Origin of the sequence: Cupriavidus phytohabitans, from assembly GCF_017815025.1 — a bacterium.
In the GTDB taxonomy this organism is placed as follows: Bacteria; Pseudomonadota; Gammaproteobacteria; order Burkholderiales; family Burkholderiaceae; genus Cupriavidus.
In genome coordinates this window covers 56324-168752 of the sequence record NZ_JAGIQB010000004.1, presented here as the reverse complement: position 1 = coordinate 168752, position 112429 = coordinate 56324, and the positions used below count along the sequence as shown (strand labels likewise).

The 112429-nt window shown below is 68.5% G+C and carries 99 protein-coding genes and 5 pseudogenes (2 of these 104 cut by a window edge); 64 read left to right on the top strand and 40 right to left on the bottom strand.

Annotated features, from left to right (window positions below):
- A pseudogene (locus J8I34_RS04305) lies at positions 1–1146 on the bottom strand (TonB-dependent receptor family protein); it reaches 1045 nt to the left of the window's first position.
- A 285-nt stretch (positions 1147–1431) separates the two neighbouring features.
- On the opposite strand from J8I34_RS04305, the gene J8I34_RS04300 reads away from it, so the two are divergent.
- The 5 genes from J8I34_RS04300 to J8I34_RS04280 all read left to right on the top strand — a co-directional run bounded on the left by J8I34_RS04300 (position 1432) and on the right by J8I34_RS04280 (position 6277).
- Positions 1432–2052: a flavodoxin family protein gene (locus J8I34_RS04300; RefSeq protein ID WP_209805406.1), complete on the top strand. Its 621-nt coding sequence runs from the start codon at positions 1432–1434 to the stop codon at positions 2050–2052.
- A gap of 264 nt (positions 2053–2316) precedes the next feature.
- Positions 2317–4095 carry a ribonucleoside triphosphate reductase gene (locus J8I34_RS04295; RefSeq protein ID WP_371748038.1) on the top strand — a complete coding sequence of 593 codons (1779 nt, stop codon included), beginning with the start codon at positions 2317–2319 and terminating at the stop codon, positions 4093–4095.
- Positions 4092–4265, top strand: coding sequence for an anaerobic ribonucleoside-triphosphate reductase (gene nrdD / locus J8I34_RS35230; protein WP_209805405.1), 174 nt, complete (start codon positions 4092–4094; stop codon positions 4263–4265). Before J8I34_RS04295 ends, nrdD begins: the two co-directional genes overlap by 4 nt.
- Positions 4228–4992 (top strand): anaerobic ribonucleoside-triphosphate reductase activating protein, encoded by a 765-nt coding sequence (locus J8I34_RS04285; protein ID WP_209805404.1) that lies wholly within the window; start codon positions 4228–4230, stop codon positions 4990–4992. The genes nrdD and J8I34_RS04285 overlap by 38 nt, the downstream gene beginning before the upstream one ends.
- Before the next feature lie 181 nt (positions 4993–5173).
- The gene (locus J8I34_RS04280) at positions 5174–6277 is read left to right on the top strand and encodes a methyl-accepting chemotaxis protein (RefSeq protein ID WP_209805403.1); all 1104 of its coding nucleotides are present in this window, start codon (positions 5174–5176) and stop codon (positions 6275–6277) included.
- 139 nt (positions 6278–6416) lie between these two features.
- Here the strand turns inward: J8I34_RS04280 and J8I34_RS04275 are convergent, their stop codons facing one another.
- The 5 genes from J8I34_RS04275 to J8I34_RS04260 all read right to left on the bottom strand — a co-directional run bounded on the left by J8I34_RS04275 (position 6417) and on the right by J8I34_RS04260 (position 11936).
- Entirely contained in the window at positions 6417–7760 is a 1344-nt protein-coding gene (locus J8I34_RS04275) for an aspartate aminotransferase family protein (protein WP_209805402.1), read from the bottom strand.
- A gap of 33 nt (positions 7761–7793) precedes the next feature.
- Positions 7794–9203 (bottom strand): N-acyl-D-amino-acid deacylase family protein, encoded by a 1410-nt coding sequence (locus J8I34_RS04270; protein WP_245175760.1) that lies wholly within the window; start codon positions 9201–9203, stop codon positions 7794–7796.
- Between the two features lie 30 nt (positions 9204–9233).
- Positions 9234–10016 (bottom strand): Bug family tripartite tricarboxylate transporter substrate binding protein, encoded by a 783-nt coding sequence (locus J8I34_RS04265; protein WP_371748037.1) that lies wholly within the window; start codon positions 10014–10016, stop codon positions 9234–9236.
- Positions 10013–10219 (bottom strand): hypothetical protein, encoded by a 207-nt coding sequence (locus tag J8I34_RS34660; RefSeq protein WP_245175759.1) that lies wholly within the window; start codon positions 10217–10219, stop codon positions 10013–10015. Before J8I34_RS34660 ends, J8I34_RS04265 begins: the two co-directional genes overlap by 4 nt.
- Positions 10220–10448: 229 nt before the next feature.
- A complete protein-coding gene (locus tag J8I34_RS04260) occupies positions 10449–11936 on the bottom strand; it encodes a helix-turn-helix domain-containing protein (RefSeq protein WP_209805401.1) in 1488 nt (495 codons plus the stop codon).
- 242 nt (positions 11937–12178) lie between these two features.
- Between J8I34_RS04260 and J8I34_RS04255 the strand changes: the two genes are divergently transcribed.
- From J8I34_RS04255 to J8I34_RS04185, 15 genes are all read left to right on the top strand, one after another.
- Positions 12179–13297 carry an aromatic ring-hydroxylating oxygenase subunit alpha gene (locus J8I34_RS04255; RefSeq protein ID WP_209805400.1) on the top strand — a complete coding sequence of 373 codons (1119 nt, stop codon included), beginning with the start codon at positions 12179–12181 and terminating at the stop codon, positions 13295–13297.
- A gap of 28 nt (positions 13298–13325) precedes the next feature.
- On the top strand, positions 13326–14792 hold the full coding sequence (locus J8I34_RS04250; protein ID WP_209805399.1) for an aldehyde dehydrogenase family protein: 1467 nt from the start codon (positions 13326–13328) through the stop codon (positions 14790–14792).
- 85 nt (positions 14793–14877) lie between these two features.
- Positions 14878–16608 carry a choline dehydrogenase gene (gene betA, locus J8I34_RS04245; protein ID WP_209805398.1) on the top strand — a complete coding sequence of 577 codons (1731 nt, stop codon included), beginning with the start codon at positions 14878–14880 and terminating at the stop codon, positions 16606–16608.
- Between the two features lie 172 nt (positions 16609–16780).
- Positions 16781–17677 (top strand): TorF family putative porin, encoded by an 897-nt coding sequence (locus J8I34_RS04240; RefSeq protein WP_209805397.1) that lies wholly within the window; start codon positions 16781–16783, stop codon positions 17675–17677.
- Positions 17678–17723: 46 nt separating this feature from the next.
- Positions 17724–18026: a CBU_0592 family membrane protein gene (locus J8I34_RS04235; RefSeq protein WP_029047561.1), complete on the top strand. Its 303-nt coding sequence runs from the start codon at positions 17724–17726 to the stop codon at positions 18024–18026.
- Between the two features lie 368 nt (positions 18027–18394).
- Positions 18395–20014, top strand: coding sequence for a trimethylamine N-oxide permease (locus J8I34_RS04230; protein ID WP_369796440.1), 1620 nt, complete (start codon positions 18395–18397; stop codon positions 20012–20014).
- 73 nt (positions 20015–20087) lie between these two features.
- The gene (locus J8I34_RS04225; protein WP_209771638.1) at positions 20088–21041 is read left to right on the top strand and encodes a PDR/VanB family oxidoreductase; all 954 of its coding nucleotides are present in this window, start codon (positions 20088–20090) and stop codon (positions 21039–21041) included.
- 94 nt (positions 21042–21135) lie between these two features.
- Positions 21136–21600, top strand: a complete 465-nt coding sequence (locus J8I34_RS04220; protein ID WP_209771635.1) for an SRPBCC family protein — start codon at positions 21136–21138, stop codon at positions 21598–21600.
- On the top strand, positions 21581–21928 hold the full coding sequence (locus J8I34_RS04215; RefSeq protein WP_084402460.1) for an ArsR/SmtB family transcription factor: 348 nt from the start codon (positions 21581–21583) through the stop codon (positions 21926–21928). The genes J8I34_RS04220 and J8I34_RS04215 overlap by 20 nt, the downstream gene beginning before the upstream one ends.
- Positions 21929–22117: 189 nt before the next feature.
- Complete coding sequence (locus J8I34_RS04210) at positions 22118–23335, top strand: efflux RND transporter periplasmic adaptor subunit (RefSeq protein WP_029047566.1); 1218 nt, start codon at positions 22118–22120, stop codon at positions 23333–23335.
- Positions 23336–23387: 52 nt separating this feature from the next.
- Complete coding sequence (locus tag J8I34_RS04205) at positions 23388–24080, top strand: ABC transporter ATP-binding protein (RefSeq protein ID WP_029047567.1); 693 nt, start codon at positions 23388–23390, stop codon at positions 24078–24080.
- A gap of 6 nt (positions 24081–24086) precedes the next feature.
- Positions 24087–25241: an ABC transporter permease gene (locus J8I34_RS04200; protein ID WP_029047568.1), complete on the top strand. Its 1155-nt coding sequence runs from the start codon at positions 24087–24089 to the stop codon at positions 25239–25241.
- 14 nt (positions 25242–25255) lie between these two features.
- Positions 25256–26422, top strand: coding sequence for an ABC transporter permease (locus J8I34_RS04195; RefSeq protein ID WP_209805396.1), 1167 nt, complete (start codon positions 25256–25258; stop codon positions 26420–26422).
- A gap of 301 nt (positions 26423–26723) precedes the next feature.
- A complete protein-coding gene (gene gltS, locus J8I34_RS04190; RefSeq protein ID WP_209771612.1) occupies positions 26724–27914 on the top strand; it encodes a sodium/glutamate symporter in 1191 nt (396 codons plus the stop codon).
- A 1-nt stretch (position 27915) separates the two neighbouring features.
- Positions 27916–29499, top strand: coding sequence for a TAXI family TRAP transporter solute-binding subunit (locus tag J8I34_RS04185; RefSeq protein ID WP_209805395.1), 1584 nt, complete (start codon positions 27916–27918; stop codon positions 29497–29499).
- A 21-nt stretch (positions 29500–29520) separates the two neighbouring features.
- Here J8I34_RS04185 and J8I34_RS04180 read toward each other — a convergent pair whose 3' ends face one another.
- A complete protein-coding gene (locus tag J8I34_RS04180; protein WP_209771606.1) occupies positions 29521–30330 on the bottom strand; it encodes a CDP-diacylglycerol diphosphatase in 810 nt (269 codons plus the stop codon).
- On the bottom strand, positions 30318–30551 hold the full coding sequence (locus tag J8I34_RS04175; protein WP_209771603.1) for a CDP-diacylglycerol pyrophosphatase: 234 nt from the start codon (positions 30549–30551) through the stop codon (positions 30318–30320). Before J8I34_RS04175 ends, J8I34_RS04180 begins: the two co-directional genes overlap by 13 nt.
- Positions 30552–30690: 139 nt before the next feature.
- On the opposite strand from J8I34_RS04175, the gene J8I34_RS04170 reads away from it, so the two are divergent.
- Entirely contained in the window at positions 30691–31176 is a 486-nt protein-coding gene (locus tag J8I34_RS04170) for a DM13 domain-containing protein (protein ID WP_209805394.1), read from the top strand.
- A gap of 138 nt (positions 31177–31314) precedes the next feature.
- On the opposite strand, the gene J8I34_RS04165 is transcribed toward J8I34_RS04170, so the two are convergent.
- The gene (locus tag J8I34_RS04165) at positions 31315–32385 is read right to left on the bottom strand and encodes a porin (RefSeq protein ID WP_029047574.1); all 1071 of its coding nucleotides are present in this window, start codon (positions 32383–32385) and stop codon (positions 31315–31317) included.
- Positions 32386–32704: 319 nt separating this feature from the next.
- On the opposite strand from J8I34_RS04165, the gene J8I34_RS04160 reads away from it, so the two are divergent.
- A complete protein-coding gene (locus tag J8I34_RS04160) occupies positions 32705–35344 on the top strand; it encodes a penicillin-binding protein 1A (protein ID WP_209805393.1) in 2640 nt (879 codons plus the stop codon).
- A 43-nt stretch (positions 35345–35387) separates the two neighbouring features.
- Here the strand turns inward: J8I34_RS04160 and J8I34_RS04155 are convergent, their stop codons facing one another.
- Both J8I34_RS04155 and J8I34_RS04150 read right to left on the bottom strand, forming a co-directional pair.
- Positions 35388–36719 carry a DUF1501 domain-containing protein gene (locus J8I34_RS04155; protein ID WP_209805392.1) on the bottom strand — a complete coding sequence of 444 codons (1332 nt, stop codon included), beginning with the start codon at positions 36717–36719 and terminating at the stop codon, positions 35388–35390.
- A 23-nt stretch (positions 36720–36742) separates the two neighbouring features.
- Positions 36743–38338, bottom strand: a complete 1596-nt coding sequence (locus J8I34_RS04150; protein ID WP_245175758.1) for a DUF1800 domain-containing protein — start codon at positions 38336–38338, stop codon at positions 36743–36745.
- Positions 38339–38529: 191 nt separating this feature from the next.
- Between J8I34_RS04150 and J8I34_RS04145 the strand changes: the two genes are divergently transcribed.
- Entirely contained in the window at positions 38530–39456 is a 927-nt protein-coding gene (locus J8I34_RS04145; protein ID WP_209771589.1) for a DMT family transporter, read from the top strand.
- Entirely contained in the window at positions 39440–40213 is a 774-nt protein-coding gene (locus J8I34_RS04140; RefSeq protein ID WP_209771586.1) for an AraC family transcriptional regulator, read from the top strand. The genes J8I34_RS04145 and J8I34_RS04140 overlap by 17 nt, the downstream gene beginning before the upstream one ends.
- 64 nt (positions 40214–40277) lie before the next feature.
- Here J8I34_RS04140 and J8I34_RS04135 read toward each other — a convergent pair whose 3' ends face one another.
- A complete protein-coding gene (locus J8I34_RS04135; RefSeq protein ID WP_209805443.1) occupies positions 40278–41042 on the bottom strand; it encodes an NADPH-dependent F420 reductase in 765 nt (254 codons plus the stop codon).
- 265 nt (positions 41043–41307) lie between these two features.
- Here J8I34_RS04135 and J8I34_RS04130 point away from each other — a divergent pair, with 265 nt between their 5' ends.
- Both J8I34_RS04130 and J8I34_RS04125 read left to right on the top strand, forming a co-directional pair.
- Positions 41308–41853 carry a TonB-dependent receptor domain-containing protein gene (locus J8I34_RS04130; RefSeq protein WP_245175757.1) on the top strand — a complete coding sequence of 182 codons (546 nt, stop codon included), beginning with the start codon at positions 41308–41310 and terminating at the stop codon, positions 41851–41853.
- Positions 41854–41889: 36 nt separating this feature from the next.
- Positions 41890–42954, top strand: a complete 1065-nt coding sequence (locus tag J8I34_RS04125) for a YVTN family beta-propeller repeat protein (RefSeq protein WP_209805391.1) — start codon at positions 41890–41892, stop codon at positions 42952–42954.
- Positions 42955–42965: 11 nt separating this feature from the next.
- On the opposite strand, the gene J8I34_RS04120 is transcribed toward J8I34_RS04125, so the two are convergent.
- On the bottom strand, positions 42966–43646 hold the full coding sequence (locus J8I34_RS04120) for an ankyrin repeat domain-containing protein (RefSeq protein ID WP_209771580.1): 681 nt from the start codon (positions 43644–43646) through the stop codon (positions 42966–42968).
- A 338-nt stretch (positions 43647–43984) separates the two neighbouring features.
- Here J8I34_RS04120 and J8I34_RS04115 point away from each other — a divergent pair, with 338 nt between their 5' ends.
- From J8I34_RS04115 to J8I34_RS04095, 5 genes and pseudogenes are all read left to right on the top strand, one after another.
- Positions 43985–45715, top strand: coding sequence for a pyrroloquinoline quinone-dependent dehydrogenase (locus J8I34_RS04115; RefSeq protein WP_029050198.1), 1731 nt, complete (start codon positions 43985–43987; stop codon positions 45713–45715).
- Positions 45716–45737: 22 nt separating this feature from the next.
- The gene (locus J8I34_RS04110; protein WP_209805390.1) at positions 45738–46364 is read left to right on the top strand and encodes a c-type cytochrome; all 627 of its coding nucleotides are present in this window, start codon (positions 45738–45740) and stop codon (positions 46362–46364) included.
- Between the two features lie 354 nt (positions 46365–46718).
- A complete protein-coding gene (locus J8I34_RS04105; RefSeq protein WP_029049382.1) occupies positions 46719–48098 on the top strand; it encodes an amino acid permease in 1380 nt (459 codons plus the stop codon).
- Positions 48099–48189: 91 nt separating this feature from the next.
- Positions 48190–49158 (top strand): ferritin-like domain-containing protein, encoded by a 969-nt coding sequence (locus tag J8I34_RS04100; RefSeq protein ID WP_371748041.1) that lies wholly within the window; start codon positions 48190–48192, stop codon positions 49156–49158.
- 23 nt (positions 49159–49181) lie between these two features.
- Positions 49182–49493 (top strand): annotated as a pseudogene (locus J8I34_RS04095) (glycosyltransferase); the annotation flags it as partial.
- Positions 49494–49525: 32 nt separating this feature from the next.
- Here J8I34_RS04095 and hpnA read toward each other — a convergent pair.
- Positions 49526–50530, bottom strand: a complete 1005-nt coding sequence (gene hpnA, locus J8I34_RS04090) for a hopanoid-associated sugar epimerase (RefSeq protein ID WP_209805388.1) — start codon at positions 50528–50530, stop codon at positions 49526–49528.
- A 233-nt stretch (positions 50531–50763) separates the two neighbouring features.
- On the opposite strand from hpnA, the gene ispH reads away from it, so the two are divergent.
- Genes ispH through J8I34_RS04060 form a run of 6 tightly spaced genes read left to right on the top strand, consistent with a single transcriptional unit; the run spans position 50764 to position 57510 of the window.
- Positions 50764–51789, top strand: a complete 1026-nt coding sequence (ispH, locus tag J8I34_RS04085; protein ID WP_209805387.1) for a 4-hydroxy-3-methylbut-2-enyl diphosphate reductase — start codon at positions 50764–50766, stop codon at positions 51787–51789.
- A gap of 21 nt (positions 51790–51810) precedes the next feature.
- A complete protein-coding gene (hpnH, locus tag J8I34_RS04080) occupies positions 51811–52992 on the top strand; it encodes an adenosyl-hopene transferase HpnH (protein ID WP_029049387.1) in 1182 nt (393 codons plus the stop codon).
- Between the two features lie 15 nt (positions 52993–53007).
- Complete coding sequence (gene hpnI, locus J8I34_RS04075; RefSeq protein ID WP_209771554.1) at positions 53008–54225, top strand: bacteriohopanetetrol glucosamine biosynthesis glycosyltransferase HpnI; 1218 nt, start codon at positions 53008–53010, stop codon at positions 54223–54225.
- Positions 54222–55646, top strand: coding sequence for a hopanoid biosynthesis associated radical SAM protein HpnJ (hpnJ, locus tag J8I34_RS04070; protein ID WP_209771551.1), 1425 nt, complete (start codon positions 54222–54224; stop codon positions 55644–55646). Before hpnI ends, hpnJ begins: the two co-directional genes overlap by 4 nt.
- 47 nt (positions 55647–55693) lie before the next feature.
- Positions 55694–56497, top strand: a complete 804-nt coding sequence (gene hpnK / locus J8I34_RS04065; protein ID WP_209771747.1) for a hopanoid biosynthesis-associated protein HpnK — start codon at positions 55694–55696, stop codon at positions 56495–56497.
- Positions 56498–56505: 8 nt separating this feature from the next.
- Positions 56506–57510, top strand: a complete 1005-nt coding sequence (locus tag J8I34_RS04060; RefSeq protein WP_209805386.1) for a lysylphosphatidylglycerol synthase domain-containing protein — start codon at positions 56506–56508, stop codon at positions 57508–57510.
- On the opposite strand, the gene J8I34_RS04055 is transcribed toward J8I34_RS04060, so the two are convergent.
- On the bottom strand, positions 57507–58160 hold the full coding sequence (locus J8I34_RS04055; protein WP_209771545.1) for an MlaC/ttg2D family ABC transporter substrate-binding protein: 654 nt from the start codon (positions 58158–58160) through the stop codon (positions 57507–57509). The two genes, J8I34_RS04060 and J8I34_RS04055, sit on opposite strands and share 4 nt — an antisense overlap.
- A gap of 176 nt (positions 58161–58336) precedes the next feature.
- On the opposite strand from J8I34_RS04055, the gene hpnN reads away from it, so the two are divergent.
- Both hpnN and J8I34_RS04045 read left to right on the top strand, forming a co-directional pair.
- On the top strand, positions 58337–60979 hold the full coding sequence (hpnN, locus tag J8I34_RS04050) for a hopanoid transporter HpnN (protein WP_209771542.1): 2643 nt from the start codon (positions 58337–58339) through the stop codon (positions 60977–60979).
- Positions 60980–61011: 32 nt separating this feature from the next.
- Positions 61012–61842: an MlaA family lipoprotein gene (locus J8I34_RS04045; RefSeq protein ID WP_029049392.1), complete on the top strand. Its 831-nt coding sequence runs from the start codon at positions 61012–61014 to the stop codon at positions 61840–61842.
- A gap of 19 nt (positions 61843–61861) precedes the next feature.
- Here the strand turns inward: J8I34_RS04045 and J8I34_RS04040 are convergent, their stop codons facing one another.
- Positions 61862–62311 (bottom strand): FKBP-type peptidyl-prolyl cis-trans isomerase, encoded by a 450-nt coding sequence (locus J8I34_RS04040; RefSeq protein ID WP_029049393.1) that lies wholly within the window; start codon positions 62309–62311, stop codon positions 61862–61864.
- Positions 62312–62540: 229 nt separating this feature from the next.
- On the opposite strand from J8I34_RS04040, the gene J8I34_RS04035 reads away from it, so the two are divergent.
- From J8I34_RS04035 to J8I34_RS04025, 3 genes are all read left to right on the top strand, one after another.
- On the top strand, positions 62541–63866 hold the full coding sequence (locus J8I34_RS04035) for a tetratricopeptide repeat protein (protein ID WP_209771535.1): 1326 nt from the start codon (positions 62541–62543) through the stop codon (positions 63864–63866).
- Positions 63867–63960: 94 nt separating this feature from the next.
- Positions 63961–64323 (top strand): DUF6152 family protein, encoded by a 363-nt coding sequence (locus J8I34_RS04030; RefSeq protein ID WP_035878477.1) that lies wholly within the window; start codon positions 63961–63963, stop codon positions 64321–64323.
- Positions 64324–64338: 15 nt separating this feature from the next.
- Positions 64339–64851 carry a DUF6644 family protein gene (locus tag J8I34_RS04025; protein WP_029049396.1) on the top strand — a complete coding sequence of 171 codons (513 nt, stop codon included), beginning with the start codon at positions 64339–64341 and terminating at the stop codon, positions 64849–64851.
- Positions 64852–64924: 73 nt separating this feature from the next.
- Here J8I34_RS04025 and copD read toward each other — a convergent pair whose 3' ends face one another.
- Genes copD through J8I34_RS04005 form a run of 4 tightly spaced genes read right to left on the bottom strand, consistent with a single transcriptional unit; the run spans position 64925 to position 69218 of the window.
- Complete coding sequence (gene copD / locus J8I34_RS04020) at positions 64925–65848, bottom strand: copper homeostasis membrane protein CopD (protein WP_029049397.1); 924 nt, start codon at positions 65846–65848, stop codon at positions 64925–64927.
- Positions 65849–65857: 9 nt separating this feature from the next.
- A complete protein-coding gene (gene copC, locus J8I34_RS04015) occupies positions 65858–66244 on the bottom strand; it encodes a copper homeostasis periplasmic binding protein CopC (protein WP_029049398.1) in 387 nt (128 codons plus the stop codon).
- Positions 66245–66288: 44 nt separating this feature from the next.
- Positions 66289–67368, bottom strand: a complete 1080-nt coding sequence (locus J8I34_RS04010) for a copper resistance protein B (RefSeq protein ID WP_209805385.1) — start codon at positions 67366–67368, stop codon at positions 66289–66291.
- Between the two features lie 8 nt (positions 67369–67376).
- Entirely contained in the window at positions 67377–69218 is a 1842-nt protein-coding gene (locus J8I34_RS04005) for a copper resistance system multicopper oxidase (protein WP_245175756.1), read from the bottom strand.
- Between the two features lie 157 nt (positions 69219–69375).
- Here J8I34_RS04005 and J8I34_RS04000 point away from each other — a divergent pair, with 157 nt between their 5' ends.
- Together J8I34_RS04000 and J8I34_RS03995 are read left to right on the top strand one after the other, a co-directional pair.
- Entirely contained in the window at positions 69376–70068 is a 693-nt protein-coding gene (locus tag J8I34_RS04000) for a heavy metal response regulator transcription factor (RefSeq protein ID WP_029049401.1), read from the top strand.
- Positions 70065–71477 (top strand): heavy metal sensor histidine kinase, encoded by a 1413-nt coding sequence (locus J8I34_RS03995; RefSeq protein ID WP_209771530.1) that lies wholly within the window; start codon positions 70065–70067, stop codon positions 71475–71477. The genes J8I34_RS04000 and J8I34_RS03995 overlap by 4 nt, the downstream gene beginning before the upstream one ends.
- A gap of 212 nt (positions 71478–71689) precedes the next feature.
- On the opposite strand, the gene J8I34_RS03990 is transcribed toward J8I34_RS03995, so the two are convergent.
- The 5 genes from J8I34_RS03990 to J8I34_RS03970 all read right to left on the bottom strand — a co-directional run bounded on the left by J8I34_RS03990 (position 71690) and on the right by J8I34_RS03970 (position 79111).
- Complete coding sequence (locus tag J8I34_RS03990; RefSeq protein ID WP_209805384.1) at positions 71690–74122, bottom strand: CHASE2 domain-containing protein; 2433 nt, start codon at positions 74120–74122, stop codon at positions 71690–71692.
- The gene (locus J8I34_RS03985; RefSeq protein ID WP_209805383.1) at positions 74100–75791 is read right to left on the bottom strand and encodes a FecR domain-containing protein; all 1692 of its coding nucleotides are present in this window, start codon (positions 75789–75791) and stop codon (positions 74100–74102) included. The genes J8I34_RS03990 and J8I34_RS03985 overlap by 23 nt, the downstream gene beginning before the upstream one ends.
- A complete protein-coding gene (locus J8I34_RS03980; RefSeq protein WP_209805382.1) occupies positions 75784–76512 on the bottom strand; it encodes a response regulator transcription factor in 729 nt (242 codons plus the stop codon). Before J8I34_RS03980 ends, J8I34_RS03985 begins: the two co-directional genes overlap by 8 nt.
- A gap of 326 nt (positions 76513–76838) precedes the next feature.
- Entirely contained in the window at positions 76839–77780 is a 942-nt protein-coding gene (locus J8I34_RS03975) for a hypothetical protein (RefSeq protein ID WP_209805381.1), read from the bottom strand.
- Entirely contained in the window at positions 77777–79111 is a 1335-nt protein-coding gene (locus J8I34_RS03970) for a glycosyltransferase family 2 protein (protein ID WP_084402571.1), read from the bottom strand. The genes J8I34_RS03975 and J8I34_RS03970 overlap by 4 nt, the downstream gene beginning before the upstream one ends.
- Positions 79112–79983: 872 nt before the next feature.
- On the opposite strand from J8I34_RS03970, the gene J8I34_RS03965 reads away from it, so the two are divergent.
- The 4 genes from J8I34_RS03965 (at position 79984) to J8I34_RS03950 (ending at position 84128) form a co-directional block, all read left to right on the top strand.
- The gene (locus J8I34_RS03965) at positions 79984–80187 is read left to right on the top strand and encodes a cold-shock protein (RefSeq protein ID WP_029045406.1); all 204 of its coding nucleotides are present in this window, start codon (positions 79984–79986) and stop codon (positions 80185–80187) included.
- A gap of 262 nt (positions 80188–80449) precedes the next feature.
- Entirely contained in the window at positions 80450–81322 is an 873-nt protein-coding gene (gene hpnD, locus J8I34_RS03960) for a presqualene diphosphate synthase HpnD (RefSeq protein ID WP_029045405.1), read from the top strand.
- A gap of 89 nt (positions 81323–81411) precedes the next feature.
- Entirely contained in the window at positions 81412–83445 is a 2034-nt protein-coding gene (gene shc, locus J8I34_RS03955; protein ID WP_209805380.1) for a squalene--hopene cyclase, read from the top strand.
- 23 nt (positions 83446–83468) lie between these two features.
- Complete coding sequence (locus J8I34_RS03950; RefSeq protein WP_209805442.1) at positions 83469–84128, top strand: phosphorylase; 660 nt, start codon at positions 83469–83471, stop codon at positions 84126–84128.
- Positions 84129–84149: 21 nt separating this feature from the next.
- Here the strand turns inward: J8I34_RS03950 and J8I34_RS03945 are convergent, their stop codons facing one another.
- Both J8I34_RS03945 and J8I34_RS03940 read right to left on the bottom strand, forming a co-directional pair.
- On the bottom strand, positions 84150–85406 hold the full coding sequence (locus J8I34_RS03945; protein ID WP_029045402.1) for an Hsp70 family protein: 1257 nt from the start codon (positions 85404–85406) through the stop codon (positions 84150–84152).
- 125 nt (positions 85407–85531) lie between these two features.
- Positions 85532–86770, bottom strand: a complete 1239-nt coding sequence (locus J8I34_RS03940; protein ID WP_209805441.1) for a GGDEF domain-containing protein — start codon at positions 86768–86770, stop codon at positions 85532–85534.
- Positions 86771–87268: 498 nt separating this feature from the next.
- On the opposite strand from J8I34_RS03940, the gene J8I34_RS03935 reads away from it, so the two are divergent.
- Entirely contained in the window at positions 87269–87502 is a 234-nt protein-coding gene (locus J8I34_RS03935) for an IclR family transcriptional regulator (RefSeq protein ID WP_232232311.1), read from the top strand.
- A 202-nt stretch (positions 87503–87704) separates the two neighbouring features.
- On the top strand, positions 87705–88067 hold the full coding sequence (locus J8I34_RS03930) for a helix-turn-helix domain-containing protein (protein ID WP_209805379.1): 363 nt from the start codon (positions 87705–87707) through the stop codon (positions 88065–88067).
- Between the two features lie 11 nt (positions 88068–88078).
- On the opposite strand, the gene J8I34_RS03925 is transcribed toward J8I34_RS03930, so the two are convergent.
- Both J8I34_RS03925 and J8I34_RS03920 read right to left on the bottom strand, forming a co-directional pair.
- Positions 88079–88849 (bottom strand): class I SAM-dependent methyltransferase, encoded by a 771-nt coding sequence (locus J8I34_RS03925; protein ID WP_209805378.1) that lies wholly within the window; start codon positions 88847–88849, stop codon positions 88079–88081.
- A gap of 163 nt (positions 88850–89012) precedes the next feature.
- Positions 89013–89120, bottom strand: a pseudogene (locus J8I34_RS03920) (ABC transporter substrate-binding protein); the annotation flags it as partial.
- A gap of 328 nt (positions 89121–89448) precedes the next feature.
- Here J8I34_RS03920 and J8I34_RS03915 point away from each other — a divergent pair.
- A complete protein-coding gene (locus tag J8I34_RS03915; protein ID WP_209771389.1) occupies positions 89449–90723 on the top strand; it encodes an O-acetylhomoserine aminocarboxypropyltransferase/cysteine synthase family protein in 1275 nt (424 codons plus the stop codon).
- 44 nt (positions 90724–90767) lie between these two features.
- Here J8I34_RS03915 and J8I34_RS03910 read toward each other — a convergent pair whose 3' ends face one another.
- The 3 genes from J8I34_RS03910 to J8I34_RS03900 all read right to left on the bottom strand — a co-directional run bounded on the left by J8I34_RS03910 (position 90768) and on the right by J8I34_RS03900 (position 93380).
- A complete protein-coding gene (locus J8I34_RS03910; protein WP_209805440.1) occupies positions 90768–91757 on the bottom strand; it encodes a lysylphosphatidylglycerol synthase domain-containing protein in 990 nt (329 codons plus the stop codon).
- Positions 91757–92974 carry a cardiolipin synthase ClsB gene (gene clsB / locus J8I34_RS03905; RefSeq protein ID WP_029045395.1) on the bottom strand — a complete coding sequence of 406 codons (1218 nt, stop codon included), beginning with the start codon at positions 92972–92974 and terminating at the stop codon, positions 91757–91759. Before clsB ends, J8I34_RS03910 begins: the two co-directional genes overlap by 1 nt.
- A 64-nt stretch (positions 92975–93038) precedes the next feature.
- Positions 93039–93380: a hypothetical protein gene (locus tag J8I34_RS03900; RefSeq protein WP_209805377.1), complete on the bottom strand. Its 342-nt coding sequence runs from the start codon at positions 93378–93380 to the stop codon at positions 93039–93041.
- Between the two features lie 194 nt (positions 93381–93574).
- On the opposite strand from J8I34_RS03900, the pseudogene J8I34_RS03895 reads away from it, so the two are divergent.
- From J8I34_RS03895 to J8I34_RS03875, 5 genes and pseudogenes are all read left to right on the top strand, one after another.
- Positions 93575–94035 (top strand): annotated as a pseudogene (locus J8I34_RS03895) (MetQ/NlpA family ABC transporter substrate-binding protein); the annotation flags it as partial.
- Between the two features lie 203 nt (positions 94036–94238).
- The gene (gene pdhA, locus J8I34_RS03890) at positions 94239–95324 is read left to right on the top strand and encodes a pyruvate dehydrogenase (acetyl-transferring) E1 component subunit alpha (RefSeq protein WP_029045393.1); all 1086 of its coding nucleotides are present in this window, start codon (positions 94239–94241) and stop codon (positions 95322–95324) included.
- Positions 95325–95369: 45 nt separating this feature from the next.
- A complete protein-coding gene (locus tag J8I34_RS03885) occupies positions 95370–96347 on the top strand; it encodes an alpha-ketoacid dehydrogenase subunit beta (protein WP_029045392.1) in 978 nt (325 codons plus the stop codon).
- Between the two features lie 65 nt (positions 96348–96412).
- Positions 96413–97531 carry a dihydrolipoamide acetyltransferase family protein gene (locus J8I34_RS03880; RefSeq protein ID WP_029045391.1) on the top strand — a complete coding sequence of 373 codons (1119 nt, stop codon included), beginning with the start codon at positions 96413–96415 and terminating at the stop codon, positions 97529–97531.
- A gap of 131 nt (positions 97532–97662) precedes the next feature.
- Positions 97663–97857, top strand: coding sequence for a ribbon-helix-helix protein (locus tag J8I34_RS03875; protein WP_029045390.1), 195 nt, complete (start codon positions 97663–97665; stop codon positions 97855–97857).
- Position 97858: 1 nt separating this feature from the next.
- Here the strand turns inward: J8I34_RS03875 and J8I34_RS03870 are convergent, their stop codons facing one another.
- Positions 97859–99568 (bottom strand): SulP family inorganic anion transporter, encoded by a 1710-nt coding sequence (locus tag J8I34_RS03870; protein ID WP_209805376.1) that lies wholly within the window; start codon positions 99566–99568, stop codon positions 97859–97861.
- A 307-nt stretch (positions 99569–99875) separates the two neighbouring features.
- Between J8I34_RS03870 and J8I34_RS03865 the strand changes: the two genes are divergently transcribed.
- Both J8I34_RS03865 and J8I34_RS03860 read left to right on the top strand, forming a co-directional pair.
- Complete coding sequence (locus J8I34_RS03865; protein ID WP_029045388.1) at positions 99876–100313, top strand: universal stress protein; 438 nt, start codon at positions 99876–99878, stop codon at positions 100311–100313.
- Positions 100314–100395: 82 nt separating this feature from the next.
- Positions 100396–101052: a peroxiredoxin gene (locus tag J8I34_RS03860; RefSeq protein WP_029045387.1), complete on the top strand. Its 657-nt coding sequence runs from the start codon at positions 100396–100398 to the stop codon at positions 101050–101052.
- Between the two features lie 352 nt (positions 101053–101404).
- On the opposite strand, the gene J8I34_RS03855 is transcribed toward J8I34_RS03860, so the two are convergent.
- From J8I34_RS03855 to J8I34_RS03845, 3 genes are all read right to left on the bottom strand, one after another.
- A complete protein-coding gene (locus J8I34_RS03855) occupies positions 101405–102361 on the bottom strand; it encodes a chemotaxis protein (protein WP_209805375.1) in 957 nt (318 codons plus the stop codon).
- A 188-nt stretch (positions 102362–102549) separates the two neighbouring features.
- Positions 102550–102810 (bottom strand): MoaD/ThiS family protein, encoded by a 261-nt coding sequence (locus J8I34_RS03850; RefSeq protein ID WP_029045385.1) that lies wholly within the window; start codon positions 102808–102810, stop codon positions 102550–102552.
- Between the two features lie 14 nt (positions 102811–102824).
- On the bottom strand, positions 102825–103970 hold the full coding sequence (locus tag J8I34_RS03845) for a beta propeller repeat protein (protein ID WP_209805374.1): 1146 nt from the start codon (positions 103968–103970) through the stop codon (positions 102825–102827).
- Between the two features lie 223 nt (positions 103971–104193).
- Between J8I34_RS03845 and J8I34_RS03840 the strand changes: the two genes are divergently transcribed.
- Positions 104194–104373, top strand: coding sequence for a glycosyl hydrolase (locus J8I34_RS03840; RefSeq protein ID WP_209805373.1), 180 nt, complete (start codon positions 104194–104196; stop codon positions 104371–104373).
- Between the two features lie 157 nt (positions 104374–104530).
- Positions 104531–105149: pseudogene (locus tag J8I34_RS03835) on the top strand (N-acetyltransferase).
- A gap of 25 nt (positions 105150–105174) precedes the next feature.
- Here J8I34_RS03835 and J8I34_RS03830 read toward each other — a convergent pair.
- Complete coding sequence (locus tag J8I34_RS03830) at positions 105175–105408, bottom strand: hypothetical protein (protein WP_029045381.1); 234 nt, start codon at positions 105406–105408, stop codon at positions 105175–105177.
- A 478-nt stretch (positions 105409–105886) separates the two neighbouring features.
- On the opposite strand from J8I34_RS03830, the gene J8I34_RS03825 reads away from it, so the two are divergent.
- Positions 105887–107281 carry an NCS2 family permease gene (locus tag J8I34_RS03825; protein WP_209805372.1) on the top strand — a complete coding sequence of 465 codons (1395 nt, stop codon included), beginning with the start codon at positions 105887–105889 and terminating at the stop codon, positions 107279–107281.
- A gap of 126 nt (positions 107282–107407) precedes the next feature.
- On the opposite strand, the gene J8I34_RS03820 is transcribed toward J8I34_RS03825, so the two are convergent.
- Positions 107408–107818: a VOC family protein gene (locus J8I34_RS03820; protein ID WP_029045379.1), complete on the bottom strand. Its 411-nt coding sequence runs from the start codon at positions 107816–107818 to the stop codon at positions 107408–107410.
- 249 nt (positions 107819–108067) lie between these two features.
- Between J8I34_RS03820 and J8I34_RS03815 the strand changes: the two genes are divergently transcribed.
- Positions 108068–108382, top strand: a complete 315-nt coding sequence (locus J8I34_RS03815) for an H-NS histone family protein (RefSeq protein WP_209771350.1) — start codon at positions 108068–108070, stop codon at positions 108380–108382.
- 65 nt (positions 108383–108447) lie between these two features.
- Here J8I34_RS03815 and J8I34_RS03810 read toward each other — a convergent pair whose 3' ends face one another.
- Positions 108448–109137: a hypothetical protein gene (locus J8I34_RS03810; protein WP_371748036.1), complete on the bottom strand. Its 690-nt coding sequence runs from the start codon at positions 109135–109137 to the stop codon at positions 108448–108450.
- Positions 109138–109566: 429 nt separating this feature from the next.
- On the opposite strand from J8I34_RS03810, the gene J8I34_RS03805 reads away from it, so the two are divergent.
- Positions 109567–110577 carry an AraC family transcriptional regulator gene (locus tag J8I34_RS03805; RefSeq protein WP_209805371.1) on the top strand — a complete coding sequence of 337 codons (1011 nt, stop codon included), beginning with the start codon at positions 109567–109569 and terminating at the stop codon, positions 110575–110577.
- Between the two features lie 9 nt (positions 110578–110586).
- Here J8I34_RS03805 and J8I34_RS03800 read toward each other — a convergent pair whose 3' ends face one another.
- On the bottom strand, positions 110587–111810 hold the full coding sequence (locus tag J8I34_RS03800; RefSeq protein ID WP_209805370.1) for an NnrS family protein: 1224 nt from the start codon (positions 111808–111810) through the stop codon (positions 110587–110589).
- Positions 111811–112091: 281 nt separating this feature from the next.
- Between J8I34_RS03800 and J8I34_RS03795 the strand changes: the two genes are divergently transcribed.
- Positions 112092–112429: the 5' end (the start) of an MFS transporter gene (locus J8I34_RS03795; RefSeq protein WP_209805369.1), read on the top strand. It continues 946 nt past the right edge of the window; only the first 338 of its 1284 coding nucleotides appear in the window; the start codon lies at positions 112092–112094; its stop codon lies off the right edge, out of view.

Sequence of the window (112429 nt, the reverse complement as noted above, 5' to 3'; positions counted from 1 at the left end):
CCGGCCGTCCACAGCAGCGGCAGGCCGTTGGCGGTGGTGCGCCGGCTCCACGACAGCGCGCCGCCGCCATAGATGCGATCCAGGTCGACGATGCCGCCGGATGACGTCGGCGCGGCGCCGCTGAACCCGAGGCGCTGGTACAGGTTGCGGGTCCCGCCGTAGAGACGTCCGGTGAGGCTGTCGATGTCGCTCAGCTGATGCTCCACCACCACGCCCGCCTGCGCCTGCTCGACGTTCTTGCCGGTGTCGAACTGGGTCGCAGCCGGCACCGCCTGGCGCGGGTTGGCATCGGCCTGCGCACGTGTCAGCCCAAGCGGATCCTGCGCCAGCGGCTGGTTGAAGTAGTTGAACTGGCCAATCACGCGCGTGCCGCTGGCCGGCTGCGCCACCACGCGTGCATTGAGCTGGTAGCGGCGCGCCGCCGAGTGGTCGCGGTAGCCATCGGTCTGGTAGGTCCAGGCATCGAGCGAGCCGCCCAGGCGCTCGTTGCCGCCGGCCAGCGCCACTCCGGCCTGCCACTGGCCGTCCGAGCCGAAGCCGGTCGACGCGCGCGCGCGCGGTAAAGCCGTCCTTGGGCGGATCGGGGGTGAACACCTGCACCACGCCGCCCGAGGCATTGCCGTACATCTGCGCAAACGGACCGCGCAGCACCTCGACACGGCCGGCATTGGCCAGGTCGGCGGTGGAGGCCTGGCCCTGGCCGTCGGGCATGGTCGCGGGGATGCCGTCGACATAGAGCCGCACGCCGCGCACGCCAAACGTGGAGCGCGTGCCGAAGCCGCGCACCGCCAGCTGCAGGTCCTGCGAATAGTTCTGCCGGTCCCGCACGGCCACGCCCGGCACACCCGCCAGCACCTCGGACAGGTTGACCAGCGGCGTGGCGCTGCGCAGCGGATCGACCGGCACGCTATCCACCGCGGCCGGCGCATCGAAGCGTCGCTGCTCGCTGCGGGTGGCGGTGACCACGATGTCGGGGAGGGTTTCGGCGGTGCCGGCGGCCACCGCGCTGTCGGGCGGATCAGCGGCACGCACGCCGCCGCATGTGAGTACCAGGGCGGCCATCGCCAATGCCCTGGGCACCGGCACGCGGAGGCAGGGGCGGCGCTGATGCCTGGCCGACAAAGGCTGCGTGCCGCCTGGTTTCATGGTTGTCGGGGCGCGGTGCAGGGGTGGAGGTGTCGCAACTTTATCGCGTCCCGGGGCACATTTCCATGACGGCCGCCGCGGGGAACACCCGCTACCGTGCGACAGGGCGCGAACGATTATTCATAAAATTTCAACAACTTGTTTCACGAAGGACCCCGCGAGTACGCACCAGCCTGCCTAAACTCTCTTCACCGGCCGATGCAAAGTCAACGCACACAGCAGATCCGCTACAGCACAACCCAGCAAACGGTCATTCAGATTTTTAAAATCAAGGGACTAGACACCATGCATACCCAAACCACCCGCGTCGCCATCGTCTACCACAGCGGCTACGGCCACACTGCCAGGCAGGCCCAGGCCGTCGCTCGCGGCGCCGGCAGCGTGGCGGGCGCCGAAAGCCTGCTGATTCCGGTCGAGGACATCGACCAGCACTGGGACACGCTGGAGCAGGTCGACGCCATCATCTTCGGCGCACCGACCTACATGGGCAGCGCCTCGGCGCAGTTCAAGGGCTTCATGGACGCCACCTCGCGCAATGTCTTCGCCAAGGGCGGCAAGTGGGCCAACAAGGTCGCGGCCGGCTTCACCAACGCCGCTTCGCGTTCGGGCGACAAGCTGGCAACGCTGCAGCAGATGGCCATCTTCGCCGCGCAGCACGGCATGCACTGGGTCAACCTGGGCCTGCCTCCGGGTCACAACAACTCCAAGTCGACCGAAGACTCGCTGAACCGCCACGGCTTCTTCCTGGGCGCCGCCGCGCAGTCCGACGCCGATGTCAGCGCCGAGGTGGCGCCGCCGCCGGCCGACCTGCGCACCGCCGAGCATCTGGGGGCGCGCGTGGCCGGGGTGGCGCAGCAACTGGTGGCTGGCCAGCGCGCGCTGGCAGCACTGAAGCAAGCCGCCTGATCTTTCGCCACGCCTTACGCGTGCCCTGCCCTGCCGGCCCTTCGGGGCCGGTTTGCGTTTTGGCGGACGTGCGTTGCGACGCAGCGGGAATGCCCCGCCCATCAATATGGCTTTGCGTCCGCGCAAACACGGCCCCCGCCGGCCAGGCGCCAGCCACGCCGGTTGACAGCCATCAACCCGGGTGCTGAACACCTGACTTCGGCAACGCACGACCACTATATGTAGTGCTAATCTGCGCAACATGCACTACATAAAGGGAAAAGCATGCGCGACGCACAGCAAGCCGGCACGCCATCGCCGGCGCAGCACGGCGGCCAGGTCGACGTGGCCAGCGCCATGGAGGAATACCTGGCCCAGCGCGACTGGCGCGTGCGGGCCAACGCCAACCAGGGCTACAGCCTGGGCGGACTGATCCTCAACGTCGCCGGCAAGGTCACGGCCAACTACTGGCTGTCGCATATCTTCAGCCCGGAAGCCGGGCAGGCGCATCGCGACGGCGACCTGCATATCCATGACCTCGACATGCTGTCCGGCTACTGCGCCGGCTGGTCGCTGCGCCAGTTGCTGGCGGAAGGCTTCAACGGCGTGCCGGGCAAGGTCGAGGCCAACCCGCCCAGGCATATGTCGGCAGCTGTCGGCCAGATCGTCAACTTTCTCGGCACGCTGCAGAACGAGTGGGCCGGCGCGCAGGCATTTTCCAGTTTCGATACCTACATGGCGCCGTTCGTGCGGCACGACCGCATGGACTACCGCGCGGTGCGCCAGTCGATGCAGGAGCTGGTGTTCAACCTGAACGTGCCGAGCCGCTGGGGCACGCAGACGCCGTTCACCAACCTCACCTTCGACTGGACCTGCCCGCAAGACCTGGCCGGCCAGGTGCCGTATATCGCCGGCGAGGAAATGCCGTTCACCTACGGCGACCTCCAGCCGGAGATGGACATGATCAACCGCGCCTACATCGAGGTGATGACGCAGGGTGATGCGCGCGGGCGCGCCTTCACCTTCCCGATCCCTACCTACAACATCACGCCGGACTTCGACTGGGACCATGCCAACGCCGAGCCGCTGTTCGAGATGACGGCGCGCTACGGGCTGCCCTACTTCCAGAATTTCATCAATTCCGATCTGGAACCGCACATGGTCCGCTCCATGTGCTGCCGCCTGCAGCTGGACCTGCGCGAACTGCTCAAGCGCGGCAACGGCCTGTTCGGCTCGGCCGAGCAGACCGGCTCGGTCGGCGTGGTCACGGTCAACTGCGCGCGCTTGGGCTACCTGCACCGGGGCGACGAGGCGGGGCTGATGGCGGCACTGGACCGCCTGCTGGCGCTGGGCCGCGATGTGCTCGAAGACAAGCGCCGCGTGGTGCAGCATTACATGGACGCGGGGCTGTATCCCTATACGCGCCGCTACCTCGGCACGCTGCGCAACCACTTCAGCACGCTCGGCGTCAACGGCATCAACGAGATGATCCGGAATTTCTCCGGCGACGCCGACGACGTCACGACGCCTGGCGGGCATGCCATGGCATTGCGGCTGCTCGACCATGTGCGTGCGCGCATCGGCGAGTTCCAGGAAGCGACGGGCCACCTCTATAACCTGGAGGCAACGCCGGCCGAAGGCACTACCTACCGCTTCGCGCGCGAAGACCGCAAGCGCTGGCCCGACATCCTGCAGGCGGGCACGGCCGAGCAGCCCTACTACACCAACTCCAGCCAGCTCCCGGCCGGCTATACCGACGATCCGTTCACCGCGCTGTCGATGCAGGAAGCGCTGCAAGGCAAGTACACCGGCGGCACCGTGCTGCACCTGTACATGAACGAAGCCCTGTCCAGCGCACAAGCCTGCAAGGCGCTGGTCCGGCGCGCGCTGACGCGCTTCCGCGTGCCATATCTGACGATCACGCCCACCTTCTCGATCTGCCCGAAGCACGGCTACCTGAGCGGGCGCCACGAGTTCTGTCCCCGGTGCGATGCCGAGTTGCTGGCACGCACCCCAGCCGCGGCCAGCGCGCCGCAAACCCAACCTGAAGAGGAGCTCTCATGAATACCGAATCGCGCCAGCCAGCCACGCCGGCCCTCGATCCCACCCTGCGTACCCGCTGCGAGGTCTGGACCCGGGTGATGGGCTACCACCGGCCCGTGACGTCCTTCAACACCGGCAAGCAAGGGGAATTCAATGAGCGGCGTTTCTTCACTGAAAGCGCCTGTGGCTGACGGCCCCTGCCTCACGGCCATACCGGTGCCTGCGCCAGCGGCCGCCGCGTCATTGCAGGGCGGGCCGGCGCTCGCCGGCCTGGTGCCGTTCTCCAGCGTGGACTGGCCCGGACAGCTGGCGGCGGTGCTGTTTATTGCCGGCTGTCCGTGGCGCTGCGGCTATTGCCACAATGCCCACCTGCAGCGGCGCCATGCGGCCTACGCCTGGCCAGCGGTGCTGGACTGGCTGAAGACCCGCGCCGGGCTGCTCGACGGCGTGGTGTTTTCCGGGGGCGAGCCGCTCAGCGAAGCGCGCCTGCCGGGGCTGGCCGCGGCGGTGCGCGCGCTCGGTTTCAGGGTGGGCTTGCATACCGCCGGCATCTATCCGCAACGGCTCGCCGCGCTGTTGCCACAGCTGGACTGGGTCGGGCTGGATATCAAGGCGGACGCGGCCGGTCACGATGCGCTGGTCGGACGGCCCGGCGGCCTGGCGCGGGTGCAGGCCAGCCTGGCGCAACTGCTCGGCGCCGGCGTTCCGTTCGAATGCCGGACTACCTGGGATCCTTCCTGCCTCAGCGAGCCGCGCTTGCTGGCGCTGGCACGCTCGCTTGCCGAGCAAGGCGTGCGCCACTATGCCGTGCAGGCCTGCCGGACGGGAACCGCCGCAGTGCCTGGCGCATCGTTGAGTGGGCCGGCGCGCGAGGCGCTGGCGTCATGGTTCGAGACGTTCTGCTACCGCGAAGGCTGAGGCGCACCGCCCTGCGCGTAGTTGGCGTTCAGTCTGCAAATGATTCCGTGAAAATTTCCCTCAAGCCCCGCCTTCCCGCGTCGATAACAGTAGGTTGAGGCGTCAAGCGTGCGGGCCGGCAAGCCGGCAACCGGCGAGGCGCCATAACAGCCGACTTGGAAAGCTGGGAAACGGAGGAGACATGCAGAACCTGGGGATACGGATAAGGCTTGGCGCGGCGTTTGGCGCCATGTGGGCACTGGCGGCGGTCGGCATCGCAATCGCACTGCCGCGCATGCAGGGAGCCGGCGACGGCAACGCGCGCACCCTGCTGGTGGCGCTTGGCGTGGCTGGGTTGGTGGTGGCGGTGGCGGCCACCTGGGCGCTGGCGCGCGGCATCGAGGCGCCACTGGCCGAAGCGGTCTATATCGCCGAAACAGTGGCCGCCGGCGACCTGAGCCAGGACTTCGAGACCGAGCGCGGCGGCGAATTCGGCCGGCTGCTGGGCGGGCTGGGCGAAATGGAAGACATGCTCACCGACCTGGTGACGCGCATCAAGGCCGCCACCGATTCGATCGGCTCGGCCTCGCACCAGATCGCCGCCGGCAATACCGACCTGTCGCAGCGCACCGAGGAACAGGCCGCCTCGCTGCAGCAGACCGCTGCCAGCATGGGCGAACTGACCGCGATGGTGCGCCAGAACACCGAACGCGCGCGCGCGGCCAACGGCCTCGCGGAAGCCGCGTCCGGCATCGCGGAGCGCGGCGGCGAGGTGGTCGGCAACGTGGTCCAGACCATGTCGGCGATCAGCGCCAGCTCGCGCAAGGTCACCGACATCATCGAAGTGATCGAAGGCATTGCCTTCCAGACCAACATCCTCGCGCTGAACGCCGCGGTCGAAGCCGCGCGCGCCGGCGAGCAGGGCCGCGGCTTCGCCGTGGTCGCTGGCGAAGTGCGCACGCTGGCGCAACGCAGCGCCGCGGCGGCCAAGGAGATCAAGCAGCTGATCGATGCCTCGGTGCAACAGGTGGACAGCGGCTCGGCGCTGGTGGGCCAGGCCGGCGAGACCATGCATGAAATCGTGCAGTCGGTCAGCCGCGTGACGGCGCTGCTGGGCGAGATCACCGTGGCGTCGGAACAGCAGAGCGCGGGGATCGCGCAGGTGAACGAAGCGGTGGCGCAGATGGACAGCGTGACGCAGCAGAACGCCGCGCTGGTGGAGCAGGCGGCCAGTGCTTCGAGTGCGCTGGCGGGGCAGGCTACGGAGCTGCAGCAGGTGGTGGGGGAGTTCAAGCTGGAGGCTTGAGCGGGGATTGCGCCGAGTTTTCCGGGCCGACAGCACTGCGAATGTGGTCTCCTCTCTCCCATTTATGGGAGAGGGGAGCAAGCCGACGGAATGGGATCCGTCCCCGGCTTTTCCAAGCGGCCTTCGCCGCGTTACTGCCTTACACCGCCGCAGCCACCCCAACCGGCAGCACCGCCTGCACAGCCTTGGCAAAGCGCTCCACGATATTGTCGATATCCCGTTCGGTGCAGATGAACGGCGGCGCAAACAACACATGGTCGCCGCGCAAGCCGTCCACCGTGCCGCCCATCGGATAGACCAGCAACCCGTTCTGCATCGCCGCCGACTTCAGCCGCGCGTGCGTCTTCAGCGCGGGATCCAGCGTCGCCTTGCTGTCGCGGTCAGCGACAAACTCCACGCCGACGAACAACCCGCGCCCGCGCACGTCGCCCAGGTTGGGATGCCCGCCCAGCGCCTCGCGCAGCCGCGCGCGCAGTTGTGCGCCGCGGGCCAGCACATTGGCAAGCAGCCTGTCTTCGGCAATCGTGCGCTGCACCGCCAGCGCCGCCGCGCATGCGGTGGCATGGCCGATGTAGGTATGGCCGTGCTGGAAGAAGCCGCTGCCGCCGACGATGGCGTCATAGATGCGGCGCGTGGACAGCATCGCCCCGATGGGCTGGTAGCCGGCCCCGAGGCCCTTGGCAATGGTGACGATATCCGGCACCACCCCATCCTCTTCGCACGCGAACAGGTAGCCGGTGCGGCCCATGCCGGACATCACTTCGTCCAGGATCAGCAGCACGCCGTACTTGTCGCACACGGCGCGGATGCGCTTCAGGTAATCGCCCACGGGCGGCACTGCGCCGGCAGTGGCGCCGACCACCGTCTCGGCGACGAAAGCGGCGACGGTGTCCGGTCCCAGTTCCAGAATCTTCGCTTCGAGTTCGTCGGCGAGCCGCTGTGCGTACTGCGCGTCGGTCTCGCCAGCCTGCTGGTCGCGATAGGCGTAGCACGGCGACACGTGGTGCGCCGGCACCAGCAGCGGCAAAAAAGGTTCGCGCCGCCATGCATTGCCGCCGATCGCCAGCGCGCCAAGCGTGTTGCCGTGGTAGCTCTGGCGGCGCGCGATGAAATGGCGGCGGCCCGGCTGGCCCACTTCGACGAAATACTGGCGCGCGAGCTTCAGCGCCGATTCCACGGCCTCGGAGCCGCCCGAGACGAAATACACATGGTCGAGATCTCCGGGCGCGGCTTGCGCCAGCGTTTCGGCCAGCGTTTCCGACACCTCGGTGGTGAAGAACGAGGTATGCGCGTAGGCGATGGTGTCGAGCTGCGACTTGATCGCCTCGATTACGCGCGGGTGGGCGTGGCCCAGGCACGACACGGCAGCGCCGCCGGAGGCATCGAGGTAGCGCTTGCCTGCGCTGTCGATCAGTTCGATCCCCTGCCCGGCAACGGCGACGGGCAGTGTCTGGCGCGGATTGCGATGGAATACGTGGGTCATGGTGGTGTTGAGGTGGCGGTGCCTTGCCGCGCGTCAGTGGCGCGCAGAGGATGATGGTTGTGCGGGCCGGCGCTGCAGCACGCGGCCGGTGAATGCGGGAAGCGCGCGCCCGTTGCTGTCGGCTGGTGCGTCCTGCTCCCAGACCTGCGCGCCATTGACCCAGACGCCATGGATGCCGGTGCTGATCTGCAGCGGATCTTCGAAGGTGGCGCGGTCCCGCACGTGATCGGCATCGAACAGGACCAGGTCAGCAAAGGCGCCCGGCACGATCTGGCCCCGATCCTGCAGGCCGTACTGCTGCGCGGCCAGCCCTGACATCTTGTGGATCGCGGTCTCCAGCGTCATCAGCTGGTCTTCGCGCACCATGCGCGCGAGGATGCGCGGGAACGTGCCCCACTGGCGCGGGTGCGGGCGCGGGTCGAAGGGCAGGCCGTCCGAGCCGAACACCGTCAGCGGAAACTGCGCGATCCGTTCCACGTCGCGCTCGTCCATGATGAAGTAGATCGCCGCGGCGGGACGCAGCCTTTCCAGCAGCGCCTCTTCGTCCAGGCCAAGCTCTTGCATCAGTTCGTGGAAGTCGCGCCCGCCCGCAGCCGGATAGCCGGTTGACCAGGTGATCATGGTGCGAGTGGACTGGCGCACGCGGTCCAGCCGCAGCATGGTCGAGGTGGCCGGATACGGATGGCAGTCCAGACACAGCGGCTGCAGCCGCGCGGCGTCGGCAAGCAGGCGCAGCGTTTCGAGCGAGCGCCCGTGGTTGCGCTTGCCAGCCACCTTGTGGTGCGAGAACACCACCGGGCAACCCAGCGCGCGGCCGATGCGCAGCGCCTCTTCGATCGACGGCACGATCTGGTCGGTTTCGTCGCGCAGATGCGTGGAATACAGGCCGCGATGCACGCGCACCGGCTCGCAGACGGCAATGATCTCGGCCTCGGTCGCTGCGGCCGCTGGCGGGTAGAAGGTGCCGGTCGACACGCCGAACGCGCCTGCTGCCATCGCCAGCCCGACTTCCTCGCGCATGGCGGCGATCTCGGCCTCGGTGGCGGCGCGGTCCAGCTGCGACATGGCACGCACGCGCAGCGTGGAGTGGCCCAGCAACGGCACCACGTTGACGTTGGCCGGCGTGGCGCGCAAAGCGTCAAGCCACTGCGCGAAGGTATCGAAGCGGAACAGCCCGGCCGGGCCGAGCAGGTCCAGCGGCTGCGGCGGCGCACTGTTCACCAGGGGCGCCAGGCTGATACCGCAGTTTCCGGTGACCACCGTGGTGATGCCCTGCGAGACCTTGGGCGTCATGTCCCGATGCACCAGCAGGTAGCCGTCATCATGCGTGTGGGCATCGATAAAGCCCGGCGCCAGCACGCGGCCGGCGGCATCGACGCGGCGCGCCGGTGCCGTCGACCACGGTGGCGTTGCGGAACACCAGGTCGGCGTGTCCGGGCGCAAATTGCGGCACTGCCATCGTCATTCCTTTGCTTATTGCGGCGTGATGCCGGCCTGGCGCACTACCGCGGCCCACTTGCCGGTCTCGAGCACGGCGTAGCCGGACAGTGCCTGCGGGGTGCCGCCGACGATTTCCGCGCCCATCGACGCGAATTTTTCCTTGATCGCGGGATTGGCCAGCGCGCGGTTGAAGGCGCCATTGAGCTTGCCCACCACCTCGGCCGGCGTGCCTTGCGGCGCCACCAGCCCGCCCCACGCCACGCCCTCGAAGCCGGGCACGCCCGACTCGGCGATGGTCGGCAGCGCCGGCAGCAGCGGCGAGCGCGCCAGGCTGGTCACGGCCAGCGGTTTGAGCTTGCCGGCCTGGATCAGCGGCAGGATGGTCGGCATGTTGTCGATCAGCACGTTGACTTGCCCCGCCATCACGTCGGTCGCGGCCTGCGGGCTGCCCTTGTAGCCCACGTGCATCCACGCCAGGCCGGCCTTGTCGGCCAGCAACTGGCCGGTCAGGTGGCCGGAAGTACCCTGCCCCGGCGAGGCATAGGTGACCTTGTCGGGATTGGCCTTGATGTAGGCCACCAGTTCGGCAAAGGTTTTGACCGGCATGTCACGATTGACGGCGATCACATTGGGCACCTTGAACAGCAGCACCACCGGCGCGAAGGCATCTGGCCGGTATGGCAGCTTGCGGAAGGTGCTCTTGTTGATCGACAGCGTGACGTTGTTGGCATAGCCCAGCGTATAGCCGTCGGGCGCGGCGCGCTCCAGTTCGGAGATGCCGATCACGCCGGAGGCCCCGGGCTTGTTGTCGATCACGAAGGAAACTGGCCGAAGGACCTGGTGACTTCGGCGCCCAGCGCGCGCAGCAGCACGTCGGGACTGCCGCCCGCGGCGGACGGAACCACCAGCCGGATCGGGCGCGAGGGGTAGTTGTCGGCGGCGATGGCGGTGCCGGACAGGCCCGCGCAGGCAAGCCCGAGCATGGCAGCGAGGAAATGGCGTCTTGGCTGGTGTTGCATAGGGGGCCCCTGTTGAGAAGGAATGCCTTCGGCGGGCAGGCATCCGCAGTATAGGGTCAGCCCCACAAAAAATGCAACATTTGTTTCTTATCTACATTGTTAGAAACATACGTTGTTTCACACCATTGCCCCCCGCTGCCGGAAATATCGCTGGTGCGATGAAACAGTCGTTACAACAGGCGAGTGCGCCGACAAAGCATCGGCTTTCCGGCAAATGCGCAGCAGCGTTTCAGGCCGGGCTGCGCGCCTTATCCCCCGCGCGCTTGCGCGGCGTGCGGACCGCCGCCGGTTTGCCGCCATCATCGCTCGCCCCAATCCCCTCCTCGTCCAGCGCCTCGACGATCGCGATCAGATACGCCGGCCCGCCATCCCCCGGCCGCCGGCTGAGCGAGGTGGTGACCTTGGTCCACACCGTGCCGCCATCCGCGCGGATAAAGCGCTTCTTCAGCGTGTAGGTCTCGAGCTCGCCATCGAGCAGCCGCTGGTACAGCGCCAGGTTCTCCTCCAGGTCTTCCGGCACCGTCAGCTCCTGGAACGTCCGTTGCACCAGCGTGGCGTTGTCGTAGCCCAGGATCTCGCGCAGCTTGCGGTTGGCGCGCAACCAGTGCCCGTTCAGGTCCAGGTGGGCGATCCCCACCGCAGCCTGCTCGAAGGTGGCGCGGAAGCGTTCCTCGCTGTCGCGGTGTGCGGCCTCCACCCGCTTCTGTTCGGTCACGTCCTGCGACGCGCCCACCATGGTCAGCGCATTGCCATGCTCGTCCAGCGTGACCTCGCCTTCCTCGTGGATGTCCCGGTGGCTGCCGTCGGGCAGCGTGATGCGGTAGTCGACCCGGTACGGCGCCTTGTCGACGGTGGCCGCGCGGATGGCGGCCTGCACGCGCGGGCGGTCTTCCTCCACGATCGATGCAAGGTAGCGGTCCATGGTCACCTTGAACGCCTGCGGCGCCCAGCCGAAGATGCGGTAGGCCTCGTCGGTCCAGGCGCAGTCGTCGGTCTGGATGTTCCAGGTCCAGCCGCCGAGGTGCGCGATCTCCTGCGCCTTGGCCAGCAGTGCCTCGTTCTGGCGTAGGGCGGCTTCGGCGCGGCGGCGTTCGGTGATGTCCAGGCTCACGCCGATCATTTTCACCGGGCGCTGGTCGAAGTCGCGCACCAGCGTGGCCCGCGACGAGATCCACCGCGTGCTGCCCTCGTACACCACGCGGAATTCCCACTCGTGCATTTCCTGCGCGCCCAGCGTGCGCGCCAGCACCTCTTTCAGGCGCGCCACGTCGGCCGGATGCACGCAGGCCCAGAAATCGTCCATGTTGCGGATATGGCGGCCGAACAGCGTGACGTCGTTGGATGAGTACGTCAGGCCATCGGTCAGCACGTTCCATTCCCACGTGACGATGCCCGAGACCTCCTGCGCAAATTTCATCCGCGCCTCGCTTTCCATGATCTCGGCGAGGTGCTTCTGCCGCAGTTCCTTGATGTGCGGATCGGATGCGGAGCTCGCCTCCAAGTCGGCAATGGCCTGCTCGCCATAGCGCAGCCACAGCCAGTTCACGCCCAGGAAGCGTGCCAACGCCAGCAGGCGCTCGTACTCGATCTCGCCGCCGCGGGTCCACTTGTGTACTGCCGATGGCGAGACCGACAGGGCCTCGGCCACCTGCTTGAGCATGATCCTCTTGCCCTCCAGCACGCCTTTCAGGCGGGTGGCAAAGGTGTCTTCGGTCATGGCATTCCCTTACTTTTTTTCAACCGATGGTGAATTGAGTAACTCGAACCTTACACCATCAGGCTGAATCGCGTGAATTGATAGAACGGATCAATTGACATGGAAATTTGATTGATTTTCTAGTATTGCAGCATCCCCGTCCTCGTCACTAGACTTCGCTTCACATCACTATTGGTAATTTAATTTACTATTAGTTAATCAACAAGTCACCGCACAGACCGAGACAAACGAGGAGACACCCCATGCAAGAGACCACCGCCCCCGTCTGCAGCACGACCCCGCTGGCCTACACGCTGCCGGCCCACTACTACACCTCGCCGGAGATCTTCGAGCACGAAAAGAAGACGATCTTCGCCCGCAGCTGGGTGTGCGTGATGCACAAGAGCCAGGTCGCCGAGAACAACCAGTACGCCACCGCCAAGGTGGCCGGCGAGAACGTGTTCGTGGTGCGCGGCCGCGATGGCGTGCTGCGCGCGTTCTACAACGTTTGCCCGCACCGCGCGCACGAGCTGTTCGCCGATGGCGCCGGCAAGGCAAAGAACGTGATCACCTGCCCGTACCACGCCTGGTCGTTCGGCCTGGACGGCAAGCTGATCCATGTGCGCAACGCCGAGAATGTGCCGGGCTTCTGCAAGGACAGCGCGGGCCTGACGCCGGTGCGCGTGGAGGAGTTCTGCGGCCTGGTCTTTGTCAACCTCGACATGGATGCGAAGCCGCTGGCCGAACTGGCCGCCGGCCTGAATGACGAGATCCGCGCACGCTGCCCGGACGTCGACAAGCTGGTACCGGCGTACAAGCTCACCTACGAGATGAAGGCCAACTGGAAGGTCGTGGTCGACAACTACCTGGAGTGCCTGCACTGCCAGACCGCGCACCCCGCGCTGGTCGAGTCGATCAGGATGGAGACCTACAAGCACGAAGTGCGCGGCCTCTACACCAGCCAGGTCGGCCAGACCCGCTCGGGCAGCGACGCCTTCACCTATGACAGCGACGCCCCCAACACCGACTTCGCCGCGTACTGGCTGTGGCCCAACGTCACGCTGAACGTGCTGCCGGGTGACGGCAACTATGGCGTCTTCTACATGTTCCCGGTGGATGCCGACACCACCATCCAGCACTTCGAGTTCTACTTCCGCGACAGCACGCCCACCGCCGAGCAGGAGCAACTGATCGACTACTACAAGAACGTGCTCAAGCCGGAAGACCTCAGCATCGTCGAATCGGTGCAGCGCGGCCTGAAGTCGCGCGGCTACCGCAACGGGCAGGGCCCGCTGCTGGTCACCGACGACAAGACCTCCGCCATCGGCGAGCACGGCGTGCAGCACTTCCAGCAGATGGTGCTCGACGCCCTGGCCGCCTGAAACAACAAGATCAACCGGAACCGCAGCAATGATCCAGACCCAGCTCTATATCGACGGCCAGTGGCAGTCGCCCATCGACCACGGCACGCGCGCCATCGTTAGCCCGGCCGACGAATCCGTGATCGCGCAGGCCGCAGAAGCCACCCGCGCCGACGCGCGCCTGGCCATCGCGGCTGCGCGCAAGGCCTTCGATGGCCCGTGGCGCCAGACGACGATCCGTGACCGCGCGAAACTGCTGAACAAGATCGCCGAACTGATCGACCGCGACGCCGAGAAGCTTGCCCACCTGGAGTCGCTCAACACCGGCAAGACACTGACCGAGAGCCGCACCGACATGGGCGATATCGCCGCCACCTTCCGCTATTTTGCCGGGCTGGTGGCGTCGGAATCGGGCGCCGTCAACGAAGCGCCGCACCATGTGATCAGCCGCACGCTGCGCGAGCCGGTCGGCGTGTGCGGCCTGATCACGCCGTGGAACTACCCGCTGCTGCAGGCTGCGTGGAAGATCGCGCCGGCGCTGGGCGCGGGCAACACGGTGGTGATCAAGCCGAGCAACCTGACGCCGCTGACCACGCACCACTTCACGCAACTGGTGGCCGAGCTGGACCTGCCGCCGGGCGTGTTCAACCTGGTGACCGGCGGCGCCGAAGTAGGCGCGGAACTGGCCGAAAGCCTCGACGTGGACCTCGTGTCCTTCACCGGCGGCGCCTTCGCCGGCGAGAGCATCATGAAGGCCGCCACCGGCAACTTCAAGCGCATCGGCCTGGAGCTGGGCGGCAAGAACCCCAACATCGTCTTCGCCGATGCCGACCTGGATGCCGCGGTGGACTACGCGCTCAACGCCGCGTTCTTCCACGCCGGCCAGGTCTGCTCCGCCGGCTCGCGCCTGATGGTCGAAGACAGCATCTATGATGCATTCATCGGCCGGCTGGCCGAGCGCCTGCCGCGCATCGTGATCGGCAACGGCTTCCATGGCGAAACGCAGATGGGCCCGGTGCAGTCGGCGCAACAGCACGAGAAGATCCTCGGCATGGTGCAGGCCGGCATTGCGGAAGGCGCGCGGCTGGTCCACGGCGGCAAGCGCCCGGCCGGCGACGTATACAAGAAGGGCTACTGGCTGGAACCGACGCTGCTAGCGGACGTGACGGCGGAGATGAAGATTGCGAAGGAGGAGATTTTCGGGCCGGTGATCACCGCCGAGCGCTTCCGCTCCGAGGAAGAAGCGCTGCGTGCCGCCAACGACACGCCGTACGGCCTGGCCGCCGCGGTCTGGACCCGCGACCTGGACAAGGCCAACCGCATGTCGCGCGCGCTGCGCTTCGGCACGGTGTGGGTCAACGACTATCACCCGTATTTCCCGGAAGCGCCGTGGGGCGGCTACAAGGCAAGCGGCATCGGCCGCGAGCTGGCCCGCATCGGCCTGGACGAGTACACCGAGCTCAAGCACAGCTATATCAACCTGGCCCCCAAGGCGATGGGCTGGTTCGGCGCCTGAGCGCAGCTGACTTCGCAATCGCGTGCGCGGCGGCACCGCCCCCGGGCCGCCACGCACGGCGTCACGCATACAAGGAGATTGCACCATGCAGGCAATCCATGAGTACGACTACATCATCGTCGGCGCCGGCTCGGCCGGCTGCGTGCTGGCCGCGCGGCTGACCGAGGACGCCGGTGTCTCGGTACTGCTGCTGGAGGCGGGCGGTCCCGACTGGCGCCTGGACTGGCGCACGCAGATGCCGGCCGCGCTGGCCTACCCGTTGCAGGGCACCACCTACAACTGGGCCTATGTCACCGAGCCCGAGCCGCACATGAACAATCGCCGCATGACGCAAGGCCGCGGCACGGGGTTGGGCGGCTCGTCGCTGATCAACGGCATGGTCTATATCCGCGGCAACGCGATGGACTATGACGGCTGGGCGGAGAACCGGGCGCTGGAGAACTGGAGCTACGCCGACTGCCTGCCCTACTTCCGCAAGGCCGAGACCTACGACAAAGGCGCCAACGACTACCACGGCGGCAACGGCCCGCTGCATGTGACCACGCCGAAGGCCGGTATCAGCCCGCTGTTCGATGCCTTTATCAAGGCCGGCGAGCAGGCCGGCTACGGCCGCACCGACGACCTGAACGGCTACAGGCAGGAAGGCTTCGGCCCGATGGACCGCACCACCACCGCGCGCGGGCGCCGCTGCAGCACTTCGCTGGCCTACCTGGACCAGGCGAAGGACCGGCCCAACCTGACCGTGCATACCCGTGCGCTCGCGGACCGCATCCTGTTCTCCGGGCAGCGCGCCATCGGCGTTTCGTACCTCCAGGGCGATCATGTGCGCGAGGCCCGCGCGCGCCGCGAAGTGATCGTCAGCAATGGCGCGGTGGCCTCGCCGCAACTGCTGCTGCGCTCCGGCGTGGGCAATGCGGATGAGCTGCGCGCGTTCGGCATCGATCCCGTCGCGGACCTGAAAGGCGTCGGCGAGAACCTGCAGGACCACCTGGAGATGTACCTGCAGTACGAATGCACCAAGCCCGTGTCGCTGTACCCGGCGCTGAAGTGGTGGAACAAGCCGCCGATCGGCATCGAGTGGTACCTGCGCGGCACCGGTATCGCGGCATCCAATCACTTCGAGGCCGGCGGCTTTATCCGCAGCAGCGACGAGTTTGCCTGGCCCAACCTGCAGTACCACTTCATCCCGCTGGCGATGAACTACGACGGCAGCAATCCCGTCCAGTCGCACGGCTTCCAGTGCCATGTGGGCTCGATGCGCTCGCCCAGCACCGGCTTCGTCAAGCTGGCCAGCTGCGACCCGCGCGTGAAGCCGCGCCTGCTGTTCAACTACATGGCGCACGACGCCGACTGGCGCGAATTCCGCGCGGCGATACGCCTGACTCGGGAGATCATCGGCCAGCAGGCAATGGACCAGTTCCGCGGCCGCGAGATCAAGCCGGGCATGATGATCCAGAGCGATGCCGAGATCGACGCCTTCGTGCGCGAGCATGCCGAGACCGCGCTGCACCCGTCCTGCACCTGCAAGATGGGCGACGCCTCCGACCCGATGGCGGTGGTCGACAACCAGGGCCGCGTGCATGGCCTGTCCGCCCTGCGCGTGGTCGATGCCTCGATCATGCCGAGGATCGTCACCGGCAACCTGAATGCGCCCACGATCATGATGGCCGAGAAGCTGGCCGACGTGATCCGCGGCCGCGCCCCACTGCAGCGTTCGACGGCGCCTTACTACAAGGCGGCGCCTGCGCGCATGCAGGCGAGCGCGGAGCGAGCGCAGCCGCCCACCGCACGCATCCCCATGCCGATGCCTGCCTGACCCGAGCGGCGCGGCGCGCGGGCATCCCGCCCGAACCCTGACTGCGGCACATGCGCTGCCGGGACCGAAGTCCCGGCGGGCAGCGTGCGCCCTGTCGGAAGCATCGCCCCCCACCACCAAAGCCGGCGATCCATAAACAAACCCAGACCGGCTCCAAGGATGAGACACAACCATGCTGCGCAAATGCTTTGCTGCAAGAAGGGCCCCATACAGCGTCCTGTACAGCGCCCTGCCCCTGTTGCTGTGCCAGGCGCTGCCCGCGCTGGCGCAGGCCGGCAGCGACACCACGCTGGCAGTCGCGCCGGTGCCGCAGGTCACTGCCACCGTGCCACCGGCCGAAACCGCGCCAACGTCGCCGTGGAGCGCCAACATGACACTGACCTCGCAATACGTCTCGCGCGGCTTCCGCCAGACGTGGGGCAAGCCTGCTGTGCAGGGCGGCATCGACTACGCCCATCCGAGCGGTTTTTCCGCCGGCACCTGGATGTCCAGCATCAGCGACAAGTTCATCGAGGGCGGCACGGTCGAATGGGACCTGTATGCGGGCTATACCGGCAGCATCGGCGACTTCGTCTACGCCGGACAGGTCTACTACTACCTCTACCCGGGCGCGAAGCTGCAGTACGCGCAGACCAGGTACAACTACGGCGAAGCAGTCGCGTCGCTGACGTGGAAGTGGTTCAACGTCAAGTACTGGCTGACCTATACGCCCGACTACTTCGGCTATAACAGCGCCTCGCTGATGACCGGCAAAGACCTGCACAGCCGCGGCTCCGGCTACCTCGACGTGAATGGCACCTTCGACCTGGGCCACGGCGTCTCGCTGCTGCTGCACTACGGCCAGGAGCGCGTGCGCAACTTTGCCGCCTATAACTTCCGCGACGTGCGCGTGGCGCTGTCCAAGGCCTTTGAAGGCGGCTGGACGCTGACCGGCGCCTATACCCGCGGCTGGGGCCGCACCGACGTCTACGACAACTACACCACCGGCGCGCTGGATTCCTCCGGCAACCCGGCGGTGTCCAACCCGCTAAAAAGCACGTTCCTGGTCTCGCTGACCAAGACGTTCTGACGGCATTCATCAACCGCTGTACCACTGCCTTACGAAGCACACCACCATGGCCTCCCTGGGTCTTACCGACGTGACCGGACTTGTCGGCGTTGCCGCCTACGTCGCCGCGCATTTTGCCGTGCAGGTCCTGCACAAATCCCCGACCGGCCGGCTGGCCGTCGTCCTCAACGTGATCGGGCCGAGCTGCATCCTGGTCTCGCTGGCGGGCGCGTTCAACCTGGCCTCGTTCCTGACCCAGTGCTTCTGGCTGGGACTGACGCTGTTGGGATGGTGGCGCAACCGGCGCGCCGGGCGCGCGGTGGTGGGAACGCTGGGTGGCCCGCGTCCGGGGCAGCCCGTGCAGCAGTAGTCGAGGCACGGCTGGTGCCGATTGCAACGCGATTACAAATCTTCCGTTGCGTTGGCGCAGGGCCGTTCCTATACTCACCCGAAACACCGATAGTAATGTTTTTCACTATTAGTAAATCAAAAGGAAACCGGAAGCTGCAAGACCTGATTCAGGCCGCGCGGCAACCCCGGGATGACAACAGGAGACAAGGATGAGAAACGCCCCCAAAATTCCCGCCACAGATTCCCGACCGTCGTAACGACCGGCAGGCAGTACCCCAAGTACCTACCCACCGCAGACGGCAGACCGTGACGGAGTTCGCGCTCCAGACAAACGGCAACCGGGAAGCAAGGAGACATTTCGTGTATTCACAGAAAGACGTGCTGTCGATCGGCGCGCAGGCGCCGCTCGCCCCTGCGCAGCAACAGACCCAGCCAACCCAATCCCATGAACTGCAGCGCACCCTGACCTGGAAGGACGCCTTTTGGGTCACCAGCGGCGTGCCCGCCGGCGTGCTCTTCACCATCGGCGGCGTGTCCGCCACTATCGGCAACCCCGCGTGGGTGATCTGGATCCTGGCCATCCTGATCGGCTTTGTGCAGTGCTTCGTCTACGCCGAGATCTCGGGCCTGTATCCGCACAAGTCGGGTGGCGCCTCGGTTTATGGCGCGCTCGGCTGGGTGCGCTACAGCAAGTTCGTCGCGCCGGTCTCGGTGTGGTGCAACTGGGTGGCGTGGTCGCCGATGCTGGCGCTGGGCACCAGCCTGGCCGCCGGCTACATGCTGAGCGCGCTGTTCCCGGCCGATTCGGTCATCAACACCTGGCAGCTGACGCTGCTGGACCTGGGCTTCGTCAGCAAAGGCCTGACGTTGCGGGTGAACTCCACCTTCCTGCTGGCCACCGCGTTCCTGCTGATCACCTTCAAGCTGCAGCACAGCGGCGCCTCGGCCGCGGCCACCACGCAGCGCATCCTCGGCATTGCCTCGCTGACGCCGCTGGTGGTGATCGCGCTGGTGCCGCTGTTCACGGGCGACATGCCTTCGACCAATTTCCTGCCACTGCTGCCGCTGACGCACGACGCCACCGGCGCCGCGGTGCTGGGCGGCTGGAACGCGGCTGGCATCAGCACGGCGATGGGCGCGATGTTCCTGGCCTGCTGGTCGACCTTCGGCTTCGAGACCGCGGTCTGCTACACCCGCGAGTTCAAGGATCCGCAGAAGGACACCTTCAAGGCGATCTTCTGGTCCGGCGTGCTGTGCCTGTTCATGTTTATCGCGGTGCCGATCGCCTTCCAGGGCTCGCTCGGCCTGCAAGGCATGCTGGCGCCGGACATCGTCGACGGCTCCGGCGTGGGCGCGGCAATGGCGAAGTTCGTCGGCGGCGGCGCAGTGGTGTTCAACGTGATCGTGGTGATGCTGGTGCTGGCGATCCTGCTGATCGTGATGACCTCGATGATGGGTTCGTCTCGCACGCTGTACCAGGCCTCGGTCGACGGCTGGCTGCCGCGCTACCTCTCGCACGTGAACGAGCACGGCTCCCCGACGCGCGCGATGTGGACGGACCTGCTGTTCAACCTGTTCCTGCTGCTGATGTCGAACTACATGGCGGTGCTGTCGATCAGCAACGTCTGCTACATGATCTTCGTGTTCCTGAACCTGCAGGCGGGCTGGATCCACCGCATGGACCGACCCGACTGGGCCCGCCCGTACAAGTGCAAGAACTGGCTGCTGGCACTGGGCGCGTTCTGCGGATTCTTCGACCTGGCCTTTGTCGGCGCCGGCGCCAACTTCCAGGGCGAGAACACGCTGCGCAATGGCCTGATCGCCGCGCTGCTGATCGTGCCGGTCTTCATCTATCGCCACTACGTCCAGGACAAGGGCCGCTTCCCCGAGTCGATGCGCCGCGACATGGAACTGCCGCATGCGCGTGCCGGCAAGCTGCCCTACGTGGCGCTGATCGTCGGCGCCCTGGTGGTGTGGATCGCGGCGCGGCTGACCGTGATCTCCTGATTTGCCGTGACGGGCCGGCGCCATGCCGGCCTGGCTTCCCCTCCCGATATTCCCTGTATTCCGAGGTATTGCCATGACTGACACGCTCCGCGTACGCGTCGGCCGCGTCGAGCCGCTGGCCGCCGGCATCAAGCGCTTCACCCTGCAACCCTGCGACGGCGGCGCGCTGCCCGCGTTTTCCAGCGGCAGCCACGTCGTGGTGCATATGGACAGCGGCCGGCTGCGCAACGCCTACTCGCTGACCAGCGCGCTGGACAACCCTGCTCACTACCAGATCGCGGTACGGCTGGAAGAAGCCTCGCGCGGCGGCTCGCGCTACATGCATGAGCAGGTGCGCGAGGGCGACGAGCTGCATATCGGCGCGCCGGGCAACCTGTTCGGCCTGGACCGCGGCGCCGGCCGCCATCTGCTGATCGCCGGCGGCATCGGCATCACGCCGTTCATGACGCATATCCAGGCGCTTGCCGCGAGCAACGCACATTTCGAGCTGCACTACTGCTTCCGCAATGCGCAGTCCGCCGCGTTCCTCGACATGCTGCCGGCCACGCTGCAGCCGGAACAATTGCACCTGTACGAGAGCGATTCCGGCACGATGCTCGACATCGCCTCGCTGCTCGCCACGCAGCCGGCCGAAACCCACGTCTATGTGTGCGGCCCCGCCCCGCTGAACGACGCCGTGGTCAACGCCGCGCGCGCCGCCGGCTGGGACGCCAGCCGAATCCACTTCGAGCAGTTCCGCAACGAGGTGGACGCCACCGGCGGCGCCTTCGAGGCCGTGTTGCGAAAGAGCGGGCTGACGCTGCAGGTGGGCGCGGAGGAATCGCTGCTGCGCGCCATCGAAAAGGCCGGGGTCCAGGTGGACTGCATGTGCCGCGAGGGCATCTGCGGCTCATGCGAAACCGCGATCCTGGAGGGGGAAGCGGACCACCGTGACCAGTACCTGTCCGATGCGGAGAAGACAGCGCAGAAGACGATGATGTTGTGCGTGTCGCGGTGCAACGGGCAGCGGCTGGTGCTGGATCTCTGATCGCGTCATCAGCAACCGTTTGGTTGCGTTTCCGTCCCGGCCTCCTAACATGCAACCATACCGTTGCACATCAACCCCGAACAGGAGACCGGACATGCCTTCCGACACCGACCGCATCGAACGCAGCATCCTGATAGAAGCCCCCGTGGCGCGCGTCTGGCACGCGCTGGCCGATGCCGATACCTTCGGCAGCTGGTTCGGCGTCAAGTTCGATGGCGCCACCTTCACACCTGGCCGGCGCGCCGTCGGCAGCATCACCTACCCCGGCTACGAATACCTGAAGTTCGACGTGCAGGTGGAACGCGTAGAGCCGGAAAGGCTGCTGTCCTGGCGCTGGCACCCCGCGCCAATGGAACGGGGGCGTGACTATTCCGGCGAACCGAGCACGCTGGTGGAATTCACGCTGCGCGAAGTCGACGGCGGCACCATGCTGACCGTGGTCGAGTCAGGCTTCGACCAGATCCCGCCCGAGCGCCGCATGGAAGCGTTCCGCATGAACAGCGGCGGCTGGGATCAACAGGTGAAGAATGTCCACAAGCATGTCACCGGCGCCGCCTGAAGCGCTGGATCTGCAACAGTCCGCCGCGGTATTTGCCGCGCTGGGCGACGAAACCCGGCTGCGGCTGGTGGCGGCGCTGTGCGCGGGCGGCGCGATGTCGATCGCGCAGCTGACCGCCGGCAGCACCATGACACGGCAGGCGGTGACCAAGCACCTGCAGGTGCTGTCGCAGGCCGGGCTGGTGCGCGACAGCAAGGCCGGGCGCGAGCGGCTGTGGATGTTCGAGCCTGGGCAGGTCGAGGCGGCGCGGCGGTCGCTGGAGGCGATCGGGAGGCAGTGGGAGTTTGCGCTGGGCAAGCTGAAGCTTGCGGTGGAGACGAATCACTAGCTTGGGACGCACTGCGAGCCACTGGTTTGCTCCCCTCTCCCGCAAACGGGAGAGGGAGCAGCTGCCAGGCAGAGAGAAGCCGCAGCATGTAATCCCCCGCGCACCCCGCTATACTGGGAAGCCCCCCGCCCACCACCACGGCAACACGCAGGCCGCGATCGCGCCAGGCCTGCCGGAGGAAGCGCGCAATTGGCTGACCACGACCTGTCCAGGCTGAAAATCGACCGCAGCGCCACCGCCGCGCCCGGCGCGCGCCTCCGCCCCCGGCGCAGATGGCTGCGCTATGCGGTCATCGCGCTGGTCCTGCTGGCCGTGCTCGGCATCGCCGTCAGGCTCGCCGGCCCTCGGTCGGTGCAGACCACAACGGTTACCTCGGCCTATCCCACGCAGAATTTCACGCTGCTCAACGCCACTGGCTATGTCGTGCCGCAGCGCAAGGCGGCAGTCGCTTCCAAGGCGCAGGGCCGGCTCGAATGGCTGGGCGTGCTGGAAGGCTCGCGCGTAAAGAAGGACGAGGTCATCGCGCGGCTGGAAAGCAAGGACGTGTCCGCGACCTTCGCCCAGGCGCAGGCCCAGGTCAAGGTGGCGCAGGCCAACCTGGCCCTGCAGCAGGCGGAGCTGAAGGACGCGGAAGTCAACCTGCGCCGCTCGCAGATCCTGATCGTGCCGAACGCCATCTCGCGCAACCAGTATGACGCCGACGTCGCGCGCTACAACAAGGCCAGGGCATCGGTCAGCAGTTCGCAGGCGTCGATCGCGTCGGCGCAGGCCAATGCGCGCGCGGCCGAGGTGGCGGTGGAACAGACCGTGGTGCGCGCGCCGTTCGACGGCGTGGTGCTGGTCAAGCATGCCAACGTGGGCGACAACATCACGCCGTTCTCGGCCGCCGCCGACACCAAGGGCGCGATCGTGACCATTGCCGACATGGAGACGCTGGAAGTGGAGGCCGACGTCGCCGAATCCAATATCGCCAGGATCCGCGCCGGCCAGCCGTGCGAGCTGCTGCTCGACGCGTTGCCGGGCGTGCGCCTGGCCGGCCAGGTATCGCGCATCGTGCCGACGGTGGACCGCTCCAAGGCCACGGTGCTGGTCAAGGTGCGCTTTGTCGACCGCGACGCGCGCGTGCTGCCGGACATGAGCGCCAAGATCGCCTTCCTGTCGCGCGCCGCCACGGCGCGGGACCGCCAGCCGATGGTCGCGGTGCAGCCCGCCGCGGTGGTCACGCGCGATGGCCGGCAGGTGGTCTACGTGGTCCGGGACGGCAAGGCGCACGAGACCCAGGTCAAGACCGGCGACAAGCTCGGCGAGCTGGTCGCGGTGCAGGGCGTCAAGCCCGGTGACGTGCTGGTGCTGTCCCCCGGCGACAAGCTCGGCGACGGCGACCGCGTCACGCCGGCCAAGCCTTGAGTGTGACCACATGAGTGTGACCACATGAGGGTGACCATATGAGGGTGAGCCCATGAGCGCCGCGCCGCTGGTCCGCATCAGCCACGTCGCCAAATCCTACCGGCGCGGCATGCAGACCGTGCCCGTGCTGACCGATATCTCGCTCGATATCGGCGAGGGCGAATTCGTCGCGCTGATGGGCCCGTCCGGCTCCGGCAAGAGCACGCTGCTGAACCTGATCGCCGGCATCGACCGGCCCGACAGCGGCACGCTGCAAGTGGCCGGGCTAGATATCACGCAGCTGCCCGAAGCCGCGCTGGCCGACTGGCGCGCGGCCAATGTCGGTTTCGTCTTCCAGTTCTACAACCTGATGCCGGTGCTGACCGCGTTCGAGAACGTGGAGCTGCCGCTGATGCTGACCAGCCTGCCGCGCGCGGAACGCCGCGCGCGCGTTGAGCTGGTGCTGGACATGGTCAACCTGGCCGACCGCATGAGCCACTACCCGTCCGAGCTGTCGGGCGGGCAGCAGCAGCGCGTGGCGATCGCGCGGGCGCTGATCACCGACCCGACGCTGATCGTCGCCGACGAGCCCACCGGCGACCTCGACCGCACCTCTGCCGCGGAAATCCTGGCGATGATGCAGCGCCTGAACGCGGAACTCGGCAAGACCATCATCATGGTCACGCACGATGCCCATGCCGCGGCCGCGGCGAGCTCGCTGGTGCACCTGGAGAAGGGCGAGCTGATCCGTGGCGAGGTCGCCTGACCTGTCATGTACGCGCTCAAGCTGATCACCCGCAACGCACTGCGGCACAAGCTGCGCACCGCGCTGACCGTGCTGGGGCTGGTGATCGCGGTGCTGGCGTTCGGGCTGCTGCAGACCGTGATCGACGCGTGGTACGCCGGCGCGTCGGCCGCGTCCAGCGCGCGGCTGGTGACGCGCAATGCGATCTCGCTGGTGTTCCCGCTGCCGCTCAGCTACGAGGGCCGCATCCGCGGCGTCGACGGCGTGACCTCGGTGGCGCGTTCGAACTGGTTCGGCGGCGTCTATCGCGATCCCAAGAATTTCTTTGCGCAGTTCGCGGTGTCGGACAACTACCTCGATCTTTATCCGGAATTCATCGTTCCCGAACAGCAGCGCGCCGACTACCAGCGCGACCGCAAAGGGGCGCTGGTGGGCCGCCAGCTGGCCGACCAGTTCGGCTTCAAGATCGGCGACGTGATCCCGATCAAGGGCACCATCTACCCCGGCACCTGGGAGTTCGTCGTGCGCGGCATCATGGACGGCCGCGACGAAAGCATCATCACGAAGCAGATGGTGTTCCACTGGGAATACCTGAACGAAACCATCCGCAAGAAGACGCCGCGGCAGGCCGACCAGGTCGGGGTCTTTGTGCTGGGCGTGGACAACCCCGACAACACCGCGGCGATCTCGCGCAATGTCGATGCCGTGTTCCGCAACTCGCTGGCGGAGACGCTGACCGAGACCGAGCAGGCGTTCCAGCTCGGCTTCGTCGCCATGTCGAACCAGATCATCGCGGCGATCCGCGTGGTCTCCTACGTGGTGATCGTGATCATCATGGCGGTGATGGCCAATGCGATGGCGATGAGCGCGCGCGAGCGCACCGTGGAATACGCCACGCTCAAGGCGCTGGGCTTCGGCCCGGGCTTCCTCGCGCTGCTGGTATTCGGCGAGTCGCTGGCGATCTGCGTGGCGGGCGGCGCGCTCGGCATGCTGGCCACGCCGCCGATGGCGGCGGCCTTCAAGCAGGCGGTAGGCGGCGTGTTCCCGGTGTTCACGGTATCGCCGGAGACGATGCGCGCGCAGGCCGCGTGCGCGCTCGCGGTAGGCATCGCCGCCGGCATCGTGCCCGCGGTGCAGGCCGCGCGCGTGCGCATCGTCGAAGGCCTGCGGGCGATCGGCTGACACAGCGGACAACCATGGCGATCCCGCTCACCTATATCGCGCGCAACCTGTGGGCCCGGCGGCTGACGACCGCGCTGACCGCGGGCGGGCTGGCGCTGGTGGTTTTTGTCTTCGCCACCATGCTGATGCTGGATGCCGGCCTGAAGAAGACGCTGGTCACCACCGGCGAGCGCGACAACGTGGTGGTGATCCGCAAGGGCGCCGAAACCGAGATCCAGAGCGCCGTCGAGCGCGGCCAGGCCAGTATCCTGGAAATGCACCCCGCGGTGGCCATGACCGGCACCGGCCAGCCGATGGCCTCGCGCGAGGCGGTGGTGCTGATCTCGCTGACCAAGTCCAGCACCGGGCAACCCTCCAACGTGGTGATCCGCGGCATTTCGCCGCTGGGCATGGACCTGCGTCCGCAGGTCAGGCTCGTGGCGGGACGCATGTTCCGCCCGGGCTCGGCTGAAATCATCGTCGGCAGCAGCATTGCCGGCGGCTTTGCCGGCGTGCGGATCGGTGAACACCTGCGCTTCGCCCAGCGCGAGTGGACCGTGGTAGGCCACTTCGACGCCGGCGGCAGCGGCTTCGACTCGGAGATCTGGGGCGATGTCGACCAGCTGATGCAGTCGTTCCGGCGCAATGCGTATTCGTCGATGGTGGTGCGGCTGGCCAACCCCACGCTGTTCGAGCGCTTCCGCGCCGATATCGACGTCGACCCGCGCCTGGCCGACGAGGCCAAGCGCGAGCAGGTCTTCTACAGCGACCAGTCCAAGGCGCTGTCGAGCTTTATCAATATCCTGGGCTTTACGCTGTCCACGATTTTTTCGATTGCGGCAATGATCGGCGCCATGATCACCATGTACGCGTCGGTGGCCAACCGCGTGGCCGAGATCGGCACGCTGCGCGCGCTGGGATTCAAGCGTGCCAACGTGCTGGTGGCGTTCCTGATCGAGGCGGCATTGCTCGGACTGGTGGGTGGCGTGGCCGGGCTCGCGTTTGCGGCGCTGATGCAGTTCGCGTCGTTCTCGACGACCAATTTCCAGACGTTTGCCGATCTGTCGTTCCGCTTCATCCTGACGCCTGGCATCGCACTGCAGACGCTGGCGTTCGCGATGGCGATGGGGCTGGTGGGCGGCTTCCTGCCGGCAGTACGGGCGGCCAGGATGAGTATCGTGGATGCGCTGCGGGCGCGTTGAGCGCGTACGTTGCCGCGTGTGTGCTCTCCTCTTCCGCTTGCGGGAGAGGGCCCGGGGGAAGGGCCCGCGCCTCCACGAAAGTTATGTTCATCAAAACCATAGGCTTCGCTTGAAGTGCACGAAACACCGTTGGCTTCGCCACAGGTTTCCGATCGCCCCCGATCCTTTCCTTGCCTTCTCCCCACCGTCCGTCTACAACCCGTAGTGATGCATGCTACGCGCCAGGCCCTTGCTGGCGGCCAGTGCGCACCAGCACGGCCAGCGGCGCCCCACCGCAGGACTTACCGCCAGGACGCCCCCGATGAATCTCGACCTGCTGGCTTCATTGCTGACCGCCGTGGTGGTGCTGCTGATCGGCACCCTGGTCAACCGCAGCGTCGGCATCCTGTCGCGCTACAACATCCCCGACCCCGTCACCGGCGGGCTGCTGTTCGCCATGGTCGCGTCAGTGGCCGCGGCGGCGGCAAATTTCCGCGTGGTCATCGATCCCGGCATGAAGCCGGTGCTGCTGCTGATGTTCTTCGGCGGCGTCGGCCTTGGCGCCGACCTGCGCATGCTCAAGCGCGGCGGCAAGGCGCTGGTGATCTTCCTGATCATCCTGCTGCCCTATATCGTGGTGCAGAACGCCGTCGGCGTGGCCATGGCCAGGACGCTCGACCTGCACCCTATCTTCGGGCTGGTGAGCGGCTCCATCACGCTGGTGGGCGGCCACGGCACCGGGGCCGCGTATGCCGAGCGCTTCGCCGAGGTCAACAACCTGCAGGCGGTGATGGACCTGTCGATGACGGTGGCGACCATCGGCCTGGTCGTCGGCGGCATCATCGGGGGTCCCGTGGCGCAGTACCTGATCTCGCGCTACAAGCTGCGCTCGACCTCGCGCGAGGCCGGCGACACCGAGGAGGAAGCCGCCGCCGCTTCGCCGATCACCACGGTCGGCGCGCTTGCGGCGCTGGCCGGCATCCTGGCCGCGGTGATCGGCGGGCGCTGGATCGCGGCGCAGATGCCGTCGGGCCCGATCACCATCCCCGGCTTCCTGTGGTGCATGATGCTCGGCATCGCGATCCGCAACCTGCTGCCGTTCATCGGCATGCGCTTCGACGACCGCGCCACCGACCTGATCACCAACGTCTGCCTGTCGCTGTTCCTGGTCATGACCATGATGGCGCTGGACCTGGCCGAGGTGGCGCTGTCGGCCGGCCCGTTCCTGCTGATCATCGCGATGCAGGTCGTGTTCATCATCCTGTATGTGGTGCTCGTCTGCTTCCGCTTCATGGGCCGCGACTACGAGGCGGCGGTCACCTCGGCCGCGTTCATCGGCTTCAACATGGGTTCCACGGCGACCGCCATGGCCAATATGCGCGCGATCACCGCGCGCTACGGGCCGGCGCCCACCAGCTACCTGATCACGCCGCTGGCCGGCGCGTTCTTTGTCGACCTGATGAACGCGTTCGTGCTGACCGTGATGCTGGCCTTGCCGCTGATCGGAGGCTGACATGCGCCGTGCCTGCTTTGCCTTCCTCCTTGCGCTGCTGGCCAGCCTGTGCCTGGCCGGCTGCGGCGGAGGCCCGAACGCCGACGGCATCCGCGCCGACCTCAACGAGCGCCTGGCGCAGGCGCTGCCGCCAGGCACCGTGCAGCTGGTCGGCATCGACCGGCGCGGTTCGCAGTCCGATACCAAGGCGCCGGCCGGCGAGACCCGGCGCGTGGTGTATTTCGACACCGAACTGAAGCTGCTGCGCGACTACGACTTCGGCGCGTGGGATTCGCCCGGCGTGGCCGGGTTGATCTCGGCGCTGGGCGCGGGGCCGCGCGGCATTACCGGGATCACCAGCGGCGGCAACAAGGCGGGCGACGTCCTGCGCGCGCACGGCACCGCGCTGTACCGGCGCGACGGCGAGCGCTGGGTCAGCGTGCAGCCCGCCGGTTACCGCCCGGCCGAGGCGCCGGCCGTGGCCACCAACGCGCCCACCGGCCCGGCGGCAATCCTGGACGCGATGCGCAAGGTGGTCGAGGCGGTCCAGAAAGACGCCTCGCCGGCGCAGCGCGCGGTGATCGAACAGGAACTCACCACCGCGCACGCCAATATCCGCGCCCGGCTGGCCCGCGTCGACGAGGGCTACGCCATCGCTGCCGGCGCCGAGCATGGCCAGTACCTGCGCTTCGTGCGCGCACTGGTGGACGGCGCGCGCGTGCGCGCCATCGCGCTGGTCACTCGTGGCGGCGAAGAGAATCTGCACCTGCTGCGCAACGGCAAGGTCTCGGCGGCCATGGCGCAAGGCGACAGCGCGCTGGATGCCTACGAGGGCAAGGGCGCCTTTGCCGAGGACGGGCCGCACGCGTCGCTGCGCGCCATCGGCAGCCTGTACCCGGAACCGGTGCATGTGCTCGTGCGCGACGGCGATCCGGCGCGCTCGGTGTCCGACCTGCACGGCAAGCGCATCGCGGTAGGTGAACGCGGCGCGGCCTCGCGTGGCACGGTGCTGCGCGTGCTGGCCGCGCACGGGCTGACCGAGAAGGATTTCAAGGCCGAGGAAGTCGGCCTGGGCGCCGCGCTGGTGGCACTGCGCCAGAACCAGGTGGATGCCGTGATGCAGGTGATCGGCGTGCCATCCGACAGCATCCGCGATGCGGTGAGCGAACTGCCGTTGCGGCTGCTGCCGCTGGACGAGCGCGCGATCGCGGCGATGGTCGGGCAGAAGGCGGGGTACTTCCGCGCCAGCATCGCACCCGGCACCTATCCTGGCCTGCGCGAGCCGGTGCGCACCATCGCCACCGCGGCGATCCTGGTGACCGGGCCGGACCTGTCGGACACCGAGGTGGCCGACCTGACGCGGCTGGTGTACCGGCATGGCCGCGACTTCGTCGCGCGTGGCAGCGCGCAGGGTGGGCAGATCAACGTGGCGACCGCGCGCGAAGGGCTGGTGATTCCGCAGCACCTGGCGGCGGCCAAGGTGCTGGACGGCCTGGCGGGAGGCACGGCGGCCGCGCCAATGCAGCGGCCCGGAGGACCGGCTGCTCAGGCCCCGGCGCCCGCGTCGGCACCGGCACCGGCCGCATCCAAGCCGGGCGTCCGCTAGCCCCGATAGCTGCCGCTCGCGCTACCCCGCCGCCGGCAATTCCGCCGCCAGCCGGCAGCGCCGGTCCAGGAAGTCGCTGGCATGGCCATTGCTGCCGCCGGCCGCGTGGACCGGCTGGTCCACCAGGAAGAAGCCAGGGCGGCCCTGCCGGTCCTGGCCATAGGTGAGGAAGATGCCCCGGTCGGGCGGCGGCACCGCGATGGCGCTGGCGCCGGGGTCGTCAGCCCTGCCGCCGACCAGCGCGAACGGGTCGGCCGACAAGACCGGCGCGGCAGCCGGGATAAACCTGGCCCGCACCGGCTTGCCGTCGAACCGCAGCGAAGTCCACTCGGTGCCGATCGGCCCGCTCGCGCCATTGACGAAGGCGCGCGCCGCGGCACTGATGCAGTCCAGGTGGATATGAAGCTGGTCCTGGCTGCGCGAGGTGCGGGAATTGACCGCCAGCCCCAGCATGTCGTCCGGCACCGGCTTGCCCAGCGCCTGCCCGACGATGCCGCGCTCATCCCAGCCGAAGGCCCAGGCGTTGGCACCGGTGCCGTCCCACGCCCTGCGATCCTCCACGCCCGTCACCGGCCGCGCCGGGATCACCAGGTAGTGCGACAAGCCGATCGCATCCTTGTACAGCACCAGCCCGCGGGCACGGTCGACGCTGGCGCAATCGGCATGCTGCGGCTGCGGCGGCGCCAGGCAGCGCTGCTGCACGTTGCGCCACAGGCCGTCGCGCCCGCCGGACAGGACGCCGACCACTTTCTCGGGGGTGCAGCCCGCCAGCATCCATGCCGCTGCCAGCGCCAGCGCACCGCGCCGGCGTGCCGGCATCAGCGCCGGCATGGAATGCCGTAGTACGTCCCCACCCGCGGGTTGGACACGATATAAGCGTGGCGCTGGGCCCAGAACTGGGCGTCGCGAAAGGCCTCGGCCTCGCGTTCGCTCCAGGGCGTGGCCAGCAGCGGCAGGGCTTCGGCATCGGTGGTCGGGTAAACCTGGGCCTGGTAGCGGGCCGTTTGCAGCGCGCCCGTACGGATGGTACGGATCGTGACGTGGAGTGTCATAGGCAGCTTCTCGTCATGAGGACGACAAATCATAACCACATTCCTGGGTTGCTTTGATGACTGCCGTTGGAACTTGCTGTCAGGAAGCCGCACCGGCAACGACCAACCCCTGTCCCCTCGCCGGAAACTGGAGCCAGACATGACGTCAAAGTCTCCCCGCAAGATCGCGATCCTCGCGCTGACGCACCTCGCCATGCTGGCAACCGGCTTCGCGGCCGGAATCTATGTGCTGCCGATCCTGACCGAGCAGGCGGGGGCGAGTATCGGGCAGGTACAGGCGGTGTCGCGGCAGGCGGCCTATTCCGGCGACTTCCGCAAGGACCTGGCCGGCAGTGACGCCTTCCACTGGGCCAGCGGACGGCTGCATGTGTCGGCCCGGGCCATTGCCTTCGAAGGCAGCGTGGCGCCGGGGCCGGACTACCGGATCTACCTGGTGCCGGAATTCGTCGACACCGAGGCGGCTTTCCTTGCGATCAAGGACCGCGCGGTGCAGGTTGCACCGTTGAAGACATTCGGCAATTTCACCGTGGCGCTGCCGGATGGCGTCGACCCTGGCCAGCACCGTGCGGTGGTGATCTGGTGCGAGCGGTTCGGGCAGTTCATCAGTGCTGCGGCGTACCGCTAGGCCGTGCAAGACCGCGCAAGAAAAAAGGGCCGATCGAGGAACCGGCCCAACGAACCCCGCACAGGCAAGGTGTCGATATGAACATCATGCGCCCGCCCGTGGCGCGCCGTTGGCGTGCCACGGGCGGGCAGGCCGGGATCAGAAGCGGTGACGCATGCCGATGGTGGCGCCGGTCTGGTTCTCGCCCGCGACCACGGTGCCCACGCCATTCAGGCCCAGGGCCGAGCCGTTCTTGTTCTTGGCGTAGCCCACGTTCAGGTACACGTCGGTGCGCTTGGACAGCGAATAGTCCGCCGACAGCACGAACATCCACGGATCGGCATCGCTGTTGCGGGTGTCGTTGTAGTAGGCGGCGCCGGTCACCAGGAAGGCAGGCGTGAAGCGGTACTGCGCGCCGGCCCAGTAGACGTTGCTGCGGGTCGCGGCGGCGGTGGCACTGGAGACGCCGTCGTCCTTCAGCCAGCGGTAGCCGGCGAACACCTTGGCGCCGCCGAAGGCGTAGGCGGTGCCCACCGCGGCGCGCTTGGCGCTGCGGTCCTGCAGTGCCACGGTGGCGCCCTGGTACTGGTCGTAGGCGGCACCCACCGAGAAGCCACCGACGCCGTACGACAGCCCGCCGCCGAAATTGCGCGCGACCTTGGGTTCGCCCGGCACTTCGCCGTTGTTGTCGCGGCCGAAGCTGTAGAAGCCGGTGGCGGTCAGGCCGCCGAACTTGCCGGTGTACTTGATGGCGTTGTCGGCGCGGCCGTTGAAGGCCGAGTCGACGCTGTTGAGCGAGTAGCGCGGGCCCACGCCCATCGGGTCGAAGGCGCCGAACAGGTCGTACAGCGCGTTCTGCTGGCGGCCCAGCGTGACGGCGCCGAAGCTGCCCTGCAGGCCCACGTAGGCCTGGCGGCCGAACAGGCGGTTGCCCTGGCCAGAGGTGCCGGTATCGATATCGAAACCGCTTTCCAGCACGAAGATACCCTTCAGGCCTTCGCCCAGGTCTTCGGTGCCGCGCAGGCCCCAGCGCGAGCCGGAGAGGTTGCCCGAGTTCAGGCGGGTGGTCGTGCCCTGGGCACCGTTGCTGCCGGGCACGTGGCTGATGACTTCGAGGCCGGCATCGGCAATGCCGTACAGCGTTACGTTCGATGCGGACTGGGCCGATGCCGCCCCGGATGCCGTCGTAGCGGCTACTGCTGCCGTCAATGCAAGGAGAGCTTTCTTCACTGTGATTTCTCTGTTTTATGGTGATTCCATGACACCGCGCCGGTCCGACCGGAACCGGGGGGCCATGCCGGCCTGAGCCGGCTGGCCGCGCCGGACCCTGCGGGCGGCGCACGTCCGCACATGTGCGGCCCGCGCATTCTGATGGCGCAATATGAAGGCCTTGTGACGAATAGTGCGCAGCACAATGTGCCGAATAGCACCCGCATGGGGGTTTTCCCTGTGAGCGACGGGATCGTTTTGGTAGGATGCAGGCTTTTCCGACGACGGTAATGCCAGTGCCCCGTGCCGCCATGTGCCTTTGCCTCGACAGCTTCGCGTCATGAAGCTGGCAGAGATCAAGACCCGGCTTGCCTCGCTGCAGGCTCCGCTCCCCGCCTCGATCCAGCAACGCCTGTCCGGCCTGTGCGCGCGCAGCGCGCGCCTGGGCCTGACCCGGCCCGGCTCGCTGCGCCCCACGCGCCGCGGCGTGCTGGTTGGCATGGCCGCCGTGCCGGCAGCCTTGCTGCTGTACGTGCTGGTGCTGGTGCCGTTCACGCCTGGCATCAGCGACATCCGCAAGGCCAAGTCCGAGCAGCCCGCGCAGGTGCTGTCGGCCGACGGCAGGGAGCTGGCGGTCTTCAAGTGGGCCAACCGCGACTGGGTGCCGCTGAAACAGATCTCGCCCAACGTGGTGGCGGCGCTGATCTCGACCGAAGACCACCGCTTCTATGAGCACCACGGGCTCGACTGGCGCCGCATCGCCTCGGCCGCGGTCCATACCTTCACGGGCGACCGCCAGGGCGGCTCGACCATTACCCAGCAGCTGGCGCGCAACCTCTATCCCGACGAGATCGGCCGGGCACCCACGCTGACGCGCAAGCTCAAGGAAGCGATCACCGCGTTCAAGATCGAGGCCCTGTACACCAAGGACGAGATCCTCGAGACCTACCTGAACACGGTGCCGTTCCTGTACAACGCATTCGGCATCGAGATGGCCGCGCGCACGTACTTCGACAAGCCGGCGCGCTCGCTCGACGTGCTGCAAAGCGCCACGCTGATCGGCATGCTCAAGGGCAACAGCTACTACAACCCGGTGCTGAACCCCGAGCGCGCGCTGGACCGGCGCAATATCGTGCTGGGACAGATGGTCAAGCGCGGCAAGCTCGACGCGGCCCGCTACGAGCAGCTCAAACGCCGTCCGCTGCGCATCGACTTCGAGCGCCAGACCGAGCCGCCCGGCCCCGCGCCGCACTTCGCCCAGCAGCTGCGCAAGTGGCTGATCGGCTGGGCCGACCAAAACGGCTACGACATCTACGCAGACGGCCTGGTGGTGCACACCACCATCGACGCGCGCCTGCAGGCCATGGCCACGCAGGCGGTGGCGCAGCAGGGCAACCGCCTGCAGGCGATCGCCAACGCGGCCTGGGCGCCGCGCGCAGGCTGGGCCGCGGACCGCGCGCTGGTGCAGGCCTTCGTGCGCGAGTCGCCGGAATACCGCGCCGCCACCGCCGCCGGCACGCCGCCTGAAGACGCGATGAAGCACCTGCTGGCCAATGGCACCTTCATGCGCGCGCTGCACCAGCAGAAGACGCGCATCCAGGCAGGCTTCCTTGCCATCGATCCGCGCAATGGCGAGATCCGCGCCTGGGTCGGCAGCCGCGACTACACGCAGGACGCGTTCGACCACGTGCAGCAGGCGCGCCGCCAGCCGGGCTCGACCTTCAAGCCCTTCGTCTACGGCGCCGCATTCGAGGAAGGCAAATCGCCCGACGACACGCTGATGGACCAGCCGGTCGAGATCGAACTGGCCGGCGGCGAGATCTGGCGCCCGTCGGACGAGGGCCGTCCCACCGGGCGCGCGATGAGCCTGCGCGACGGCCTGGTCTACTCGCGCAACACCATCACCGCGCAGCTGATGCAGCAGGTAGGTCCGGGGCGCGTGGCGCGGCTGGCGCGCGAGATGGGCGTGCGCGAAAGCCGGCTCGACGAGGTGCCGTCGCTGGCACTGGGCACCAGCCCGGTCACGCTCAAGGAAATGGTGGCCGCCTACGGCACCATCGCCAACGCCGGCAATTACATCGCGCCGACCATGGTCACTCGCATCGAGGACCGCAATGGCAATGTGCTGCAGGTATTCCGCCCGGCGCGCGCCGAGCACGCGCTGCCCCATGCCACCACGCAGATCCTGCTCGACGTGATGCGCGACGTGATCGACCGCGGCACCGGCGCCGGCATCCGCTCGCGCTTCGGCATCCGCGCCGACGTGGCCGGCAAGACCGGCACCACGCAGGACAACGCCGACGGCTGGTTCATCATGATGCACCCGGAGCTGGTCGCCGGCGCCTGGGTCGGCTTCAACGACAGCCGCGTCACGCTGCGCAGCGACTACTGGGGCCAGGGCGCGCACAGCGCGCTGCCGATGGTCGGCGACTTCTACCAGCGCGCGCTGCGCGGCCGCGTCATCGACGGCCGCGCGCGCTTTGCCGAGTACGAGGAAACCCATGTGTTCGCCTCGCTCGGCAACCAGATGCGCGGCTGGTGGACCCAGCTGTTCAGCCGTGACAAGGCCAACGACGCCACCGCGCCGCGCCCGGCGCCGCGCCGTCCGGCGCTGCCGGCGCCCGAGGCGGATGTGAAGCCGCCGGCCAGCACGCCGATGGCGTCGTCCTCCGCGCCGGTGACCGGCGCTGGCAGTGGCGACGAAGAGTCCAGCCTGGCGCTGGATCGCGGGGAGACGGTGATGGCGGTGCCGCCGCAGGACCCCGCGACGGCGAGCGCACCCACCGCGCCGACAGCGCCGACAGCGCCGACAGCGCCGCCTGGCCAACCGGCGCCCGCGGCGCCGGCCGGCGCCACCGCTCCTGGCTTCCCGCCACCGCCGCCCGCGACTGGCCCTGCAGCCCCGGCGGCACCAGCGCCCGCTGCGCCCATCTATCCGGTCGCGCCCACCGTGATCTCGCCCGCCAACGGCAGCAACTGAGCGTGGCGGCTGAGCGCTGCAACTGGCCGGTGGCGTCGGCTTGCTAGACCAGTCCCAGATCGCGCCCGGCCACGCCCGGAAACACCTGCCCCAGCCGCCCCGCATCCAGCCCATACAACCGCTGGAACAACCCGCCCAGCACCGCCCGATACTCATTGCGCACCGGCCAGTCCCGATCCTGGTTCAGCGCCGCCCGTTCCACCGCGACCTGCTCGCCCGCGATGCGGCCCCCGCGCACCGCGCCGCCGGCCACCCAGTAAACCGTGCCGTGGCCATGGTCGGTGCCGCGGGTGCCGTTCTCGCGGAAGGTGCGGCCGAACTCCGACAGCACCACCACGGTGGTCCCGCGCCATGCGGGACCCATGCCGTCGGCGAAAGCCGACAGGCCGCGGCCGAGGTTGTCGAGCAGGCCGGCGAGCTGGCCCTGCGCCGCGCCCTGGTTGACGTGGGTATCCCAGCCGCCGACGTCGATAAAGCCAAGGTTGAAGCGCTCGCGCATCAGCCCCGCCATGCGCCGCGCCTCGACCTCGAAGCCGCGCGCGCTGAGCGAGCGGCGGTTGGCGGCCTGCATCTCCTGCTGGCGCGCGGCCATGTTGCCGCCGCCCATGTCGCCTGCGCTGGCCTCGGCCTGGCGCGCCACCGCCTGGCGCAGCTCGAAGCCTTCGTCGATCAGTGACTCGAAGCGCGTGCCGCGGTACATCTGCGCCAGCAGCTGTTCCTGGCGCGCATCGAACGGGGTGCGGCCGCTGCCCTTGAGCGAGACGTTGGGCACGTCGCGCGGCCCCGCCAGCACCATCGGCAGGCCGTCGGTGAAGGCCACCGGCGCGGCCTGGCCGCCCATGGCCTGCGCCAGGCGATTGAGGAAACCGCTGCCGCGCAGCGCGGCGAGCTGGCCGCGGTTGTTATCGCGTGGATCATCGCCCGCGCCCGGCAGGCCGGCCTCGATGGCGTCCTGGGTCTCGAAATGGCTGCGCGTCAGGTCATGGGTGCCGGCAAACGGCACGAAGGCCAACTGCCCGCGCTGCCACAGTGGCAGCATGGTCTGCCCCAGTGCCGGGTGCAGCGCCCAGTCGCCGATGCCGCGCGCGGCGCTGTCGGCGGCAAAGGCCGGCGCCAGCGCGACCGCGGCTCCCGGGTCGGCATCCGCGCCGGCGGCGGGCGGCCGCGGGATCGCGATATTGGGGCGGGCCGCGTAGTAGAAGTCGCTGCCGGCCGGCACCAGCACGCTGGCGGCATCATAGCCGCCGCGCAGGAACACCAGCAGGAAGCGGGCGTCGGCCTGTGCCGGCAGCGCGTAGACGCGCGAAACCGTGGCGGGCAGCGCCCACGCCAGCGCGGCGCCGCCCATCGTCTTCAGCCATTGTCTGCGGTGCATGGTGAACTCCGTTGCAATGCGTGTCAGCGCTGCATCCATTCCGGCGAGCTGAGCAGCACGGTATTCCACTCGGCCTGCGAAGCCGCCTGCGCCAGCGCCGCGCGCGTGGCCGCGCCGAGCGTGGCTTCGATGCTGTCGTAGTAGAGCTTGTTGCCGATCACCGGGAAGCGCGCGCCGCGCGGCATGCCCGCATCGCCGGCGAACAGCCCGGCCGGCCCCGAACCGATCGCGCGCGCGATCTCGAAGCGCCGCACCATCTGCCCCGAACTGGCCCAGGCGCTTTCCGCCGCGGGATAGCCGTCGGGTGTCACGTGGCCGTACAGCGGCTCCCCGAGCTGGGTCAGCCAGTTCATCACCGGGCGCAGGTTGGCGACCGGCCGGCCCTCGTAAGCCAGCCGCAGCGACGACACCACGTAGACCATCGGATCCTTGAATTTGCGCGATGACGCCGGCAGCCGATCCAGCTCGGGCGCCAGCAACATGGTGCGCAGTACCGCGGCGATGTCTCCGTCGGTGCGCGTGAAGGTCCGGGCCATGCGCTCGACGAGGCCCGGCGGCGGATTGTCGGCGATGAAATAGGTGGCGAGCCTGGCACTGATGAAGCGCGCCGTGGCTGGCTCGCGCGCCAGGATCGTCACCGCGCGCTCGACTTCCGCAAACCCGGCCGGCTCGATGCGCTGGCCGAGCAGGGTCTTGGCGCCGAAGTCGTGCCGCGCCGGGTTGAACTCGAACGGGCCGTCGCTGCGGTACAGCGCCGCGCGCGCGGGCTGCAGCCGCGGTGGCGTGCCGCGCAGGTTGACGCCGACGCCGGTCAGCACGCGCGCCAGCTCCTGCACGTCCTGCTGGGTGTAGCGCGAGCCGCTGGAGCCGCCCGCCACGCCCAGCGTATGCAGCTCCATCAGCTCGCGCGCGTAGTTCTCGTTGATGCGGTTGGCGCTGCTCTGCGCGTTGTCCAGATAGAGCAGCATCGCCGGCGCGGTGACGGTGGCCATCAGCAGGTCGCGGAAGCTCCCCAGGGCATGGGGGCGGATCGTGCGTTCCTCATAGTCTGGCAGCAGCCAGCGCACCTGCCCCTTGCCCGAATAGACATTGAAGTGGTTCATCCAGAACCACGTCATCTGCTCGCGCAACTGCGCCGGCGAGTACAGCGCCCGCAGCAGGTGGCGCCGCGCGATGTCGGCCACCAGCTCGCGGCCCTGCGCGTTCAGGGCCTGGCGGGCCTGCTGCTTGCTGTCTTCGTCGGGCAGCGCCTCGATGCGCTCGCGCGCCTGCCGTGCGGCCTGCAGCGGTGCGCCGGGGGCGCCCTGCAGCGCCGGCAGCGCGGCGATGGCGGCGGCCAGTTCCGGAGGATCGGCAGGCGGCATGGCCAGCTGGCGTTCCAGGTACGCGGCACGCCCCAGGCGCCGCAGCTCGGCCAGGCTGGCCTGGTCGGCGCCGAAGCTGACGGTATTGAGCCAGCGCAGGTCGGCCGCGCTGTCGCCGCCGGTGGCCGGTACCCGGGCACAGGCGCCAACGCAGGCGGCCAGCGCCAGCGCCGCGGCGGCGCGCCACGCTGCCAGCCGCGCCCGCCGCACCGTGCCATGTCCCGCCTGTTGCGCCGCCTCCATGCCCGCCTCCATGCCCGCCTCCTTGTCATGCGCACCCTGTCAATGTTACGTGGCAAGCGCGTTTTCGTTGACGTCACGGTGCCGAGGACTGTTACCAATGCTTTCAGGCCCGGATCCAGCGACGTTGCCGGAATTGCCGGAATTGCCAAGACAGCCCCGGCGCGCCTGGCTAGCCTTGCGCTTTGTCTTGTCCGATGGCTGTCATGTCGCGCCCCGTCTTCGCCGCCCCCGCCTGGCTGCCCAGCCTCGCCTTCGTGCTGGTCTGGTCCACCGGCTTCATCGTCGGCAAGGCCATCGTGCCCCTGGCCGATACCAGCCTGTTCCTGCTGGCGCGCTTTGCCGTGGCCGGGCTGATGTTCGTGGCATGGGCGCTGGCCGCCGGCGCGGCCTGGCCGCCGCTGCGCGACGCGCCGCGCCACCTGCTGGCCGGCGCGCTGATGCAGGGCGTCTACCTCTGTGCCGGCTACGGCGCCGTGGCGCAAGGCCTGCCGCCGGCGATCATGGCGCTGCTGGGCGCGCTGCAGCCACTGCTGACCGCGCTGCTTGCCATTCCACTGCTCAAAGAGCTACCTTCCAGGCGGACCTGGCAGGGCCTGGCGCTGGGTGCACTGGGCGTTGCGCTGGTCGTGGCGCCGGCGATGCAGGCCGGTGTGCAGCCGGTCTCGCCGTGGATCGTGCTGCTGGGCGTTCTGGCCATTGTTTCGATCACCATGGGAACCCTGTTGCAGAAATCCGCCATCGCCACCTCCGACCTGCGCGCCAGCTCGGCGTGGCAGAACCTGGGCGCCATGCTGGTGGCCGGCGTCATGGTCGCTGCCATGCTCGCGACCGGGGGCGCCGGCGCGCCGCTGCACTGGGAAGGCGGCATGTTGCTGTGGGCCGCGCTGGCGTGGGCCGGCCTCGGGCTGTCCGGCGGCGGCACGTGGCTGCTGGTCGGCCTGGTGCGGCGCGGGCAGGCGGCCAATGCCGCGGCGCTGATGTTCCTGGCGCCGCCGCTGGCGGCGGCGCAGGCATGGTTGCTGTTCGGCCAGGGACTGGGTGCGGTGCAGGCGCTTGGCATGGCGGTGGCCGGCGCGGGCGTATGGCTGTGCCAGACCCAGGGCAGGCAGCGGCATGCCGAAGCGCGCTGAAGCCCCTGCCCCGCTGGTCGAGCACCGCCGCTACCGCGACCAGCCCGACGGCCACCAGCACCGCTACCACCAGTTGCTGTTCGGGCTGGCGGGCGCGACCGAACTGGAGATCGATGGCCATGTCTACCGCGTCGACGCGCGCACCGGGCTGATCGTGCCGGCCGGCAGCCACCATGAGTTCCTGGGCTTCGACGGCAACCTGCAGCTGGTCGCGGACTTCCCGGCGCAGTCGGTAGCGCTGCCGGCACGGCTGATGGCACGCCCCCGCACCTTTGCGCTGGACGGTGCCTTTGGCAGCCGGGTCCGCGCCCTGGCCGCGTGGCGCGCCGCCGCGGCCGCGCGCGGGCCGCATACCGACTGGCAGCTTGCCGCGACGCTGGCCGCGGCACTGGCCGAGAGCCTGGGCATGCCGGCCGACCAGCATGTCTTCCCGCTGATGGCCGTCGATGCCTACCTGCGCGCCAACCTGTCCGAGCCGTTGCGGGTGGCCGAGGTGGCCGGGCATTTCGGCTGGAGCGTGCGCCGCTTCCAGACCCTCTTTGCCGAGGCCTTCGGCGATACGCCGCACCGGTACCAGACCCGGCTGCGTCTGGACCGGGCGGTGCGGCTGCTGTCGCAGACCACACTGCCACTGGCTGAGATCGCGCTGGCGTCAGGCTATCCGGACCAGACCACCTTTACGCGCAGCTTTACGCGGCGCTTCGGGCAACCGCCCGGCGCATGGCGCGCGGCCGCCTTGTCCGGTCGAAGGCGCTGAACGGCGCACGGGACCGCTACCTTCGCGGCGACCGGCGCCACTGGCACCACTGGCGCTACCGGCGCTACTGCCCGCTCATCTTCCCGCGGAATTCTTCGGCCGTGCCGATCTGCCGGAACAATGGCCCGCCCGGTGCGAACTTGTCCGCGCTGGCCAGCGGCCCCACCACCACCGGCTCAAACCCGGCATCGCGCACCAGCTGCGCCGCCACCTGCAGCGCCGCTTCGTCGTCACCGGCAATCGGCACGGCGATCAGGCCGCCGGACCGGTGATGCAAATTGGCGAAATTGGTCGCGCCCATGAAGTTGAACGCCCTCACCACGCGGGCCCCGCGCAGGTATTTCGCCGTGGTGATGCCAATGCCGTTACGCTGCGCCTCATCGGCAATCGCGCCGTCGCGCTGGACAATGGCATTGGTGGCATCCAGCACGATCTTGCCCGACCACGCCCCGGCATTCTCCTGGCTGAGTTGCGGCAAGGCGTGGTAAGGAGTGGCGAGGAACAGCACCTCGGCAAAGGCGATTGCCTCGGCGACCGTGCCCGCCCGCGCGAGCGGGCCGAGGCCGTCGACCAGCGGCTTGAGCGCTTCAGGATGCCGCGACGAGAACAGGACCGGATGCCCCGCCTTGACCCAGAGTCCGCCGACGGTGCCACCAATGCGCCCGGAGCCGATCACGCCGATGCGCGCCGGGCCCGCGTTCGCGGCGGCGGCGGCCGTTCGCCCGGCGCACGCGCTCAACGGCGCAACGCTCAATGCCAGCAGGGCCAGCGCCGCCGCTCGCAGCATGCGGCGCCGTTCGGGGCCGAAGACGTTGGCCGGCTCTTGCATCATGCACTCCCAGGATGATTGCTTGCCAGCGCGCCCCCTGCGCAGGATCTCCTGCCGCACGCCGGCCGCCCAAGGAACTCTAGGCGAAAAAATGGCTTACCGGGCAATCGCCCTTGGCACTGCCTGCGCGCTGGACTAGATTAGGTAGCATTTGCGCCACGCCAAGAAGTCTCCGTCACAGCCGACCGCACGATGCGGCGCGAGAGGGGAACCCCCAATGGCCTACGCCCGACGCCGCGCCCGCCGGTCCCGGCATGTGCCAGGGATGGGCCTTGAACTCGGCTTGCGCCAGCGGCTTGGGCGGCTGACGTTGCGCGCCGGCTACAGCTACACGCAAGCGACCTTCCAGGCGGAAGGCCAGCTGCAATCGCCGTTCGCCGCGCCGGTGGCGGTGCCTCCGGGCACGCGCATGGCAGGCATTGCGCTGCACAGCTTCAGGCTCGGCGCCGACTGGCGCGCAACCGCGGCCGTCAGCGTAGGCGGCGACATGATCGTGTCGTCATCGCGGCCGGTGGCGGGCAACGAGGATGATGCACTCAGCGCGCAAGACCCGGGCCTGGCCCGCACCGCTGGCTACCTGCCGCTGAACCTGCGGGCCAGCTGGCCGTTTTCGCCGCGCTGGCAGCGCTACGGACGCATCGACAACGTATTCGATCGCCGCTACGGGACCTACCGGCAGGGCGGCTACAACCTGTTTCCAGGCGGCACGCTGCTGCAGCCGGGTGCCGCCGTACCCGTCGAGCGCTTTGTCGCACCCGGCGCGCCGCGGCTGCTCCTGGTCGGCGTGCGCTATGAATGGGACGGGCGTTGAATCGGACGCCGGTCAACCGAGCAAGGAGAAAGCGCCATGCCTACGCATCGTTTACGCAGTACGCAATGCATGCTGGCCGCTGCCGCACTGGCGCTGGCGTGCCCGATCTCTGCCCGCGCGGCGCAGGCCTACGTTTCGACCGAAGGCGGCGGCATCGCCGTCATCGACCTGGACCGGCTTGAAGCCGTCGCCAGCCTTCCGGCCGGCGGCAAGGGGCCGCGCGGGCTCGGCGTCACCGCCGATGGCAAATACCTGCTGGCGGCCAACCGGGACACGGGCGACGTGTCGGTGATCGACCTGAGCACCGGCCAGCCGGTCCGGCGCGTGCCGATCGGACAGAACCCGGAATTCGTGCGCGTGGCCGGCAACCAGGCCTTCGTCACGTTCGAACCGGGCGAGCGCTCCGGCCCGCCCGGCGCCACGCCGGCAGCTCCCGCAAAGACCAAAGGCAATGACGATAAGTCCCTGCCGGCCGAAATCGCCGTGATCGACCTGAAAGACTGGCGTGTGAGCCGCACGATCCGCAGCGGGATGGAAACCGAAGGGATCGAGTTCTCGCACGACGGCAGGCTGATGCTGGTGACCAACGAAGGCGACGACACCGTCACCGTCTACGAGACGGCCAGCGGCAGGCAAGTGAAGCTGCTGCCGATGCCGGCCGGCTCGCGGCCGCGCGGGATCAAGGCGAGCCCCGACGGCACCCGCTACGTGGTGACACTGGAAACCGCCAATGCGTTCGTGGTGGTCGACGCCACGGACTTGCGCGTGCAGCGCACCGTGCCGACCCGCACCGGTCCCTACGGCGTGGCGTTCGATCGCGCCGGCGCGCGGCTGTTCGTCGCCGCGTCGCGCGCCGACACCCTGCAGGTGTTCGATGCGCAGACCTTCGCGCCACTGGCCGAGATTCCGGTCGGCAAGCGCTGCTGGCATTTCAGCTTTACGCCGGACGATGCGCGGCTGCTGGTGGCCTGCGGTCGCTCCAATGCGGTCTATGTCTTCGACGCGCGCACCTACCAGCCGGTGAAGCACTTCGACGGGCTGCCGCTAAGCTGGGGCATCGTGACCTTTCCGAAGAGCGTGGGTTCGATCGATTCGCCGTAGGCGGCGCGGCATTACTTCGCCGGCGCCGCCGCGGTCTGGCTGCCCGACAGGATGGACATCACGCTCTTCGCGCCTGCCTGCTCCGCAATCTCGCGCGCCGTCAGCCCGCGGTCATCGCGCAACGAGGCATCGGCGCCGCGCGCAAGCAGCAGTTGCACGACCTCGCCCTTGTCATAGCCGGCAGCCCACATCAGTGCCGTCAGGCCATGCGCATAGCGCGCGTTGCTGTCGACGCCGGCATCGAGCAACTGCTTCACCACCAGCGTGCGGCCCTCTCCCGCTGCATAGATCATGGCGGTCTTGCTGACGCGGTCGGTGGCGTTGAGTTCGGCATGTCGCGCCAGCAGCATCGCGGTGATGTCCTGGTACCCGCCAAACGCCGCCGCCATCAGCGGCGTCACGCCTTGCAGGTTTGCCTGGCTGACATTGGCGCCGCGTTCGACCAGCGTGCGCGCCATGCCGGTCAGGCCGCGCTTGGACGCAGTCATCAGGGGCGTGTCGCCGATCCGGTTGCGCGCGTCCACCGCAGCGCCCTGCTCCAGCGCAGCCCGCACGCCGGCCTCGTCGCCGGCGCGCGCCGAAGCCAGCAGGCGCGCGTTCACGCTGATGTCGCCTTGCGCAAGTACGTTGCCGGCGAACAGGCCGAACGCGCACAGGCACGCCACTGGAATCCTTCGCAAATCACGACTCATTTCCGGCCCCTCCCATGACACCCCGGCGCGGCACATCGCGCAACGCAGGTTTCGCCTTGCGCGGCCGTTCCCGGCCTGCGCCGGTGCCCGCCCGCTAAGTCTGGTGCGCGGGAAGCACAAATTCAAGCACGCCCTGCATGCTGCAAGGCACCGACGGGAGCGGCCGGCATGTCGGTTGCTTTGCAAGGGTTCTTGCCTATACTGCACTTCACCTCGGGCCACTACGACGCGCGGCGCAGCCGCCTTTTCGTCGCCTCGATACGCATCGGCTCCTGCCGGCTTGCGCGTTTCGCTCCCCCAGCGGCCAGGTCGAAAGAAGATCGAATAAGGAGCGCCCCATGCTCTCACTCCCTCGCCTCTCCAGGCATGCCCTTCCTCTGCTGTTCCTTGCCCTGCACGCATCCGCGGCATTCGCTGCCGGGGAAATCCAGGGCGGCGCGACCACATCCGCCGCGCCGATGTCCAGTGCGCTGCGCCCCGTCACGCAAGGCCAGCTGGATGCCGCGGGCACCAATGGCAACGACTGGCTGCACTCCAACGGTTCGTACTTCCAGACGCGCTATTACCCGGCGACGCAGATCAACACGAAGAACGTTGCCAGGCTGCGGCCCGCCTTCGTCTTCCAGACGGCAGTGATGGAGTCGATGGAAACCGCGCCGATCGTCGTCAACGGCGTCATGTTCCTGACGACTTCCCACAACCACGTCTATGCCATCGACGCGGTGACGGGCAAGGAGTTCTGGCACTACAAGCACAAGATGGGGCCGGTCACCACGTTCTGCTGCGGGCCGAACAACCGGGGCGTGGCGATCAGCGGCGATCGGCTCTACATGGGCACGCTCGACGCCAAGCTGGTCGCGCTCGATGCCAAGACCGGCAAGCTGCTGTGGGAGACGCAGATTGCGGATCCTGAACTCGGCTACTCCGAAACCATGGCGCCGGTCGTCATCGACGACAAGGTCCTGATCGGCACCAATGGCGGCGAATACGGCATCCGTGGCTTCCTGAAGGCGTTCAGCGCCACGGACGGCAAGCTGCTCTGGACCTTCCACACCATCCCGGAGAAGGGCCACGAAGGCGTGTGGGCCACCAGGGACGCCACCGGCCGCGACATGAAGCGCGACATCGCCGCCGAGAAGAAGATGCTGGCCGACAAGGGCGGCGACTTCTACAAGACGCTTGGCGGCGGCGTGTGGATGGCCCCGGCCGTCGACCGCGCCAGCAACCTGGCGATCTTCCTGGTGGGCAATCCGTCGCCAGACCTGTACGGGGCGATCCGTCCCGGAGACAACCTGTACACCGACTCGCTGGTCGCGGTCGACCTGAACACCGGCGCCTACAAGTGGCACCTGCAATATATCGCCCATGACGTGTGGGACCTGGATGCGGCCAGCCCGGCGATCCTGGTCGACGTGCGCGACGAAAAAGGACAGTTGATCCCGGGCGTCATCCACGGCGGCAAGACCGGGCACGTCTATGTGCACGACCGCCGCGACGGCCGCCTGATCCGCTACTCGCAGGCGATGATCCCGCAGGAGAACATGTGGACGCTCCCCACCCCGCAAGGCGCGCGCATGCTGCCGGGCGCGAACGGCGGCGTGGAGTGGTCGCCCATGGCATTCAACCCGAAGACGCGCCTTGCCTATGCCGCCAACCTGCATCAGCCGATGACGTACCAGGTGGAAGACGTACCCTATCCAGGCGGCAAGCTGTGGCTGGGCGGCGCGTTCAAGGTCATCCCGGGCGAGCAGCAGTGGGGCAAGCTGTCGGCGGTCAATATCGATAGCGGCAAGGTGGCGTGGGACTACAAGACCGAGCAGCCGCTGATCGGCGGCGTGCTGGCGACGGCCGGCGGGCTGGTCTTTACTGGCGAGGGCAACGGCCTGTTCAAGGCGTTCGATGCGGCCAACGGCAAGCTGCTGTGGCAGTTCCAGTGCGGCGCCGGCGTGAATTCTCCACCGGTGTCCTATACCGTCGGCGGCAAGCAGTACATTGCCGTGGCAGCTGGCGGCAACACGCAGCTGGACTTCAAGCGCGGCAACAGCATTTTTGTCTTCGCGGTGCAATAGGACCATAGACACGCAATCGGAAATGCCGGGCACACCGATCCATCCGCGCCGCAATCCGGCGGCGCGGGCCGCCGTGGCGACAGCCGTCGTGGCTGCGCTGCTGGCACTGCCGGGCGCAAGCAGCAATGCCCGCGCCGATGCCGCCGCCGGGCAGGCCAAGGCACAGGTATGCGTAGCCTGCCACGGCGCGCAGGGCAATCCCACAGATCCCGCCTATCCGCAGCTGGCGGGGCAGACCGCGCGCTACCTCTACCTGCAACTGCGTGACTTCAAGGAAGGGCGGCGTAGCGACCCAGCCATGTCGCCCATGGCCGCTCCGTTGTCGCGAGAGGACATGCTGGACCTGTCCGACTACTTCGCCGCGCAGAAGCCGGTCGCGTCGACCTACAAGGTCGATGCCGCGCGTGTCGCGGCCGGGCGCAGCAAGGCGGAGGAAGTGCTTTGCACGATGTGCCATCTCGGCGGATTCGCCGGCCAGAATGAAATCCCACGGGTGGCCGGCCAGCAGTACGCGTATATCGTCAAGCAGCTGGAGGATTTCCGCGCCCGACGGCGTACCAACGACGCGGGCAATATGACCAGCGTGTCGCGCAACCTGAGCGACGACGATATCAAAAATCTGGCCAACTACATTACCGGCCTGAATTAGGCCGCGATGTATATCCCGCCACTGGGCACGGCGCCCGGCCAGGTGCCGTGCAGCGCACCGGCATGACGTTGCGACGCAAGCGTCGATTTCATCACAAACAGCAATGTTTTCTGAATTTCATTAGGAATTCAGCAACAAATGCCCTCGTTATCTCATTAACCTGCCCGCTATTTTCCGTTCGCGGCATCTGGCCTGCCGCACACCCCATGACGGTTGAAGCGTCTCCAGCGGATTGCGCGGTGTGACTGGATACCGCGCACGATGACGGCCCCGTTGCGAACGCGAAAATTTGCTGCTCCCGCCAGCCCCACAAGGGCCGGCGCGGCCATTCTGACCATACGGAGACAACGAAAGATGAGTGCAAGCGCAGAGCACCTGCAACGCGGCCTGGGCGAACGCCATATCCGGCTGATGGCGCTGGGTTCGGCCATTGGCGTGGGCCTGTTCCTGGGCGCCGGCAACGCCATCAAGATGGCCGGCCCCGCCATCATGCTGGCCTACCTGATCGGCGGCGCGATGATCTTCCTGATCATGCGCGCGCTGGGCGAGATGGCCGTGCACAACCCCGTGGCCGGCTCCTTCTGCCGCTACGCACAGGACCACATGGGCCCGCTGGCGGGCTACCTGACCGGCTGGAACTACTGGTTCCTGTGGCTGGTGACCTGCGTGGCGGAGATCACCGCCGTGGCCATCTACATGGGCATGTGGTTCCCCGACGTACCGCGCTGGATCTGGGCGCTGGCCGCGCTGGCCGCGATGGGCTCGGTCAACCTGATGGCGGTCAAGGCCTATGGTGAGTTCGAGTTCTGGTTCGCCATGATCAAGATCGTCACCATCGTGCTGATGCTGTTCGGCGGCGGCGCGATGATCATGTTCGGCTTCGGCAATGGCGGCGTCGCCACCGGCATCTCCAACCTGTGGGCGGACGGCGGCTTCATGCCGAACGGCGCCTCGGGCGTGCTGATGTCGCTGCAGATGGTGATGTTCGCCTACCTGGGCGTGGAGATGATCGGCCTGACCGCCGGCGAGGCGCGCAACCCGAAGAAGTCGATCCCGGACGCGATCAACTCGGTGTTCTGGCGCATCCTGATCTTCTACGTGGGCGCGCTGTTCGTGATCCTGTCGCTGTACCCGTGGAACGAGATCGGCGCGCAGGGCAGCCCGTTCGTGCTGACCTTCGAGCGCCTGGGCATCAAGACCGCCGCCGGCATCATCAACTTCGTGGTGCTGACCGCGGCGCTGTCGTCGTGCAATGGCGGCATCTTCAGCACCGGGCGCATGCTGTACAACCTGTCGCTGCAGGGCCAGGCGCCGGCGGCCTTCGCCAAGGTCGACCGCAACGGCGTGCCGCGCCGGGCGCTGCTGGTGTCGATCACCGCGCTGCTGTGCGGCGTGCTGCTCAACTACCTGGTGCCGGAAAAGGTGTTCGTCTGGGTGACCGCGATCTCCACCTTCGGCGCGGTCTGGACCTGGGCCATCATCCTGGTCACGCAGATCAACTTCCGCCGCAGCCTGTCGGCGGCCGGGCGCAAGGCGCTGGCCTTCCGCATGCCGTTCTGGCCGTATGGCTCGTACATCGCGCTGGCCTTCCTGGCGCTGGTGGTGGCGCTGATGGCCTACTTCCCGGAAACGCGCGTGGCGCTGTTCGTGGGCCCGGGCTGGCTGGTGCTGCTGACGATCTGCTACTACGCGCTGGACATGCGCTCGCGCGGGCCGGTCAGCTACCGCGCGTGACGCTGCCGCAACGGCACGCGGGGTGCGCGTGACGGCGCACCCCGCTACAATGGCCCCGGGCAATCCACCGCCAGGGGGCCGAATGTCCGAGATGCCTGACACCTGCGCCGCGCCGCGCCGCAACAGCGCGGCCGACGCCGAAGCCCGCGCCGTCGCGGTGGCCGCCACCGTGGCGCGCACCGCCGTCGAGCAGGCCGACCACGCCATGCGCCACTGGACCGACCCCACCCCGGGGCCGGTGCGCATCGGCTCCGCGCAGCACCTGCAGATGTTCTGCAACATGCTGCTGCAGACCCACAACCCCTACAAACCCGCCGTGATCGACTGGCCCAGGCTGTCGCCCGAGGCGCTGCATCGCGTCACCTCGCTGCCGATCTGGGACATCGCCGTGCAGACCGAAGGCCGCGCCTCGGTGCGCGTGATGACCTTCGCCGGCACGGTCGGCGAACCGCTGCTGCGCAGCGCGCTGGAAATGGATGGCGGCGAGGAGGCGCGCCACAAGGTGGTGCTGTCGAAGCTGGTCGAGGCCTACGGCATCGCCCTCGCCCCCGAGCCCGACTACCCGCCGCCGGACGATCCCGAATGGGGCTGGCTGGTGACCGGCTACAGCGAGTGCATCGACAGCTTCTTCGCCTTCGGCCTGTTCGCCGCGGCAAAGCGCTCCGGCTTCTTTCCGCCTGAGCTGGTCGAAACCTTCGAGCCGGTGATCCAGGAAGAAGGCCGCCACATCCTGTTTTTCGTCAACTGGGCCGCCTGGTACCGGCGCAACCTGCCGTGGTGGCGCCGACCGCTGTTCGCGCTCAAGGTGGCGCGGGTGTGGGCCTTCCTGGTGTGGGAGCGCATCGGCATCGCGCGCGGCATCGACGCCGACGGCGTGGCGCAGGACGCCAGCTTCACCATGAACGGCTCCGGCGCGCTGGGCGAGGCGCTGACGCCGGGTGCCATGATCGACCTGTGCCTGGCAGAGAACGAACGCCGCATGACGGGCTATGACGCGCGCCTGCTGCGCCCGGAAACCGTGCCGCGGCTGGCCCGGCTGGCGCGCCGTCTCGTGAAGTAGCCATGGATATCGAGCTGGCGCTCTCGCTCTGGGACATGATCGTGCGCAGCGCCTATACCCAGCTGCGCTACTCGCCGCTGCTGCTGGCGGGCGCGGTGGCAGGCATGGTGCTGGCCTACCTGGCGCCGCCGGTGCTGGCGTTGGCCGGCGGCTGGCGGCTGTGGCCGGCGTACCTGCCGATGCTGCGCGAGTACCGCCAGCCGGCATGGCTGGCGCCGCTGCTGCCGGTGACGGGGCTGTTCTACCTGGGTGCGACCATCGACTCGGCGCGGCGCTACTGGCTGCGGCGCGGCGGGCAGTGGAAGGGGCGTGCGCAAGCGCCGGTGCGGTCCTGAGCCGTGCCGCTCATTTGCCGCTCATTTGCCTCTCATTTGCCTAGATATCCCTGCGCGCGAAACCACGCCAGCGCGTCGCGCAACCCTTCGCGGTACCCGCGCGGCGCATAGCCCAACTGCTGGCGCGCCTTGTCCGAGGTGAAGAACATCCGGTACCGCGACATATTGAGCCCGTCCACCGTAATGAACGGCTCCCTGCCGGTCACCCGCGCCACGGCCTCCGCCGCATGCGCCAGCGGATACAGGGGCCAGCGCGGCAGTTGCACGGTAGGCGGACGCCGGCCGCACAGCTCGGCGATATCACGCAGCATCTGCTGCAGCATCACGTCATCGCCGCCAAGTATGTAGCGCTCGCCGGCGCGGCCGCGCTCCAGCGCCAGCAAGTGGCCCTCGGCGACGTCATCCACATGCGCCAGGTTCAGCCCGGTATCGACAAAAGCCGGGATCTTGCCGGTCGCCGCCTCGACGATGATGCGGCCAGTCGGCGTGGGCCGGACGTCGCGCGGGCCGATCGGCGTCGAAGGGTTGACGATCACCGCGGGCAGGCCGCGCTCTGCCACCAGCCTTTCGACCACGCGCTCGGCCAGCACCTTGCTGCGCTTGTACGCGCCGATGGCCTCGTGCGGCTGCAGCGCCGCGGTTTCGTCCACCGGCGCCTGCGCGCCGGCGACGCGCAGCGTGGCAACGCTGCTGGTATAGACCACGCGCTCGACGCCGGCGCGCTGCGCGGCCTCCATCACCGCCAGCGTGCCGTCGACATTGGTGCGCACGATCTCCTCCGGATCGGGCGCCCATAGCCGGTAGTCGGCGGCAACGTGGAACAGGTAGCGCACGCCCGGCAGCGCGGCGGCCACGGCGGCGGCGTCGCGCATGTCGCCCTCGGCCACCGTCACCGGCAGGCCGGCAAGGTTGGTGCGCGGACTCCGCGGGCGTACCAGCACGCGCACTCTGAAACCGCGCGCCAGCGCCTGCCGCGCTACCGCCGAGCCAAGGAAACCCGAGGCTCCTGTCACCAGCACGTCATCGTTTCTCGTCATAAAGCCGTTTTCCCGGTGAGGCACAAGCGCCGCAAAGGCGGCCGGAAGCCGCCGCAGTCCGGCCCGGCACGGCGCGGCGCTGCCAGACAAAGCGCGCGTGTCGGGTATATAGTAACCACCGTGCGACGGAAATGTGATCCTGATGAATCTCCGGTGCGGCGCCGGCTCGCGGATCGCTAATCCCGCCATCCCAATTGCTGAAACCCGTTGCAAAGGGTCAGGGGGTCTACTCTATGCAGGTGATTCTGGCTCAGCCCCGCGGCTTCTGTGCCGGCGTGGTGCGCGCGATCGAGATCGTCGACCGCGCCATCGCCAAGCACGGCGCGCCGGTGTTCGTGCGGCATGAGATTGTGCACAACAAGCACGTAGTAGAGGGATTGAAGGAAAAAGGCGCGCGTTTTGTCGAAGAACTCGATGAAGTTCCGGCCGGCGCCGTGACCATCTTCAGTGCGCACGGCGTTTCCCGTGCGGTGGTCGCCGATGCCAGCCAGCGCCAGCTGCATGCTATCGACGCCACCTGCCCGCTGGTGATCAAGGTCCACACCCAGGGCCGCCAGTACGCTGCCAGCGGCCGCACCGTGATCCTGATCGGCCATGCTGGCCATCCCGAGGTGGAAGGCACCATGGGCCAGATCCCGGGCAAGGTGATCCTGGTGCAAAACGAAGCCGAGGTCGGGCTGCTCGACCTGCCGCCCGAAACGCCGGTCGCCTACGTCACGCAGACCACGCTGAGCGTCGATGACACCCGCAATATCATCGCCGCGCTGGCCCGCCGCTTCAGCAACCTGGTCGGCCCCGATACACGCGACATCTGCTACGCGACGCAAAACCGCCAGAGCGCCGTGCGCGACCTGTGCAAGCTGGCCGACGTCATCCTGGTGATCGGCGCGACCAACAGCTCCAACTCCAACCGCCTGCGCGAGATCGGCACCGAAAGCGGCGTGCCCAGCTACCTGATCGCCGACGGCGGCGAGCTGGATCCGGCCTGGGTGCGCGATGCCAACGTGGTCGGCATCACAGCGGGCGCCTCGGCTCCCGAGGAAATGGTCGAGGACGTGATCGCCGCGCTGCGCAAGCTGGGCCCCGTCGAGGTCACCACCATGGCCGGGCGCGAGGAGCATGCCGAATTCCGCCTGCCCGCCGAACTGGCCGACGTCAGGCCATCCGCGGCGCCGCGCAAGGCTGGCAAGGCCGCCGCCCGCACCGAGACCGACACCGCGCCTGCCGCTGCCGGCACCAACGAGAATATCGCCGGCTGAACCTAACAAGAGGAAGCTGCCTTGGCCATTCCGTTCCTGCAGGTCGCCCGCGTGGGCGCCTACATCGTCGGCAAGCACCTGTCGCGGCAGAAACGCTACCCGCTCGCGCTGATGCTGGAGCCGCTGTTCCGCTGCAACCTGGCCTGCTCGGGCTGCGGCAAGATCGACTATCCCGATCCCATCCTGAACCAGCGCCTGTCGGTGCAGGAATGCCTCGATGCGGTCGACGAATGCGGCGCGCCGGTGGTCTCGATCGCCGGTGGCGAACCGCTGCTGCACAAGGACATGCCGGAGATCGTGCAGGGCATCGTCGCCCGGCGCCGCTTCGTCTACCTGTGCACCAACGCGCTGCTGATGGAGAAGAAGCTGGACCAGTACCGGCCCAGCCCGTATTTCATCTGGTCGGTGCACCTGGACGGCGACCGCGAGATGCACGACCGCTCGGTGTGCCAGGAAGGGGTCTACGACCGCGCCGTGGCGGCGATCCGGCAGGCCAAGGAACGCGGCTTCCGCGTCAACATCAACTGCACGCTGTTCAACGATGCCGAGCCCGAGCGCGTGGCCAGGTTCTTCGACTCGGTCAAGGCGCTGGGCGTGGACGGCATCACCGTGTCGCCGGGCTATGCCTATGAGCGCGCGCCCGACCAGCAGCATTTCCTGAACCGCGGCAAGACCCGGCAGCTGTTCCGCGACATCCTCGGCCGCGGCCGCGCAGGCAAGAACTGGGCCTTCAGCCAGTCGACGCTGTTCCTGGACTTCCTGGCCGGCAACCAGACCTACCACTGCACGCCGTGGGGCAACCCGGCGCGCACGGTGTTCGGCTGGCAGCGGCCGTGCTACCTGGTCGGCGAGGGCTATGCCAAAACCTTCCGCGAGCTGATGGACGAGACCGACTGGGACGCCTACGGCACCGGCAACTACGAGAAGTGCGCCGACTGCATGGTTCACAGCGGCTACGAGGCCACCGCGGTGGCGGATACCTTCGCCCACCCGCTCAAGGCGCTGGGAGTGAGCCTGCGTGGCGTGCGCACCAGCGGGCCGATGGCGCCGGACATTGCGCTGGACCGGCAACGGCCGGCGGAATACGTGTTCTCGCGCCACGTCGAGATCAAGCTGGAGGAAATCCAGCGCGCGAAGCCGTCCGCCAATCAGGTCCATCCGCCCCGGCCGGCGGCCAACGCCAACGGCGCCGCCACGCACTGATCACGGGGCCTGGCCATGCTCGCGGCTATCCTGACCGGCGCTGCGCTCACCTGCGTGTCGGCCGGCTATGCGCTGGCCGCGGCGTGGGTGTCGCGCCGGGCACTGCCTGCCGGCGCGAGCAGCGTAGCGGTGCCGGTCAGCGTGCTCAAGCCGCTATGCGGCGCGGAACCGCGGCTCTACCGCAACCTCGCCACGCTGTGCCGGCAACGGCACGACCAATTCCAGCTGGTATTCGGCGTGCGCGCCGCAGACGATCCCGCGATCGACGTGGTAGCGCGGCTGCAACGCGATTTCCCCGATTGCGATATCGCGCTGGTCGTGGATGCGCGCATTTATGGCAGCAACCTCAAGGTCAGCAACCTGGTCAACCTGTTTGCGCTGGCCAAGCATGACTGGCTGGTGGTCGCCGACAGCGATATCGCCGTGCCGCCAGACTACCTGGCGCGCGTGACAGCGCCACTGGCCGATGCCGGCGTCGGCGTGGTCACCTGCCTCTATCGCGGCCGGGCCAGGGGCGGCTTCTGGTCGCGGCTGGGCGCGCAGTTTATCGATGAGTGGTTCGCGCCGTCGGTGCGGATCGCGCATGCGGGCGGGTCGCGCCGCTTTGCCTTCGGGGCGACCATTGCGCTGCGGCGCGAGACGCTGGTTGCAATCGGAGGCTTCGAGGCATTGGCAGACCGGCTGGCGGACGATTTCTGGCTGGGCGAACTGACGCGGCGGCTGGGGTTGCGGACGGTGTTGTCGGATGTGGTGGTGAGTACCGATGTCACCGAAGACCGCCTTGCCGAACTGTGGCGGCATGAACTGCGCTGGCTGCGGACGATCCGGTCGCTGAATCCGTTGGGCTTTGGCTTTGCGTTTATTACCTTTACCTGGCCGATGCTGGCGCTGGGGCTTTGGCTGGCGCCGCTGCCGTGGGTGGTTGCGGTGGCGGTCGCTGGTGTGATGGGCCGCAGCGTGCTGGCAGGCAATTGTGCCGCTGCGCTGCGTGCGCCGTTGCGGGATGCGTTGCTGCTGGCAGGCTGGGCAATGGCGCTGGCCGGCAAGCGTGTGCAGTGGCGCGAGCAGGTGCTTTCCGTACGCGACATGCAGCACTCCGGCCGAGCGCCGGCCCTCTCCCCCAACCCCTCTCCCGCGTGCGGGAGGGGGGCGGAGGAGAGGGCAGGCGCGTCCACGAGCCCCTCCCCTGACACCCCACCTTTCACCGGCATCCACACCAAGAGGCCGCTATGAAAAAAACCCTGTTCCTCCAGGCCCCGTCCTTCGACGGCTTCGACGGCGGCGCCGGTTCGCGCTACCAGGCCAAGCGCGAGATCAAGTCGTTCTGGTACCCCACCTGGCTCGCGCAACCCGCCGCACTGGTGCCCGGCAGCCGCGTGCTCGACGCGCCCGCCGACGAGCTGACGGTGCAGCAGACGCTCGATATCGCCGCCGAGTACGAGCTGGTCATCATCCACACCAGCACGCCCTCCTTCCCCACCGACGCCAAATTTGCCGAGGAGCTGAAGCAGCGCAAGCCCGGCGTGATGATCGGCATGGTCGGCGCCAAACCCGCGGTCGATCCCGGCGGCACGCTCGGCGCCAGCGACGCGATCGACTTCGTCTGCCGCGAGGAATTCGACTACACCTGCCAGGATGTCGCAGCCGGCAAGCCACTCAAGGACATACCGGGGCTGTCCTACCGGCTGCCGGACGGCTCACTCGAACACAACGGCCAGCGCCCGATGATCGAGAACATGGACGAGCTGCCGTTCGTGGCGCCGGTCTACCAGCGCGACCTGAAGATCGAAAACTACTTCATCGGCTACCTGAAGCACCCATATGTGTCGATCTACACCGGCCGCGGCTGCCGCTCGCGCTGCACCTTCTGCCTGTGGCCGCAGACCGTCGGCGGGCACCGCTACCGCACGCGCTCGGCCGAAAGCGTGATCGCGGAGGTGAAATGGATCAAGGAGAACATGCCCGAGGTGAAGGAGATCATGTTCGACGACGACACCTTCACCGACTTCAAGCCGCGCGTGGAAGAGATCGCGCGCGGGCTGGGCAGGCTGGGCGTAACCTGGTCGTGCAATGCCAAGGCCAACGTGCCGTACAGCACGCTGAAGATCATGAAGGAGAACGGCCTGCGCCTCCTGCTCGTGGGCTATGAGTCGGGCGACGACCAGATCCTGCTGAACATCAAGAAGGGCCTGCGCACGGACATCGCGCGCCGCTTCACCGAGGACTGCCGCAAGCTCGGCATCCAGATCCACGGCACGTTTATCCTGGGCCTGCCCGGGGAGACGCGCGAGACCATCGAGAAGACCATCGAATACGCCAAGGAAATCAATCCGCACACCATCCAGGTGTCGCTGGCCGCGCCCTACCCCGGCACCACGCTGTACCGGCAGGCGGTCGACAACGGCTGGCTGGAAGAGAACAAGGTCATCAACCTGGTCAACGACCAGGGCGTGCAGCTGGCCGCGATCAGCTACCCCCACCTGTCAAAGGAGGAGATCTACCACGGCGTCGAGACCTTCTACAGGCGCTTCTACTTCCGCCCCGGCAAGATCTGGGAAATCGTGCGGGAAATGCTGGGAAGCTGGGACATGATGAAGCGGCGCCTGCGCGAAGGCGTGGAGTTCTTCCGCTTCCTGCGCTCGCACGAGGCCTGATCCTGGCACCCGACGCGCTACAGGGCCCCGATGCATCGCAGCGCGCGCTGATCGTCACCGCCGACGACTTCGGCCTGCATCCTGCCGTCAACGAGGCAGTCGAACTGGCCCACCGCGACGGCGTGCTCAATGCCGCCAGCCTGATGGTGGGTGCGCCGGCCGTGGCCGATGCGGTCGCGCGCGCACGCCGGCTGCCGTCGCTGCGCGTCGGCCTGCACGTGGTGCTGGCCGACGGTCCCGCCACGCTGCCGCGCGCGCAGATCCCGGCGCTGGTCGATGCGCGGGGGCGCTTCGGCTCGGCCATGGCGCTGGACGGCTGCCGCTTCTTCTTCCTGCCGCACGTGCGGCGCCAGCTGGCAGCCGAGATCCGCGCGCAGTTCGACGCCTTCGCCGCCACCGGGCTGCCGCTGGACCATGTCAACACGCACAAGCATTTCCACCTGCACCCGACCGTGCTCGCGCTGATCCTGTCGATCGGCCGCGACTACGGCCTGCGCGCCATGCGCCTGCCGCGCGAAGCCCGCGCGCCGCTGCTGCTGCGGCCGTGGCTGGCATTGCTGCGCCGGCGCCTGGCCCGCGCCGGTATCGCCCACAACGACTACGTGGTCGGCATCGCGCGCAGCGGGCAGATGGATGAAGCGGCGCTGCTCGATGCGCTGGCGCGGCTGCCGGCCGGCGTGGGCGAAATCTACCTGCATCCGGCGGTGGTGTCGGGCGAGGCCATCGCCCCGTCGATGCGCGGCTACCGCCACGCCGACGAACTGGCCGCGCTGCTGTCTCCGCGCGTGCGCGCCGCGCTGCAGCGTGCCGCCACGCGGCGCGGCGGCTTTGCCGACGTGCTGCCGGCCTGATCCCCGACATGAAGCGCATCGCCATCCTCACCGGCCTGCTGGGCCTGCTGGCCCTGACCGTGCTGGTGGTGCGCCAGGGGATCGGCGACATCGCCGCCATTGTGGCCCAGGGCGGCTGGCTGCTGCTGGCGCTGGTGCCGCTGCATGCGCTGCCGCTGCTGCTCGATGCGCAGGGCTGGCGCGTGCTGCTGACTTCGGCCGATCCCGACGAGAACGCTGGCCTGGGCTTCCTGTGGTGGATCGCCACCGTGCGCGAGGCCGTGAACCGCTTGTTGCCGACGGTCAGCGTCGGCGGCGAACTGGTCGGCATCCGCCTGACGCGGCTGCGCATCCGCGATACCACCGCGGTCGCCGCCAGCGTGGTGGTCGAGGTGATGACCACGCTGTTCGCGCAGTACCTGTTCTCGGCGCTGGGCGTGCTGGTGCTGGTCGCGGCGCTGCAGGACGGCGGGCAGGCCTGGGTCATCCTGGCCGGCCTGCTGCTGTCGCTGCCGGTGCCGGTCCTGTTCGCGCTGTCGCTGCGCTACAGCGCGGTCTTTGAAAAGCTGGAAGGCGCGGCACGCCGCCTGTTCGGCGAGGACAACCGCGTGGTGACCATGATCGACGGCGCGCGGCTGGATGCCCATATCCGCGCACTCAACCGCCGCCGCAACGAACTGGTGAGCGCCGTATTGTGGCAACTCGCGGGCTTGGTCACCGGCACGCTGGAAGTGTGGTTCGCGCTGATGCTGCTTGGCCACCCGGTGCCCTTCTGGCATGCGCTGGCGATCGAGGCGCTGACGCAGGCCGCGCGCAATGTGGCGTTCTTCGTGCCGGCGGGGCTCGGCGTGCAGGAAGCGGTGGTGATGCTGCTTGGGCAGGCGCTGGGGATGGATGCGCAGGTCTCGCTGGCGCTGGCGCTGGTCAAGCGCGCGCGCGAGGTGCTGTTCGGCGTGCCGGCGCTGCTGTCCTGGCAGTGGGTGGAGCTGCGGCGCTGGCGCCGCGGCCGCGCGCGCGAGGCGGAGAACGCCTAGCTGGCCGCGTTTTGCCGGGCGTTGTGCGTGGTCAGGTAATTCACCAGCCCGTCCACGCCGCCGCGGGCAACGATATCGGCGAACTGCTTGCGATAGACCTCGATCAGCCACGCGCCCATCATGTTGATGTCATAGATGCGCCAGCCGGCGGCGGTGCGCTGCAGCCGGTAGTCGATCTGCATCTCGTCGGCGTTGTTGATCACGCGCGTCTGCACCACCACGTCGGTGGCGCCACTGCCGGCCTTGACCGGCTGGTAGCGGAACCTGACGCTCTGCTCGCGCAGCTGCGCCAGCGATACCGCGTAGCTGCGCACCAGCAGCGTCTCGAACTGCTCGTAGAGCTGCTTCTGCTGCTCCGGCGTCGCGCTGCGCCACGCGCTGCCGACCGCCAGCCGCGTGGTGCGCCGGAAGTCGGCATAGGGCAGGAACTGCTTCTGCACGACCGCGGTGATCTTGCCGAGATCGCCGGCACGCGTATCGGGATTGGACTGGATGGTGCCGATCACGCCCTCGACTGCGGCCTGCACCAGCCGCTCCGGGCTCGCGCGCAGGTCTGCGGGCTGGACCGCCTGGGCATGCGCCGTCGCAACCATGACCACCGCCGCAAGCGGTGCAAGCGGCACCAGGGGAAGCAAAGCGTAACTCTTCATGGATCTCGTGCAGGAAGGACAGTGGAGCCGCGCCTGTGGCGCATGGCTTTCACGCGCGCTCGGCAAGTGCGCGGCCAGTATAGCGGAACGGTCCCGCCCCAACTCCGCCCCGCATGCCGCATGCGCCACGCCGCCAGCCGATATACTCGCGGTTCGTGCTCCTTCCGGATCCGCCCATGCTGACTTCGCTGCTGACACGCATCGTCCGGCTCGCCACGGCCTGGCCCTGGCGGATCATCATGCTGGCGGCAGTGCTGACCGCGGCCAGCGGCGTCTACGTGGCGCGCAACTTTGCGATCAATACGGACATCAGCCGCCTGCTTGAATCAGACGCGCCGTGGGCGCAACGCGATGCCGCCATCGCCAATGCCTTCCCGCAACGCAACCAGCTGATCCTGGCGGTGGTCCAGGCGCCCGCGGCGGAACTGGCCGATGCCGCCGCCGATGCGCTGGCTGAGGCGCTGCGCCGCCAGCCGGCGCGCTTCACCGCGGTCAGCCAGCCTGGCGGCGGGGCGTTCTTCGCGCGCAACGGGCTGCTGTTCGCCAGTCCCGACGAAGTCCGCCAGTTGTCGCAGCAACTCGTGCAGGCGCGACCGCTGGTCGGCGCGCTGGCGCACGACCCCACGCTGCGTGGCCTCTCGGATACCCTCACCACCATGCTGGCGCTGCCGTTGCAGATGGGTCAGGTCAAGCTTGGCGACATGGCGAAGCTGCTCGGCAGCAGCGCGCAGGCACTGGACGAGGTGCTGGCCGGTAAGCCCGCGGCGCTGTCGTGGGCCGGACTGGTCGACGACAGCCTCAAGCCCGGCCCGGACGGCCATGCCTACAGCTACGTCGCCGTCAGCCCGGTGCTCGACTACAGCGACTTGCAGGCCGGTGCCGCAGCCTCGCGCGCGATCCGGCAGGCGGCCGCCGACCTGCAGCTGGCGCAGCGCTACCGGGCAACGGTGCGGCTGACCGGTCCGCAGGCGCTGGCCGACGATGAATTTGCCTCGGTCAGCGACGGCGCCGTGCTCAACGGTGTGCTGACCGTGCTGGTGGTGGTGCTGATCCTGTGGCTGGCGCTGCGTTCGGCGCGGCTGATCGTGGCCGTGCTGGCAAGCCTGTTCGCCGGGCTGCTGATCACCGCGGCGCTGGGGCTGGCCATGGTGGGCGCGCTGAACATGATCTCGGTGGCGTTCGCGGTGCTGTTCGTCGGCCTCGGCGTGGACTTCGGCATCCAGTTCGGCGTGCGCTACCGTGCCGAGCGCCATGACCGCGACCATGCGGTCGAGGCGCTGGGGATGGCCGCGCACGCGGTCGGCGCGCCGCTGGCGCTGGCTGCGGCCGCGACCGCGGCGGCGTTCTTCTGCTTCCTGCCGACCGACTACCGCGGCGTGGCCGAGCTGGGCCTGATCGCCGGCGTCGGCATGATGGTCGCGTTCGCCACCACCTTCACGCTGCTGCCGGCGCTGATCAGCGTGCTGCGGCCCGGTGGCGAAGCCGAGGCGCCCGGCTTTGCCTGGCTGGCGCCGGCGGACCTGTTCTTCGAGCGCTACCGCAAGCCGGTGCTGCTGGTGACGCTGCTGGCCATCCTCGCCGGCGCACCGCTGCTGCCGAACCTGCGTTTCGATTTCGACCCGCTGCACCTGAAAGACCCGCAATCGGAATCGATGGCGACGCTGCTGGCGCTGAAGGACGCGCCGCAGGCCGGCACCGAGGACGTCAGCATGCTGGCGCCGTCGCTGCAGGCGGCGCGCGACAGCGCCGCCCGGCTCGCGGCCTTGCCGGAGGTGGCGCGCGCGGTCACGCTGCAGAGCTTTATCCCCGACGACCAGCAGCCCAAGCTGCAGGCGATTGCGCAGGCGTCGGCCGCGCTGATGCCGGCGCTCGCGCAGCCCACCGCCACGCCCGCGAACGACACCGCCCGCGTCAATGCGTTGCGCAACGCGGCGCGCCAGCTCGCCATCGCCGCCGACGAGCATCCCGGCCCCGGCGCGGCCGAAGCCGCGCACCTGTCGGCTACGCTGAAGAAACTCGCCGGAGCCAACGCCGCCACGCGCGACCGCGCCGAGCGCGCCATCGCGCTGCCGCTGCAGCTGGCGCTGGCCCGGCTGAAGCTCGCGCTCAGCCCGCGGCCGGTCACCCGCGAAACACTGCCGCCGGCGCTGGTGGGCGACTGGGTCACGTCCGATGGCCGCGCACTGGTCAGCGTCAGCCCGAAGCTGGCGCCGGCAGGCAGCGCGCAGCGCGAGGCCTCGCTGGACCGCTTTATCGCCGCGGTGCAGCGCGTGGAGCCTGCCGCCACCGGCGGCCCCATCGCCGTGCGCGGCTCGGCCGACACCATCATGACGGCGTTCGCGCAGGCCGGCGCCTGGGCGGTGCTGTCGATCACGCTGCTGCTGTGGATCACGCTGCGCCGCTTCGGCGACGTGCTGCGCACCCTGGTGCCGCTGCTGGTGTCGGCCGTGGTCACGCTGGAGCTATGCGTGGTGTCCGGCATTGCGCTGAACTTCGCCAACGTGATCGCGCTGCCGCTGCTGCTGGGCATCGGCGTGGCCTTCAAGATCTACTACGTGATCGCCTGGCGGCACGGCAAGACCAAGCTGCTGCAATCGAGCCTGACGCATGCCGTGCTGTACAGCGCCGCCACCACCGCCACCGCCTTCGGCAGCCTGTGGCTGTCGCACCATCCGGGCACCGCCAGCATGGGCAAGCTGCTGGCGCTGGCGCTGTTGTGCACGCTGGTGGGCGCGGTGTTCTTCCAGCCGATCCTGATGGGCCGCCCGCGCGAAGAGACGCGTCCCGGCCAAGACAAACCCGCCGCGCCCGCCCCCTGAGCGTTCACGACTTGCCGCGCCCTTTTTGTACGATGCCTTTCCGCACCCGCCCGCGCTCGCCTGCCATTTCCCTTGCCACCACTGCCGCTGCCGCGGCCCTGCTCGCCGGCTGCGCCACCGGCCCGCAGGCCAACCCGGACGATCCGCTCGAACCGATGAACCGCGCCGTGTTCACGGTCAACGACAAGCTCGACCAGTACGTGGCCAAGCCGGTCGCGCAGGGCTACAAGGCGGTCACGCCGGAGCCGGTGCGCACCGCCGTCAGCAACTTCTTCTCGAATCTTGCCGACGTGGGCAACTTTGCCAACAACCTGCTGCAGGGCAAGGGCGTGGCGGCAGCGGAGAGCTTTATGCGGGTCGCGGTCAATTCCGTGCTCGGGCTGGGCGGGCTGATCGATATCGCCACGCCGGCCGGCCTGGAAAAGCGTTCGCAGGATTTCGGGCTGACGCTGGGCACATGGGGCGTGCCGTCGGGGCCGTACCTGGTGCTGCCGCTGTTCGGCCCGAGTTCGTTCCGCGACGGCGTTGGCCTGTATGTGAATTTCCAGTTCGATCCCATTACCTATGCCGAACCGGCGGTACGGAATTCGCTGTTTGCCGCCAACGTGGTCGACGTGCGCACCAACCTGCTGGGCGCGACCGACCTGCTGGCGCTGGCGGCGCTGGACAAGTATGCGTTCGTGCGCGACGCGTACCTGCAGCGCAGGCGCTACCTGCTGGGGGAAGGCACGGCGCTGCCCGACTATGGCGACGAGGACGACGCGGACAACGCGGACGGCAAGGACAAGGGCGACAACAAGGAAAGCAAGCCGGCCGCGCCAGCCGCTGCGCCGGCGCCGACGCAGCCGGTGGCGCCGCGCTGACGCGGCGCCTGCGCCCGGATCAGCTGCCGATACCCAGCAGCACCACCTCGAACGTCAGCGTCGCGTTCGGCGGGATCGTGCCCGGCACGCCGCGCGCGCCGTAGGCCGTCGAGGCCGGGCAGGTCAGCTTGGCCTTGCCGCCCACCTGCATCGCCTGCACGCCTTCGGTCCAGCACGGGATCACGCGGTTAAGCGGGAACGAGATCGGCTGGCCGCGCTTGAACGAGCTGTCGAACTCGGTGCCGTCGGCGAGCGTGCCGCGGTAGTGGACCTGCACCGAGTCGGTGGCCTTGGGCGAAGCGCCGGTGCCCTTGACCAGGTGCTGGATGGTCATGCCCGAAGGCAGCGTCTGCGGCGCCGCGGGAGCGGCGGGGGCAGCGGGCGCGGAAGCCGCCGGCCCCACCGCCATGGCAGAAGCAGCGGCGCAGGCAAGGGTCAGGGAGCCGACAAGAAGCGCGAGAGTTTTCATGGGAAAGGCCATCGTGTTGTCGTGGCGTGGAGATGAATGGGGTACGGCAGTGTAACTTAGGCCGGCATCCCGCTTGCCCGCCAGCGCCCGATGGCGCACAGGCGGCCTGCGCCATGCGACGTATGCGGCGTATGTGCCGGATTGCGACACGGGTCCCGTTGCATGCACCGTTTTGCGGTCTACGATGATTCTGACAGTCCCGGCGCGGCCGGGCCGCACGGAGGATGCCATGGCATTGACGGACTCAAGGGATCTCGCGGTCTCCACCCAAAACGCGCACTCGGTCGCGCTGTACGAAACGGCACTGCGACTGCTGAATGGCTTCTACGGCGACCCGCTCGGCGTTATCGACACCGCGCTAGACGCCGATCCCGGCTTCGCCATGGGCCATGCCTTGCGCGCCGGCCTGATGCTGACCGCCGGCGACGGCACGGCCGAGCCCATGCTGCGCGACAGCGTGGAAGCCGGCGAGGCGCTCGCCGGGCTGAACGAGCGCGAGCGGCGCCACCTGGCCGCGGCGCGCGCGTGGCTGGACGGCGAGTTCGAGCGCTCGCTGCGGCTCTATGGCGAGATCGTGGTCGACTACCCACGTGACCTGCTGGCGATCCAGGTGGCGCACCTGGGCGACTTCCTGCTGGGCCAGACGTCGATGCTGCGCGACCGCATCGCGCAGGTGCTGCCGCACTGGGACGACCGCATGCCGGGCTACGGCTACCTGCTCGGCATGCATGCGTTCGGGCTGGAGGAAACCCAGCTCTATGGCCGCGCCGAGGAAAGCGGCCGGCGCGCGCTGGAACTGAACCCGCGCGACCCGTGGGCCGTGCACGCGGTGGCGCACGTGATGGAGATGCAGGGCCGGCTGGACGACGGCATCGCCTGGCTGAACACGCGCCGCGAGGACTGGTCCGAGGACAACATGCTGGCCGTGCACAACTGGTGGCACCTGGCATTGTTCCAGCTCGAAGCCGGCAACACCGACGACGTGCTGGCGCTGTACGACGCCGAGATCAGCCGCCCGGCGCCGGCGATCGCGCTGGACCTGGTGGACGCGTCCGCGCTGCTGTGGCGGCTGCACCTGCGCGGCGTCGACGTGGGCACGCGCTGGCAGCCGGTGGCGGACGACTGGCTGGGCCGCGGCGCGGCCGGCTACTACGCCTTCAACGACGTCCACGCGGTGATGGCGAGCCTGGGCGCGCACCGGCCTGCGGCCGTCGACCAGTTGCGCGCCGCACTCGAGCGCGCCGCACTGGGCAACGGCACCAACGCCATGATGGCGCGCGACGTGGGCCTGCCGGTGGCCGATGCGCTGATCGCGTTCGAAGAGGGCGACTACGCCGGCGCGATCGACCTGCTGCTGCCGGTGCGGCTGATCGCCCATCGCTTCGGCGGCAGCCATGCGCAGCGCGACGTGATCGGCCTGACGCTGCTCGAGTCGGCGCTGCGCGCCGGCCGCCGCAGCCTGGCCATCGCGCTGACGGCCGAGCGTGCCGCGCTCAAGCCCATGAGCCCGAGCCTGCACCGGCTGGTGCAGCGCGCGGACAGCTGCCGGCCGTGACGCGGGCCTGCGAGGCGGTCCAGCGCCGCCTATACTGCACCTGACCCAGCACCTGACCCAGCACCCTGCGCAGCAACTGACCGGAGTCCGCCCCATGCCGAACCGCTTCCGCTCGCTGATCCTCGCCGCCAGCGCCACGCTGGCGCTGGCCGCTGTACCGGCCCTGGCCCACCACGGCTGGTCGACCTACGACGAGACCAAGCCCCTGACGCTGACCGGCAAGATCGTCGAGAGCCACTACGAGAACCCGCACGCGCACATCCGCATCGATGCGGGCGGCAAGCGCTGGCTGGCCATCCTCGCGCCGGTGTCGCGCATGGAAGCGCGCGGCGCCACCGCCGACAAGGTCGCCGTGGGCCGCGAGGTGACGCTGGTCGGCTATGCCAGCAAGGAAAAGGCCGACGAGCTGCGCGCCGAGCGCATCACCGTGGACGGCAAGACCGTCGAACTGCGCTGAGCCGCCACGCGCGCCATGGCGGCACTGCTGGCGCAATGGGGTGAATGGGCCGCCGGCCTGGCGCGGCTGCCATTCGCAGCCGCGCTGCGCTCCTCCGCGTGGGCCTACCCGGCGGTGGAGATCGTCCATCTCGCCGGCATGGCGCTGCTGTTCGGCTCCATCGTCGTGGTCGACATGCGCCTGGCCGGGCTCGGGCGCCGGCTGCCGGTCAGCCTGCTGCTGCGCCACGCACTGCCGTTCACGGTAGCGGCCTTTGTCGCCGTCGCCGCCAGCGGTGTGCTGCTGTTCATGGCGCATGCGGACGAACTGGCCACCAATCCCGCCTTCCTCGCCAAGCTGTGCCTGGTCGCGCTGGCACTGCTCAACGTCGCGTGGTTCCACACCGTGCCGTACCGGCGTCTGCATGACAGCCGGCTCGGCTGGGACGTGGAGCGCGCGCCGCCGGCCGGCGCGCGCATCAGTGCCATCGTGTCGGTGGTGACGTGGGTGCTGGTGATCTGTGCCGGGCGCCTGATCGCCTACGTCTGAGGGGGGGACGCCCCACGCGCCGGCCGGCGCCGGAACCGCACCACCCGGCAACCGGCCGAGGAGGAGGACTGGATCAGCTCATTGCGGGCGACAGCGTGCCCAGCGCCGCGACCAGCGCCAGCACCGCCGTGCCCGCAGCCGCTTCCAGCGCCACGCTGCGCCGCAGCGCGAGCACCGCCTTGGCGGGCTGGCCCGCTTGCAATGCCTGCGCCAGCCGCGGCGCGTGGCGGAAACGATTGGCCGCGGCCAGGGCCAGCATCGACATGAACAACGCGAGCTTGGCGGCCAGCAAGCCACCGTATGCGGTGACGGAGAAGTCCGGCAGCGCGGCCCCGACCACGAAACCGTAGTTCAGCGCGCCGGTCAGCACCAGCGTGACAACAATGCCGGTGCCGATACGGGCGAAGCCGTTGGCCGTGCGGCTGAGCAGCGACCACGCGGCGGCATCGGATCCCGGCCGTGCCCGCGACAGCAGCACGAAGCCGGCCAGCGCACCGGCCCACGCGCCCGCGGCAAGCAGGTGCGCGGTGTCGGCGGCCAGGTGCACGTAATGGCCGACGCCCTCGCTCATCGCACCGTGGCCGCCCCAGGGCAGCGATGCCAGCGCCGCCGCCGACAGCATCGCCAGCAATACGGCCTGCGCCACGGGCCGCGCGCGCAGCGCCAGCACCGCTGGCAGGCACAGCACCAGCGCCGCCACGCGCACCGACCACGCCATGCCATACGCCGTGCCGGTCAGGATCATGCCGAAGACATCGCGGTCCAGTGCGGCGTACGACGCCGCGCCGCTCATCGTCCTGGCCATCACCACCAGCGCCGCGAGGGAAAGCACGGTGCCGGCCAGCGCGCACCCGAGCGCAATGGCGCGGCACTGCGCGGCAAACCGCGCACCGTGTTCACCGCGCCGCAGACCGGTCAGGCAGAACAGCGGCAGGCCGAACGCCAGGCCCAGCACGATGTAGAGCGCCAGGCGCAGCGCGACGGCGAGCCAGTCCATGACCCGCCATCACTTGACGGTGAAGGAGAAATTGCCGGTGACGGGATGCGTGTCGGCCGACACGGCGCGCCATTCGACGCGGTAGCTGCCGGCGGGCAGCGGCTGCGCCGGCGTGATCACCATGGTCTTGGGGTCGCTGCTGGCGGACACCCTTGCTGCCATCTTCATCGGCGCGTGGTTGGCCATGCCGGGCATGCCGGTCATCACCAGGTTGGCGCCGGAGAACTGCGTGACGAGGTCTTCCGAGAAGGTCAGCTCGATCTTCTGCGGCGCGGCCACCTCGGCCTTGTCGGCGGGCAAGGACGTCACCAGCCTGGGATGCGCGAGGGCCGCGCTGCTGGCCAGCGCGGTGGCCGCGGCGGCAAGGGTGGCGATCAGGGGGCGCTTGATTCGCATGGCACTGCTCCGTATTGGTAAGGGGAAAGAAAAATCGCGGCCGCTCAGAACCACATGCGCACGCCAGCCACGAAGCGCGTCTCGCCGGCGCGGCCGCCGGCGGTGCGGATCATGTCCGCCGTGTTGCCGAAGGCCTGGTAGCGCTCGACGCCGATATACGGCGCGAACTGACGGGTGAACTCATAGCGCAGGCGCACGCCCACGGTGCCGCTGGACAGGCCGCTGCCGATGCCGGTCTCGGGGTCGTTCTTGCCGTACAGGTTCGCTTCGATGCGCGGCTGCAGGATCAGGCGCTGGGTCAGCAGCAGCTCGTACTCGGCGGCAAGCCGCAAAGCAGTGCGACCGCTGGTGCCGACGTAGGCGGTGGCATCGACCTCGAACCAGTACGGCGCCAGCCCCTGGATGCCGAATGCCAGCCAGTTGCGCGCGGGGCGGCCGCTGCCGGCATCGTTGCGCAGGCCCAGCTGGGTATCCCAGTAGCTGGCCACGGCATGACCCCAGAGCAGTTCCGTGCGGGCCTCATGCACCTTTCCCTTCGCGGCCTCGCCTTCGGCCTTCAGCACGAGCTTGTCGTAGCTGTTGCCGAACCACGCCTGCGCCTCGTAGGCCGCGGCGTTTTCACCGCTGGCATGGGCCCACTCAAGCCGGTCGACCAGCACGGAGGCGAACAGGTGTTCGTCGGCCATCACCAGCTGGCGCTTGTCGCCCAGCGCGTACTTGCCGACGCCGAGCTGGTAGCCACCGGAATACGCGTGCGGATCGCGCGCATCGGGCGGGGCGCTGCCGCCCTGCATCTTCATGTCGCCGTGATCCATCGCGCCGGATTGCTGCATCGGCTGCATGGACTGCATGGGTTCCATGGACTGCACGGGCTGCATGGGCTCCATGGGCTCCATGGGCTCCATGGGCTGCATCGGCTCCATGCCTTGCATCGGGGAGGCGTCTTGCGCCGGCTCACCATGACCCTGGTGCTCCTGCTGCGCCTGCTGCGCCTGCTGGCCTTGATGGCCCTGGTGGCCCGCATGCGGATCCTGCGCCGACGCGGCGCCCATCGCAGCCAGTGCCAGCACGGTGGCAGCGACGCGGGTGGCGGGCCTGGCCAGCGAACGGGAAGTCTTCTTCATTACCGTCATCACGCCACCACCACTTCGCGGAACATGCCCGCATCCATATGCATCATCAGGTGGCAATGCCAGGCCCAGCGTCCCAGCGCATCGGCGGTGACGAGGAAGCTGATGCGCTGCGCCGGCTGCACGGCGATGGTGTGGCGGCGCGCCTGGAAGCTGCCGTCCGGCGCTTCCAGTTCGCTCCACATGCCGTGCAGGTGCATGGGGTGCGTCATCATGGTGTCGTTATGCAGGATCACGCGCAGCCGTTCTCCGTACTTGAAATAAACCGGCGTCGACTTGCCGAACTCCACGCCGTCGAACGACCACGTGTAGCGCTCCATGTTGCCGGTCAGGTGCAGTTCGACTTCGCGGCCCGGGCCGCGCGGGTCCATCGGGCCGCCGATGGTGTGCTGGTCAGCCAGCGTCAGCACGCGCCGGCCGTTGTTGCGCAGGCCGATGCCGGGATCGTCGAGGTTGGTGCGCGCCATGTCGACGCGCATGTCGGTGCCGGCGCCATACTCGGTGCGGGCATGGCGCGCAACCTTGCTCGGCACCTTGAGGGACGGCTCGGCCGCCATCGTGGCCATGCCGTGCTGGCTATGGTCCATGCCGTGCTGACTGTGGTCCATGCCGTGCTGACTGTGGTCCATGCCATGCGCTCCGCCATGGCCCGTGCCCCCCATGTCGCCCATCATGTCCGCCATGCTCAGCCACTCCGGCTTGTCGGGCGCGGGCACGGGCGCCGACAATCCTTCGCGCACGGCCAGCGTGCCGCGCGCATAGCCGGTGCGGTCCATCGCCTGCGCGAAGACGGTGTAGGCGTCGTCCTGCGGCGCGACCACGACGTCGCAGGTCTCGCCGGGACCGAAGCGGAATTCGTCGACGGTGACCGGTTCCAGATCCTGCCCGTCGGCCTGCACCACGCGCAGCTTCAGCCCCGGGATACGCACGTCATAGAAGGTATTGCCCGAGCCGTTGATAAAGCGCAGGCGCACGGTCTCGCCGCGGCGGAACAGCCCGGTCCAGTTGCCGGCCGGCGTGACGCCGTTGGTCAGGTAGGTCAGTGTGGTGCCGGACAGGTCCGCGAGATCCGTCGGGCTCATCCGCATCTGGTTCCACATGCGGCGCTTGTCCAGCGCCTGCCTGATCCCGTCACGCGCCGCGTCGCGGAAGAAGTCGACGGCGGTAGGCTGGTTGTAGTTGTAGTAGTCGCTCTGCACCTTGAGCTTGGTCAGCACCCGCATCGGGTCTTCGTCGGTCCAATCGGACAGCAGCACGGTGTAGTCGCGGTCGGCGTGTCCGTGCTCACGACCCGCGGCCGGGTCGATGACGATGCCGCCGTAGACCCCGGTCATCTCCTGGAAACCGGAGTGCGAGTGGTACCAGTAGCTGCCCTGCTGCGCGACCTTGAAGCGATAGGTAAAGGTCTCGCCAGGGGCGATGCCGGCAAAGCTGATGCCCGGTACGCCGTCCATCCCGAACGGCAGGATGATGCCGTGCCAGTGGATCGAGGTCGCCTCACGCAGCCGGTTGGTGACGCGGATGGTGACGGTGTCGCCTTCGCGCCAGCGCAGCGTCGGGCCCGGCAGCATGCCGTTGATGGTGGTCGCCACCGTCGGCTTGCCGGTGAAGTTGACCAGCGACTCGCCGATCACGAGGTCGAACTCGGTGCCGCGCAGCACCGGCGCGGTTCCTGCCGCCGCGGCTGCGGTGGCGCGGTCGGGCGTGCCGGCCAGCGCGCTGGTGCCGCCAAACCCCGCCAGCCCGGCGACCACGCCGCCGGCCACCAGTCCCTGGACGAAACGGCGGCGTGGCAAGTCGGGAGGCGTGGGCAGCAAGAGGCCCGTAGGTCGGTGGCGTCGCATGGCTTCAAGTTGTCGATCAAGGCAAGGCAAGCGTAGCCAGCGCCACCCTACCCTCGCCTGACCGGAACATGACAATCCGGTAATCTTCCGGTCATGTTCACGCGCGCCGCGCGCGCGTAGAGTTGCCGCAACCATCGAATACAAGGAATCCGGGCCGATGAAACTGCTGGTAGTGGAAGACGAGTCCAAGACCGGGGAATATCTTCGCCAGGGCCTGACGGAAGCAGGCTTTGTCGTCGACCTGGTGCACAACGGGCTGGACGGCCAGCACCTGGCCATGACCGAGCCCTACGACCTCGTCATCCTCGACGTGATGCTGCCGGACATGGACGGCTGGCGCATCGTGCAGGCACTGCGCGCCGCCGAAATCGCCGTGCCGGTGCTGTTCCTGACCGCGCGCGACAGCGTGGCCGACCGCGTCAAGGGGCTGGAGCTGGGCGCCGACGACTACCTGGTCAAGCCCTTCGCCTTCTCCGAACTGCTGGCGCGCGTACGCACTCTGCTGCGCCGCGGCGGTGCGCAGATGGCGCTCGACCGGATCCAGGTGGCCGACCTTGTGCTCGACCTGGGCCGCCGGCGCGCCACCCGCGCCGGGCGCCGCATCACGCTGACCAGCAAGGAGTTCGCGCTGCTCGAGCTGCTGGCGCGGCGCCGCGGCGAAGTGCTGCCGCGCTCGCTGATCGCCTCGCAGGTGTGGGACATGAACTTCGACAGCGACAGCAACGTGATCGACGTGGCCATCCGCCGCCTGCGCGCCAAGATCGACGACGGCTTCGAGCCGCGGCTGATCCAGACCGTGCGCGGCATGGGCTACGTGCTGGAGGAGCCCGACCCGGAGGCTGCAGCATGAAGGCGCGGCTGTCGCTGACGGCGCGGCTCACGATCCTGTTTTCGCTGTCGTCGGCGGCGGTGCTGCTGGGGCTGGGCGTGCTGATCTGGCTGGCGATGGACAGCCATTTCGCCGACGAAGACTATGCCGTGCTGGACGACAACGTGCGCCTGGTCCGCAAGATCGCGGCCGAAGGCCCGATGGCGTCGCTGCCGCAGCGGCTGGGACAGGCACTGGAGCACCATCCCGGCTTCGTCGCCGAGGTGCGCAACGCAGATGGCCAACGCGTGTACGCCACGCACGGTTTCGATTTCGGCCCCGCGCAGGCCACTGCCGCGGCGCTGCCGGCGGACCGCGATACCTTCGCCTGGGAGCAGCGTGGACAGGCCTACCGCGGCTTGCGCGCCGTGGCGCAGGTGCCGGGTGCCGGCGCGCTGCGCATCGTGGTCGGCATGGACACCGCACTGCATGCGCACTTCATGCACGCGTTCCGCCAGTCGCTGGCCCTCTACACCGCGCTGGCGGCACTGGCCAGCGGGTTGCTGGGCTGGTGGGCGGCGCACCGCGGACTCGCGCCGCTGCGCACCATGGCATCGCGCGCGCGCACGGTCACCGCGCAAAAGCTCGACGAGCGCATGCCGGTGGAGGCGGTGCCGGTGGAAATGGCCGACCTGGCCGCCACGCTCAATGCCATGCTGGCGCGGCTGCAGGACGACTTCAGGCGCCTGTCGGAATTCTCGTCGGACCTGGCGCATGAGTTGCGCACGCCCATCACCAACCTGATGACGCAGACCGACGTGGTGCTGTCGCAGCCGCGCGATGCGGCCAAGTACCGCGAGGTGCTGGCGTCCAACGCCGAGGAGCTGCAGCGGCTCTCGCGCATGGTGTCCGACATGCTGTTCCTGGCCAAGATGGAACACGGCATCACGCTGCCCAGCGCCGAGCCCATCGCGGTCGAGCAGGAAGTCGCCGCGCTGTTCGACTTCTACGATGCGCTGGCGGAGGACAAGGGCGTGCAGCTGCGGCAGCACGGCAGCGGCCGCATCACCGGCGACCGGCTGATGGTGCGGCGCGCGCTCAGCAACGTGCTGTCCAACGCGCTGCGGCACGCCACAGCGGGCAAGCCGATCATGGTGACGATCGCGTCGCGCGCCGACGCGCAGGAAGGCGCGGAGGCGCTGGATATCGTGGTCGAAAACGAAGGCGAAACCATTCCGCCCGAATTCCTGCCGTCGCTGTTCGACCGCTTTTCGCGCGCCGACAAGTCGCGCGCGCGGCCGGATTCGGAGGGCACCGGCTTGGGCCTGGCGATCACGCAGGCGATCATGGCCGCGCACGGCGGCGCCATCGCCGCCGAGTCGGCCGCGGGCAGGACGCGCTTCGTGCTGACGTTCCGCGCGCGGCGCGAACCGGATACCGTGCGGGCGTGATGCCTGCAGGCTGCACGGCGCGCAAAAAAAACCGCCCGAGCCAGTAAGGCCGTTGGGGGAAGCTGGCAAGGGCGCAAAAGCCGCCGGATGCGGCTCCAGCGGCGGTTCGATGCTACGCAATTCCGCCCTGCTCGAATGGCAACAATTGTGTCGGCGAACGCCGCACTGCTCCGACCTGCGCTGCCCTGGCCCGCGCGGTCATGGCCCCGCCCTTAACCGGCCGGCAATTCGATCCGGAATGTCGCGCCGGCACCTGCCGCGCTTTGCACCGTGACTTTGCCGCCATGCCGCTCGGCCACGGCGCGCACCAGCACCAGGCCTAGCCCCGTGCCGTCCGGCGCGCCCTGCCGGCCCTCATGCAGGCGCACGAAGGGCTCGAACAGCCGCGCCTGGTCGGCCACCTCGATGCCGGGGCCATGGTCCTGCACCGCAATCACGAAATGCTCGCCTGCATGCGTCAGCGTCACCGCCACCTCGGCACCGTGCGGGCTGAACTTGATGGCGTTGCTGACCACGTTGGCGATGGCGCGCACCAGCAGCGCGGGCTCGCCACGCAGCACGGCGGGCTCGTCGGGCAGGTCGACCTGCAGCGACACGCTGCGGGCGCTGGCCAGAGCCCACAGCTGGTCGCTGGCATCCAGCACCAGGCCGCCGAGCTCGACTTCGGTAAAGGCCAGCGACTGCGACTCGGCGCGCGCCACGCTGATGAAATCGTCGGCCAGCGTCATGGTGCGGCGCGCATGGACGGCGATGCGGTGCAGCACGGCGCTGTTGCTGTCGCCGGCATTGCCGGCGTCGCCACGGGCGCGGCGCTCGTGCAGCTCGATCAGCGCCAGGATCGATGCCTGCGGCGAGCGCATGTCATGCGACAGGAAGCGCAGCATCTGCTCGCGCTGACGCTCGGCCACGCGGATCGCCGTGATGTCGGTGACGCTGAAGATCAGGCCCGCCACCGCGCCGGACTCCCCGTGCAGCGGCGCGCCGTGCAGCAGGTAGCGGCGGTCGCCGCGCCCCGATACCTCGATACCGCCCTCGGGGACCGGATCCTGCATGGGGCGGACCCCGGCGTGTCGGCCATGCAGCGCGTGCCAGTACGCCAGCGCGGGCGCCGGCGCCGGGAACAGTGCCTCGATCACGTCGCGGATCGGTGGACGCGGCTGGCTGGCATCGCCAGCCCCGGCCGCGTCCCCGAGCACCGCCGGCGCCAGCGCGACGCAGCGGCGGTTGGCCAGCATCACGCCGCCCGCCAGGTCGCAGATGGCGGTGGCATCGGGCAGGCTTTCCAGGCCATCGGAAAGGAAGCGGCGCATGCCGCGCAGCCTGGCGCTCATGCCATAGACGGCGCGCATGCGGCTGTCCAGCGTGGCGCCGGTGTAGTGCGGCGCCGGCATCAGTCCCGGCTCGCGCTCCAGCCGTGCGAGTTCGTCGGTCAGGAAGCGCAGCGCCGCTTCCTGGCGGCGCCATGCCCACAGCGGGTAGAACAGCAGGCAGCCGAGCGCTGCCGCGGCCGGGGCGAACCAGAGCCGTGCCAGCGCGAGCAGCGCCAGCGAGCCGCACAGCAGGGCCGCCAGCAGCAGCCCGGTGGCGACCAGCGCGCCGCGCGGCGGCAGCCGCAGCGCGGCCAGCGCCGCCAGCAATACCGCCAGCAGCGTTCCCGCCAGCTGCCAGCCGCGCGGCACGGCCAGGATGGCATCGCCGTCGGTCAGCGCCTGCAGCGTATTGGCCAGGATCTCGACGCCGCTCATGCCGCGGCCGTCGCGCGACACCGGTGTGGGCAGCACGTCGCCCATGCCGGTGGCCATGGCGCCGACCAGCACCGCCTTGCCGGCAAAGCGCGCGGGATCGACGCGGCCTTCCAGCACATCGCGCGCCGACACGCGCGCAAAGGTGCCGGGCGGGCCGGCGTAGGGAATGCGCACGCGGCCGCTGCGCTCCCAGCCGTTGCTTTCGGTGACGCGAGCGGCTTCCTGGCGGTAGCTGTCCAGCGCGCGCGGCGCGCGTTGCGGGTCTGCCGGCATGTCGGCCATCACCGCCGCAAGGTGCGGCACGCCGGCGGACTCGACCGGCCGCGGCCCTTCGCGCAGCCAGACCTGGCGCGCCACGCCGTCGGTATCGACCACCATGTTGATATGGCCGACCGCGGCGCCCAGCCCGGCCAGCGGGTAGCGCACCAGCATGCCGCCGCTACCGGGCTCGGCCACCACCGGCAGCACCACGTTGCCCGCCTGCGCCAGGCTGCGCGCCAGCAGCGCGTCGTCCTGCGGATAGCGGGTGTCGCGCTCCGACAGGATCACGTCGACGCCGATCACGCGCGGACCGCCGGCGGCAATGCGCTCGACCAGCTGCCCCAGCACCGCGCGGCGCCAGGGCCAGCGGCCGATGGCGGTGATGCTGGCATCGTCGATGGCGACGATGACGATGTCGTCGCGGGCGGGATGATGCTGGGCGGCGATAGCAGTGTCGTAGGCGGCCAGGTCGGCGCGCTCGGTCCAGCCCTGCCGCGCGGCCAGCAGCACCAGTGCCAGCACTGCCGCGACCAGCACGCACCATTCGGCCAGCGTGCGGCGGCCGAAGGCACGGCCCGGTGCGGCCGGCGCGCCTGGTTCAGGCGCCGCGGCGGGCTCAGTGGAGGCGGATGCGGCCACCGCCACCCGTCCCGCCGCCCGTCGCGCCACCGGCGCCGATGGGACCGCCAGTGCCGTCCATCAGGAAGGTGAAGATCTCGATGCGCTGCGGCGCGGAGAACGCCGCCGGCTCAGGCACCTTGCCTTGCGCCGCGCGGGCGACCCGCACGTAGTAGATGCCGGGCGCCGGACGCGGCAGCTCGATGGCGTTGGTTTCGCTGTGCTGGTCCGCCAGCAGCGTGGCGAAGCCGGCATCGGCCGACAACTGGACCCGGTAGCCGGTATTCGCGCTACGGTCGGCGGGCCAGCCGATCTGCAGCGTCTTGCCGTTGTCCTGCATCGACGGCACCGGGCCCGGCGGCTCGACGCGATAAGCGACCGGCGCCGACCAGGGGCCCGGCCGCCCCCCGGCGTCGACGCTGCGTACGCGCCACCAGTACTGGCCGGGCGCCTGCGGCAGCGCGCTTGCGGGCTGGGCGGCGGGGTGCAGTGCGACCTCGCCGGCAAACCCGGCATCTGCGGCCACGGCCAGTTCATAACTGGCGGCGCTGGGCACCGTCGCCCAGGCGAACGCCACCGTCTCGCCATAGCGCACCGCATCCGCGGCGGGCTGCAGCGTGAACGGCGCCGGGGGGTTCAGCCGCACGGCCACCGGCGCCTGCGCGGCAATGCCGGTCAGCCGGTTGCCATCGATGGCGCTGACGGCAAGATAGAGCGTGCCTTCCGGCAGCCCCTCCGGCCGCGCGCGGGTGTCGGTGGTGGTGCCGCTCCAGGCCAGCTCTGTCAGCGCCGCGTCGCGCGCCACCGTGACGCGGTATGCACTGGCGCCGGGCACCGGCTGCCAGGCGGCGTCGAAGGCCGGGCCCAGCACGGTATCGGCCGGGGGCAGCAACACCGGCGCCGGCAGCAGCGCCACCGGCTGCGACAGCCGGCCACGGTCAGACACGCCGACGCCATAGCCGGCGCTCACTTGCGCCGCCGCCGACATGGCGCGGCCGTCGGGTACAGGCCTGGCCTGGCGCGCCGGGCTGACGCCGACGCGGCCTTCCAGCACCTCGCTGCGGCTGCCGGCGGCATCGGCCGCGATCCGGTAGCTGGTGCCGCGCACACCCGTGACCATCATCGGCGTATGCAGCTCGAAGCGGCCCACGCCGCCGCCCTCGGGCGCCACGCGGGTATCGGCGCCGCCCTGGTCGATACGGATCACGGCATCGGTCAGGCCGCTGCGCGCGAACGTACGCAGGCGGCGCACGACGACCGTGGTATTTGGCGGCAGCGTGATGCGGCTTCGGTCCGGCAGTTCGAGCGTGACCGAGCCGGTCGCCGGGGTCTCGATCCGTGCCGATTCGTCCAGCGACATGCCCACCTGCACCGGACGGCCGTTCGCGCGCACTTCGCCGTTGACATAAACCACGCGCGCCGACGCTGCCTGCTCCGGGATCTGGTTCAGCGGGATGCGCAGCCGCGTGCCGGGCACGAGCCGGTAAGGGTCCGCCACGCGGTTGAGCCGCTGCAGCGTGCGCCAGCCATCGGGCGACGCCATGTAGCGCTCGGCCAGCCCGATCAGGGTATCGCCCGGCTCCACCAGGTACAGGAAATCGGCGCCCTCCGCGCCCGCCGGCCCGGCCTGGGCCGGACCCGCCACGCCGGCCACCCAGGCCAGCGCGGCCGCGCCAATCCACTTATGCATCCGCCCCGGCCTCATCAGCTTCCGCGTCGGCAGCAGAAATTTCCTCAAAGCGATAGCCGTGCGAGTACACGGACGTCAGCCGCACGCCGTTTTCGGGGCGCAGCGCCAGCTTCAGCCGCAGCCGCGAGATATGGGTATCGAGCGTGCGCGAGCCGGCGCCCATGGCGCGGCCCCAGACCGCCTGTTCCACCACCTCGCGCGCCAGCAGGCGCCCGGTATTGCGGAACAGGAACAGGGCCAGCTCATACTCGCGCGGCGACAGCTGCGCTGCCTGGCCGCCAACGGTGACGGCGCGGGTATGGGGATCCACGGTGTAGTTGCCGCGCCGGATCAGCTCGACTTCCTGCGCGGCCTCTGGATAGGCGCGGCGCAGCAGCGAGCGCACGCGCGCGACCAGCTCGCCGGCGCGGATGGGCTTGAGCATGTAGTCGTCGGCGCCGACGCTCAGGCCGGCGACGATGTCGGCCTCGCCGGTACGGCTGGTGACAAACAGGATCGGCGGCATGTTGCCGGACTTCTGGCGCACCCAGCTCACCAGTTCATAGCCGCTGGTGCCGGGCAGCTGCCAGTCGACCATCAGCAGGTCAAACGCCTGTTCGCGCAGAGCGCGCAGGAAATCGGCGCCATTGGCGAACGATTCGCACTCGAAACCGGCCTCGCCCAAAATCTGCCGGATCAGCTCGGCCTGATCCGGATCGTCCTCCACCGAGGCAATTCTCATCCACTCCCCCCTGCCTACTGCGACTGCCACTGCGACTGCGCAGCCGGGCAATACTGACGGCTGCTCTGATATCCACCCTGGCGGGCGCGGCCCATGGTCAATCGCGCGGCAAGCGTGGCCGAAGCAAGCCGGAAGCTGCAATGTTACCTAACAGCGACACCCGCCGTCGAGGCTCACGACGAGGGGCATGGCGCAACATGCCGGGATCGGCCATCGATCCGTGGCGAAAAACCGGCCAATGGCAACGATCGCGGGGAGGCGGAACCGGCGCGGCGGGGAGCTGGCATAGCGGCGGCCGAAAAGCCGGCGAGCCGCTCAGGCACGACTCAGAAGCGGATGATCCATTCGCCCATCAAATAGCGATAGTGATATTTGGGGCCGCTATAGGAGGCGCTGCGGTTGTAGCCGGCGCGCAGGCGCAGCGACTGCGCGCCGCGCACGGGGCTCTGCAGGCTGACTTCGAACAGCCGGGTGGGCTGGAGCGGGGAGTCGTCGATCTTTTCGCGCCCCAGGCCCGCCACCAGCGCGCCCATCCAGCCCTGGTAGCGCTGGCGCCAGCCGATCGCCAGCATGGTCTCCGAATAGTGCTCGGGGTTGAAGTACGCGCGGCCCACGTCGTCCTGGGTGCTGCGATAGGCGCGCAGCCGCGCCTGCAGCGTCAGGCCGAGGTCGAGCGACGGCTGGTAGATCAACCGCACGCGGCCGTGGTCGCGGCGGTTGCCGTCGGAGAAATACTGCTGTCCGGCCACACCCACCAGCGTCACGTGCGGGCCGATGCCCTGGTCCAGCGCCACGCCGGCAAAGGTATAGGACACTCCGCGGTCGAGCGCGGCCTGGGTCTCGACCCAGTCGCGGTTGATAAAGACTTCCAGCGCGGTGCGCTTTGCCAGCGGCAGCCGGTAGCCACCATCCAACGTCAGCAGCGTATGCCCGCCCTGGGTGAACACGCCCGCGTCAAAGGCCCAGCCGTTGAGCGTGGCCGGATCCAGTTGCCGCCCGAACACGCTCACCTTTTGCCCGTGCCGGGCCCAGCCGGCCTGGCTGTAGCGATAGTCGCTGGCGCGCAGGCCGAACAGATGGTCGGCGTGCCGGAGGCTGGGCAGGTATTCGACCGACAGGCGGCGCGAGCGGAAGCCTTCGCTGTCGTTGGTGGCCAGGAATTCCGGGCCGAAGCCCTGGTCAAGGGCCTTTTCTTCCTCCGCTACCGCCGTCTTCGCACCCAGGCAACCAAGCACCGCACAGACCAACACAAAGCCGAATCGTTTCACTTGGTACCCCAGGTCTTGCGCGTCTGGAAGAGTTCGTCGATATAGCCGAGCACGCTCGCGGGCTGGAGCAGCAGGCTGTAGAAAATCACGTAAATGCACAGGCCGAGGCGGTTGCGCCTGACCTTGAGGCCGAGCCGGTCGAACATGCGCCGTTCGATCGTGAACATCAGCACGCTCATCAGCACCGCCAGCGGCAACAGCGCCAGCGTCATCGGCCCCGCGATCCAGTAGTAGCCGAACAGCGCCAGCACGATGCCGGGAACGAAGCCCAGCGTAAAGGCCAGGTCCAGCCATGGGTACAGCAGGTTCCAGTAGACGAAGAAGGTCGACATGCGCGGCACCAGCAGGATCCCCGGGTGCTGGCGGAAAGCCTCCATCATGCCGCGCGCCCAGCGCTGGCGCTGGCGCACGAACTGGCGCAAGTTGTCGGGAACGTTGGTGAAGATGCAGGCGTCCTCGCAGTGCCCGACGCGATAGCCGGCCTTCAGCAGCGCCCAGGTCAGCACGATGTCCTCGCCGACGCAGTCTTCCCAGCCCCCCACTTCCAGCAACGCGTGGCGGTCGTAGATCGAGAACGCGCCCTGCGCGACCAGCGTGCCCTGGTACAGCGACTGCATGCGCTTGATCGCGGCGATGCCCTGGAAATAGTCCCATTCCTGGCACTGCGTCAGCCAGTTCTGGCGCGAATTGCGCACGAGGATCTTGCCGGCCACGGCGCGGGTATTGGGCGGATCCTGGCGATAGCGCTCGACAATGCTGACCAGCGCCAGCTTCTGCAGGTAGGAGTCGGCGTCGACGGTGACTACCAGCTCGTTCAGCGCGAGCTTCAGCCCGGCGTTCAGCGCCTTTGCCTTGCCGCCGTTCCTGGGCATGTCGAGCAGGCGCAGCCACGGGTACCTGACCTCGGCGCCGCGCACCAGCGACGCGGTGGCGTCGCGCGAGCCGTCGTTGATGACGATCACCTGCAACGGCGCGGGATAGTGCTGCCGCTCGATGCTGGCCAGCGTATCCAGGATCGACGCTTCTTCGTTGTAGGCCGCGATCAGGATGGTAAGCGGCGGGTAGTCGTCCAGCGGCCGGCGCGGGGGCCGGCGGTCCATGGCCAGGCTGGCAACCAGGAAAGCGTTCATGAAGCCGGGGACAATGGCAATGCCGCCCACCAGCAGCGCGGCGGCCACCACGCCGACCCTGCTGGTCAGGTCGGACATCCACTGCTGCGCCATCCACACCGAAAAGGCCGTCCAGCCCACTGCCACGGCCAGCGCGACCGCGAACTTGATGCGCACCGGCACATAGATATGCGGCGCGGCTTCCCCCTGAAACCCTGTCATTTTTGTCACTTCTTGTTGTGGATACTCAGCCCGTTGACGGCCCGGACTGCCTCACGCCGCCCCCACGGCGTACCCCCTCCATGCGGCGATCCACGCCATCAAAATTCAGGGGACGGGAAGCTAACGCGCCAATGGGCCTTCCGGACGACAGGAACCAGGAAATTTCGCCATGCGGAAGGTGGCGAGATCTCAATGGGCTCCAGCGTGGGCATCCAGCGCAATCGGCGGCCCCGGCCGACAATTGGGACTTACCCTGCCGGAACAACCACCCCACGGCTTTCCAGCTCCGCTGCCAAAGCATTATTAGGGGTTCACCCTATATACGTAACGCGAGAATCGTTCCGCGAAATGGAGCGCTGCGGCATTTCTACCCGCCGGATTTGCCCTGAACCGATGCCGGCCGCCCCTGAATGGTTAAAACATCCCCCGAATGCGGTAATGCAGTTTGAAACAAAACGAAACAATGCACCGAAACGCGAGCCTTCTGCACTAGGAACCGGCATTCGCCGCGCATTCAAGGTGCATCCGTCTGAAACTCAGTCGAAACCGCACAGGCAGCCGGACTCAGGGAATTCACTGAATCGAATGCGAAGTAGAAGACGTTAATATCTCCTATCGGAACCTCTCATCATGATTAGGCGCTTCGCCTGATTGACACATCGGGAAAATTCGGCAGAATGATTCCCACTTGTGCAGCGCCCTTTGGGGTGTGTCATTTGGTGTGTTGTTCCGTGATGTTTTCGGTTGTCACGACAGCGACATATCGAGGTGATATGGATGCAGCAGCGGAACTCAAGAAACCGTTGCCTGCGTTGCGCACGGTGTATAACGAGCGTCTTTCGCTCATTTTGAAATCCAAGGTTGAGATAGATATGGAAACCGGTACCGTTAAGTGGTTCAACGACGCCAAGGGCTTCGGCTTCATCACGCCGGATGCAGGCGGCAACGATCTGTTCGCGCACTTCTCCGCAATCGAAGGCTCGGGCTTCAAGTCGTTGAAGGAAGGCCAGAAGGTGCGCTACGTCAAGGCCATGGGCCAGAAGGGCGAGCAAGCCACCAAGATTCAGGCCGTCTGATACCGGTTTGAAGACCGGGCCGGTCCCGCGGCGTCTCGCGACGCTGGGCCGCCCAGCAAGCCCCGCAGCTCCGGCGCGGGGCTTTTCTTTTGCGCGCCGGCAAGGCGCCGCCCCCTCCCCGTTCCCGCCAATTTGCAGCACGCGATGTGCGGAGTGATGTTGCTATAATCGCCCGACCCACAACCACCACCCGCGCGTGGGCGCACATACCATTGCATTGCGTGCGCCGCGCGGGAAGGTACGCAGCGTGTCGAGGAGTTACGTGGCCGTTACTCAGATCGCAACGCAAGACACCACCGCCGCCGTGGCCGGCTCCAGCACAGGAGCTGCGGCCTCGGCCGGCAGTTCCTTCCATGCCGCGCTGCGCATCCTGCCGGCGCACCAACGCCAGGCCATGTTCGAGATCTACGCGTTCTGCCGCGCGGTCGACGACATCGCCGATGGCAACGCCCCGCACGCCGAGCGCCTGGCCGGGCTCGATGCCTGGCGGCGCGATATCGCCGCCTGCTACGCCGGCAGCCCGCCCGCGGCCCTGCAGACGCTGGCCGCGCAGATCCACGCCTTCGACCTGCAGCAGCAGGACTTCCTCTCCGTCATCGACGGCATGACCATGGACGTGGTGCAGGACATCCGCGCCCCCGACGCCGCCACCCTCGACCTGTATTGCGACCGGGTGGCAAGCGCGGTGGGCCGGCTGGCGGTGCGCGTGTTTGGCCTGGAAACGTCGTGCGGCATCGCGCTGGCCCACCACCTGGGGCGCGCGCTGCAGCTGACCAACATCCTTCGCGACATCGACGAGGATGCCGCCATCGGCCGCCTCTACCTGCCCGCCGAGGCGCTGGCAGCCGCCGGCATCGATGCCGCGCGCGCCACGCCGCAGGCGGTGGTCGCGCATGCGGCAATCGGCCAGGCCTGCGCGGCAGTGGCCCAGGAAGCGCAGGCGCACTACGACCAGGCCAACGCCATCATGGCGCGCTGCCCGGCACGGCTGGTGCGCTCGCCGCGCATCATGGCCGACGTCTACCACCGCATCCTCGCGCGCCTGCGCATCCAGGGCTGGCGGGCGCCGCGCCAACGCGTGCGCCTGCCGCGCGCGCAGTTGCTCTGGATCATGCTGCGCCACGCCATTGGCTGAGCGCCGCACGCCATCGCCAGTGATGTAAGCCGATGCAAGCCGAGGCCCGGGCGCGGATCATCCCACCCGCGCCGGCACAAGGAGTCCGCATGTCGATGAACGAGACCGCCTTCGCCACGACAGCCCCGCCTATCCGGACCGCCACCGATCCGTCGTTCACCGCGTTCGGCCAGCAATCTGCCGCCAAGGAACTCGACCACGGCATCGGCGTTGCGGTCGATGCGCTGCTGCACCAGCAGCGCCCTGATGGCCACTGGGTCTATGAGCTGGAAGCCGACGCCACCATCCCGGCCGAATACGTGCTGATGGTCCACTACCTTGGCGAGGTGCCCGACCTGGCGCTCGAAGCGCGCATCGCGCGCTACCTGCGCCGCATCCAGAACACCGACGGCGGCTGGCCGCTGTTCCATGACGGGCGGGCGGACATCAGCGCCAGCGTGAAGGCGTACTTCGCGCTGAAGATGGCGGGCGACGATCCGCAGGCGCCGCACATGGCGCGCGCGCGCCATGCCATTCATGCCATGGGCGGCGCCGAGGCCAGCAATGTGTTCACGCGCACGCTGCTGGCGCTGTACGGCGTGATGCCGTGGTCGGCGGTGCCGATGATGCCGGTGGAGATCATGCTGCTGCCGCGCTGGTTTCCGTTCCACCTGTCCAAGGTCTCTTACTGGGCGCGCACGGTGATCGTGCCGCTGCTGGTGCTGAACAGCCTGCGCCCGCGCGCGCGCAATCCGCGCGGGGTCGGCATCGACGAGCTTTTCTCCAGCCCGCGCCGCAGCGTCGGCCTGGCGCCGCGCGCGCCGCACCAGCATGCGGGCTGGTACAACCTGTTCCGCGGGCTCGATGCGCTGCTGCGCGTGGCCGAGCCGGTGTTCCCGCGCCTGCTGCGCCGGCGCGCCATTGCCGCGGCGCAAAGGTTCGTGCGCGAGCGGCTGAACGGCGAGGACGGGCTCGGCGCGATCTTCCCGGCGATGACCAACAGCGTGATGATGTTTGACGTGCTGGGCGTGCCGGCCGACGATCCCGCGCGCGCGGTGGCGCGGCGCTCGCTCGAGCGGCTGCTGGTCGAGCATGGCGACGAAGCCTACTGCCAGCCCTGCCTGTCGCCGGTGTGGGACACCGCGCTGGCCGCGCATGCGCTGCTCGAGACTGGCGAGGCGCGCGCGGCCGCGGCGGTGGGGCACGCGCTGGACTGGCTCAAGCCGCTGCAGGTGCTCGGCGTGCGCGGCGACTGGAGCGTGCGCCGCCCGCGGGTGCGTCCGGGCGGCTGGGCCTTCCAGTATGCCAACGCCCATTACCCGGATGTCGACGACACCGCCGTGGTGGCGGCGGCGATGGACCGCTACATGCGCGAACACGCCGCGCCGGGCCGCTACGACGAAGCGGCGGCGCGCGCGGCCGAATGGATCGTCGGCATGCAGAGCGGCAACGGCGGCTGGGGCGCGTTCGAACCCGAAAACACGCACCTGTACCTGAACAACATCCCCTTCGCCGACCACGGCGCGCTGCTCGACCCGCCCACCGCGGACGTCTCGGCGCGCTGCCTGTCGATGCTTTGCCAGACCGGCGCCACGCCCGCCAGCAGCGAGCCCGCCGCGCGCGCGCTGCGCTATCTGCTGGCCGAGCAGATGCCGGATGGCAGCTGGTTCGGCCGCTGGGGCACCAACTACATCTACGGCACCTGGAGCGCGCTGTGCGCGCTGAACGCCGCCGGGCTGGGGCCCGATGCGCCCGCGGTGCGGCGCGCCGCCGACTGGCTGGCGGGCATCCAGAACGACGACGGCGGCTGGGGCGAAGACGGCGCCAGCTACCGGCTCGACTACCGCGGCTATGAGGCCGCGCCCAGTGTGGCATCGCAGACTGCCTGGGCCTTGCTGGCGCTGATGGCGGCCGGCGCGGTGCAGCACCCGGCGGTCGCGCGCGGCATCGGCTACCTGCTGCGCACGCAGCGCCCGCCGCAGGAAGGCGGGCTCTGGCACGAGCCTCGCTTCACCGCCGTGGGTTTCCCGCGCGTGTTCTACCTGCGCTACCACGGCTACGCGCGCTATTTCCCGCTGTGGGCGCTGGCGCGCTACCGCAACCTGCAGCGCGGCAGTGTCGGCCGCGTGACGTGGGGCCTGTGAACGCGCCCTTCGCGCCCTTCGTCATGGTCGTCACCGGCATGGATTTCGAGGCCGGCATCGCCGCCGGCCCGCATTGCCGCGTGGTGCACGGGCTGCGCGGCATCGCGCTGGAGCAGGAAGTGTCGGCCATGGCGAGCCGCGAGTGTCGGGGCATCGTCAGCTTCGGCGTCGCCGGCGGGCTGGATCCGGCGCTGGCGCCGGGCGACCTGGTCATTGCCAACGAAATCCGCGCGCCCGGCGAACGCTACGACACCGCTCCGGACTGGACCCACGCGCTGCACGCCGCGCTGCCGCATGCCAGGGTCGGCCCCATCGCCGGCGCGGACGATCCGGTGCTCGACGTCACCGCAAAGCAGGCGCTGCGGCAGGCCAGCGGGGCGCTGTGCGTCGACATGGAATCGCATCTCGCCGCGCGCATGGCCGCGGCCTGCCGGCTGCCGTTCGCGGCTTGCCGCGTGGTCATCGACCCGGCGAGCCGCGCCGTGCCGGCCGCCGCGGCGGCGGGAATGGGGGAAGGCGGCAAGACCGACGTGGCGGCGGTGCTGGGCGGGCTGCTGCGCGCGCCGTGGCAATTGCCGGCGCTGCTGCGGCTGGCGGGCGATGCCTCCGCGGCGCGCGGCGCGCTGCGGGCGGCCAGGCTGGCCGTGGGCGACGGCTTTGCTTTGCGCGACGTGCTGCAATAGTAGGCGCGCTGCCGAACTTCCTTAGCCGAACTTCCTCGCCGCATCCAGCGCCAGCCCGCTGCCGATGCTGCCGAAACGGTCGCCTTCGACGCAGCGCGCCTGCGGCAGCAACGCCGCCAGCCGCTGACGCAGCAACGGCACGCTGCTGGAACCGCCGGTGAAAAAGATGGTGTCGACACCATTGCCGTCCACGCCCGCATCGACAAGCAGTTGCTGCACCGTCTTCTCGGTCCTGGCAACCAGCTTGTCGATCGACGCATCGAACTCGTCGCGCGTGATCGTCAGCGTCAGCCCCTGCTCCAGCCGGTGCAGGTCGAGCTCGGTGCTGGCCGCATCCGACAGTGCGATCTTGGCGCCTTCCACCTGGATCGCCAGCCAGTGGCCGGCGCGCTCGCGGATCAGCCGCACCAGCCGGTCGAGGCTGGCGGTGTCGGCGGCGTCGCGGTAGTTGTCCATCACCACCGACCAGGCCTTGCGGGTATAGACATAGTTGATGGTGTGCCAGCTGGCCAGGTCGAAATACTGGCTCGACGGCATCGCCTTGCCGTTGCGCAGCTGGCTGCCCAGCCCGAGCAGCGGCATGGCGCGCGCCAGGCTGAGCGCGCGGTCGAAGTCAGTGCCACCAATATGCACGCCGCCGTTGGCGAGGATGTCCTCCCTGCGGTCGCTCTTGCGCGCGCGTTCGGGCGACAGGCGCACCAGCGAGAAGTCCGAGGTGCCGCCGCCGATATCGGCCACCAGCACCAGTTCCTCGCGCGCGATGCCGGCTTCGTAGTCGAAGGCCGCGGCGATCGGCTCGTACTGGAACGCAATCTCGGCAAAGCCGGCATCGCGCGCGATCTCGGCCAGCGTCTCTTCGGCAAGCCGGTCGGCGGCCGGGTCTTCGTCGATGAAGAACACCGGGCGGCCCAGCACCGCGTGCGAAAAGGTGGTGCCGCCGGCCTGCTCGGCACGGGCCTTCAGTTCGCGGATGAAATGCGCCAGCAGCTTGCGGAACGGCATCGCCTGCCCCATCACCTCGGTGCTGTCGTCCATCATCGAGGTGCCGAGCAGGCTCTTGAGCGAGCGCATCAGCCGCCCTTCATAGCCGGCCAGGTAGTCGCCGAGCGCGGCACGGCCATAGCTGACCAGCGGATCCTCGGCGTGGAAGAAGATCACCGACGGCAGCGTAGGCTTGCCGTCTTCCAGCGGCAGCAGCGCCGCGGGGCGGTCGGGGCGGCTCCAGCCGACGGTTGAGTTGGACGTGCCGAAGTCCAGGCCGCATGCGTTTGACATCATTGATTCCAAGTTTTCCTGCAAGACACCACATCACATCAGTTCCCGCTGGCCGTGGGTCGCGCTGGTGGGGCGCCAGCCCGGGCGGGGGCGACATTGTATGGCAGTCGCGCGGCGGCCCGCCGATTTCAGGCGACGGAGTCGGCGGCAGCTTCCAGCATCGCCTTGGCGTGGCCCGGCACCGGTACGGCCATCGACGACGCCAGCACATAGCGGTCGCGCCCGTGCTCCTTGGCGCAGTACAGCGCGCGGTCGGCATCGGCGAACAGCGCGCGCCACAGGCCTTCCTTGCTGCCCGGCCCGCCGCGCAGCTGCGCCACGCCGATGCTGACGCTGGCAAAGCCCTGCGCGCCGGGCAGCCCGATCGCGCGCACCTTGCGCAGGATGCGGTTGGCCAGTGCCGTCGCCTGCTGCTCGTCGGTGTGCGGGCACAGGATGCAGAACTCCTCGCCGCCATAGCGCCCGGCCACGTCGGAGGCACGGCGCGAGTTGTCCAGCGCATGCGCCACTTCTCGCAGCACCGCATCGCCGGCATGGTGGCCGAAGGTGTCGTTGACCTGCTTGAAGTAGTCGATGTCGATCACCAGGCAAGACAGCGGCAGCCCGTCGCGCTGCCAGCGCGCCACCAGCTGCAGCGCCGACATCTCCAGCGCGCCGCGGTTGAGCAGGCCGGTCAGCGCATCGACGCGCGCGCCGCTCTCGTTGTGCGCGACGATCTGCTCCATTGCCATCACGGTGAAGCCGAACAGGCCCAGCAGCGTCGCGATCAGCGGCGCCAGCATCCAGGCGGAACCGGCGGGGCCGGCGAAGAACAGGATCATGGGCGCGGCATCGGCACCTGCAAGCTGCATGGCATGGTCAAATCCGGCCAGCTGCGTGGCCAGCTGCACCAGGCTGGCGACCAGCACCAGCGGGGCACCGATGCTGCGCCGCCCGCGCCCGGCGCGCGCCAGCGTGGCAAAGGTGGCCAGCGACACCAGCGCCAGCACGCCGTAGGCCACGCGCAGCACCAGCTGAGGCCCGCCGGGCAGGCCGCCGACGGCCACCAGAGTGGCCAGCACGATGGTGGCGGCACTGGCCAGCGCGCCCGGGTACGCCGGTACGCCGTAATAGACGCGCACGCCGCGGTAGATCAGCAGCCAGCCAATGACGAAGGCACCCGCCCCTGGCGTGCCGAGTTGGGGCGTGCCGGTGGCCGCGCTCAGCGCCAGCGCCAGGCCCGCGCCGGATGCCAGCACGTGCCCCGATGCCCACAGGCGCCCGGCCTCGCTCGCGCGCAGCGCGAACACCAGCCCCGCCGCGATCACCAGCGTGCTGCAGAAAAACACCATCATCACGACCGCAATGGTCTGCTGGTCCAGGTGCACGGGAATCCTCAAGGAGGGGGTCCGCCTTGCCGTCAATCCGATGGGCGGAACTGGGGCCAAGGGACGGTCGCGACACGCCGGGACAGGCCGCCGGCGCTCGGCAAACGCGCATGATAGCCCGCGCGCGCTGGCCGGTGGCACCCCCGTCTAGCCGGGGGCGTGCGGGACGGGCCAGTTGTGGTTCCGACGCCGCTGCCTCACTCTGACGGACTGGCGTTTTTATGCAACACCCGGCTCGCGCTGAAGGATGCCTCTAACGGCAACCGCCCGCGTGCAAGCGGCTTGCGCGCCCCACTAGCCCCAGCATGCGCCACATTGCCACGGCGCAATCGCCACTCGCCGGCATGCAAGCGGAATTGCGGCCAAAGTCGGTCGCATTTTGGTTAAGCAGGCACTGCATCGGCTGGATAGAATCATGCGTTGCTTACCGCGCCGACCGCGCAAGAAACTCGCGCCCATACTGCTTCAATGTCCCGCCCTGCTATTCCCGACCCTGGTATGACCGTTCCCGCCCTTTCGCTTGGCGACATCCTGGATGACCTGCGCAGCGCGCCGCGCCCGCTGACGTCCGCGGAGTATGCATATCTGGCGCACCTGCGGCAGCGCATCGTCACCGGCGCTGCCGACCTGTGGACCACGCTGGAGACTGCAGGCGTGCCGTGCCGCGAACGCCGCCTGTCGCCCGAGGTGATGCAGGCGCTGACAGCGATCGGCCATTTGCCGATGCACTGAGCCGCGCCCGCATCGCCATCTGATCGAGAGCATTCCCCTACATCACTCGGAAGCTTCCTCGCCCTGCCCCCGTGCGCGCGCCGCTACGATCGATTCACTTCGATCCGCCGGCAACAGGCCGCGCACCCGGGGTGCATCGCCTCCCCCGCCGTGCAACGGTGCCCAGCGCACCGCCAGTGTCCGTCCCGGCAAGGGCACACCCATGGCATACCTTGTCAACAACAGGCGCGTCAGCTTCCTGTCGTTGCGCGCCTTCGTCGCACTGATGCAGCACCGCGACACCGCCCGCGCCGCGCATGCGCTGGGCATCCAGCCCCAGAGACTCCATTACCAGATCCGCGGCCTCGAGGCCGTACTCGGCACGCCGCTGTTCAGCGTAGGCGGCCCCAGCTGGCTGCCCACGCCTACTGGCGTCAAGGCCTTGCCCAAGGTCATGGCGATGCTGCGCATCTGGGAACAGATTGCGCCGCGCCCATGCGCCGGCCGCAACGGCCTGCCGCCGCCGGACTTCAGCGACGCCGCGCGTCCCGGCCCGGCGTTCTGGGTCCGGCACGCGACGATGTAGCGCGGCTGGACTCAGTCCAGGCGTTCGCAGCTGTAGGCTTCGGTGCGATAGGGAAAGGAGACTTCCTGCCGTCCGGCGAGCGCCGGATGGCCGTCAATGACGGCCTGCAGCGCGGCGCGCACGCGCTCCTGCTCCGTGCCGGGCAGCGAGGCAATGAAGCTCACCGACATCATCCGGTCGACAATCACCTGCTGCGGCGGGCCCACATGCGTGTATGGCAGGCTGTGCAGCGCCAGGTGGCCGAAACCCTCGGCGGGAAAGACCCGCTTCCAGTCGCCCTTGTAGAAGCGCGGCGCGTCGCCCTCGTACGGCGTCATGATGGCGGTCAGCCGCGCGACCCAGTCCACGCTTTCGTCGCGCACGTTCCAGACCAGCCCTAGCCGGCCGCGCGGCCGCAGCACACGGCGGATCTCGGCGATGGCGCGGTCACTGGCAAACCAGTGGAACGCCTGCGCGCAGACCACGGCGTCTGCGCTGGCATCGGGCAAGGGAATCGATTCGGCGCTGCCCGCGAGCGCCTGCACGGCTGGCAGGGCAACGGCGAGCTGCGCGCGCATCTGCGCCACCGGCTCAACCGCGATCACAGCCGCGCCGGTTCCGGCCAGCCGGCGCGTAAATTTGCCGGTACCGGCGCCCAGGTCGAGCACCGTGCGGCCCGGGCCCAGGCCGAGCGTCGTGCGCAGCCAGTCATCGATGGCTTCGGGATAATCGGGGCGTCCGCGCGCGTAGGTATCGGCCTGGCTGGCGAATCCCTGCGCGGCGGCATGGTGGATGTCCGTCATGGCGGCTCCGGTTGCTTGCCGGTGCCGTAGGCTACGCTTGAAGCCCGCGCGGGGCAAGGCTAGTGCTGCATGCCCCAGCGGCGCACGGTCAGCCGCTCCAGCGTGGTGAAGCCCAGCCCTTACACCAGCAGGCCGATCAGGATCAGGCTGTGCGTGGCCATGGTCAGCTCCCCTGCGCGGTGACCGGGTCCTGGAAGAAATAATCCTGCCAGGACTTCGGCTGGTTGCGGATCGCGCCGACGCGGTGCATGAACGAGGCCAGCGCAAAGGTAAGCCTGCGCGGCAGCGGATGCCGCATGCGAGCCTGCAATGCAGAGATCCGTCACAAGCACGGTCAACGAATCAGATCGCTGGCGCTTATCCGCTTATCGCATATCCATGCCTGCACATTTCGCGGGGCATGCGCGTTCACGGCGTGACGCGGCCGCATATCCAAATGCAACAAGCTTCCTTGCCTCGCTGCGGTGCCGTCCGTGACCATAGCCCCCGAAACCGCCTCGGCGGTGCGCCGCCGGCTGGTACCATCGTTCGGCCCGTCGGCGCGCATTTGCATGGCGCCGCGTCGCCAGGCATGTCCGGTACACAACCCAGAGAAAAACATGAGACTCGAAACCCTGGCCGTCCATGGCGGCTACTCGCCCGATCCGACTACCCGCGCCGTGGCGGTGCCCATCTACCAGACGGTGGCCTACGCCTTCGACAATGCGCAGCACGGCGCCGACCTGTTCGACCTGAAGGTTGCGGGCAACATCTACAGCCGCATCATGAACCCGACCAACGATGTGCTCGAGCAGCGCCTGGCCGCGCTCGAGGGCGGCGTTGGCGCGCTGGCGCTGGCATCGGGCATGGCCGCGATTACCTACGCGATCCAGACCATCGCGGAGGCCGGCGACAACATCGTCTCGTCGAGCCAGCTGTATGGCGGCACCTACAACCTGCTGGCGCACACGCTGCCGCAGTCCGGCATCGAGACCCGCTTCGCCGATGGCCGCAACCCGTCTGGCTTCGGCGACCTGATCGACGAACGCACCAAGGCCGTGTTCGTCGAGTCGGTGGGCAACCCGCTCGGCAACGTGGTCGACATCGAGGCGATCGCGCGCGTGGCGCACAACCACGGCGTGCCGCTGATCGTCGACAACACCGTGCCCTCGCCCTACCTGTGCCGGCCGTTCGAGCATGGCGCCGACATCGTCGTGCATTCGCTGACCAAGTACCTGGGCGGCCATGGCAACAGCGTCGGCGGCGCCATCGTTGACAGCGGCAAGTTCCCGTGGGCGCAGCACAAGGCCCGCTTCAGGCGCCTGAATGAGCCGGACGTGTCGTACCACGGCGTGGTCTATACCGAGGCGCTGGGACCGGCTGCCTATATCGGCCGCGCGCGCGTGGTGCCGCTGCGCAATACCGGCGCGGCGCTGTCGCCGTTCAACGCGTTCCTGATCCTGCAAGGCATCGAGACGCTGGCGCTGCGGCTGGACCGCATCACCGAGAACGCGCTGGCGATCGCGCGCCACCTGCAGCAGCACCCGAAGGTGGAATGGGTCAACTTTGCCGGCCTGCCCGATCATGCGGACCATGCGCTGGTGCAGAAGTACCTGGGCGGCCGCGGTCCCGGCATCCTGTCGTTCGGCCTGAAGCAAGGCGGCCGCGAAGGCGGGGCGCGTTTCCTGGATGCGTTGCAGCTGTTCACGCGGCTGGTCAATATCGGCGATGCCAAGTCGCTGGCCACGCATCCGGCATCGACCACGCATCGCCAGCTCAATGCCGCGGAACTGAAGGCGGCTGGCGTCAGCGAGGATATGGTGCGGCTGTCGGTGGGCATCGAGCACATCGATGACCTGATCGAGGACCTGGATCGCGCGCTGGCGGCAGCGTAAGCGCAGGTTTGCTCCCCGCTCCTGCCCGCGGGAGAGGGGAGCGTTCACGGCCGGCGTTGCTTTCCTTCCAGCGCCGTTCCCTGCGCCAGCTTCTTCCCCCGCGCCTCCAGCAGGAAGTACCCCACCGTCCCCACCGCCAGCGGTATCAGGTAATACAACGCCCGGTACGCGATCAACGCCGCCAGCAACAACCCGTGCGGCACCTGTCCGCCGAGCATCGTCAGGAACACCGTCTCGACGACTCCCAGCGCGCCCGGCACGCGGATCACCACGCCGGCCAGCCCGGAGGCGAGGTACACGCCCAGCACCGTGTAATAGTCCGCATGCGCATGCAGGAAGGCATGCAGGATGGCCGCCACCGCCGCCCAGTTGCCCGCCGACACCAGGATCTGCAACAGCGCGAAGCGCGGTGACGGCACGTAGATGTCATGGCCGCGCACCGTACGGTGCCGTCCCTGCCATGCCGCGCATGCGGCCAGGTAGCCGGCCGGCGCGGCCAGCATCGCCACGCCGATCAGGCGCATCGCCGCCGGCGGGATACTCCACTCGGGCGGCAGCGCCACCAGGCGCCCGGCCAGGATGATGCCCGCCAGCAGCGCGTAGCCAAGCCAGTTGCTGGTGACCGCCACCGCGAACACGCTCCAGATCTGCGGCGGGCTCAGGCCGGCGTGTGAATACAGCCGGTAACGCACGCCCGCCCCGCCGAGCGTCGCGCCCAGGTTCAGGCTCATCGTGTAGCTGACATAGGCGATCGCCATCACCCGATGCGCCGGCAGCGGGTGGCCGGCATAGCGGCACCCCAGCACGTCGAACTGGCTGTACAGCAAACCCGTCAGCACCGCGAACCCCGCGGCGGGCAACAGCGTGCGGCGGTCGAAGCCGCGCAGCGCGGCCAGCACCGCGTCCCAGTCGATGGTGCCGAGCTTGCGCGCGATCAGCGCAAGCACTGCCGCGATGAAGAGGATCCCGATCGCGCGCCGCCACATCGGCCAGCGCAGGTGGTGCCGAATTGCCGAAAGCGCATGGGCGACCATCACTCGGCCTCCCGTTCCAGCACGAATACACGGCGGCGCCCGCGCGAATCGCCGGCCTGCGGCGTCACCAGCCGCGGCGTATGCGCCGGCAGCCAGCCGGCCCATGCCGGGAAGCGGCGCAGGAAGTGGAACATCAGCGTGGCGCCGGCCGCGTCCAGCAGCGAGCGCTCATGCCGGCGCGGCGGGACCTCGCGGCAGCGTTCGGCGATCAATGCCTGCAACCGGCCGCGCAGCCGCTGCGCGAAGGCGGTGTCGCGGATCACCAGGTTGGCTTCGAGATTCAGCGACAGGCTGAGCGGGTCGAGGTTGCTAGAGCCCACCGTGGCCCATTGTTCGTCGATGACGGCGACCTTGCCGTGGAACGGCCGCTCGACGTACTCGAGGATTTGTACCCCGGCATCCTGCAGGTGGCAATACAGCAGGCCACCGGCACGCGCCACCCAAGGCATGTCGGGCTTGCCCTGCAGCAGCAGGCGCACCTGTACGCCGCGCGCGGCGGCTTCGCAGAGCGCGTGCAGCAGCCGGTAGCCCGGCAGGAAATAAGCGTTGGCGATGACCACCTCGTGCCGCGCGGCGCGGATCGCATCGAGGTAGGCAAACTCGATGTCGTTGCGATGGCGATGGTTGTCGCGCGTGACCAGCCGCACCGGGCCCGGCGGCCCCGTGGTGGGGTCCAGCGGCGGTGGCGCCAGCCCGCCCTGCAGGCACGCCCCGGGAATGGCCCGCGCCAGGAAGTCATGTACCTGCCGCGCCGCGGAGCCGGCGATCTCGACGGCGTAGTCCTGCTTGGCCCGTGGCCCGTAGCCGTACAAATGCTGCGCCGAAAAATTGATGCCGCCGGCAAAGGCCACCTCGCCGTCGATCGCGACCAGCTTGCGGTGCATGCGCCGGAAGATATTCGTGCGCACGCCAAGCAGGCGGCGGCGCGGCGAGAATGTGCAGAAGTGCACGCCCGCCTTGACCAGCTCTGTAATGAATGCAGAGGGCAGGTCGTGCGAGCCGAAGCCGTCCACGGTGACGGCCACGCGCACGCCACGCCGCGCTGCGGCCAGCAAGGCGGCGTGCAATTTCTTCCCTGCCTCGTCATCGAACAGGATAAAAGTTTCCAGTAGCACGCTTTCGCGCGCTCGCGCGATCGCCTCGAATACGCGCGGGAAGTACTCTTCTCCGTTCTCCAGCAGGCGGATGCTGTCGGGGGCGGACGGCAACGGTGTCATGGCCCGGGATTGCGCCGCAAACACCATGCCAGCGCCACGGGTTTCGCCAGGGCCCCTGGGCCGCTCAGCCAGGTCCGCGCCGCCGGCGGACCACCAGGGCCGTCAGCAGCACGCCCGCCAGCAGGCCCGCAGTGCCCACGCCGGCCAGTGTCAGCGGCGGCATGCCGGGATTGGGCGGCGGGCCCGCCTGCTGGGCCAGCGCGCGCCAGTCGGCGGCCGTGATCTGCGTCATGGTGACAGCATTGTCCAGCCCGTACACGCAGACTTCGCCGCCGGGCAGCTTGCAGAAGCGCTCGCGCGGGCAGGCCTTGAGGATTTCCTGCGGCGCGCCCTCGCCGCAGCGGGCGCCGGCGCTGCGCAGGACCTTCAGCGTGACATCGGGATGCCGGGTCAGTTGTTCGGGCATGGCGGCCTCCGTGCAAGGATGGGCGTGGCGTCCTTCAGCGTAGTGCACCGCGCTGCGGGCATCCGGTCTATATGCGCTTCGGGCATATCGGCATGATCAAGAACTCGTTCGCCTCATGACTTGGCTTCCACACAATGGGCTCTCCAACGGACAACCAACGAACAACGAACAACAGGGAGCGTTTTGATGCGATACGGGAAAACAAGACACTGGCAGAGGTGAACCCGGGCAACACCGTATCGCTGCCGAACGACCCCACCAACCTGGCGCGGGCCATTGCCATCCTGCAGCAGGTGGGCTGGGTCACGCTCAAGCCGGGCACCGACCCGATCCGCGCCAGCGAGCGCGACATCGACGCCAACCCGCACAAGCTCAAGCTGATCCAGCTGGAGGCCGCGCAACTGCCGCGTTCGCTCGGCGATGTCGACTACGCCTTCGTCAACGGCAACTTCGCGCTGGCCGCCGGGCTGAAGCTGACCACCGCACTGGCGCTGGAGAAGATTCCCGACTACTACATGAACCTGTTGGCGGTGAAGACGCCGACGTCAGCGAGCCGTTCGTCAAGGACATCAAAGAAGCCCACCAGTCGGCCGAGTTCAAGTCGGTGACGCAGCAGCGCTTCGCTGGCTTCGTGCCGCCGCCGTACCAGCGCTGATCCGTTCGGATCATTGGCGAAGGGGCTCCCGCATGGGAGCTTTTTTTCGCTGGTCGTGCCTGGAACCACTCCCCCCTTGTGCACAGCAAGACAATTGCCGCCGCCATTGCGCCGCAAATACCCTACACTCGACTACACATGCCGCGCGCGCCCACAAAGCACGCCCGGGATCACAACACGACACGCGCATCGAGAGACCTGCCATGTCCATGGTTGCGAGCTTCGAGATCGGCTATACGCGTTATCTCGCCCCGCCGGGCGAACCCCCTTCCCCCACTTCCCCGCCCCCTCCCTTCGCCAGCGACCCTGAGGCGCTGCTGCCGCTGTACCAGGCCATGGTGCTGACGCGGCAGTTTGACCTGAAGGCGATCGCGCTGCAGCGCACCGGCAAGATCGGCACCTTTGCCTCGGCGCTAGGGCAGGAAGCCATCGGCGTCGGCGTGGCCTTCGCGATGCGGCCTGAGGACGTGCTCGTGCCCTCTTACCGCGATCATGCGGCGCAGTTTGTGCGGGGCGTCACGATGACCGAGAGCCTGCTGTACTGGGGCGGCGACGAGCGCGGCAGCGGTTTTGCGGCGGCGCCGCATGATTTTGCCAACTGCGTGCCGATCGGCACGCAGGTGTGCCATGCCGCAGGCGCGGCTTATGCCTTCCAGCTGCGCAGCGAGCCAAGGGTAGCGGTGTGCCTGCTCGGCGACGGCGGCACCTCCAAGGGCGATTTCTATGAAGGCATGAACATGGCCGGCGCGTGGCGCGCGCCGATGGTGATCGTGATCAACAACAACCAGTGGGCGATCTCGATGCCGCGCAGCGGCCAGACCGCGGCGCAGACGCTGGCGCAGAAGGCGATCGCCGCGGGCATACCTGGCGAGCAGGTCGACGGCAACGACGTGGTCGCGGTGCGCCATCGCGTGGGCGAGGCCATCGAGCGGGCCCGCTCGGGCGGCGGCCCCGCGCTGATCGAGGCCATCACCTACCGCTTGGGCGACCACACCACCGCCGACGATGCCTCGCGCTACCGCGACGAGGCCAGCGTCAAGGCGCACTGGCAGGAAGAGCCACTGCTGCGCCTGCGCACGCATCTGCTGTCGCTGAACGCCTGGGACGCCGCGCGCGAAGAGGCGCTGGTCAAGGCTTGCTCGCAGCAGGTGGCGCAGGCAGTGGAAGCCTACCTGGCGCTGCCGCCGCCGGATCCCGCGGCGATGTTCGATTGCCTGTACGCCACCATGCCGCCGGCACTGCAGGCGCAACTGGAGACGGCGCGGCGCTATCCCGCACAGCACGGCTGACGCTTTCATCGTCCCTCGGCCTTCAACGACCAAAGCGAGCGAACCATGGCGGAAATCAATCTGGTCGAAGCAGTCAACCTGGCACTGGGCCATGCGCTGGAGAGCGATCCCGACGTGCTGCTGCTGGGCGAGGACATTGGCGTCAACGGTGGCGTGTTCCGCGCCACCGCGGGACTGCAGGCGCGCTTCGGCGCGGCGCGGGTCATGGATACGCCGCTGGCCGAGGGCGGCATCGTCGGCGCGGCGATCGGCATGGCGGCAATGGGGCTCAAGCCCGTGGCCGAAATCCAGTTCACCGGCTTTATCTACCCGGCCATCGACCACATCATCAATCACGCCGCGCGCATGCGGCACCGCACGCGCGGGCGGTTGAGCTGCCCGCTGGTGGTGCGCTCGCCATGCGGCGCGGGGATCCACGCGCCCGAGCATCATTCGGAAAGCCCGGAAGCGATGTTCGCCCATATGCCGGGGCTGCGCGTGGTGTTGCCGTCTTCGCCCGCGCGCGCGTACGGGCTGCTGCTGGCCGCGATCGCCGATCCCGACCCGGTGATCTTCCTCGAGCCCACGCGGCTGTACCGCCTGTTCCGCCAGGAGGTCGCCGATGACGGCGCGGCGCTGCCGCTCGATACCTGCTTCACGCTGCGCGAAGGCAGCGACATCACGCTGGTGACCTGGGGCGCGATGGTGCAGGAGACGCTGAGTGCCGCCGACGAGCTTGCCGCCGAGGGCGTGAGCGCGACCGTGATCGACGTGGCCACGCTCAAGCCGCTCGACATGCCGACCATCCTCGAAGCGGTGGCGCGCACCGGGCGCTGCGTGATCGTGCACGAGGCGCCGCGCACCGCCGGCTTCGGCGCCGAGATCGCGGCGGAGCTGGCCGATGCCGGGCTGTATTCGCTGGCGGCGCCGGTGCAGCGCGTGGCCGGCTTCGATACCGTGGTGCCGCTGGCTCGGCTGGAATACACCTACCTGCCGAGCGTGGCGCGCATCGCCGACGCGGCTCGCAAGGCCATGGCCGCCTGAGCGACACCAAGCGACACCCAGCGACACCCAGCGACACCCAGCGACACCAAGCCGAGGAAGCGCCGATGAGAGTCTTCAAGCTGCCCGACCTGGGCGAAGGCCTGCAAGAGGCCGAGATCGTGAGCTGGCATGTCAAGGTGGGCGATGCGGTCGCCGCCGACCAGCCGCTGCTGTCGGTGGAGACCGCCAAGGCCATCGTCGAGATCCCCTCGCCCTATGCGGGCACCATCGCCAAGCTGCATGCGCAGCCAGGCGATATCGTCCACCTGGGTGCGCCGCTGGTCGGCTTCGAGGGCGCGGGCGAGGACGCCGATGCCGGCACGGTGGTCGGGTCCGTGCAGGTCGGCACGCGGGTAGCCAGCGAAGCGGCGCCACCGGGCGCGGCCGCACCGGCCGCCGGCATGGCCGCTCGGGTCAAGGCCACGCCCGCGGTGCGCGCGCTGGCGCGGCGCCTCGGCGTCGACCTGGCAATGGCCACCGCGTCGGGGCCGGAGGGCACCGTCATCGCCGCAGACGTCGAACGCGTGGCCGCCACGCTGGCCGAACTGGGCGCGCCCGAGGAACTGCGCGGCGTACGCCGCGCGATGGCGCAGAACATGGCGCGCGCGCAGAACGAGGTCGCCGCGGCCACGGTGATGGACGATGCCGATATCCACGCCTGGCAGGCGGGCGCCGACGTCACCATCCGCCTGGTGCGCGCGCTGGTGGCCGGCTGCCGCGCGGAGCCGGGCCTGAACGCCTGGTACGAGGGGCAGACCGGGCGTCGCCACGTGCTGAAGAAGATCGACGTCGGCATTGCCGCCGACCTGCCCGAAGGGCTGTTCGTGCCGGTACTGCGCGACGTCGGCAACCGCGACGCGGCCGACCTGCGCCATGGGCTCGACCGCATGCGCGCAGACATCCGGGCGCGCACCATCGCGCCGGAAGAGATGCGCGGCAATACCATCACGCTGTCCAACTTCGGCATGATCGCGGGGCGCTATGCGGCACCGATCGTGGTGCCGCCGACGGTGGCGATCCTTGGCGCGGGACGGGTGCGGGACGAGGTGGTCGCCGCCGGCGGCGTGCCGGCGGTGCATCGGGTGATGCCGCTCAGCCTGACGTTCGACCATCGGGTGGTGACCGGGGGCGAGGCGGCGCGTTTCCTGGCGGCGGTGATTGCGGATCTGGAACAGCCCTCCTAGGGCATCGCCCGGAAAGACGCAAGCAAGCCGTGCCGCCCGTCGTGCCGGGAGAGGGGAGCACCATTGGGTTCGGCGAAGTCCACGCTGTATATAATGCGATCGATTCAGCCGGACCGCCCGACACATCCCTCATGGAATCCAAGACCGCCCGCCTCACCATCCTGATCGACCCGGTCAAGAAGAAGGCCTTCGAAACCCTGTGCGCCGCGCAGGATCTGACGCCGTCGCAGGTGGTGCGCCAGCTGATCCGCGATTACCTGGCCCAGCACGGCGTGGAATACGCCACCAAGGCACGGCCTGCCGGCAGCGGTCGGCAAAAGAAATAGATCAGTGCGGGGCGCGCGTGTCCTCGCGCTCCCGTTCCGCAGCACCTTCTCCCGCCAGCACGCCGCAGCGCCGCACCGACTGCGCCAGCGCATCCGCGTAGTTTTCCTGCCCCAGCGCCGCCAGCACCCCGGCCCGCTCCAGCTTTTGCCGCACGCGCGCATTGGCCTCGGCCAGCACCACCGCCACGCCGCGCCGGCGCAGCGTGCGGATCACGGCTTCCAGCGTCTGCAAGCCGGTCATGTCGATGAACGGCACCCGGCCCAGGCGGATCAGCAGCACGCGCGGCTCGGTATGGGTGCGCACCAGCGCCTGCTCACAGGCTTCGACTGCGCCGAAAAAGAACGGGCCGTCAATGGCGTAGACCAGGACGCCGGGCGGCATCCGCTCCGGCAAGGAATCGGCCGCACGCGGCTCGACGCTTAGCTCGCGCTCGATGCCCGTCACGTCCTGGCGCGTCACTTCCACCGAAGCCGACATGCGCCGCAGGAACTGCAGCATGGCCAGGATCACGCCGACATTGACCGCGACCACGAGGTCGGTCAGCACGGTCAGCGAAAAGGTGATCAGCAGGATTGCCACGTCGGCGCGCGGCGCGCGGCGCACCATGCGCGCAAACTGGCGCGCCTCGCTCATGTTCCATGCCACCACGAACAGGATCGCGGCCAGCGTGGCCAGCGGCACGCTCGCGGCCAGCGGGGCCAGGAACAGCAGCACCAGCACCAGTGTCAGCGCATGGGTGATGCCGGCCAACGGGCTGCTGCCGCCGTTGCGGATATTGGTGGCGGTGCGGGCAATGGCGCCGGTGGCGGCAAACCCGCCGAACAGCGGCGCCAGGATATTGGCGATGCCTTGCCCCACCAGCTCCTGGTTGGCATCGTGCCGGGTGCCGGCCATGCCATCGGCCACCACCGCGGACAGCAGCGATTCGATCGCGCCCAGCATGGCGATGGTGAAGGCCGGTCCGGCAAGCTCGATCATGCGCGCCAGCGAGATCTCCGGCAGCGACGGTGCCGGCAGCCCGCGCGGCAGGCCACCGAAGGCGCTGCCGATGGTGGCCACGCCGTCGAAGCGGAACAGCGCCTGCACCGCGGTGGCCACCACCAGCGCCACCAGCGGGCCGGGAACGCGGTGCAGCCAACGGACCCGCGGCGCGCCCAGCACCAGCAGCAGGCTCCCCAGCGCCAGCGCGGTCGTGGCTGCGTGCCACTGCGGCAGCGCCTGCAGCAGGTGCCACAGCTTTTCATGGAAGTAGGTGCCTGCTACCGGCGGCAGCCCGAAGAAGTCGCGCCATTGCCCCACGAAGATGATCACGCCGATGCCGGCGGTAAAGCCCACGATCACCGGGGCGGGAATGTAGCGGATCACGCCGCCCAGCCGCGCCAGGCCCAGCGCCAACAGGATCAGCCCGGCCATCAGCGTGGCCAGCTGCAGCCCGCCGATCCCATGGCGCGCGGTGATGGCGGACAGCACCACGATGAACGCGCCGGTGGGCCCGGCGATCTGCAAGCGGCTGCCGCCGAACATCGACACCGCCAGCCCGGCGACGATGGCCGTGTACAGCCCTTGCTCCGGCTTCGCGCCGGATGCGATCGCGAACGCCATCGCCAGCGGCAGCGCCACCACCCCCACGATCACGCCCGACACCAGGTTGGGCAGCCAGTTGGCGCGGCGGAACAGCCCGGCCTGCCATGCTTCGCGCAGCGCGATCATGCGGAGATTCCTTGCGGTGGGTCTACGTTGGTGGGGGGAGCGGGTGCATGAAATGATAACAACATGCTAATGAACGTGGCATGCGGCGCCGCCATATGCCACTGCTTGCGGCTGCTTGCCCCTTTCTTCCACCGCGCGACATCGCGTCGGCAAGGGCAGCCCGCAAAGGGCGGTGCCACGGCGTTGCAAAGCCAGCACGCGACCTGTCGCTATCACCGGCCAATTCCTATACTGGAGTGGCTCGTCCGGACGGTTCCGGGCGGAACGGCCCGGCGGACACGGCAACTCACTGCAATCGGAGGCCATCATGTTCAAGCACCTCCTTGTCCCCACCGACGGCTCCGCACGCGCCGAAGCGACAGTGGCCCGCGCCATGACCTTCGCCAGCCGCATCGGGGCCCGCGCGACCGGCCTGCATGTGATCCCCGAGTACCACGTAATGACGTACCGGCTGACCGGCCTGCAGGACACCAAGGACTCGTTCGCGGCCGAGGCTGCGCACCATGCCGATACCTTCCTGGCCGCGGTCACGCGTGCTGCCAGCCAGGCCGGCGTGCCGTGCGACACCGTCACCGCCACCGACGACCACCCGTGGCAGGCCATCATCCAGTGCGCGGAGCAGCGCGGCTGCGACCTGATCGTGATGTCGTCGCACGGGCGGCGCGGGTTGCAGGCGTTGCTGATCGGCAGTGAAACGCAAAAGGTCCTGACACACAGCACGATCCCGGTGCTGGTCCTGCGCTAGGCCAGGCAATCGCGCGCGTTGCCGGCCGGCACGCCGGCAGCGCGCTCTTTCCACCCCCATGCCAACTGCAAGGAGCGCAACCATGGCGATTCGACTGGGCGAACAAGCCCCGGATTTCACCGCAGACACCACGGAAGGCAAGCTCAGCTTCCATGAATGGATCGGCGACAGCTGGGCGATCCTGTTCTCGCACCCCAAGGACTTCACGCCGGTATGCACCACCGAACTGGGTTACATGGCGCGGCTCAAGCCAGAATTCGACAAGCGCAACACCAAGATCATCGGCCTGAGCATCGATCCCGTCAGCGACCACCAGCGCTGGGCCAAGGACATCGAAGAGACGCAGGGCGCCGCCATCAACTATCCGATGATCGGCGATGCCGACCTGACCGTGGCCAAGCTCTACGACATGATCCACCCAGAAGCCAGCGACGCCGGACCGCGCACGGCGGTGGACAACGCCACCATCCGCTCGGTGTTCATCATCGGCCCGGACAAGAAGGTCAAGGCCATGCTGGTGTATCCGATGACCGCGGGGCGCAATTTCGATGAGGTGCTACGCCTGCTGGATTCGCTGCAGCTCAATGCCAAGCACACCGTGGCCACGCCCGTGAACTGGAAGCCGGGCGAGGATGTCATCATCCCGACATCGGTTTCGGACGAAGATGCGAAGAAGAAATACCCGCAAGGATTCAAGACGCTGAAGCCCTACCTGCGCACGGTGGAGCAGCCCAAGTAACGGACCGGGAGCGTCCCGGGAGGGAGCAGGCCAGGCAAAGGAGAGAGCGAGCAAGGGAGCGCGGCAGGGCGTGGAGGTCACGCAGGACCGCCGGCAGGCGTCCCGGCAGTTCCGCCGGGACGCCTGCCTTGTCCACAGGATCTATCCACAGCTTCGGTGGATATCCCCCCTCTTGACAACCGCCAAGGGCGCGCCAGCCTTGGCTCGTACTGGAGTGCCCGTTTTATAGGCAAACCGTCAACATACGGGAATGCTTGCAGCCTGAAGGATTTTGTGCCCTGTGCTGCCTAAGGCCACGCAGGTTGTGGTTTCGGGCACCGAACTCAGCCACCAAAACTCGGGCCGCGCCCGCTCAGCGCGTCAGCACCTCGCGGATGGTATCGGCCAGTTCCTTGGCGACGAACTTCGCCACGTAGGCATCCGCGCCCACCTTGCGCACGTGCTCCTCGCTGGCCTCGCCCGACAGTGACGAATGAATCACCACCGGCAGCTGCTTCAAGCGGCTGTCGGCCTTGATCTTGCGCGTCAGCGTAAAGCCGTCCATCTCCGGCATTTCCAGGTCGGTCAGCACCAGCGCAATTTCGTCCCGCACCGACTTGCCGTGGCTGGCCGCCTCGGCGGCGATGCGGTCGAGCAGTTCCCACGCTTCCTTGCCCGACTTGGTCATCAGCACCGGCGCGCCCAGCGCCTTCAGGCCCTGCTCGATCAGGCCGCGTGCCAGCGCGGAGTCGTCGGCGGCGATCACCTTGAGGCCCGGGCGCAGGTTCAGTTGCGGGCCGACCGAGCCTGGCTCGACGTCCGGCTGCCGCGCCGGCAGCACATCGCGCAGGATCTGCTCCACGTCCAGCACCTGCACCAGGCGCGCCTGGTCCGTGCCTGCATCGAGCTTGGCAATGCTGGTGACGTGGCCGGTGCGCACGCTGGCCTCGGCCGAGTGCACCTGGTTCCACTCCAGGCGCACGATTTCCTCCACCGCCTCGACCGCAAAGCCTTGCGTCGAGCGCGCGTACTCGGTCACCAGCAGGATGCCGAGCCCGTTGCGCGGCTTGCATCCCACCAGCCTGGGAAGGTCGATCACGGGAATCACCTGGCCGCGGATATCGGCCATGCCCCGGATCGACGGGTCTGCCCCCACCACGGTCGTCACCGGCGGCATCACCAGGATCTCGCGCACCTTGAACACATTGATGCCGAACAACTCGGACTGCCCGCTGTGCTCGGCATCGCCCAGCCGGAACAGTAGCAGTTCGAACTGGTTGTTGTTGGTGAGGTTAGTCCGTTCGTCGATGTCCCTCATGGAACTGCTCATGCGTTGCTCCCGTGCCGTGCGTTGAATGATCCGTGGCCGCCGTGTGTGCATTGCCCTGCCGCCGCGGCGGCTGGCGGACGGCAGGGGTCATGTCTGGATATCGGCGTGAGGGCTGGAGAGTTAAACGACGCGGCCACGCGCAGGCGCACGGGGAAAAGGGAAGCGGAGCAGCAGCATGCAAATGGCCGTCAGCCGCCCGCCAATGCCTGCAATATATGCACCTCATCCGTTTCCTGAAGCGGCGCATCCAGCCGCATCAACTGCGTCCGATTCACGAACACCCGGATATATGGCCGCAGCTTCCCCTGTTCGTCGACGATGCGAAACCGCATGCCCGGAAACTGCCGGTCGAGGTCGTCCAGCAGCGCGCCGATGTTCGCGCCGTGGGCTTCCACATACTCGCGCTGGCCGGTATAGGAGAACAGCGGCGTGGCAATGCGTACCTGCATGGCTGCCCTCCGACTCAGGCCGGCCGCGCCACGCTGACGGCGTAGACCTGCGGAAGGTGGCTGGCGATGCAGCGCCAGTGCTCGCCTTCGTCGGCACTGGCCCAGATCTCGCCACCGGTGGTGCCGAAGTACACGCCCACCGGCCCATGGCTGTCGGTGGCCATGGCCTGCCGCTTGACCGTGAACCAGCCCTGTTCGGGCGGCAGGCCCCGATCCTGGCGCTGCCAGGTCTCGCCGGCGTCGCGGGTAACATAGGCCGCGGGGTGGCCGCCGGGACTGACGCGCGGCCAGACATCGCTGCCGTCCATCGGGAACACCCACACCGTGCCCGCATCGCGCGGATGCGCCACGATCGGGAAGCCGATGTCGCCCACCTCGGCGGGCATCGCCTCGCCGATGCGCTTCCATACGCCTTCGCGCCGGTCCATGCGATAGATGCCGCAATGGTTCTGCTGGTACAGGATGTCGGGATTGGCCGGGTGCTGCAGCACGCAGTGCGGGTCCTGGCCGTATTCCGGATTCGGATCGGGCAGGAAGAGGGCCAGGCTGCCGCGGTTCAGCGGTTTCCAGTCGGCGCCGGCGTCGGTGCTCTCGAACACGCCGCCGCTGGACATGCCGATGTAGAGATGACGCTTGTCGCGCGGATCGACCAGCACGGAGTGCATCTTGGGCCCGTCGGGAGTGCCATCCTGTTCGCCGCCGGTCCAGTTGCGCCACATCGGGTGGTCATTGAAGCCCGACACGGGCTCCCACGAGGCGCCGTGGTCGGTGCTGCGGAACAGCCCCTGCGGCGAGGTGCCGGCGTACCAGGCGCCGGGTTCGCTGGCGTGTCCGGGAGTGAGCCAGAACACATGGTCGACCACACGGCCGGTCTCGCCTTCGGGCGCCTTGTCGAAGGCGGGCGGGCGCGTGGCCTCGCTCCAGTTGCGGCCGCCGTCGGCGGAGCGGAACACCGTCGGGCCGAGGTGGCCGGTGCGCGCGGCCATCAGCATTCGCGACGGCTCGCGGGGATCTTGGACGATGTGGTGGATAGTGTGGCCAAGGAAGGCGGGACCTGCCACCTGCCAGTGACCGCGGCTGGCGTCGCTGATCAAAGTCCAGGCACCCTTGGTGGTGGCGACCAGCAGCATGATTGGGCCGGTTTCGGGGGACGTCGTCATCATGGCTCCTGCGGGAAGGCCGTTGAGCGATGCATCCGAGTCTAGTACATGTAGACAGCGTTCACAATTGAGATTGGCGCCGGCACCGTCCCGAAAACCGCGCCGCCCTTCATCAAGCGAGTGGGTAGGCAGCAGATAAAAGCGGATATCGGCACGTTAGCTGGACATCGCCGCACAAATATGGCATAAGCATGGTTCCCCCGATTCCGACTCACCACGTCCGATGTCTCGCATCCTCCGCTTCGCCGCATTGAACCGCCCGGCCCTGCCGGCGGCGGCGTTCGCCGTGACCGCGCAGCAACCGGGCTACGCCATTGACCACGCCGCCCACGGCGAGGTCCGCAGCGCCGTGCTTTTCCTGGCCGTGCGGGCAGCTCGGGACACTACCCTCCAGCAGACCTGAGCTTCCCCGCACGGCACATGGCGCGGATTGCCATCCGGCTTCCGCTTGATCATGCAGCCAGGAGAAAGCCAGTCATGCCTCAGCTCTACCGCCAGACCCTTCTTGCCATGGCGGCGCTTGCCGCCCTTTACCTGCTCCTCGAAACCTGAGGCGCGCCATGGTCCCGTTTCCTTCACTGAGCCTGGTGCCGGCCCTGACGCGTCCGCTGGCATTGCGCATCGACGTGGAACTCGCCCCGGGGCAGATCGAGCGCGAACTGGGCTTGCTCCACGATCGCATCCACCGTCCCGGCGACCGCCTGCACGACATGCCGGCGCTGCCGACAGGCACACCGGCGCTGCGGATGCGCTACCGCGAAGCCGACGGCGAGTACTACGTGTATGTGGAAGATGTGATGCAGCGGCGCCTGGCCGGCTATACCGTGTTCAACCGCCTGATCGAGGTAGGCCGGCGCGCCGATCCATGGGTGCGCGCCGCATACGAAGTTTGCGCCCGCTTACCAGCGCTGCGGCCTGGCCGGGGCGCTATACCGCTGGGCGCTGGACGGCGGGCTGTGCCTGCTGAGCGGCGCCCGCCAGTCGGCCGGCGCGCATGCGCTATGGCAAGTCCTTGGCGCGGATTACCCCGGCGGCTATGTCGACCTGCGCCAGAAGACGCTGACATGGCTGGGCGAGACGGTGAGCCCCCGGGAGCGCGAAGACCTGCACACGCGCCGGCTGCTGCTGGGTCGTGGCTGGACCCTGCAGGCATTCATGGCGCGTACCGGCATGTACTGAGCACCGGCGCGCCACGGAAGCGGCTTTAGAGGTGGATCAGCGGCGCCGCAGCACGCGCGTTGTCAAGGTAGAGCGTCCAGCCGCGGGCGAAGTACTCACGTACACGGGCCGCCAGTGAGCGGCCGCTGCCCATGCGGGCATAGTAATCGACCTCGCGCGCTGGTTCGGCGGTAGCACGGACGGTGGGCCTGGCGTGGGACTTGGACTGCGATGTGGCTTGGGCGGGTTGACGATAAAGCGTATCAGCGAGCACTTGCATGGCATGTTTCCTTTTCCGGATCGGAGGAATGTTCAGTGCCTCGCAATGCACAGCTGACCGGATTTCGGCCAGCCGCGCGAGGCAATTAAGGGTTATCCCTAGTATAGCGAAGTACCTTGCTCGGCATCCGGGTCATTCCCTATATGCCGTATATGGCGCGGGTGATAATGGCCTGCGCCCCGTGCGCCACCTGGCGATGGTTTGGGCCTCGAAGATAACCATCCACCACATCCGGTATTCCCCTCCACGCATGCCGCGCATTCTGCTGCGGTTATGACGAGTCCCTCGCGCTCACCTAGCCTTCAGCCTTGCCCAGATCACGCCCGCACAAGAAGGCAACGACAAGCCGGCACACCGATAAGAGCGGGTTGGCGAGGCTCCAGGCCTGCAGCCCAAAACAGCCAGAACCACGTGAGACAAGCCTGACGACGCACCGCACGACGGACGTTGCAGAGCCCCTGCAAGGAGACAGTTCATCATGATCGAGCAGCCCTATCCGTCGTCGGCGACGGAAGCCGATGCGGCACGCCCCAACGTTCCCGAGGTCCGGAACCGGCTCGACGCCTATTTCGAGATCAGCGCGCGCGGCAGCACCCAGCGCAAGGAAGTGGTGGCGGGCATCACCACCTTCATGGCAATGGTCTATGCGGTCTTCGTCGTGCCCGGCATGCTGGGCAAGGCCGGCTTCGACACCAGCGCGGTCTTTGTCGCGGTGTGCCTGACCACCGCCTTCGGCTCGCTGCTGATGGGCCTGTGGGCCAAGCTGCCGATCGCAATCGGCTGCGCCATTTCGCTGACCGCGTTCATGGCCTTCGGCCTGGTGCTGGGCCAGGGCCTGTCCCCGGCGGTCGCGCTCGGCGCGGTGTTCCTGATGGGCTTGATCTTCACCGCGATCTCGGTGACCGGGGTGCGCTCCTGGATCCTGCGCAACCTGCCGGCGGGCGTGGCACATGGCACGGGCATCGGCATCGGCCTGTTCCTGCTGCTGATCGCCTCCAACGAAGTCGGCCTCGTGGTCAAGAACACCCACCCCGGCCTGCCGGTCGCGCTGGGCAAGATCACCTCGTTCCCGGTGGTGATGTCGGTGCTGGGCCTGGCAGCGATCTTCGGCCTGGAGCGGCGCAAGGTGCCGGGAGGCATCCTGCTGGTGATCATCGCGATCTCTGCACTAGGCCTTGTCTTCGATCCGGCGGTGAAGTTCACCGGCGTGTTCGCGCTGCCGTCGCTGAGCGCACCGGGCCACGCATCGCTGATCGGCGCGATGGATCTGCGCGGCGCGCTGACCGCGGCGGTACTGCCGAGCGTGCTGGCGCTGGTGATGACCGCCGTGTTCGACGCCACCGGCACCATCCGCGCCGTGGCCGGGCAAGCCGGGCAACTCAACGCCGCCGGCCATATCCACAACGGCGGCCGCGCGCTGACGGCGGACTCGGTCAGCTCGATCTTCTCCGGCTTCTTTGGCGGCGCACCGGCCGCGGCCTATATCGAATCGACGGTCGGCGTGGCCGCGGGCGCCAAGACCGGCCTGACCGCCGTGGTGGTGGGCCTGCTGTTCGTGGCGGTGATGTTCTTCTCGCCGCTGGCGGCACTGGTGCCGTCGTACGCCACCGCGCCGGCGCTGATGTACGTGGGCCTGCTGATGCTGTCCAGCGTCAGCCGCCTGCATATGGATGACCTGGTCGATGCGCTGGCCGGCCTGGTCTGTGCGGTGTTTATCGTGCTGACCTGCAATATCGTCACCGGCATCATGCTGGGCTTCTGCACCCTGGTGGTCGGCCGCGTGATCGCCGGCGAAGGGCGCAAGCTCAATGTCGGCACCGTCGCCATCGCGGTGGTGCTGGCAGCCTTCTATGCCGGCGGCTGGGCGATCTGATCCTGCCTGACGCATCCCGGGCAACCGGCCCGGGACGTCCACGACAAGTTGTCTCCTCCACCGCGATCCAGGTGGATTTCAAGCCCGGGCTTCCTGCTTTCCCGGGCTGTTTTTTTGGTGCGCAAATTACTGCGCCCCCTGCATTGCCGCCGTATCCATGTACACCAGTTCCCAGACATGGCCATCGAGGTCCTGGAAGCCATGCCCGTACATAAATCCCAGGTCCATCGGCGGCTTGTAGGTATTGCCGCCCGCGGTCACTGCGGCATTCACCATTTCATCGACGCGCGCACGGCTTTCCATCGACAGGCAAACCAGCACTTCGGTGAATTTGCGCGCATCGCAAATGTCATTCGGCGAAAAGCTGCGAAACTTGGCTTCGGTCAGCAGCATCACGAAAATGTTCTCGCCAACGACCATGCAGGTGGCGGTGTCATCGGTAAATTGGGGATTGAAGGTAAATCCAAGACTGGTAAAGAACGAGATCGACTCTTGCAGGTCGCGTACTGGCAAATTGACAAAGATCTGCTGGTTCATGACGTCTCCGCGGAAAGGTTGCGCAATGCAGAGAACCAGTCTAGGTGCAAAAACCGGCAGCTCCAGCTTTTTTCCTTTGGCGGAAATTGGAGCGGCGGCATTGCCATTTGCCGCAGTACGGGCGCCGCAATGGCACTCAACGACCAATCAATCCGTGCAATCCCCGTTATTTTTTGTAAAATTTTTATGTCAACCGCGGCCTGAAGTTCTAGTACCATGCAGCGGCCTAATTGCAGAAAGGGGAAATAAATGGCGACATACAAGCAACTCCTGGCTGAGAAGGAAGCGCTGGAAGCGAAGCTGAATGAAGTGCGCGCGACGGAAGTCGCCGGCGTGATCGACAAAATCCGCGAACTGATGACCGAATATGGCCTGACCGCGGAAGACATCATGCCCCGGCGCAAGCGCGGCCGCCCCGCGGGTTCCGCCGTCAAGAAGACGGCTTCGGGCTCGGCGCTGCCGCCCAAGTACATGGATCCCAAGACCGGCAAGACCTGGTCCGGCCGTGGCCGCGCCCCGGCATGGCTGGGCAAGCGCCCCGAGCGCTTCCTGATCGAGCAGTAATCCCGCCCGCCGGGCAGGCGAGGGCCTGCCTGCGCGCTATCGTTCCGCCCCCGCCCAGGGCGCCGTCACAGCGTCTGGCACACATACTCCTTGCGCAGCGCGCGGAATCCCTTCTGCGTCGGCTCCGCCGTCAGGCGCGCGCCGCCACCTTCCAGTGGCTGCATCCGCAATACCTGCGCCGAGCACTGGCTCGCGGCCTCGTCACGCTGATACCGGATTTCATAGAGCGCCCCCGGCGCTGGCACGAACGACACCCCGGCCGCGCAACGCTGCTCCGGCAACGGCGGCTCGGCGACGGAGGTCACGGCCACGTAGATGCGCCGGCCTGCCTCGACCAGACGTTCGCGCGTGCGTGCCGGCGGCTCGGGTGAGCGCCCCGGCAGGCCCAGCTCGCGCTCCCGGCCCATTGCCGACAACTGCTTGCCCGTGCCAGCCAGGACCAGCGGCCGTGCCGGCACCGGGCACCTGGCCGGGTCGACCACCGCGAATGAGGTGATTTCTTCGGTATTGGTCAGCAACCGCACGCTGGCCGTGGGGGCGCCCGACGGCACCCGGTATTGCGCCACGCAGCCACATAGCGTCGCGCTCGCGGCCAAGGTGGCCAGGCATGTCAGGCGAGAGGGCACTGCGGACGACCGTTCATGGCGCATGGCGGCAGGCAGTTTGGCATTGCGGTTATGCCAGTCGAGAAAGCTGGCAGCAGGAAAGCGGCAACTTCCGCGAAGATAGACCAGGATCATGCGCGATATCGGCACGAACGGAATCCGGTGCAGACACCGTCACCGCTTGCGCAGGGTTACCCTGCCCCCAAAACTGTGCAGCATACCGGTTTCCGGCGGATTCCGGCAGCCGCACAAACCCATGTTGAAAACCCTGCCGTGATATCCACAGAATCTGTGGATATCCTGCCCGCCTCCTCCCCGGAAGCCTTGGTCTGTGCGGAAACGCACCGGACCGCACAAATTTTAGGCAACAGCTGTATTGACCCGCGCATCGACCCTCGTTACCCCCGGTCGACGCCCTCCCGCAGAGCCGCGCCCCGCCCCTTGCCAGCCCGCTGGTTGCGCTGCCTTGACCACACATCTTCCCCCCGCGTGCCCTTGAAGGCGCCGCGACCACCGCGTAATCTCAGTCTTACCGGGGGCTAGCACAGGCGCCTTGCGCCGATTTGCCAGCCAATAACGATGCCACTACAAGAGCCAATCCAGGCCAGGCCGTTCCCTCGTGACCTGCTGCACGCGCTGCGTGAAGGCGGTTACGACGTGTCGGCGCTCGTGCCTGCTCCGGAATCCGATCCCGAAACCTCTTCCACCCCGGACACGTCCGAGGCCGGGCCCCAGGAGGCGAGCCACCTGCTGTGCGCGGTCTACCGGGCCACCGGCGATCCCGCCATCGGCCTGTGGCTGGGCAGCCGGATGCAGCCCGACCTGCTAGGCCTGGCAGGCATGCCGGCCATGGCGGGCCCGTCGCTGGGCACGGCGCTGCGGCGGATCGCACGCTACCAGAAGCTGATGATGGGCGACCGCATCGAACTGCGCCGGCAGGGCGAAGAGGCCTGGGTCTGTATCCGCCCGAGCGAACCGGAGGCGCCTGACACCCGCCCGCGCATCGACATGGAGTTGTGCTCGCTGCTGGCCTTCGGGCGCCAGTTCACGCGCAAGCCGCTGCATCCGCTGCGGGTCTCGCTGCGCATCGGCCAGCCCGACTGGCACCTGCGCTATACCGAGGCCTTCGATTGCCCGGTGCGCTTTGGGGAGCCGGAAGACGCGATCGTGTTCGGCCGGCGCGACCTGGCGCTGCGCCTGGTCGCCCGCGCCCACAGCCGGCCGGCGGCGTCCGCCGCCACGCGCGACGCACGGCACGCGGCGGCATCGCTGGACGACGTGCGCGCCGCCCTGCACCAGCTGGCCGGCGTGCGCGCGCTGAGCCTGGCCGCGGTGGCGCGCCACCTCGACATCAGCGAACGCACGCTGCAACGCCGGCTGATGGCGGCAGGCACGGGCTTCCGCGCGTTGTGCGAGGATGTGCGTCGCGAGCTGGCCGGGCGATACCTGACCGAGGGCAATATGTCACTCGGAGAAATCGCTTTCCGGCTCGGCTTCGACGATGCCAATTCGTTCTTCCGCGCCTTCCGCCGCTGGACGGGCATGACACCGGGCGACTACCGGCGCTCGGCGGCGCACGCTTGCCCCTGATCCTCTGGTTCAACCCGGCTTGCCGTCCACCCGTGGGCGCGCAAGCCGCGGCGCATAGGCCAGTGCATAGAGGCCGAACCCTGCCACCCAGCACGCCCCGGCGCCCCAGATCCAGTGCAGGTAGCCGGCGGGCCACGCCATCGGACCGAATACACGCAATACCGCGGCCATGGCAATCAGCCAGTACGCCACCGTTTCCGTGCGGCCGGCTACCAGCATGCGCCCGGTGTGGCCCAGCGCGGTGCGCGTGATCATGGCGATGATGGCCACGCCGAGCACGCCCACCGTGAACGCATGGGTCGCCAGCCCGGCCATCACCAGGCCCAGCGCACCGAGTGCCTGCAGCAGCAACGCTACCGGCAGCCATGCATAGGCGAGGTGCAGCACCCACAGCAGTGGCCGGTTGCCGACCGCATAGCCGCGCCATCCCGCCACGCGCAGCGCCAGCACGCCGGCGGCGAGCAGGGACAGCGCCGCGGCCAGCCATCCCGGCAACGGCAGCAATCCCGAGGCCAGCCCCAGCACCGTCGCCGGGATCACCATCCGATCGACCTGCTGGTACTGCCGCAGGCGGAAGCCGGGAATCGCGTTGGTGGTGAACATGGGGATCACGCGGCCGCCGATCACCACCACGAACAGCGTCACCAGCGCCACGCCGGCGCGACAGGCATGCAGCGCCGCAGCGTCATGCCCGCCGGCCTGCAGCCACAGTGCGGCGATGTTGGCCACGGCGAGCAGCCACAGCGCCAGCGCGAGCGGGTAGTTGCGCCGGTTGCCGGCCCTGGCCAGCGTGCGCGTGAAGGCCAGCGCAGCCAGCGGCAGGAATGCGCCTTCAATAGCGAAGGCAATGGTGCCCGGCACCACCCACATGCCAACGCGTCCCGCTAGCCACAGCAGGAACAGCACCGCAAGCGCCGCGCCGGTCGGCGTCGGCTGGCCGGTCCAGGCGCGTCCCGCCGTGAACAGGAAGCCCACCACGATCGCCGCGGCAAAGCCGAACACCATCTCGTGCGCGTGCCAGAACATCGCGGGCAGCACCGGCGCCGACCCGACCGACTGCATTCCCGCGAGCATTGCTGACCATGCCGCGATTGCCAGCGCGGCAAAGGCCGCGCCGCCCAGGTAGAACGGCCGGAACCCCAGCGCGAACAAGGCGAAGCCGCGTGGCGGCGGTCCGGCAGGTGTCTTGCCCGAGGGCGATGGCCGGGGAGGAAGGATCGGGATGGTTTCCATGGCGGGCGGAACGGGTCGGTATCTCTGGTGAATCCGGCAGTGCCGGGGCGGCATACGTCAGATTCTTGATCTGGCGCAGGATTGCCGCAAGCACGCAAACGGGTGCCATGCGTGCCGCAATCACGATAGCACCAGCGCCGCGCCACCAACCTCCGCCGGTAGAACTAACTCCAACGACAGATCGTTACATGTGGCGCGCTGTGCTGCCGGCGAATAGGCAGCACCAGTGGCGGCCCCTACTCTGGCATCACCCCCGCCAAAGTTGACACAGGAGCATGGCCATGGCCACCCAAACACGCGCGCTGGAACCCGTTCCGGCCGGCGCGGCAATAACGCTGGCGTCCAGTACTTTCGCATTCACCATCTGCTTTGCCGTCTGGATGCTGTTCGCCGTCCTCGGCATCCCGCTCAAGCAGCAACTCGGCCTCAACGACACGGAATTCGGCCTGCTTGCAGCCACGCCGGTGCTGAGCGGCTCGCTGATCCGCGTGCCGCTGGGCATCTGGACCGACCGCTTCGGCGGCCGCATCGTCTTCTTCGCGCTGATGCTGGCGACGGTGATCCCGATCTGGCTGATCTCCTACGCGCACAGCCTGTGGCAACTGCTGGTGCTGGGCCT

Excerpts from the sequence above, each read along its gene's own strand:
- J8I34_RS04300 (WP_209805406.1), top strand. The coding sequence starts at position 1,432 with ATGCATACCCAAACCACCCGCGTCGCCATCGTCTACCACAGCGGCTAC.
- J8I34_RS04295 (WP_371748038.1), top strand. The coding sequence starts at position 2,317 with ATGCGCGACGCACAGCAAGCCGGCACGCCATCGCCGGCGCAGCACGGC.
- nrdD (WP_209805405.1), top strand. The coding sequence starts at position 4,092 with ATGAATACCGAATCGCGCCAGCCAGCCACGCCGGCCCTCGATCCCACC.
- J8I34_RS04285 (WP_209805404.1), top strand. The coding sequence starts at position 4,228 with ATGAGCGGCGTTTCTTCACTGAAAGCGCCTGTGGCTGACGGCCCCTGC.
- J8I34_RS04280 (WP_209805403.1), top strand. The coding sequence starts at position 5,174 with ATGCAGAACCTGGGGATACGGATAAGGCTTGGCGCGGCGTTTGGCGCC.
- J8I34_RS04275 (WP_209805402.1), bottom strand. The coding sequence starts at position 7,760 with ATGACCCACGTATTCCATCGCAATCCGCGCCAGACACTGCCCGTCGCC.
- J8I34_RS34660 (WP_245175759.1), bottom strand. The coding sequence starts at position 10,219 with ATGCAACACCAGCCAAGACGCCATTTCCTCGCTGCCATGCTCGGGCTT.
- J8I34_RS04260 (WP_209805401.1), bottom strand. The coding sequence starts at position 11,936 with ATGACCGAAGACACCTTTGCCACCCGCCTGAAAGGCGTGCTGGAGGGC.
- J8I34_RS04255 (WP_209805400.1), top strand. The coding sequence starts at position 12,179 with ATGCAAGAGACCACCGCCCCCGTCTGCAGCACGACCCCGCTGGCCTAC.
- J8I34_RS04250 (WP_209805399.1), top strand. The coding sequence starts at position 13,326 with ATGATCCAGACCCAGCTCTATATCGACGGCCAGTGGCAGTCGCCCATC.
- betA (WP_209805398.1), top strand. The coding sequence starts at position 14,878 with ATGCAGGCAATCCATGAGTACGACTACATCATCGTCGGCGCCGGCTCG.
- J8I34_RS04240 (WP_209805397.1), top strand. The coding sequence starts at position 16,781 with ATGCTGCGCAAATGCTTTGCTGCAAGAAGGGCCCCATACAGCGTCCTG.
- J8I34_RS04235 (WP_029047561.1), top strand. The coding sequence starts at position 17,724 with ATGGCCTCCCTGGGTCTTACCGACGTGACCGGACTTGTCGGCGTTGCC.
- J8I34_RS04225 (WP_209771638.1), top strand. The coding sequence starts at position 20,088 with ATGACTGACACGCTCCGCGTACGCGTCGGCCGCGTCGAGCCGCTGGCC.
- J8I34_RS04220 (WP_209771635.1), top strand. The coding sequence starts at position 21,136 with ATGCCTTCCGACACCGACCGCATCGAACGCAGCATCCTGATAGAAGCC.
- J8I34_RS04215 (WP_084402460.1), top strand. The coding sequence starts at position 21,581 with ATGTCACCGGCGCCGCCTGAAGCGCTGGATCTGCAACAGTCCGCCGCG.
- J8I34_RS04205 (WP_029047567.1), top strand. The coding sequence starts at position 23,388 with ATGAGCGCCGCGCCGCTGGTCCGCATCAGCCACGTCGCCAAATCCTAC.
- J8I34_RS04200 (WP_029047568.1), top strand. The coding sequence starts at position 24,087 with ATGTACGCGCTCAAGCTGATCACCCGCAACGCACTGCGGCACAAGCTG.
- J8I34_RS04195 (WP_209805396.1), top strand. The coding sequence starts at position 25,256 with ATGGCGATCCCGCTCACCTATATCGCGCGCAACCTGTGGGCCCGGCGG.
- gltS (WP_209771612.1), top strand. The coding sequence starts at position 26,724 with ATGAATCTCGACCTGCTGGCTTCATTGCTGACCGCCGTGGTGGTGCTG.
- J8I34_RS04185 (WP_209805395.1), top strand. The coding sequence starts at position 27,916 with ATGCGCCGTGCCTGCTTTGCCTTCCTCCTTGCGCTGCTGGCCAGCCTG.
- J8I34_RS04180 (WP_209771606.1), bottom strand. The coding sequence starts at position 30,330 with ATGCCGGCGCTGATGCCGGCACGCCGGCGCGGTGCGCTGGCGCTGGCA.
- J8I34_RS04175 (WP_209771603.1), bottom strand. The coding sequence starts at position 30,551 with ATGACACTCCACGTCACGATCCGTACCATCCGTACGGGCGCGCTGCAA.
- J8I34_RS04170 (WP_209805394.1), top strand. The coding sequence starts at position 30,691 with ATGACGTCAAAGTCTCCCCGCAAGATCGCGATCCTCGCGCTGACGCAC.
- J8I34_RS04160 (WP_209805393.1), top strand. The coding sequence starts at position 32,705 with ATGAAGCTGGCAGAGATCAAGACCCGGCTTGCCTCGCTGCAGGCTCCG.
- J8I34_RS04155 (WP_209805392.1), bottom strand. The coding sequence starts at position 36,719 with ATGCACCGCAGACAATGGCTGAAGACGATGGGCGGCGCCGCGCTGGCG.
- J8I34_RS04150 (WP_245175758.1), bottom strand. The coding sequence starts at position 38,338 with ATGGAGGCGGGCATGGAGGCGGCGCAACAGGCGGGACATGGCACGGTG.
- J8I34_RS04145 (WP_209771589.1), top strand. The coding sequence starts at position 38,530 with ATGTCGCGCCCCGTCTTCGCCGCCCCCGCCTGGCTGCCCAGCCTCGCC.
- J8I34_RS04140 (WP_209771586.1), top strand. The coding sequence starts at position 39,440 with ATGCCGAAGCGCGCTGAAGCCCCTGCCCCGCTGGTCGAGCACCGCCGC.
- J8I34_RS04135 (WP_209805443.1), bottom strand. The coding sequence starts at position 41,042 with ATGCAAGAGCCGGCCAACGTCTTCGGCCCCGAACGGCGCCGCATGCTG.
- J8I34_RS04130 (WP_245175757.1), top strand. The coding sequence starts at position 41,308 with ATGGGCCTTGAACTCGGCTTGCGCCAGCGGCTTGGGCGGCTGACGTTG.
- J8I34_RS04125 (WP_209805391.1), top strand. The coding sequence starts at position 41,890 with ATGCCTACGCATCGTTTACGCAGTACGCAATGCATGCTGGCCGCTGCC.
- J8I34_RS04120 (WP_209771580.1), bottom strand. The coding sequence starts at position 43,646 with ATGAGTCGTGATTTGCGAAGGATTCCAGTGGCGTGCCTGTGCGCGTTC.
- J8I34_RS04115 (WP_029050198.1), top strand. The coding sequence starts at position 43,985 with ATGCTCTCACTCCCTCGCCTCTCCAGGCATGCCCTTCCTCTGCTGTTC.
- J8I34_RS04110 (WP_209805390.1), top strand. The coding sequence starts at position 45,738 with ATGCCGGGCACACCGATCCATCCGCGCCGCAATCCGGCGGCGCGGGCC.
- J8I34_RS04105 (WP_029049382.1), top strand. The coding sequence starts at position 46,719 with ATGAGTGCAAGCGCAGAGCACCTGCAACGCGGCCTGGGCGAACGCCAT.
- J8I34_RS04100 (WP_371748041.1), top strand. The coding sequence starts at position 48,190 with ATGCCTGACACCTGCGCCGCGCCGCGCCGCAACAGCGCGGCCGACGCC.
- hpnA (WP_209805388.1), bottom strand. The coding sequence starts at position 50,530 with ATGACGAGAAACGATGACGTGCTGGTGACAGGAGCCTCGGGTTTCCTT.
- ispH (WP_209805387.1), top strand. The coding sequence starts at position 50,764 with ATGCAGGTGATTCTGGCTCAGCCCCGCGGCTTCTGTGCCGGCGTGGTG.
- hpnI (WP_209771554.1), top strand. The coding sequence starts at position 53,008 with ATGCTCGCGGCTATCCTGACCGGCGCTGCGCTCACCTGCGTGTCGGCC.
- hpnJ (WP_209771551.1), top strand. The coding sequence starts at position 54,222 with ATGAAAAAAACCCTGTTCCTCCAGGCCCCGTCCTTCGACGGCTTCGAC.
- J8I34_RS04060 (WP_209805386.1), top strand. The coding sequence starts at position 56,506 with ATGAAGCGCATCGCCATCCTCACCGGCCTGCTGGGCCTGCTGGCCCTG.
- J8I34_RS04055 (WP_209771545.1), bottom strand. The coding sequence starts at position 58,160 with ATGAAGAGTTACGCTTTGCTTCCCCTGGTGCCGCTTGCACCGCTTGCG.
- hpnN (WP_209771542.1), top strand. The coding sequence starts at position 58,337 with ATGCTGACTTCGCTGCTGACACGCATCGTCCGGCTCGCCACGGCCTGG.
- J8I34_RS04045 (WP_029049392.1), top strand. The coding sequence starts at position 61,012 with ATGCCTTTCCGCACCCGCCCGCGCTCGCCTGCCATTTCCCTTGCCACC.
- J8I34_RS04040 (WP_029049393.1), bottom strand. The coding sequence starts at position 62,311 with ATGAAAACTCTCGCGCTTCTTGTCGGCTCCCTGACCCTTGCCTGCGCC.
- J8I34_RS04035 (WP_209771535.1), top strand. The coding sequence starts at position 62,541 with ATGGCATTGACGGACTCAAGGGATCTCGCGGTCTCCACCCAAAACGCG.
- J8I34_RS04030 (WP_035878477.1), top strand. The coding sequence starts at position 63,961 with ATGCCGAACCGCTTCCGCTCGCTGATCCTCGCCGCCAGCGCCACGCTG.
- J8I34_RS04025 (WP_029049396.1), top strand. The coding sequence starts at position 64,339 with ATGGCGGCACTGCTGGCGCAATGGGGTGAATGGGCCGCCGGCCTGGCG.
- copD (WP_029049397.1), bottom strand. The coding sequence starts at position 65,848 with ATGGACTGGCTCGCCGTCGCGCTGCGCCTGGCGCTCTACATCGTGCTG.
- copC (WP_029049398.1), bottom strand. The coding sequence starts at position 66,244 with ATGCGAATCAAGCGCCCCCTGATCGCCACCCTTGCCGCCGCGGCCACC.
- J8I34_RS04010 (WP_209805385.1), bottom strand. The coding sequence starts at position 67,368 with ATGAAGAAGACTTCCCGTTCGCTGGCCAGGCCCGCCACCCGCGTCGCT.
- J8I34_RS04005 (WP_245175756.1), bottom strand. The coding sequence starts at position 69,218 with ATGCGACGCCACCGACCTACGGGCCTCTTGCTGCCCACGCCTCCCGAC.
- J8I34_RS04000 (WP_029049401.1), top strand. The coding sequence starts at position 69,376 with ATGAAACTGCTGGTAGTGGAAGACGAGTCCAAGACCGGGGAATATCTT.
- J8I34_RS03995 (WP_209771530.1), top strand. The coding sequence starts at position 70,065 with ATGAAGGCGCGGCTGTCGCTGACGGCGCGGCTCACGATCCTGTTTTCG.
- J8I34_RS03985 (WP_209805383.1), bottom strand. The coding sequence starts at position 75,791 with ATGCATAAGTGGATTGGCGCGGCCGCGCTGGCCTGGGTGGCCGGCGTG.
- J8I34_RS03980 (WP_209805382.1), bottom strand. The coding sequence starts at position 76,512 with ATGAGAATTGCCTCGGTGGAGGACGATCCGGATCAGGCCGAGCTGATC.
- J8I34_RS03970 (WP_084402571.1), bottom strand. The coding sequence starts at position 79,111 with ATGACAGGGTTTCAGGGGGAAGCCGCGCCGCATATCTATGTGCCGGTG.
- J8I34_RS03965 (WP_029045406.1), top strand. The coding sequence starts at position 79,984 with ATGGAAACCGGTACCGTTAAGTGGTTCAACGACGCCAAGGGCTTCGGC.
- shc (WP_209805380.1), top strand. The coding sequence starts at position 81,412 with ATGTCGATGAACGAGACCGCCTTCGCCACGACAGCCCCGCCTATCCGG.
- J8I34_RS03950 (WP_209805442.1), top strand. The coding sequence starts at position 83,469 with ATGGTCGTCACCGGCATGGATTTCGAGGCCGGCATCGCCGCCGGCCCG.
- J8I34_RS03945 (WP_029045402.1), bottom strand. The coding sequence starts at position 85,406 with ATGATGTCAAACGCATGCGGCCTGGACTTCGGCACGTCCAACTCAACC.
- J8I34_RS03935 (WP_232232311.1), top strand. The coding sequence starts at position 87,269 with ATGACCGTTCCCGCCCTTTCGCTTGGCGACATCCTGGATGACCTGCGC.
- J8I34_RS03930 (WP_209805379.1), top strand. The coding sequence starts at position 87,705 with ATGGCATACCTTGTCAACAACAGGCGCGTCAGCTTCCTGTCGTTGCGC.
- J8I34_RS03925 (WP_209805378.1), bottom strand. The coding sequence starts at position 88,849 with ATGACGGACATCCACCATGCCGCCGCGCAGGGATTCGCCAGCCAGGCC.
- J8I34_RS03915 (WP_209771389.1), top strand. The coding sequence starts at position 89,449 with ATGAGACTCGAAACCCTGGCCGTCCATGGCGGCTACTCGCCCGATCCG.
- J8I34_RS03910 (WP_209805440.1), bottom strand. The coding sequence starts at position 91,757 with ATGGTCGCCCATGCGCTTTCGGCAATTCGGCACCACCTGCGCTGGCCG.
- clsB (WP_029045395.1), bottom strand. The coding sequence starts at position 92,974 with ATGACACCGTTGCCGTCCGCCCCCGACAGCATCCGCCTGCTGGAGAAC.
- J8I34_RS03900 (WP_209805377.1), bottom strand. The coding sequence starts at position 93,380 with ATGCCCGAACAACTGACCCGGCATCCCGATGTCACGCTGAAGGTCCTG.
- pdhA (WP_029045393.1), top strand. The coding sequence starts at position 94,239 with ATGTCCATGGTTGCGAGCTTCGAGATCGGCTATACGCGTTATCTCGCC.
- J8I34_RS03885 (WP_029045392.1), top strand. The coding sequence starts at position 95,370 with ATGGCGGAAATCAATCTGGTCGAAGCAGTCAACCTGGCACTGGGCCAT.
- J8I34_RS03880 (WP_029045391.1), top strand. The coding sequence starts at position 96,413 with ATGAGAGTCTTCAAGCTGCCCGACCTGGGCGAAGGCCTGCAAGAGGCC.
- J8I34_RS03875 (WP_029045390.1), top strand. The coding sequence starts at position 97,663 with ATGGAATCCAAGACCGCCCGCCTCACCATCCTGATCGACCCGGTCAAG.
- J8I34_RS03870 (WP_209805376.1), bottom strand. The coding sequence starts at position 99,568 with ATGATCGCGCTGCGCGAAGCATGGCAGGCCGGGCTGTTCCGCCGCGCC.
- J8I34_RS03865 (WP_029045388.1), top strand. The coding sequence starts at position 99,876 with ATGTTCAAGCACCTCCTTGTCCCCACCGACGGCTCCGCACGCGCCGAA.
- J8I34_RS03860 (WP_029045387.1), top strand. The coding sequence starts at position 100,396 with ATGGCGATTCGACTGGGCGAACAAGCCCCGGATTTCACCGCAGACACC.
- J8I34_RS03855 (WP_209805375.1), bottom strand. The coding sequence starts at position 102,361 with ATGAGCAGTTCCATGAGGGACATCGACGAACGGACTAACCTCACCAAC.
- J8I34_RS03850 (WP_029045385.1), bottom strand. The coding sequence starts at position 102,810 with ATGCAGGTACGCATTGCCACGCCGCTGTTCTCCTATACCGGCCAGCGC.
- J8I34_RS03845 (WP_209805374.1), bottom strand. The coding sequence starts at position 103,970 with ATGACGACGTCCCCCGAAACCGGCCCAATCATGCTGCTGGTCGCCACC.
- J8I34_RS03840 (WP_209805373.1), top strand. The coding sequence starts at position 104,194 with ATGTCTCGCATCCTCCGCTTCGCCGCATTGAACCGCCCGGCCCTGCCG.
- J8I34_RS03830 (WP_029045381.1), bottom strand. The coding sequence starts at position 105,408 with ATGCAAGTGCTCGCTGATACGCTTTATCGTCAACCCGCCCAAGCCACA.
- J8I34_RS03825 (WP_209805372.1), top strand. The coding sequence starts at position 105,887 with ATGATCGAGCAGCCCTATCCGTCGTCGGCGACGGAAGCCGATGCGGCA.
- J8I34_RS03820 (WP_029045379.1), bottom strand. The coding sequence starts at position 107,818 with ATGAACCAGCAGATCTTTGTCAATTTGCCAGTACGCGACCTGCAAGAG.
- J8I34_RS03815 (WP_209771350.1), top strand. The coding sequence starts at position 108,068 with ATGGCGACATACAAGCAACTCCTGGCTGAGAAGGAAGCGCTGGAAGCG.
- J8I34_RS03805 (WP_209805371.1), top strand. The coding sequence starts at position 109,567 with ATGCCACTACAAGAGCCAATCCAGGCCAGGCCGTTCCCTCGTGACCTG.
- J8I34_RS03800 (WP_209805370.1), bottom strand. The coding sequence starts at position 111,810 with ATGGAAACCATCCCGATCCTTCCTCCCCGGCCATCGCCCTCGGGCAAG.